The 112,991-nt window shown below is 52.7% G+C and carries 114 protein-coding genes, 3 tRNA genes, 1 other RNA gene and 1 CRISPR repeat array (2 of these 119 cut by a window edge); of the genes, 68 read left to right on the forward strand and 50 right to left on the reverse strand.

Going from position 1 to position 112,991, the window contains the following annotated elements:
- Nucleotides 1-570 carry the end of an NADPH-dependent glutamate synthase gene (gltA, locus tag A3L09_RS00320; protein WP_088857080.1) on the forward strand. It extends 849 nt beyond the left edge of the window, so the window shows 570 of its 1,419 coding nt (coding positions 850-1,419); its start codon lies off the left edge, out of view; the stop codon is at nt 568-570.
- Between the two features lie 5 nt (nt 571-575).
- Here gltA and A3L09_RS00325 read toward each other — a convergent pair whose 3' ends face one another.
- Together A3L09_RS00325 and A3L09_RS00330 are read right to left on the reverse strand one after the other, a co-directional pair.
- The gene (locus tag A3L09_RS00325; RefSeq protein ID WP_088857081.1) at nt 576-1,043 is read right to left on the reverse strand and encodes a hypothetical protein; all 468 of its coding nucleotides are present in this window, start codon (nt 1,041-1,043) and stop codon (nt 576-578) included.
- 94 nt (nt 1,044-1,137) lie between these two features.
- Nucleotides 1,138-2,082, reverse strand: coding sequence for a hypothetical protein (locus tag A3L09_RS00330; protein WP_088857082.1), 945 nt, complete (start codon nt 2,080-2,082; stop codon nt 1,138-1,140).
- A gap of 54 nt (nt 2,083-2,136) precedes the next feature.
- Between A3L09_RS00330 and A3L09_RS00335 the strand changes: the two genes are divergently transcribed.
- Together A3L09_RS00335 and A3L09_RS00340 are read left to right on the forward strand one after the other, a co-directional pair.
- Nucleotides 2,137-3,048, forward strand: coding sequence for an MBL fold metallo-hydrolase (locus A3L09_RS00335; RefSeq protein WP_232473545.1), 912 nt, complete (start codon nt 2,137-2,139; stop codon nt 3,046-3,048).
- Nucleotides 3,049-3,096: 48 nt separating this feature from the next.
- Entirely contained in the window at nt 3,097-4,269 is a 1,173-nt protein-coding gene (locus A3L09_RS00340; RefSeq protein WP_088857083.1) for a nicotinate phosphoribosyltransferase, read from the forward strand.
- A 62-nt stretch (nt 4,270-4,331) separates the two neighbouring features.
- Here A3L09_RS00340 and A3L09_RS00345 read toward each other — a convergent pair whose 3' ends face one another.
- From A3L09_RS00345 to A3L09_RS00355, 3 genes are all read right to left on the reverse strand, one after another.
- Entirely contained in the window at nt 4,332-4,523 is a 192-nt protein-coding gene (locus A3L09_RS00345; RefSeq protein ID WP_088857084.1) for a ferredoxin, read from the reverse strand.
- Nucleotides 4,524-4,654: 131 nt separating this feature from the next.
- A complete protein-coding gene (locus A3L09_RS00350; protein WP_088857085.1) occupies nt 4,655-5,188 on the reverse strand; it encodes a metal-sulfur cluster assembly factor in 534 nt (177 codons plus the stop codon).
- Nucleotides 5,189-5,251: 63 nt separating this feature from the next.
- A complete protein-coding gene (locus A3L09_RS00355; protein ID WP_088857086.1) occupies nt 5,252-5,992 on the reverse strand; it encodes an ATPase in 741 nt (246 codons plus the stop codon).
- Between the two features lie 109 nt (nt 5,993-6,101).
- On the opposite strand from A3L09_RS00355, the gene bpsA reads away from it, so the two are divergent.
- Nucleotides 6,102-7,157, forward strand: coding sequence for a N(4)-bis(aminopropyl)spermidine synthase (gene bpsA / locus A3L09_RS00360; RefSeq protein ID WP_088857087.1), 1,056 nt, complete (start codon nt 6,102-6,104; stop codon nt 7,155-7,157).
- A 42-nt stretch (nt 7,158-7,199) separates the two neighbouring features.
- On the opposite strand, the gene A3L09_RS00365 is transcribed toward bpsA, so the two are convergent.
- The 6 genes from A3L09_RS00365 to pyrH all read right to left on the reverse strand — a co-directional run bounded on the left by A3L09_RS00365 (nt 7,200) and on the right by pyrH (nt 15,923).
- On the reverse strand, nt 7,200-8,930 hold the full coding sequence (locus A3L09_RS00365) for a squalene cyclase (RefSeq protein ID WP_088857088.1): 1,731 nt from the start codon (nt 8,928-8,930) through the stop codon (nt 7,200-7,202).
- A 44-nt stretch (nt 8,931-8,974) separates the two neighbouring features.
- Nucleotides 8,975-10,963, reverse strand: coding sequence for a S8 family serine peptidase (locus A3L09_RS00370; protein ID WP_088857089.1), 1,989 nt, complete (start codon nt 10,961-10,963; stop codon nt 8,975-8,977).
- A gap of 379 nt (nt 10,964-11,342) precedes the next feature.
- Nucleotides 11,343-11,885, reverse strand: a complete 543-nt coding sequence (locus tag A3L09_RS00375) for an RNA 2'-phosphotransferase (protein WP_088857090.1) — start codon at nt 11,883-11,885, stop codon at nt 11,343-11,345.
- 31 nt (nt 11,886-11,916) lie between these two features.
- Nucleotides 11,917-13,662 carry an endonuclease/exonuclease/phosphatase family protein gene (locus A3L09_RS00380; protein ID WP_088857091.1) on the reverse strand — a complete coding sequence of 582 codons (1,746 nt, stop codon included), beginning with the start codon at nt 13,660-13,662 and terminating at the stop codon, nt 11,917-11,919.
- Nucleotides 13,663-13,769: 107 nt separating this feature from the next.
- On the reverse strand, nt 13,770-15,089 hold the full coding sequence (locus tag A3L09_RS00385; protein ID WP_088857092.1) for an NAD(P)/FAD-dependent oxidoreductase: 1,320 nt from the start codon (nt 15,087-15,089) through the stop codon (nt 13,770-13,772).
- Between the two features lie 156 nt (nt 15,090-15,245).
- Nucleotides 15,246-15,923 (reverse strand): UMP kinase, encoded by a 678-nt coding sequence (pyrH, locus tag A3L09_RS00390; protein WP_088857093.1) that lies wholly within the window; start codon nt 15,921-15,923, stop codon nt 15,246-15,248.
- A gap of 124 nt (nt 15,924-16,047) precedes the next feature.
- On the opposite strand from pyrH, the gene ffs reads away from it, so the two are divergent.
- The 5 genes from ffs (at nt 16,048) to queC (ending at nt 18,753) form a co-directional block, all read left to right on the forward strand.
- Nucleotides 16,048-16,361, forward strand: an RNA gene (gene ffs, locus A3L09_RS00395) — signal recognition particle sRNA.
- An 89-nt stretch (nt 16,362-16,450) separates the two neighbouring features.
- Nucleotides 16,451-17,353, forward strand: a complete 903-nt coding sequence (locus A3L09_RS00400) for a dihydroorotate dehydrogenase (RefSeq protein WP_088857094.1) — start codon at nt 16,451-16,453, stop codon at nt 17,351-17,353.
- Between the two features lie 49 nt (nt 17,354-17,402).
- Entirely contained in the window at nt 17,403-17,639 is a 237-nt protein-coding gene (locus A3L09_RS00405) for an AbrB/MazE/SpoVT family DNA-binding domain-containing protein (RefSeq protein WP_088857095.1), read from the forward strand.
- A complete protein-coding gene (locus A3L09_RS00410) occupies nt 17,627-18,037 on the forward strand; it encodes a PIN domain-containing protein (RefSeq protein WP_088857096.1) in 411 nt (136 codons plus the stop codon). The genes A3L09_RS00405 and A3L09_RS00410 overlap by 13 nt, the downstream gene beginning before the upstream one ends.
- On the forward strand, nt 18,034-18,753 hold the full coding sequence (gene queC / locus A3L09_RS00415; protein ID WP_088857097.1) for a 7-cyano-7-deazaguanine synthase QueC: 720 nt from the start codon (nt 18,034-18,036) through the stop codon (nt 18,751-18,753). The genes A3L09_RS00410 and queC overlap by 4 nt, the downstream gene beginning before the upstream one ends.
- On the opposite strand, the gene A3L09_RS00420 is transcribed toward queC, so the two are convergent.
- From A3L09_RS00420 to A3L09_RS00435, 4 genes are read right to left on the reverse strand one after another with little or no spacing between them, the layout of a single operon-like run.
- Nucleotides 18,743-19,555: an ABC transporter ATP-binding protein gene (locus A3L09_RS00420; protein WP_232473546.1), complete on the reverse strand. Its 813-nt coding sequence runs from the start codon at nt 19,553-19,555 to the stop codon at nt 18,743-18,745. The two genes, queC and A3L09_RS00420, sit on opposite strands and share 11 nt — an antisense overlap.
- Nucleotides 19,521-19,943, reverse strand: coding sequence for a hypothetical protein (locus A3L09_RS00425; protein WP_088857099.1), 423 nt, complete (start codon nt 19,941-19,943; stop codon nt 19,521-19,523). Before A3L09_RS00425 ends, A3L09_RS00420 begins: the two co-directional genes overlap by 35 nt.
- On the reverse strand, nt 19,940-20,725 hold the full coding sequence (locus tag A3L09_RS00430) for a hypothetical protein (RefSeq protein ID WP_088857100.1): 786 nt from the start codon (nt 20,723-20,725) through the stop codon (nt 19,940-19,942). Before A3L09_RS00430 ends, A3L09_RS00425 begins: the two co-directional genes overlap by 4 nt.
- Entirely contained in the window at nt 20,722-21,588 is an 867-nt protein-coding gene (locus A3L09_RS00435; protein ID WP_157727163.1) for a hypothetical protein, read from the reverse strand. Before A3L09_RS00435 ends, A3L09_RS00430 begins: the two co-directional genes overlap by 4 nt.
- Nucleotides 21,589-21,746: 158 nt before the next feature.
- Here A3L09_RS00435 and A3L09_RS00440 point away from each other — a divergent pair.
- The 3 genes from A3L09_RS00440 to A3L09_RS00450 all read left to right on the forward strand — a co-directional run bounded on the left by A3L09_RS00440 (nt 21,747) and on the right by A3L09_RS00450 (nt 23,283).
- A tRNA-Phe gene (locus tag A3L09_RS00440) sits at nt 21,747-21,823 on the forward strand.
- 17 nt (nt 21,824-21,840) lie between these two features.
- A tRNA-Gly gene (locus A3L09_RS00445) sits at nt 21,841-21,918 on the forward strand.
- Between the two features lie 513 nt (nt 21,919-22,431).
- A complete protein-coding gene (locus tag A3L09_RS00450; RefSeq protein ID WP_088857102.1) occupies nt 22,432-23,283 on the forward strand; it encodes a damage-control phosphatase in 852 nt (283 codons plus the stop codon).
- On the opposite strand, the gene A3L09_RS00455 is transcribed toward A3L09_RS00450, so the two are convergent.
- Complete coding sequence (locus A3L09_RS00455) at nt 23,276-24,421, reverse strand: DUF763 domain-containing protein (protein WP_088857103.1); 1,146 nt, start codon at nt 24,419-24,421, stop codon at nt 23,276-23,278. The genes A3L09_RS00450 and A3L09_RS00455 overlap by 8 nt on opposite strands.
- A 154-nt stretch (nt 24,422-24,575) precedes the next feature.
- Between A3L09_RS00455 and serK the strand changes: the two genes are divergently transcribed.
- The 3 genes from serK (at nt 24,576) to A3L09_RS00470 (ending at nt 27,981) form a co-directional block, all read left to right on the forward strand.
- Nucleotides 24,576-25,304: an L-serine kinase SerK gene (gene serK / locus A3L09_RS00460; RefSeq protein WP_088857104.1), complete on the forward strand. Its 729-nt coding sequence runs from the start codon at nt 24,576-24,578 to the stop codon at nt 25,302-25,304.
- A 58-nt stretch (nt 25,305-25,362) separates the two neighbouring features.
- Nucleotides 25,363-27,339: a hypothetical protein gene (locus tag A3L09_RS00465; protein WP_157727164.1), complete on the forward strand. Its 1,977-nt coding sequence runs from the start codon at nt 25,363-25,365 to the stop codon at nt 27,337-27,339.
- Between the two features lie 180 nt (nt 27,340-27,519).
- Nucleotides 27,520-27,981, forward strand: coding sequence for a DUF835 domain-containing protein (locus tag A3L09_RS00470; RefSeq protein WP_232473547.1), 462 nt, complete (start codon nt 27,520-27,522; stop codon nt 27,979-27,981).
- Here the strand turns inward: A3L09_RS00470 and A3L09_RS00475 are convergent.
- Nucleotides 27,920-28,267 carry a hypothetical protein gene (locus A3L09_RS00475; protein ID WP_088857107.1) on the reverse strand — a complete coding sequence of 116 codons (348 nt, stop codon included), beginning with the start codon at nt 28,265-28,267 and terminating at the stop codon, nt 27,920-27,922. The two genes, A3L09_RS00470 and A3L09_RS00475, sit on opposite strands and share 62 nt — an antisense overlap.
- 117 nt (nt 28,268-28,384) lie before the next feature.
- On the opposite strand from A3L09_RS00475, the gene A3L09_RS00480 reads away from it, so the two are divergent.
- The 3 genes from A3L09_RS00480 (at nt 28,385) to pyrE (ending at nt 31,196) form a co-directional block, all read left to right on the forward strand.
- A complete protein-coding gene (locus tag A3L09_RS00480; RefSeq protein ID WP_088857108.1) occupies nt 28,385-29,746 on the forward strand; it encodes an NfeD family protein in 1,362 nt (453 codons plus the stop codon).
- A gap of 3 nt (nt 29,747-29,749) precedes the next feature.
- Nucleotides 29,750-30,556 carry a slipin family protein gene (locus tag A3L09_RS00485; RefSeq protein WP_088857109.1) on the forward strand — a complete coding sequence of 269 codons (807 nt, stop codon included), beginning with the start codon at nt 29,750-29,752 and terminating at the stop codon, nt 30,554-30,556.
- Between the two features lie 76 nt (nt 30,557-30,632).
- On the forward strand, nt 30,633-31,196 hold the full coding sequence (pyrE, locus tag A3L09_RS00490; protein ID WP_088857110.1) for an orotate phosphoribosyltransferase: 564 nt from the start codon (nt 30,633-30,635) through the stop codon (nt 31,194-31,196).
- Here pyrE and A3L09_RS00495 read toward each other — a convergent pair.
- Together A3L09_RS00495 and A3L09_RS00500 are read right to left on the reverse strand one after the other, a co-directional pair.
- Complete coding sequence (locus A3L09_RS00495) at nt 31,171-32,007, reverse strand: MinD/ParA family ATP-binding protein (RefSeq protein WP_088857111.1); 837 nt, start codon at nt 32,005-32,007, stop codon at nt 31,171-31,173. The two genes, pyrE and A3L09_RS00495, sit on opposite strands and share 26 nt — an antisense overlap.
- A gap of 63 nt (nt 32,008-32,070) precedes the next feature.
- Nucleotides 32,071-32,286: a helix-turn-helix transcriptional regulator gene (locus A3L09_RS00500; RefSeq protein WP_088857112.1), complete on the reverse strand. Its 216-nt coding sequence runs from the start codon at nt 32,284-32,286 to the stop codon at nt 32,071-32,073.
- A 111-nt stretch (nt 32,287-32,397) separates the two neighbouring features.
- Between A3L09_RS00500 and rlmD (A3L09_RS00505) the strand changes: the two genes are divergently transcribed.
- Nucleotides 32,398-33,663 (forward strand): 23S rRNA (uracil(1939)-C(5))-methyltransferase RlmD, encoded by a 1,266-nt coding sequence (gene rlmD, locus A3L09_RS00505; protein WP_088857113.1) that lies wholly within the window; start codon nt 32,398-32,400, stop codon nt 33,661-33,663.
- A 60-nt stretch (nt 33,664-33,723) separates the two neighbouring features.
- Nucleotides 33,724-34,149 carry an HTH-type transcriptional regulator LrpA gene (gene lrpA, locus A3L09_RS00510; protein WP_088857114.1) on the forward strand — a complete coding sequence of 142 codons (426 nt, stop codon included), beginning with the start codon at nt 33,724-33,726 and terminating at the stop codon, nt 34,147-34,149.
- On the opposite strand, the gene A3L09_RS00515 is transcribed toward lrpA, so the two are convergent.
- From A3L09_RS00515 to A3L09_RS00525, 3 genes are read right to left on the reverse strand one after another with little or no spacing between them, the layout of a single operon-like run.
- A complete protein-coding gene (locus A3L09_RS00515) occupies nt 34,142-34,759 on the reverse strand; it encodes an ATP-binding cassette domain-containing protein (protein ID WP_088857115.1) in 618 nt (205 codons plus the stop codon). The two genes, lrpA and A3L09_RS00515, sit on opposite strands and share 8 nt — an antisense overlap.
- Entirely contained in the window at nt 34,744-35,802 is a 1,059-nt protein-coding gene (locus tag A3L09_RS00520) for an ABC transporter permease (RefSeq protein ID WP_157727165.1), read from the reverse strand. The genes A3L09_RS00515 and A3L09_RS00520 overlap by 16 nt, the downstream gene beginning before the upstream one ends.
- 38 nt (nt 35,803-35,840) lie before the next feature.
- Entirely contained in the window at nt 35,841-36,959 is a 1,119-nt protein-coding gene (locus A3L09_RS00525; protein ID WP_088857117.1) for a hypothetical protein, read from the reverse strand.
- Between the two features lie 121 nt (nt 36,960-37,080).
- Here A3L09_RS00525 and A3L09_RS00530 point away from each other — a divergent pair, with 121 nt between their 5' ends.
- Nucleotides 37,081-38,289, forward strand: coding sequence for a hypothetical protein (locus A3L09_RS00530; RefSeq protein WP_088857118.1), 1,209 nt, complete (start codon nt 37,081-37,083; stop codon nt 38,287-38,289).
- 66 nt (nt 38,290-38,355) lie between these two features.
- Here the strand turns inward: A3L09_RS00530 and A3L09_RS00535 are convergent, their stop codons facing one another.
- Genes A3L09_RS00535 through A3L09_RS00545 form a run of 3 tightly spaced genes read right to left on the reverse strand, consistent with a single transcriptional unit; the run spans nt 38,356 to nt 42,188 of the window.
- On the reverse strand, nt 38,356-40,656 hold the full coding sequence (locus tag A3L09_RS00535) for a TRAP transporter permease (RefSeq protein ID WP_198362277.1): 2,301 nt from the start codon (nt 40,654-40,656) through the stop codon (nt 38,356-38,358).
- 1 nt (nt 40,657) lies between these two features.
- The gene (locus A3L09_RS00540; protein ID WP_394335184.1) at nt 40,658-41,116 is read right to left on the reverse strand and encodes a DUF1850 domain-containing protein; all 459 of its coding nucleotides are present in this window, start codon (nt 41,114-41,116) and stop codon (nt 40,658-40,660) included.
- A gap of 4 nt (nt 41,117-41,120) precedes the next feature.
- Complete coding sequence (locus A3L09_RS00545) at nt 41,121-42,188, reverse strand: TAXI family TRAP transporter solute-binding subunit (RefSeq protein ID WP_088857121.1); 1,068 nt, start codon at nt 42,186-42,188, stop codon at nt 41,121-41,123.
- A gap of 308 nt (nt 42,189-42,496) precedes the next feature.
- Between A3L09_RS00545 and hxlAB the strand changes: the two genes are divergently transcribed.
- The 23 genes from hxlAB (at nt 42,497) to ndk (ending at nt 61,795) form a co-directional block, all read left to right on the forward strand.
- Nucleotides 42,497-43,717 carry a bifunctional 3-hexulose-6-phosphate synthase/6-phospho-3-hexuloisomerase gene (gene hxlAB / locus A3L09_RS00550; protein ID WP_088857122.1) on the forward strand — a complete coding sequence of 407 codons (1,221 nt, stop codon included), beginning with the start codon at nt 42,497-42,499 and terminating at the stop codon, nt 43,715-43,717.
- A 57-nt stretch (nt 43,718-43,774) separates the two neighbouring features.
- On the forward strand, nt 43,775-44,476 hold the full coding sequence (locus A3L09_RS00555) for a 2,3-bisphosphoglycerate-dependent phosphoglycerate mutase (RefSeq protein ID WP_088857123.1): 702 nt from the start codon (nt 43,775-43,777) through the stop codon (nt 44,474-44,476).
- A 93-nt stretch (nt 44,477-44,569) separates the two neighbouring features.
- Nucleotides 44,570-45,364, forward strand: a complete 795-nt coding sequence (locus A3L09_RS00560) for a hypothetical protein (protein WP_232473548.1) — start codon at nt 44,570-44,572, stop codon at nt 45,362-45,364.
- On the forward strand, nt 45,330-45,989 hold the full coding sequence (locus A3L09_RS00565; RefSeq protein WP_232473549.1) for a TIGR02253 family HAD-type hydrolase: 660 nt from the start codon (nt 45,330-45,332) through the stop codon (nt 45,987-45,989). Before A3L09_RS00560 ends, A3L09_RS00565 begins: the two co-directional genes overlap by 35 nt.
- Nucleotides 45,986-46,177: a hypothetical protein gene (locus A3L09_RS00570; protein ID WP_088857126.1), complete on the forward strand. Its 192-nt coding sequence runs from the start codon at nt 45,986-45,988 to the stop codon at nt 46,175-46,177. The genes A3L09_RS00565 and A3L09_RS00570 overlap by 4 nt, the downstream gene beginning before the upstream one ends.
- Entirely contained in the window at nt 46,174-46,983 is an 810-nt protein-coding gene (locus tag A3L09_RS00575) for a glutamate cyclase domain-containing protein (protein ID WP_088857127.1), read from the forward strand. The genes A3L09_RS00570 and A3L09_RS00575 overlap by 4 nt, the downstream gene beginning before the upstream one ends.
- A gap of 4 nt (nt 46,984-46,987) precedes the next feature.
- A complete protein-coding gene (locus A3L09_RS00580) occupies nt 46,988-47,608 on the forward strand; it encodes an HD domain-containing protein (protein WP_088857128.1) in 621 nt (206 codons plus the stop codon).
- A gap of 105 nt (nt 47,609-47,713) precedes the next feature.
- Entirely contained in the window at nt 47,714-48,226 is a 513-nt protein-coding gene (locus A3L09_RS00585; RefSeq protein WP_088857129.1) for a KH domain-containing protein, read from the forward strand.
- A 65-nt stretch (nt 48,227-48,291) separates the two neighbouring features.
- Nucleotides 48,292-49,608, forward strand: a complete 1,317-nt coding sequence (gene aspS / locus A3L09_RS00590) for an aspartate--tRNA(Asn) ligase (protein ID WP_088857130.1) — start codon at nt 48,292-48,294, stop codon at nt 49,606-49,608.
- Nucleotides 49,609-49,670: 62 nt separating this feature from the next.
- Nucleotides 49,671-51,815: a COG1361 family protein gene (locus tag A3L09_RS00595; RefSeq protein ID WP_088858935.1), complete on the forward strand. Its 2,145-nt coding sequence runs from the start codon at nt 49,671-49,673 to the stop codon at nt 51,813-51,815.
- Between the two features lie 61 nt (nt 51,816-51,876).
- Nucleotides 51,877-52,233, forward strand: coding sequence for a peptidyl-tRNA hydrolase Pth2 (pth2, locus tag A3L09_RS00600; protein ID WP_088858936.1), 357 nt, complete (start codon nt 51,877-51,879; stop codon nt 52,231-52,233).
- Between the two features lie 48 nt (nt 52,234-52,281).
- Nucleotides 52,282-53,625 (forward strand): AAA family ATPase, encoded by a 1,344-nt coding sequence (locus A3L09_RS00605; protein WP_088857131.1) that lies wholly within the window; start codon nt 52,282-52,284, stop codon nt 53,623-53,625.
- A gap of 19 nt (nt 53,626-53,644) precedes the next feature.
- Entirely contained in the window at nt 53,645-54,169 is a 525-nt protein-coding gene (locus A3L09_RS00610) for a hypothetical protein (protein ID WP_088857132.1), read from the forward strand.
- Between the two features lie 2 nt (nt 54,170-54,171).
- Nucleotides 54,172-55,422 carry a tRNA pseudouridine(13) synthase TruD gene (gene truD, locus A3L09_RS00615; RefSeq protein WP_088857133.1) on the forward strand — a complete coding sequence of 417 codons (1,251 nt, stop codon included), beginning with the start codon at nt 54,172-54,174 and terminating at the stop codon, nt 55,420-55,422.
- A 78-nt stretch (nt 55,423-55,500) separates the two neighbouring features.
- Entirely contained in the window at nt 55,501-55,872 is a 372-nt protein-coding gene (gene rpl7ae / locus A3L09_RS00620; protein WP_088857134.1) for a 50S ribosomal protein L7Ae, read from the forward strand.
- Between the two features lie 70 nt (nt 55,873-55,942).
- Nucleotides 55,943-56,155 (forward strand): 30S ribosomal protein S28e, encoded by a 213-nt coding sequence (locus A3L09_RS00625; protein WP_088857135.1) that lies wholly within the window; start codon nt 55,943-55,945, stop codon nt 56,153-56,155.
- Between the two features lie 5 nt (nt 56,156-56,160).
- On the forward strand, nt 56,161-56,367 hold the full coding sequence (locus A3L09_RS00630; RefSeq protein WP_088858937.1) for a 50S ribosomal protein L24e: 207 nt from the start codon (nt 56,161-56,163) through the stop codon (nt 56,365-56,367).
- 43 nt (nt 56,368-56,410) lie between these two features.
- Nucleotides 56,411-57,652 (forward strand): hypothetical protein, encoded by a 1,242-nt coding sequence (locus tag A3L09_RS00635; RefSeq protein WP_157727166.1) that lies wholly within the window; start codon nt 56,411-56,413, stop codon nt 57,650-57,652.
- Nucleotides 57,649-59,265 (forward strand): CGP-CTERM sorting domain-containing protein, encoded by a 1,617-nt coding sequence (locus A3L09_RS00640; RefSeq protein WP_088857137.1) that lies wholly within the window; start codon nt 57,649-57,651, stop codon nt 59,263-59,265. Before A3L09_RS00635 ends, A3L09_RS00640 begins: the two co-directional genes overlap by 4 nt.
- 91 nt (nt 59,266-59,356) lie before the next feature.
- Complete coding sequence (locus tag A3L09_RS00645; RefSeq protein WP_088857138.1) at nt 59,357-60,112, forward strand: hypothetical protein; 756 nt, start codon at nt 59,357-59,359, stop codon at nt 60,110-60,112.
- Nucleotides 60,109-60,558 carry a hypothetical protein gene (locus A3L09_RS00650; RefSeq protein WP_088857139.1) on the forward strand — a complete coding sequence of 150 codons (450 nt, stop codon included), beginning with the start codon at nt 60,109-60,111 and terminating at the stop codon, nt 60,556-60,558. Before A3L09_RS00645 ends, A3L09_RS00650 begins: the two co-directional genes overlap by 4 nt.
- Nucleotides 60,545-61,255 carry an ATP-binding cassette domain-containing protein gene (locus A3L09_RS00655; protein ID WP_088857140.1) on the forward strand — a complete coding sequence of 237 codons (711 nt, stop codon included), beginning with the start codon at nt 60,545-60,547 and terminating at the stop codon, nt 61,253-61,255. The genes A3L09_RS00650 and A3L09_RS00655 overlap by 14 nt, the downstream gene beginning before the upstream one ends.
- Before the next feature lie 15 nt (nt 61,256-61,270).
- On the forward strand, nt 61,271-61,795 hold the full coding sequence (ndk, locus tag A3L09_RS00660) for a nucleoside-diphosphate kinase (protein WP_088857141.1): 525 nt from the start codon (nt 61,271-61,273) through the stop codon (nt 61,793-61,795).
- Here ndk and A3L09_RS00665 read toward each other — a convergent pair.
- The gene (locus A3L09_RS00665) at nt 61,792-62,679 is read right to left on the reverse strand and encodes a hypothetical protein (protein ID WP_088857142.1); all 888 of its coding nucleotides are present in this window, start codon (nt 62,677-62,679) and stop codon (nt 61,792-61,794) included. The genes ndk and A3L09_RS00665 overlap by 4 nt on opposite strands.
- A gap of 94 nt (nt 62,680-62,773) precedes the next feature.
- Here A3L09_RS00665 and infB point away from each other — a divergent pair, with 94 nt between their 5' ends.
- Nucleotides 62,774-64,567 carry a translation initiation factor IF-2 gene (infB, locus tag A3L09_RS00670; protein WP_088858938.1) on the forward strand — a complete coding sequence of 598 codons (1,794 nt, stop codon included), beginning with the start codon at nt 62,774-62,776 and terminating at the stop codon, nt 64,565-64,567.
- Nucleotides 64,568-64,581: 14 nt separating this feature from the next.
- Here infB and A3L09_RS00675 read toward each other — a convergent pair whose 3' ends face one another.
- The 9 genes from A3L09_RS00675 to rlmD (A3L09_RS00705) all read right to left on the reverse strand — a co-directional run bounded on the left by A3L09_RS00675 (nt 64,582) and on the right by rlmD (A3L09_RS00705) (nt 70,021).
- Nucleotides 64,582-65,703, reverse strand: a complete 1,122-nt coding sequence (locus A3L09_RS00675) for a hypothetical protein (RefSeq protein ID WP_088857143.1) — start codon at nt 65,701-65,703, stop codon at nt 64,582-64,584.
- A 64-nt stretch (nt 65,704-65,767) separates the two neighbouring features.
- On the reverse strand, nt 65,768-66,220 hold the full coding sequence (locus A3L09_RS00680) for a hypothetical protein (protein ID WP_088857144.1): 453 nt from the start codon (nt 66,218-66,220) through the stop codon (nt 65,768-65,770).
- Nucleotides 66,196-66,396, reverse strand: a complete 201-nt coding sequence (locus tag A3L09_RS10795) for a hypothetical protein (protein WP_157727167.1) — start codon at nt 66,394-66,396, stop codon at nt 66,196-66,198. The genes A3L09_RS00680 and A3L09_RS10795 overlap by 25 nt, the downstream gene beginning before the upstream one ends.
- Nucleotides 66,397-66,509: 113 nt before the next feature.
- Nucleotides 66,510-66,767, reverse strand: coding sequence for a hypothetical protein (locus tag A3L09_RS00685; protein ID WP_088857145.1), 258 nt, complete (start codon nt 66,765-66,767; stop codon nt 66,510-66,512).
- Between the two features lie 47 nt (nt 66,768-66,814).
- The gene (locus tag A3L09_RS11135; RefSeq protein ID WP_394335188.1) at nt 66,815-66,892 is read right to left on the reverse strand and encodes a hypothetical protein; all 78 of its coding nucleotides are present in this window, start codon (nt 66,890-66,892) and stop codon (nt 66,815-66,817) included.
- A complete protein-coding gene (locus A3L09_RS10995) occupies nt 66,862-67,068 on the reverse strand; it encodes a type II toxin-antitoxin system RelE family toxin (RefSeq protein ID WP_088857146.1) in 207 nt (68 codons plus the stop codon). The genes A3L09_RS11135 and A3L09_RS10995 overlap by 31 nt, the downstream gene beginning before the upstream one ends.
- A gap of 2 nt (nt 67,069-67,070) precedes the next feature.
- Nucleotides 67,071-67,253: a hypothetical protein gene (locus tag A3L09_RS00695; protein WP_088857147.1), complete on the reverse strand. Its 183-nt coding sequence runs from the start codon at nt 67,251-67,253 to the stop codon at nt 67,071-67,073.
- 59 nt (nt 67,254-67,312) lie between these two features.
- Nucleotides 67,313-68,704 (reverse strand): ATP-binding protein, encoded by a 1,392-nt coding sequence (locus A3L09_RS00700; protein WP_088857148.1) that lies wholly within the window; start codon nt 68,702-68,704, stop codon nt 67,313-67,315.
- 51 nt (nt 68,705-68,755) lie between these two features.
- Nucleotides 68,756-70,021 carry a 23S rRNA (uracil(1939)-C(5))-methyltransferase RlmD gene (gene rlmD, locus A3L09_RS00705; protein ID WP_088857149.1) on the reverse strand — a complete coding sequence of 422 codons (1,266 nt, stop codon included), beginning with the start codon at nt 70,019-70,021 and terminating at the stop codon, nt 68,756-68,758.
- Nucleotides 70,022-70,112: 91 nt separating this feature from the next.
- Between rlmD (A3L09_RS00705) and A3L09_RS10805 the strand changes: the two genes are divergently transcribed.
- The 5 genes from A3L09_RS10805 (at nt 70,113) to A3L09_RS00725 (ending at nt 73,195) form a co-directional block, all read left to right on the forward strand.
- Nucleotides 70,113-70,289 carry a zinc ribbon domain-containing protein gene (locus tag A3L09_RS10805; RefSeq protein ID WP_232473597.1) on the forward strand — a complete coding sequence of 59 codons (177 nt, stop codon included), beginning with the start codon at nt 70,113-70,115 and terminating at the stop codon, nt 70,287-70,289.
- A gap of 46 nt (nt 70,290-70,335) precedes the next feature.
- Nucleotides 70,336-71,340, forward strand: coding sequence for a glyoxylate reductase (gyaR, locus tag A3L09_RS00710; protein WP_088857150.1), 1,005 nt, complete (start codon nt 70,336-70,338; stop codon nt 71,338-71,340).
- A gap of 84 nt (nt 71,341-71,424) precedes the next feature.
- On the forward strand, nt 71,425-72,246 hold the full coding sequence (locus tag A3L09_RS00715) for a carbohydrate kinase family protein (RefSeq protein WP_088857151.1): 822 nt from the start codon (nt 71,425-71,427) through the stop codon (nt 72,244-72,246).
- Nucleotides 72,247-72,330: 84 nt separating this feature from the next.
- Nucleotides 72,331-72,834: an NUDIX domain-containing protein gene (locus A3L09_RS00720; protein ID WP_088857152.1), complete on the forward strand. Its 504-nt coding sequence runs from the start codon at nt 72,331-72,333 to the stop codon at nt 72,832-72,834.
- 4 nt (nt 72,835-72,838) lie between these two features.
- Nucleotides 72,839-73,195: an Mth938-like domain-containing protein gene (locus tag A3L09_RS00725; protein ID WP_088857153.1), complete on the forward strand. Its 357-nt coding sequence runs from the start codon at nt 72,839-72,841 to the stop codon at nt 73,193-73,195.
- Nucleotides 73,196-73,346: 151 nt separating this feature from the next.
- Here A3L09_RS00725 and A3L09_RS00730 read toward each other — a convergent pair whose 3' ends face one another.
- The 6 genes from A3L09_RS00730 to A3L09_RS00755 form a co-directional block, all read right to left on the reverse strand.
- Nucleotides 73,347-74,735 (reverse strand): right-handed parallel beta-helix repeat-containing protein, encoded by a 1,389-nt coding sequence (locus A3L09_RS00730; protein WP_157727170.1) that lies wholly within the window; start codon nt 74,733-74,735, stop codon nt 73,347-73,349.
- A 395-nt stretch (nt 74,736-75,130) separates the two neighbouring features.
- A tRNA-Gln gene (locus A3L09_RS00735) sits at nt 75,131-75,206 on the reverse strand.
- A gap of 73 nt (nt 75,207-75,279) precedes the next feature.
- On the reverse strand, nt 75,280-75,966 hold the full coding sequence (locus A3L09_RS00740) for a hypothetical protein (RefSeq protein WP_088857155.1): 687 nt from the start codon (nt 75,964-75,966) through the stop codon (nt 75,280-75,282).
- Nucleotides 75,967-76,040: 74 nt separating this feature from the next.
- A complete protein-coding gene (locus tag A3L09_RS00745) occupies nt 76,041-81,413 on the reverse strand; it encodes a DNA-directed DNA polymerase II large subunit (RefSeq protein ID WP_088857156.1) in 5,373 nt (1,790 codons plus the stop codon).
- Nucleotide 81,414: 1 nt separating this feature from the next.
- Nucleotides 81,415-83,460, reverse strand: a complete 2,046-nt coding sequence (locus A3L09_RS00750) for a DNA-directed DNA polymerase II small subunit (protein WP_088857157.1) — start codon at nt 83,458-83,460, stop codon at nt 81,415-81,417.
- The gene (locus A3L09_RS00755; protein WP_088857158.1) at nt 83,460-84,704 is read right to left on the reverse strand and encodes an ORC1-type DNA replication protein; all 1,245 of its coding nucleotides are present in this window, start codon (nt 84,702-84,704) and stop codon (nt 83,460-83,462) included. The genes A3L09_RS00750 and A3L09_RS00755 overlap by 1 nt, the downstream gene beginning before the upstream one ends.
- Before the next feature lie 902 nt (nt 84,705-85,606).
- Here A3L09_RS00755 and A3L09_RS00760 point away from each other — a divergent pair.
- From A3L09_RS00760 to nucS, 3 genes are all read left to right on the forward strand, one after another.
- On the forward strand, nt 85,607-86,611 hold the full coding sequence (locus tag A3L09_RS00760; protein ID WP_088857159.1) for a potassium channel family protein: 1,005 nt from the start codon (nt 85,607-85,609) through the stop codon (nt 86,609-86,611).
- Between the two features lie 159 nt (nt 86,612-86,770).
- Nucleotides 86,771-87,826 carry a DNA repair and recombination protein RadA gene (gene radA, locus A3L09_RS00765; RefSeq protein WP_088857160.1) on the forward strand — a complete coding sequence of 352 codons (1,056 nt, stop codon included), beginning with the start codon at nt 86,771-86,773 and terminating at the stop codon, nt 87,824-87,826.
- A 30-nt stretch (nt 87,827-87,856) separates the two neighbouring features.
- Nucleotides 87,857-88,615, forward strand: coding sequence for an endonuclease NucS (gene nucS, locus A3L09_RS00770; RefSeq protein ID WP_088857161.1), 759 nt, complete (start codon nt 87,857-87,859; stop codon nt 88,613-88,615).
- On the opposite strand, the gene A3L09_RS00775 is transcribed toward nucS, so the two are convergent.
- Complete coding sequence (locus tag A3L09_RS00775; RefSeq protein ID WP_088857162.1) at nt 88,612-88,995, reverse strand: DUF473 domain-containing protein; 384 nt, start codon at nt 88,993-88,995, stop codon at nt 88,612-88,614. The two genes, nucS and A3L09_RS00775, sit on opposite strands and share 4 nt — an antisense overlap.
- A gap of 9 nt (nt 88,996-89,004) precedes the next feature.
- On the reverse strand, nt 89,005-89,733 hold the full coding sequence (locus A3L09_RS00780; RefSeq protein ID WP_088857163.1) for a proteasome assembly chaperone family protein: 729 nt from the start codon (nt 89,731-89,733) through the stop codon (nt 89,005-89,007).
- A 114-nt stretch (nt 89,734-89,847) separates the two neighbouring features.
- Between A3L09_RS00780 and A3L09_RS00785 the strand changes: the two genes are divergently transcribed.
- From A3L09_RS00785 to A3L09_RS00795, 3 genes are all read left to right on the forward strand, one after another.
- Entirely contained in the window at nt 89,848-90,621 is a 774-nt protein-coding gene (locus tag A3L09_RS00785) for an S-methyl-5'-thioadenosine phosphorylase (RefSeq protein ID WP_088857164.1), read from the forward strand.
- A gap of 106 nt (nt 90,622-90,727) precedes the next feature.
- Nucleotides 90,728-91,192 (forward strand): thermonuclease family protein, encoded by a 465-nt coding sequence (locus tag A3L09_RS00790; RefSeq protein WP_088857165.1) that lies wholly within the window; start codon nt 90,728-90,730, stop codon nt 91,190-91,192.
- 573 nt (nt 91,193-91,765) lie between these two features.
- Nucleotides 91,766-93,410: a CRISPR direct-repeat array (repeat unit 30 nt; unit sequence GTTGCAATAAGACTCTAGGAGAATTGAAAG).
- 200 nt (nt 93,411-93,610) lie between these two features.
- Complete coding sequence (locus tag A3L09_RS00795) at nt 93,611-94,885, forward strand: amidohydrolase family protein (RefSeq protein WP_088857166.1); 1,275 nt, start codon at nt 93,611-93,613, stop codon at nt 94,883-94,885.
- 21 nt (nt 94,886-94,906) lie between these two features.
- Here A3L09_RS00795 and A3L09_RS00800 read toward each other — a convergent pair whose 3' ends face one another.
- Nucleotides 94,907-95,194: a hypothetical protein gene (locus A3L09_RS00800; protein WP_088857167.1), complete on the reverse strand. Its 288-nt coding sequence runs from the start codon at nt 95,192-95,194 to the stop codon at nt 94,907-94,909.
- Between the two features lie 75 nt (nt 95,195-95,269).
- Complete coding sequence (locus tag A3L09_RS00805) at nt 95,270-96,148, reverse strand: ADP-dependent ribose-1-phosphate kinase (RefSeq protein ID WP_088857168.1); 879 nt, start codon at nt 96,146-96,148, stop codon at nt 95,270-95,272.
- Nucleotides 96,149-96,327: 179 nt separating this feature from the next.
- On the opposite strand from A3L09_RS00805, the gene A3L09_RS00810 reads away from it, so the two are divergent.
- The 12 genes from A3L09_RS00810 (at nt 96,328) to A3L09_RS00865 (ending at nt 107,875) form a co-directional block, all read left to right on the forward strand.
- Entirely contained in the window at nt 96,328-96,639 is a 312-nt protein-coding gene (locus A3L09_RS00810) for a V-type ATP synthase subunit H (protein WP_088857169.1), read from the forward strand.
- A gap of 2 nt (nt 96,640-96,641) precedes the next feature.
- Nucleotides 96,642-98,648 (forward strand): V-type ATP synthase subunit I, encoded by a 2,007-nt coding sequence (locus tag A3L09_RS00815; protein ID WP_088857170.1) that lies wholly within the window; start codon nt 96,642-96,644, stop codon nt 98,646-98,648.
- A 15-nt stretch (nt 98,649-98,663) separates the two neighbouring features.
- Nucleotides 98,664-99,137, forward strand: coding sequence for a V-type ATP synthase subunit K (locus tag A3L09_RS00820; protein WP_088857171.1), 474 nt, complete (start codon nt 98,664-98,666; stop codon nt 99,135-99,137).
- Nucleotides 99,138-99,179: 42 nt separating this feature from the next.
- Nucleotides 99,180-99,773, forward strand: coding sequence for a V-type ATP synthase subunit E (locus tag A3L09_RS00825; protein ID WP_088857172.1), 594 nt, complete (start codon nt 99,180-99,182; stop codon nt 99,771-99,773).
- Nucleotides 99,774-99,778: 5 nt separating this feature from the next.
- Complete coding sequence (locus A3L09_RS00830) at nt 99,779-100,885, forward strand: V-type ATP synthase subunit C (RefSeq protein WP_088857173.1); 1,107 nt, start codon at nt 99,779-99,781, stop codon at nt 100,883-100,885.
- Nucleotides 100,882-101,190 carry a V-type ATP synthase subunit F gene (locus tag A3L09_RS00835; protein ID WP_088857174.1) on the forward strand — a complete coding sequence of 103 codons (309 nt, stop codon included), beginning with the start codon at nt 100,882-100,884 and terminating at the stop codon, nt 101,188-101,190. The genes A3L09_RS00830 and A3L09_RS00835 overlap by 4 nt, the downstream gene beginning before the upstream one ends.
- Nucleotides 101,191-101,196: 6 nt before the next feature.
- Nucleotides 101,197-102,954, forward strand: a complete 1,758-nt coding sequence (locus A3L09_RS00840; RefSeq protein WP_088857175.1) for an ATP synthase subunit A — start codon at nt 101,197-101,199, stop codon at nt 102,952-102,954.
- A gap of 5 nt (nt 102,955-102,959) precedes the next feature.
- Nucleotides 102,960-104,351: an ATP synthase subunit B gene (locus A3L09_RS00845; protein ID WP_088857176.1), complete on the forward strand. Its 1,392-nt coding sequence runs from the start codon at nt 102,960-102,962 to the stop codon at nt 104,349-104,351.
- 27 nt (nt 104,352-104,378) lie between these two features.
- Nucleotides 104,379-105,023: a V-type ATP synthase subunit D gene (locus A3L09_RS00850; RefSeq protein ID WP_088857177.1), complete on the forward strand. Its 645-nt coding sequence runs from the start codon at nt 104,379-104,381 to the stop codon at nt 105,021-105,023.
- A 103-nt stretch (nt 105,024-105,126) separates the two neighbouring features.
- Nucleotides 105,127-105,894 carry an oxygen-binding di-iron domain-containing protein gene (locus tag A3L09_RS00855; RefSeq protein ID WP_088857178.1) on the forward strand — a complete coding sequence of 256 codons (768 nt, stop codon included), beginning with the start codon at nt 105,127-105,129 and terminating at the stop codon, nt 105,892-105,894.
- Between the two features lie 9 nt (nt 105,895-105,903).
- Complete coding sequence (locus tag A3L09_RS00860; RefSeq protein ID WP_088857179.1) at nt 105,904-106,656, forward strand: methyl-accepting chemotaxis protein; 753 nt, start codon at nt 105,904-105,906, stop codon at nt 106,654-106,656.
- Between the two features lies 1 nt (nt 106,657).
- Nucleotides 106,658-107,875 (forward strand): alanyl-tRNA editing protein, encoded by a 1,218-nt coding sequence (locus tag A3L09_RS00865; protein WP_088857180.1) that lies wholly within the window; start codon nt 106,658-106,660, stop codon nt 107,873-107,875.
- 3 nt (nt 107,876-107,878) lie between these two features.
- Here the strand turns inward: A3L09_RS00865 and A3L09_RS00870 are convergent, their stop codons facing one another.
- From A3L09_RS00870 to A3L09_RS00890, 5 genes are all read right to left on the reverse strand, one after another.
- Complete coding sequence (locus A3L09_RS00870) at nt 107,879-109,165, reverse strand: ABC transporter permease (RefSeq protein ID WP_088857181.1); 1,287 nt, start codon at nt 109,163-109,165, stop codon at nt 107,879-107,881.
- Nucleotides 109,162-110,211, reverse strand: a complete 1,050-nt coding sequence (locus A3L09_RS00875) for an ABC transporter permease subunit (RefSeq protein WP_088857182.1) — start codon at nt 110,209-110,211, stop codon at nt 109,162-109,164. The genes A3L09_RS00870 and A3L09_RS00875 overlap by 4 nt, the downstream gene beginning before the upstream one ends.
- 154 nt (nt 110,212-110,365) lie before the next feature.
- Nucleotides 110,366-111,184 carry a 7-cyano-7-deazaguanine synthase gene (locus A3L09_RS00880; RefSeq protein ID WP_088857183.1) on the reverse strand — a complete coding sequence of 273 codons (819 nt, stop codon included), beginning with the start codon at nt 111,182-111,184 and terminating at the stop codon, nt 110,366-110,368.
- A gap of 43 nt (nt 111,185-111,227) precedes the next feature.
- On the reverse strand, nt 111,228-111,908 hold the full coding sequence (locus A3L09_RS00885) for a hypothetical protein (RefSeq protein WP_088857184.1): 681 nt from the start codon (nt 111,906-111,908) through the stop codon (nt 111,228-111,230).
- Between the two features lie 23 nt (nt 111,909-111,931).
- Nucleotides 111,932-112,991, reverse strand: partial view of an ABC transporter permease subunit gene (locus tag A3L09_RS00890; protein ID WP_088857185.1) — the 3' portion only. It continues 296 nt past the right edge of the window; only the last 1,060 of its 1,356 coding nucleotides appear in the window; its start codon lies beyond the right edge, outside the window — the gene reads right to left on this strand; its stop codon occupies nt 111,932-111,934.

A 112,991-nucleotide genomic window follows, 5' to 3' on the forward strand; every position in this document is an offset into this window, starting at 1 on the left:
ATTCACGTGGGAGAGAAGGTCGTGGTTATCGGAGCGGGCAACACGGCCATGGATGCAGCACGTTCGGCCCTGAGGCTCGGCGCCGATGTCACGATAGCCTACCGCCGCGGTAGAGAGGACATGACCGCTCGTATAGAGGAGATCCACCACGCTGAAGAGGAGGGAGTTAAGTTCGAGTTCTTCCTCAACCCCGTCGAGTTCATAGGCGACGAGAACGGCAGGGTCAAGGCTGTGAAGTTCGAGAAGATGAGACCCCTGGAAGAGAGGGACAGAAAAGGAAAGCGCAAGATAGTCGGAACGGGTGAGTACGTCACGCTTGAGGCCACGACCGTCATCATAGCCATTGGCCTCGAACCCAACAAGATAATCACCGAAACACCCGGCCTCAAGACGAACCCCAACGGCACTTTGGTGGTTGACGAGAACCTCATGACGAGCATTCCGGGTGTCTTCGCCGGTGGCGACGCGATTAGGGGTGAGGCGACGGTTATCCTTGCCATGGGCGATGGAAAGAGGGCCGCCAAAGCCATCTGCGACTACATAGAGAAGAAGGCTAAAGCCGAAGCTTAAGCTTTTTACCATTCCCTTTTTCTTGAGCCCACAAGAAAGGCGTGTTTCAGTATGTCCATGAACTCGGCATTGATAAAGACTTTCGTGAACTCCATGGTCTCATTCTCATCGAGCCATTCAACATCGTCCGGCACCCCTTCAGTCCAGAGGTAAACGAGTTCGTCTCCATCCCTGGCAAGGAGGAGAGTGAAGACGTTAACCCCCAGCTCCCTCGCCAGTTTGACCTCTCTGGAGACGAGGGAGGTGAACTTGCCCAGAACCGCCACGGCAACCAAAGCTTCGGCCTCCTTTATCTTCCCGCTCGTGTCCCGGAGACCGTAATCCGATGGCACGAGAACGTTCGTTGAGCCAAGTTTTTCCTCTATTATCTCAAGGATCGCCTTTTCTGTCACCGTTTTGTAGAGAAACGTGGGCTCGCTAAGGTAAACAAAGGGGCCCTTTTTACCCCGCTTCTTTCTCAGGAAACCTATCATTGAACCACCTCAGGTGGGGATAATCTCCTCATCGTTCAGGAGGGATGACACTCATCATCGGTTAACCCCACTAACGGAGGGAGCTTATTAAGGTTTAGCCCCACATTGAGCGCAGTTTGGAACCTTCAACGTACTTGAGCGAGGGGAGCTCGTAAAATCGTTCTATCTCCCCCTCACCGTAGATCCGGTAGAACTCGTACATTCGTCCAAAGTTCTCAAAACGCCGTATTTTGAAGACACAATCCTCCTTGGGCACGTTGAAGGCAACCGGGCACCTGCCGTTCAAGACGACGTTCTTTCTGTCCGGCATCATATAGCCGGCGTAGCCAAGCTTTATAGCGCTGGTGTTAAAGGCTGGAATTCCTATCGGCGGGAACCAGTCGTAGATCTCCCACTTGCCCTCCTCGGGGTAATAAACCGTCAAGAAAGCATGACCAGGAACGTGGGTGAGGAAGTACCTTGCTTTGATACCGTACTGCTCGTTTATCTTTGAGATCAATGCATAGGCAACAACGTGCCAGTCGTCACAGTCACCGCAGTGGGTTACGACGTAGCGGGGATCCTTGGTCGGGCCGCCGGCACAGTACTTCGCCCGCTCAACCATCACCTCGTAGGCCGTCGCCCGGAGGTATAGAACGTATGCGTCTCTTGGAACATCCTTCTTCTCAATCCGCTCCTCAGCCTCGCTGATGACCGAGTCCAAGAACTCCTGAACGACCTTTGATCTCAATATCTCGGGCAGTTTCTCGCGCGGGAAGCCAGTGTAACTCCAGTAGGGATAAGCGTATGCCGGTTTGTTGAGATCCATGTCATACGTCTCTAGGGGTATGTTATCGATGACCTTCTCGTTCACGAAGCCCAGTGCGTCGAGATATATTCCAGTTGCATCGTAGAACCAGCTTACGAAGCGGGTCGTTAGATCCTCCCACTGTGGCCCAACGACTGGAACCTCCCTTAACCTACCCGTGTGGTGACCGATAAGGCTCGTGACCATGAAGAGGGATATTATAAGAGCTGCAGCGGCTTTGTACACTCCCATACCATACACTCTTTTCCGTGAAGGTTTAAAATTTTTGTCAGCAAGATAGTGACGGTGATCACCACGCGCGTAATCCCCCTCGCCTCCGAGAGTCTTGGTGTGAGGAGTTTAGCAACCTTCGTGGAAGCCAGCGGAATAAGGATACTCATCGATCCTGGCGTCGCCCTCGGTCCCAGGAGATACGGTCTCTCACCTGCGGAAATTGAACTAAAGACGCTCCAACAGATGAGGAAAAAGCTCCAGGGTTACGCTCGAAGGGCCGACGTGATAACGATATCCCACTACCACTACGACCACCACACTCCCTTCTTTGAGGGCCTATATGAGAGCTCCAGCGAGGAGTACGCGAGAGAGGTTTACACCGGAAAGCTCCTCTTCATCAAGCATCCGAGAGAGAACATAAACTTCAGCCAGAGGAAGAGGGCGTGGGTCTTCCTCAAGAACGCCGAATCGATAGCGAAAAAGATAGAGTACGCGGACGGAAGGAGCTTTGACCTCGGAGGAATCACCCTAGAGTTCTCGCCGGCAGTGCCCCACGGTAGCGAAGGTAGCAAGCTCGGCTTTGTGGTCATGGTTCTCATTGACGATGGCTCCAAAAGGATAATCCACGCGAGCGACATCCAGCTCCTCAACAGGAAAGCGGTTGAGTGGATAATCGAGAAGAATCCAGATCTTCTCATAACCGGTGGGCCACCAACATACCTCGGCCCGAGGGCTGAAGGAGCCTGGGAGACTGGTCTCAAGAACCTCAACGAGATAATCCGCGAGACCGATGCGGAGGTAATCCTCGACCACCACATAGTCCGGGATAAACGCTATCCAAGGTTCTTTGACGGGCTTGAGAAGAAGCCAAAAACGTTCGCAGGGTACCTCAAGGTTGAGGATAGACCCCTTGAGGCATACAGGAGGGAACTTCACAGGATAGAGAAGGGCGAAAGGGCTGAGCTGCCCTTCAGGCTGGATTAAGAAACCCTTAAAATCAAGTTGTGGGAATTCAAGTTCAGGTGACTCAAAATGCGCGACTTCTACATAGCCCACGAGGACGATATTAGGGCCGGAAAAACTACCGACGTCTACTTCATCAGGACGAAGAAAATCCTCGAAGAGAAAGACATTCACAAAAAGGTCTTCGCCGACGTTACCACCACGAGCCTCCCGCACGGATGGAAGTGGGGTGTTCTAGCGGGGGTAGAAGAAGTTGCAAAGCTCCTCGAAGGTCTCCCGGTGAACGTCTACGCGATGCCCGAAGGAACGATATTCCACCCCTATGAGCCCGTTCTCCAGATAGAAGGTTACTACAAGGAGTTCGGAATCTATGAGACCGCCCTGCTCGGCATGCTCAGCCAGGCGAGCGGTATAGCCACCGCCGCACTCAGAACCAAGATAGCGGCGAGATTCAAGCCCGTCTACTCCTTCGGGATAAGGCACATGCACCCCGCGATAGCCCCTATGATAGATAGGGCAGCCTTCATCGGTGGATGCGACGGCGTCTCCGGCGTCCTCGGGGCAGAGATGATGGGAGAGAAGCCCGTTGGGACGATGCCCCACGCGCTCATCCTGACAGTTGGCGACCAGGTGAAGGCCTGGAAGTACTACGACGAAGTGATGCCCCCGGAGGTTCCGAGGACGGCACTGGTTGATACACTCTGCGATGAGAAGTTTGAAGCCTTGATGGCTGCCGAGACCCTTGGAGAGAGGCTCAACGCGGTAAGACTTGACACACCGAGTTCTAGAAGGGGCAACTTCAGGAGGATCGTGGAGGAGGTGCGCTGGGAACTGGACTTGAGGGGCTATAACCACGTCAAAATCCTACTCAGCGGCGGATTGGATGAGGATAGCATAAAAGAACTCGCGGACGTTGCGGATGCATTCGGGGTAGGGGGCAGCATAGCGAGTGCAAAACCGGTTGATTTCTCCCTTGACATAGTTGAGGTGGAAGGAAAGCCAATAACGAAGCGCGGCAAGCTGAGCGGGAGGAAGCAGATATACCGTTGCGAAAACGGTCACTACCACCGCGTTCCGGCTGATAAGAAGCTTGAGAAGTGCCCTGTCTGCGGTGCGAAAGTAGAGCCCCTTCTGAGGCCGCTCATCGAGAACGGTGAGATAGTCGCAGACCTACCAAAGGCACGGGAGATCCGGGAGTACGTACTGGAGCAGGCGGAGAAGTTCAGATTAAGCCTTGATTGAGCTTTTCTTAAAATTTTGTGTCCGCGGAGAACCAAACGCTCAAAGGAAGAAAAAGAAGGAATTCAAGCCTCCTCAAGGGTGATAGCGCCGACCGGGCAGGCCTCGGCGGCCTCCTGGGCGCACTCGAGGTCAGTGGTGTCGACTATCGGGTGGGCCTTTCCGTCGTCGCCCATCTCGAAAACGTCCGGGCAGAGGCTTGCACAGATGGCATCTCCAATGCAGGTGTCCTGGTCAACCGTAACCTTCCAAGCCATGGAACATCACCGGGATTAAATGAACGAGGGGGAATATAAAGTTTTCGTCGGGAAAAAAGAGAACCCAGAGGCAACATCCGTTGAAAAGGGAAGCAATAGAAACTTCGGTGTACATAAAAAATCAGAATGGGTCAGTAGAGACCCAGCTTCTTCTTGTACTCCTCGCTCACCATGTCCGGGCTCCACGGAGGGTCGAAAGTGAGCTCGATCTCAGCGTCCTTCACACCCGGTATCTCGAGTATCTTGTCCTCAACGGCGCGAAGGATCCACATCGTCATTGGGCAACCTGGAGTTGTCATCGTCATCTTGACGTAGACCGTGTTGTCGGGTCTTACCTCAAGCTCGTATATCAAGCCGAGGTTGACAACGTCGATGCCTATCTCAGGATCTACGACCTCTTTGAGCTTCTCAAGGACGAGCTCCTTGGTAAGCTGGACGTTCTCTCCTGTTTCTTTAACCTCTCTCTCCCTGTTGACGGTTATCAGCCCAACGCCCTCGAGCTTTCCTATCTCTGAGTGGAGCTTTATGAGGACGTTGTCAATGTCGGGTGTATCCTTGGCCAGCGTGACCGTTACGTTCCCCTTCTCATCGACCTCGACTGAACGGATGAACTTCTCATCTACCACAGACTTGACAACACTCTCAACCTCTTCCTTCGTGACCACTATTCACCACCTGGCCGGTGTTGGGAAAGACAAATTTAAACCTTTTGGGTCAGAAATGGGTAGCTAGCGGGAGAGAATGTCCATTATCAGCCTTTCGGCCATTTGGGGGGTTAAGGCTCTCGCCCTCGTCTCCCTCAGGACCCGCTGTACGGCGAGCCTCTTTGTCGAAGGGGCTTTTCTGAAGAGCTCCCACAGGAGTGGACAGCCGAACTTAAGGTCGTACTCTCCGCCGATTATCCTTATTACCTCCCCCTTGTCGAGGGCTAGAAACGCCGGGAGGTTGAGGGGCACCAATCCATCCTTTTCATATATCGAGATGAGACCGGAACTCAGCAGATCACCGCTCGCGAGGACTTTTATTCCGCTTTCCCTTGCGTACCTCTCAACGGCACCCATCACAAGGGAGTGACAGCGGCCGCAGATGGGAGCACCCTTCTCGATCTGGGAGCGTACTACCTCCATGTAGCCGGGGACATCAACGAGAACCGCCCCCGCTTCCCGAACCCTTTCCAGAACACGTTCACTCATCTGGGGCAACCTTGCAGTCACCGGGATAACGTCAAAACCGGCCCATCGGAGTATCTTAAGCGCCGCCGTGCTGTCCGAACCGGCGGAGAAGGCTAGGGCTACCTTAACATCCAGAGGGGAGCGGTCGAAATCCTTCCCACTCAGCCTGTACTCAAGGAGATCCCCAAGCCGGGAGTAGCTCCGCTCTCCGATCAGAGCCCTAACCCTTTCAAGGGCTTCGCGGTTGTATTCAAGGCGGTAGCGCTTTACGAAGTCATTCCCCACTGGCTCGATCATCGGTCTTGGTTCCGGATGGAGGCTTATTAAACTTCCGTTTCCGGTGGAAAACCTTAAAAAAGGGCCTTTCCAACGTAATTCAAAGATCAGTTTTCTGGAGGTGCTTGAAATGAAGGAGATAATGGAGAGGGTTAGGGAGAAGACGAGCATCCCCGTTTATGAGAGGACCATAGAGAACGTCCTGAGCGCGATTCAGGCGAGCGGGGACGTGTGGAAGATCGTAGACCTAAGCGAGGAACCCCTGCCGCTCGTCGTTGCCGTCGTAACTACGCTTAGCGAGCTTGGCCACGTTGCTTTCAAAGACGGGAACGTCATCCTCACAGAGAGCGGCAGAAAGCTGGTGGAGAAGTACGGGATAGGCGAGAGGAAGGATTACACCTGCTCCCACTGCAAAGGCAAGACCGTCGAGCTCTCCGCCTTCAGCGACCTCTTAGAGGAGTTCAAGGAGATAGTAAAGGACAGACCCGAGCCTGCCCACCAGTTCGACCAGGCCTACGTCACCCCCGAGACCACTGTTGCCAGGGTGGCCCTCATGCACACCCGCGGGGATCTGGAGAACAAGGAGGTCTTCGTACTCGGAGACGACGACCTGACCAGCGTGGCCCTCATGCTGAGCGGCCTTCCGAAGAGGATAGCCGTTCTCGACATCGATGAGAGGCTCACGAAGTTCATCGAGAAGACCGCGGAGGAGATCGGCTATGAGAACATCGAGATATTCACCTTTGACCTCAGGAAGCCGCTCCCTGATTATGCCCTCCACAAGTTCGACACGTTCATAACGGATCCTCCTGAAACTGTTCACGCCATCCGCTCCTTCGTCGGAAGGGGAATAGCTACCCTCAAGGGGCCCGGTTGCGCCGGCTACTTCGGGATAACGAGGAGGGAAAGCTCACTAGATAAGTGGAGGGAGATGCAGAAGGTCCTTATCAACGAGTTCGGCGTTGTTATAACTGACATCATAAGGAACTTCAACGAGTACGTCAACTGGGGCTACGTCGAGGAGACCAGGGCTTGGAGGCTTCTCCCGGTCAAGGTGAAGCCAAGCTACAACTGGTACAAGAGCTACATGTTCAGGATCCAGACCCTCGAAGGTTCCAAGGGCTTCGAGGAAGAGATAACCGTCGGTCGGGAGCTCTACGACGACGAGGAGAGCTCGACCACCTGAGCCGAGTTCAGCACAGTTTTAGAGGGCCAAAAAAGGCCCTCATCATCTCCTTCTCCTGTTCTCCAGCAGGATCACCGCGTAAAACGCCCCGAGGAGTCCGGCGATAAGTCCTGCGATGGCAACGTACTGCCTTCCCCTCCCCATCCAAGGGCTCTCGGCATGGAATCCCCCCTCGGCAACGGCACCTATGACGAGGGGGTTCTTTGAAGGGTAGATGTAAACCAGGCCATCAAGGCCCACAGTTGAGACTGCCCCCGTGGCATTCCCGATGTACCGTCCATTCTTGATCTGCACTATCGTGGCGTTTTCCATCCTGAACTCCCCGTCTCTTTCTTTGGGCGCGGGAATCTCGGCGTAGATGGCTTTTCTGAGGAAATTCCAGCCACGGGTGTAAAGGGGAGTGTTTACGAGGCCGGCCCTTTCAAGCGCCCAGAGGACAGTTGCGGTGGACTTTATTCCCGAAGGGGCGCCCGCTGTGTAGCCCCAGCCCCCATCCGGCCCCTGCCTTTCTCCGAGGATGTAGAGCGTCTCATTAAGGGCCGCCTCCCTGCCGAACTCCTTGAAGACCATAAGTGCGTAGGCGTAGTAGTACGTCGGTGAGTCGTTGGCGATGCTCGATTCGAGGTACCTCAGGATTGGGGCGTAATCCACGCTGACGTTGAGGGAGCGGAGAACCCAAACCACGTACTCGGTGTTATAAAAGTCCCCCCAGCTGGTTCCGTTGATGTGTGAGAGCAGGTAGCTCACTTCCCCATCATAAGGAGCCCCAGTTTTAGACTTGATGCGGGCTATCTCCGCTATCTGCCACGGCTTCAGGGAACTGTATGTGGAAGAATTTGGAAGCTCCACGTCCATTCCACAGGAAAGGAAGTAGCTAGCGTAAACCACTTTTTCCCACTCAAAATGCAGCTGGGGCTGGATCTTGGAGACATAGGGGCAGGCTATAGATTTCAGACTCTCAAATCCCCAGACTTTTGACGCCTCCATCAGATCCACAGGGTTGTAGCGAAGCGTCCCCCAGAAACCGAAGTGCTCCATTCTAACTAGCGCATCGTGGTACTTCTCATCGCCGGTGGCGTAGAGGAGGAGCGCGGCTTCTAGGGGGTTCCTAACGGCGATATTCCCGGGAACACTGGGGTCCTTGCCGAGGTATGCAAGTGCGAAGTACTTGAACGGACCAGGTTCGGCGGTTTTCAGAAGTCCTCCATCGTGCAGGGCCATCGATGCAAAGGCGATCTCTTCATCTGACTTCGGCTGATGTGAGGAGAGCCACGCCCTTCCCCTCTCAACGGCTTTCTTGACCTGATCTTTAAACTTCGGCAGCTTTGGATCGACGTATTTACTGTCAAGGAACTCCTGAAGGGCGGTAACGGCCACGGCAGTCCCGAGGTAGTCCTCCCATGAGCCGTCTGAATTCTGCTTGAAGATAAGCCAGTAGGCTGCGCCGTTTATTGTATCAAAGTACCTGCCGCGGGCCACACTCTCCCCCCGGATGAGGGCCATCAGGGCGAGACCGGTGAACTTTGCCTCGTGCTCCGCTCCGTAGACCCTCCCCCATGAATCGAAGGGCGTCTTAAGCTGGAGTAGCCATTCACACCCCTCGAGGACGCGGCCATAGTCTCCGACTTTGTAAAGGGCCAGAACAGCAAAGGAAGTCTCGGGAACGGTTGGGGTGTACACATACGGCATGTTTTCAAACTCAGAGGCGCCAGCCGGCACGGAGGATGAAAGGATTACCAGAAGGACGATGAGAGCGAGGGCTCTTGATTTCATCTGCATCACCTCAAAAGAAGAAGGGGAAGGGAAGTTAAAAGACTTCACCCGTAGTAAACCTTGGCGTCGAGCTGGTAGTTGGCGCTCCAGTAGTAGGTGTCGTAGGCGTAGACCACGAAGTACCAGGTTCCAGGAGCTGGATTGCTGTACTCGACGTGCTCGCTCGAGCCGTAGTTCTCCGACCTGTCAACGAGGTTCTGGTTGTTGTCGTAGAGGTAGAGGTCAAGGTCGTCGTAGCTGCTTCCGGTGAGGTCGCCGGTTATCTTGGTGGCGCCGCTGTTGACGGTCATCTGGTGGACGTTGTAGTCGTGGTAGCTGACGGTTCCGGTGAAGGTCTTCTCGTCAACGCTCGGCTGGCTTCCTCCGTTGTCACCGCCGTTGTCTCCACCATTGTTTCCACCGTTGTCGCCGCTTCCGGGCTGGCCAAGGCTTCCGTCGCTTACCACGTCAACCTGGTAGTTGGCGCTTCCGCTGTAGCTGACGACCTTTATCGTCCAAGTGCCGTCAGTCGGGTTGTAGTAGCCAACCTTTTCGAAGCCGTAGTAGGAGGTGTAGGAGTAGTCAACCTGGTTGCCGTTCGGGTCGTAGAGGTAGAGGTCAATGTCACTCTTGGCGTTGTCCCAGTAGAGGGTGGCGGTGACGAAGGAAGCTCCGCTTATCGTGAACTGGTGGCTCTCGGTTCCCTTGTCGGCAACGTAGCCGGTGAAGGTGAGCTTGGAGTAGCTGTCGTAGTGGGCAGCCTTGTATGCGTTAACCCTACCGGCACCGTAGGCGATGTCCGCTATCTCGTCGGGCTTGACTATGTCGGCGGTTTCGATGAGGGCCTTCTTAACCTGGTCTGGTGTCCAGTCCGGGTGGGCCTGGAGGATGAGGGCTGAGATTCCAGCGACGTGCGGGGTGGCCATCGAGGTTCCCGGGGCGGCAACGTAGTAGTCTCCGATAGTGACGTCTGTGAGCTTGGTTCCGCTGGCGCGAGCGGCTATAATCCAGTTGCCGGGAGCGACAACCTCTGGCTTAAGCCTTCCGTCGGCGGTCGGTCCCCTGCTGGAGAAGTCGGTTATAACGTCGTTCTTGTCGACGGCACCGACGGTTATGACCTTACTAGCAGCTGCCGGTGAGCCGACTGTGTACTTGTCGGGACCGCTGTTTCCAGCGGCTACGCAGACGACTATTCCAGCATCCCAGGCGTTGTTGACGGCCTGGCTGAGGGAGTCAGTACCATCGGAACTCTGGCTTGAGCCGAGGGAGAGGTTGATGACCTTTATTCCGTACTTGTCCTTGTTCTGAACCGCCCAGTCAACACCGTTGATGATGTCTGAGATGCTACCGCTTCCCTCTCCGCTGAGAACCTTTATACCAACGAGCTTGGCACCTGGGGCCATACCCTTGTACTTGCCGTTGCTGGCCTTTCCGGTTCCGGCCGCTATGCTGGCGACGTGGGTTCCGTGGCCGTTGTCATCGTAGGGAGTGCTCTTTCCGTTGACGAAGTCCACCCATCCGATAACCTTTCCCTGGAGATCCGGGTGGGAGGCGTCGATACCGGTGTCGATGATGCCGATTGTTATTCCTGAGCCGTCGTAACCGAGGTTCCACATGTTGGTTGCCATGACCTGGGCTGCGGACTCGTCGAGGCCCTCGGTGTCAACGTTTATCTGAACTTTGTAGTCCTCCTGGACAAACTGTATCCCCGAGATGCCAGCGTTACCAAAGCCAGAGATCTCCATAAGCTCGCTGGCGGGCATTTTAACGGCAAGTGCAGGGATCACATGGTAGTTGTACTTGATTTTGAATCCCCTGGCTTTTAGGAAGTGCAAAGCGCGATTCTTTGCCCCCTGGTCGTGGAACATTATGATAACCGCAACCTCCTGGTTCGAGTCAAGATGCTGCACCTTCTTGAAGAGGCTCGGACTAAGCAGTCCATAGTCCTTGGGCCCGTAGGCGGAAACTGGATGGGGAACAGGGACTGCGGCCACTGTCCCAGCCAATATGGCCACTACAAACACTGCAATTAAGGCCCCATACGCCTTCTTCATCTTTTATTCACCTTTGAATATTTTTTTAGATCCGGGAACATTTCCCATCATTTCTGTCCCAATATGAGCACTTGAGAATTTTTAAGTATTTTCGTGTGGAGTTGAAATCAGAATATCCTTTGATAGAGGTCACCAAAATGCCAGCCCAAATAAAGAAGACAAAGGATATATTTTTGCCCCTACGGAAACAATAGTGAATACAACAGGAAACAGCGATTCAAAATCATGTAACCAAAAAAACACAGGCTCCCGCCACCAATCAGTGACTAAACAGAGGTCGTAGTAAGTTCTAAATTCAAACTAAAGTTCAATAAACAATTCGATATTCGGTCGAAATGCACAAAACTAGACAGCCTGAGAGTGAACAGAAGTGCGCAGTTCAATTCCAGAGTATTATGCACTCCTGTGGCACATTTTCCACTATCCTCACATTCTTCCCGGCTTTGTATATCTTGAGCCCCTTCTTTCTCAGACAATCGGCGTCTATCATGAGGAGAACGACATCCCTTCCGTGTCTCATTCCCGTTTCCAACGCTTCAATCCGGTCGGTACTCAAGTGAACGTACTGGCGTTTCATTGGCTTCAGACCTTCCCTTAGAATCGACTGCAGGTTTCTCCTTGGCGTTCCGTGATACAGAATGCGGCTTTCAGTATCCTCTTCGTGATCCAAGCTGACGGGATAGCTGTGGCCGTAGCGGGCCCTAATTCTCGCCCCTCTAATTTCGTAGCGACCCTTTGGATCGTTCTCAACGATTTCCCTGACGAATTCTTCGGTGACATATGGATAAACAGTTTTCAGTGCAGTGACAAGTCCGTGGAGAGAAACGAACCCTTCCACGTCCGGTTTGAGTCCAAACTCCTCCGGCGAGTGCCTCAGGATATAGGCCATCAGCTTGCTTACCCTCGTCCTCTTTGATCCCATAGTAAAAAGTTGGGGAGAAAAGCTAAAAACCTCACGGAAGCTCCACCAGAGCCCACACCGGCCTGTGGTCTGAAACCTCCACGTCACAAAGGCAGCCGTAGTCTTTAATTTCAGCCGGCCAGTTCTTCTTAAGCAGGATGTAGTCTATGTTCTCTTTGTCCCTGACGCCGTTCCTCTCCCAGAGGAAGGTGTAAGGCGGCCTCTGCTCAAATGCATCCCTGTACTCGCGGGTGAGTATCTCTATCGCTTTCTCGTCCGGCTCGGCGTTCGTGTCGCCGAGTATTATCTCCGCTATGGGTCCGCTCTCCGCGAACTTGAGGAGCTCCTCGGCCTGCATCGCCCTCTCCTCTTCGCTCAAACCCATATGGACGTTCACGAGGGTGAGACCCAACTCCTCGAAGCTAACCTTCTGGGCTGGCCTGGCCTGACCGACGCTCTTGAGGTTGAGCTCGCCCTCCGTCTTCATGTGCCAGTGGGAGAAGACCGCTATTCCGTAGGTGCCCTCCACTGCAGGCTTGTACTCGTAAACGTAGCCGAGGTAGGCCGAGAGCATGAGCGGGACGTCCTGGTAGCCGTTGCCTATCATCCCACCGACGACCTCCTGGGACGCCCAGATGTCAGGTTTCTGTTCTTTTAGGAGATTAACAAGCTCGTAGCCGTTGAACTTCCCGTCGTAAGGCCCGAAACCCTGGTGGACGTTGTAGGTCCAGATGAGAACCTCTTTTTTGGCCGGTTCGTAGACCGGAGAGGCGTTGAAGATGGCTAGGACGATTATAGAGGCCAGGAGGAGGCCCCCGAGGGAAGCCGCTATCTCCCTTACGCTTGGAACCCTGATCTCCACCGACTTTCCATAGGCGCTCATGGCGTAGACTACGGATGCCGCAAGGATGAGGGCCTCAAGCCTGTCCTCCATGAAAGCTAAACCGATGTCCCTGCCCACATAGGCCCCGAGGGCAAGGGTCGCGACCAGGAAGAGATAGACCGCTCCGATGACTCCTCCCCTGCTGCCCTTGGAGCTTTCGACGAGAGCTATTGAAGATGCCAGCGCAAGCGGGAGGCCGATTAAAGCGGCCGGCCTTACGAAGAGCGCCGCAGAGCCAAGGATCAGCAGGAGTGCGGCTATGCCAGGCTTTTTGCCCAGATATGGGCCGAGGAGGATAGCCAGTGCGACGACGAACGAGAAGCCGACGAACTGTGGGAGGTAGTAGACGGTAACTCCTGAGTAGCGCATGATCGCGTTGGGATATATGAGCCCCAGCTCAATCAGTGCCGCGAATGCGTAGAGGCCGAAGCCGGGCTTCTTGAACGTCCCGGGCTCCTTCCAGAGGGCGTAGGCTCCAAGGAATATTAGGGCGGCGAGGATAATCCTGGTGTGGGGAAAGTCAATAGGCTCGCCACCAACGGCAAGGACGCGGAGGGTTAAGTCGGCCACGAGGCCAAATGCGAGGTACTTAGCGTCGAGTTCCTTAACGAGGGCCAGGGCTATTGGAATCGTGAACGCAGCTATCAGGTGGGTGTATTCGGTGGCGTCCGTGAGCAGCGCCGCCAGGGCGTACGCAGCCATTATGGCCGCACCGGTCTTCCGGCTCATCCTGCCAACGAGGAAGGCCGCTATGATAAATAGCACTATTCCAAGCCCAGACGGGAAGTTCATGCCGTAGAAGAAGGTCTTTTCAAGGCTGGAGTATGCACCGGCCACAAAGACCCTCAGAGAGGATGCCAAGAGTATTCCAGTACCAGTCCCGAGCAGGATTCTATCCCCTTCACTGATCTTCATACCATCACCTAAAACCCAGGTTGTTGGGAAGACACTTAAACTTTGTTGATGTTTCAACTGCCAAGAGGAACGAGGAGAAAAAAAGTAAGACAAACACCCAAATTACCTCAGCGGAACCTCCTCTGCGCCATCTCGGCCGCGACGGTTATCGGGTCGATGGTCGGGCTTATCGGCGGTGCGTAGGCGGTCTCAAGGTAAGCAACGTCCTCAACCGTTGCACCTTTCTGCGCTAGGGCGGAGAGCGTCATTATCCTACCCCATACGCGCTCGCCGCCGACTATCTGGCCGCCGATAAGCCTCCTGTCGGACTTTCTAAAGATCAGCTTGACGGTTATGGGCTTTCCTCCGGGGTAGTACTCAGGCTTTGTAGAGCCCCTGAACTTTCCAACGACGACATCTATTCCTTCCTTCTTTGCCCTCTCTTCGGTGATTCCGAAGGTGCCGATTTCGAGCCCAAACAGCTCGGTTATGGCCGTGTTGAAGACGGGCCTGAAGGAGACGTCCTTCCCCGCTATGTGCTCCGCCGCCACTTTTGCCATCCTCACCGCTGAAGTTCCGAGCTGGCTGAGCGTTCTCTTTCCTGTTACCGCATCTATGACCTCAGCACAGTCGCCTATCGCGTAGATATCCGGGTCACTCGTCTGGAGGTGTTCGTTAACGACTATTCCGCGGTTCACTTCTAGGCCCGCCTGCCTGGCAAGGTCAGTGTTTGCCCTAACGCCGGTGGCAACGAGAACGAGATCAGCAGGAATTTCATCATCGCCTATTTTAACTGCCTTAACCGGGCTTCCAACTATCTCGCTAACGCCTACTCCAAAGCGGAATGAAACGCCGTGGCTTTCCATCTCGGCCTGGACTAGCTTTGCCGTGTCCTTGTCCAGCATGGTTGGCATTAGACGGTCCATCAGCTCGACGACGAGGACTTCCATGCCGAGCTTGACAAAGGCCTCGGCACCCTCAAGACCTATAAGCCCAGCGCCGATAACTATGGCTCTCTTCGGCTTCCTCTCCGCTATGTAGGATTTAATTCTGCGCACGTCGTCGAGGCTCTTGAGGGTGAAAACTCCTTTGTTCTCAACTCCCTTAATCGGCGGAACGAAGGCCTTTGAACCTACGGCCAGAACAAGCTTATCGTAGGAAACCTCACCCTTATCCGTGATTACGACATTCCTCCCGAGGTCTATGGCTTTAACCTCCGTTTCCAGCATCATCTCAATCTTCTGCTTCTCGTAGAACTCTTTCGGGAAGACGATAACATCCTCGGGCTTCTCAATCGTGCCGCTTATGACGTGGGGGAGAGCACAGGGTGAATACTGCATCGTTGGTTCCTTTCCTATAACTGTAATCTCTGCCTTTCTGTCGAGCTTGCGCATGAAGAGGGCGAAGTTGCTTCCGGCAGTACCAGAACCAACAACTACGATTTTCATAGACACCACCGGAGGGAGAAGGAAGGGGAGGTATAAAAGGGTTGGCTTGAAAACTACAGGTGAATCTTGAAAAGAATCCTGAATTGTTTTGCGAAGGCTACAAGTTTTGTCGGGAACTTTAACTTCAGCAATATGGGTGGAAAAGAGCTGAAAACCTCACGGCTCCACAACGGTTCCATTATGCTTTCCCTTCACGACGTCGAAGAGGTGGTAAGCGTCCTTCTTGCCAACGATGTAGGTCTTTATCCGGCCCCTCTGGATGAACTTTGCAGCTAGGGCATCGACGACGCCGCTTCCGCCGGCCTTGCTCTCGGCCTCCATGGCTATATCAACCAGCTCTTCAGGCGTTATTCTGTCGAGCTTCCTCGCATTCTGGTTCTTTCTGGGATCTGAATCGTAAACACCATCCACGTTCGTCACAACGACGAGAAGATCCGCCTGAAGGTATTCAGCTAAGAGAGCAGCCACAGCATCAGTGGTGTGGCCGGGGTGGGTTCCGCCCATTATCGGTATCTTCTTGAGCTGGATGACCTCCCACGCCTTCCTGAAGTCCTGGACGACGAATGGGTAGGCTTTTTCGCCAAGGGCAGCGATGAGAAGCATCGCGTTTGCCCTCGTGATGTGGATTCCTATGTAGTCCTTGAATGTCTCGTTGGGCGTGAAAGTCTTAGCCGCGTGGATGTACTTCCTGGCGACTTTTCCACCGCCGACGACAACCGCTACCTCGTGATCCTCGCTTATCTTGACGAGCTCGTACGCTATCGCTTTGATGAAATCGATGTCCGGGTCTTCAGGGACGAGAACCGAACCGCCTATATCGAAGACTATCCTCATGATGACCCTCACTGTGCTAATCGGATTGATTTATAACCTTTTTCTTGACTGAAAGATGGCAAACTCTGACGACCGTTCCCTCTAACCAAACCTTTATATATCCGGTCTCAATAACTACTCCCGGCGGCGGGCTAGGCCGGGGGGTTCGGCGTCCCCTGCAACCGGAAACCGTCGATATGCCGGGGCCGAAGCCCGGGGGGCGGTTCCCAAAACCGCGCCCGGAAGCCGGGGTGCAACGGTGATCCCTCGTCCCGGGGGGCCGGCGGTGGGCGGGGTCCGGCTGGAGGGCCGGGCTAACGCCCTTTGCCCGCCGAACCCCGCCAGGCCCGGAAGGGAGCAGCGGTAGGCGGGACGTGCGGCGCTCCCGGGGTAGCGGGGGTGAGCGAGCCCCGGTGGAAGGGCGCGGCGGAGGGTTCCCACCCCCGGGCGCGCCCGCCGCCACTAGAGAACTTTTTCTAACAAAGCCTGATGCGTGGAAAGCAAAACCTTATTAGCGGAGTTGCTCCTTTTGCTCCAGAGGTGTTCATATGGCGAGCCTTAAGGTCGAGCTTTTCGGAATCAAGTTCGAGAACCCGCTCATTTTGGCATCCGGGATAAACGACAAGACCCCCGAGCAGTGGATAAGGGCCCACGAGGAAGGTGCGGGCGGAGTAGTGACTAAATCAATTGGAATCGAACCGAGGAAGGGCTACGACAACCCCACGATAGTAGAACTCCCCTACGGCCTGATAAACGCGATGGGCCTACCGAATCCGGGCTGGAAGCGCTTCATTGAGATGGTTGAAGGTCACACTTTCGACTTCCCGGTCATCGTGTCCATATTTGGTGGAACGCCTGAGGAGTTCGCCTTTCTCGCGGAGAAGCTGAGCGGTGTTGCTGATGCATTCGAGCTCAACCTATCCTGTCCGCACGCTAAGGGCTACGGCATGGAGATAGGCCAAAAGCCAGAGAACGTATATGAGGTCGTCAAGGCCGTCAAAGATGCTACCGACAGGCCTGTCATAGCCAAGCTCACACCAAACATCGACGACATAACCAAACTCGGTTTAGCAGCTGAGAAAGCTGGTGCCGATGCGGTCTCGGCCATAAACACGCTGAAGGCAATCGCCATAGACGTCTACGCCAGAAAGCCAATACTGAGCAATAGAGTCGGAGGCTACTCCGGACCGGGTGTTAAGCCCGTAGCTTTGAGGGCAGTTTACGACCTTGCGAAAACCCTTGACATTCCCGTAATTGGTATCGGGGGAATAACAACCTGGCAGGACGCGGTTGAGTTCCTTTTGGCCGGTGCCTCAGCTTTACAGATTGGAACCGCTGTCTCTCTCGGCGGCTGGAAGGTCTTCAGGGAGATAAGCGAGGGGATAGAACGCTACCTTAAGGGAGAGGGCTTTTCGAGCGTGGGAGAGATAGTAGGTCTGGCGCTGGAGTGAGCGAAAGAGTTATCTAGTAGAAAAGCCTACTATACTATGGTGAACTACTATGCCTCTGACGAAGGTTACCCGCAACTACCAGATAACGATTCCGGCTGAGATAAGAAGGGTTCTTGAGATAAAGGAAGGGGAGTACCTTGATGTCGAACTCAGGGGAGACGAGATAGTGATTAGAAAGGCCCAACTTGAGTGGCCAACTCTCGACCTTGGAAGAGACTTCACCCCAAAGGAGATAGAAGTAAACACTAGAAAAGCACTCATGGAGGCTTCCAAATGGGAAGAGTAGCCGTCATTGACACGAACGTTGTCCTCTACTCCATTAATCCCAGCTCCAAAAGATACGAAGAGGCAAGAGGACTAATAAACTCCCTTGATAAAGCTGTGTTGCCAGCTATCGTCGTGTACGAGCTTATCTGGAACCTAGCAGTGGCTGGAGTTTCGCCTAAAGAAGCAGAGAAAACCGTCTCAAGAATCCTCCTAAATGAGCGGGTTACCATTGTCGATGACAGAAAGTATCTCCTCCAAGCTTTTGGCCTCTTTGGAGACCTCAACCTGAAACATTATAATGACTCCGTGATACTGGCAATAGCAAAAGAAACCGGAGCCCTAGCGACCTATGACAAAAAGCTTAGAAAGAGGGCCCGAAAACTCGGCATTAAACTGCTCCCGGAGGTAGAAGAATGAAGCGCGCGGTAGTTCTCTTCAGCGGGGGGCTTGACAGTACTGCCTGCCTTTACTGGGCGAAGAAGAACTACGATGAGGTCATAATGCTCACGGCCAATTATGGTAGCAACGAGGAGAGGGTAACTAACAGGGTGGCAGAGTTCTTTTCTAAGGAGTTAAACGTCCCTCTCAAGATAGTCAAACTGGACTTCCTCGAGGAGTTCTCCAAGTTGAGAGGAACGACGCTCGTCGGCGGGGAGACTCCGAAGGTTACCGGAGAAGAGCTTGAGGACATGGACGTTGCGCAGAAAACCGCCAAGAGCGTCTGGGTTCCAGCTAGAAACGTCGTCCTCATAAGCGCTGCTGCCTCGCTCCTCGATGCGCTGGGTGGTGGAGACATAATAGTCGGCTTCAACGCCGAGGAAGGGGCCACTTTTCCAGACAACACTCCGGAATTCGTCGAAAAGATGAACGAGATGCTCAGGTACGGCACGATGGCCGAGGTGAAGGTCGTTGCACCGCTCATAGATCTGGACAAAAAGGGCATTGCAAGGCTTTTGAAGGAGCTGAACGCTAAGTACGAGTACTCCAACTCCTGCTACATGCCGAAGGGCTTCACCGAGGACGGAAAGCCGATTCACTGCGGCGAGTGCGAGAGTTGCGTGAGGCGCCACCGCGGACTGATGGAGGCCCTTGGAGAGGACAGGACGGTTTATGCAGTGGAGCCTAAGATTTAGACCCCTCTCTCAGCAGTTCGATTATTGACTCCTCGATGCCAGCGCACTCAACTTCCCTGGGGTCTTTACCTTTTCTAATCAGCTCGACGGCCCTTGTGAGATCGTTCTCCACGGTTTCGTCCTCAAAGATGAAACGGACCTTTTTGAGAAGCTTAACCGCTTTCCCCACTGGGTTGGCTATGACCTTTCCTCCGTAGAGAACCACGAGGGAGTCTATTTTTGGGAGATTGTCGAAGACGTGGGAGACTACAACAACGCTTATGCCGCGCTCCTTCTGAACGGTCTGTATTCCCTCCATTATCTCAGTCTTGGCAATGATGTCCACGTTGCTGAAGGGCTCGTCTAGAAACACCACACGCGGATACCCTGCGAAGGCCACGGCAACGAGGAAGCGCCTCTTGTAACCCATTGAAAGCTCTCCAAACCGCCTTTTTCTTACGGATTCCAGGCCAAAGAGTTCAATTAAATCCTCCGTGTTGTCTTCCCCCCTGTACTCAGCGACCTCCATTAAATACTCCCCAACCTTAAGCCTCGGGTGGAGCACGGGCCTCTCAAAGGCGAAGCCAGCCTTCTGAAGGGGATATTCGGGGAGAGGCTTTCCCTCTATCCTCACCTCGCCGGAGTCCGACCTTATGAGCTTGGCAATGATCTTTATGAGGGTGCTCTTCCCACTACCGTTTGGGCCAAGTATGTACGAGATGCCCTCCGTAAGTGTGAAGGTAACGCTGTCGAGGGCTTTAACAGCGCTTTTTTCCCGTCCGTAGGTTTTACTCAAGTCCGAGACCTCTAAAAGCTGACGCAACGGCAACACCTCCGACGAGACCGAGAAGGAGGAACTTCACAACAGTGCCCTGCCCTATCTCAGGTTCAATCCTTACGTAAACGTCTTTGTCTATTGGCCCGATGTAATCAAAGTAAACCCCCCTTAAGACAACGTGCACTTCTCCAGGCTCTTTTAGGATCCCGTCTGCAGTTACCACCTCACCCCTGGGTGTAAATTCTACCTTATAGAGCCCCGACGTGTCTAAGGGGATGCTTTCTCCTATGGCCCTGCACTGATCCGGGATATGGAGGTTTACAGGTTCCCACTCCCTTGAAACACCCTCCAAACTCGAACTGTACGTGAGGACAAACACCAGAGAAAGGAGTGCGTATGAGATCAAAAATATCTTAAATAGACCCATTCTCATCCCAAATCCCTCCTTTCAAAGACCACATATGCTCCAATAAGAAGGAGGGGCAACAAAATCGTTCCAGAGAGAGCATAGGGAGACAGACGGGTTTTGAAGTCCAAGAATATCCAGAAAAAGACGTTGTTGTAGGGCATGAAAAGCTGTCCCACATTTTTCTCTGTCATTGACAGTAGAACAACCCCTACAAGGGCAAGGATCGCGGAGGCGTGGTCGCGAAGGAGTGAAAGGGCGAACATTGCCACGGCCACACCCCACAGTGCGGCACTGAAGAGCACTACCACTAGAGCCGCCACCCCCCTCGTGCCCGGATCAACGGTGTATGTGCTGAACATGAACTTCAGGAGGGGAGCAAGAACGACGGAAAGATACGCCGAGTAAACAATAAGAACCTTTGAGTATTCAATCAGGGCCCTTCCCCTTGACCCGGCCAGCACTACCACGTTGACTATGTCCCCGCTTGAGAGTGCCCTGCCGAAGGTGTAAACAGCGAAAGTTCCCGTTAGAAAGAACACTGCCAAAAGACCCCATTGGAGGGTCTCCGAAAACGCCTTCAGCTGGACTTCCGAGAGCTTTGAAAATAATAAAGCCGAGTCCGAGGAGAACCGAGACAGAAGATCCTGGGAAAGATTGCAGGGTACGATCTTCTCAAATGAGGCGAGTCCGCTGGGAGAGTAGGAGGTTATCTTATTCCACATTAAGAGGTACACAATCGAAGGGGTAAGGATTATAAGGAGGATAACACCGGAATCCTCCCTCAGCCTGCTTCCGAGCCACTTCATCTCCTCACTCTCCACAGGATTATTCCGGCTATCACTAAGATGAGGGCACCGGCCAAGTACCCTGTCGGGTTATCCTCATCAAACCTACTCCCGACCCGGGCTCCGAGCAGCCTTGCCGTTTTTTCTGACTTGACAATGCCCCCAAAAACTTCCACGGAGCCGTTCAAAATCCCGAGGGGATCACCGGGATAAATGGCATGAACTCCAATGACATAATGGTGGTAAAAATCCGCATCGATTATAGGAACCACCTGAGAATCAAAACGTATGCATTTCATCACAGTTGCATTCACCTCAGAACAAGAGTAGATCACAGTGTCCCTCCCCTTCACCGAATAAGAGGGACCAAAAGCCATATCAGCGAGAGAGCCGTTATATGGAACGTTTTTCCACAGAACTTCATCGGCATCTTTTTTAACAACTGCTTTTTCATTGAAGTGATAAGTGTACTTAAACTGATCATCACAAACATAAAATGGGAAGAACGCTGTATTGTTGTTAAGGACAAAAGAGTTTGTATTCCTGTCAACAGTAAACGTCTTCTCCAAGGTCATGTTTACGGTAACATTCCTCCCATATGCCCGAGTTATTAAGTATTCTATTTTTATTACACATCTCTCCTGTGTTCGGCCTATCACACTCACGTTAGTTATTAAAGCATGGTAGCCAATACTTCCTAGGAGATATCCACTCCCGTTCCACTCCACAAGGCTCGTGCCTATACTATACATCGCCTTAGGGTGATCAGCCTCGCTTTTGTTCACCGCGACTCCGTAGTGAGCACTTTGAGTAACCAAACTCAAGGAGACCACAAGTAAACCAATGAAAAAGAGGGAAAAGACACGAGATGACCACATTTTCATCACCACTCTTATTCGGTTGGCACATCTGTGTAGGCTGGAATGGATGTTGTGATTAAAAAACTTTTCCATGTTGTATTTACATGTTCCTGACAATAGTAAAACCCTCAGAAGACACCGCAAGATTTATAAATTAGCTCCGGCCTTTTATCTTTGGACGTGGGGCGGTAGCTCAGCCTGGGAGAGCGCCGGACTGAAGATCCGGGTGTCGGGGGTTCAAATCCCCCTCGCCCCACCACGTTCTTGAATGGCAGCGCGGTGGTAGTCTAGCCTGGTCTAGGACACCGGCCTTCCAAGCCGGTGACCCGGGTTCAAATCCCGGCCACCGCACCATTCAGCCCTTTGCTCCGCAAAGCGCTGGCGGAAAATTCTTAACTGTATCTTCCGGAGCATTCTCTTAGTGAATGCCCTTCTCATACTTCCGGGTTTTCAGTGATTCTCCCGCTCCAATTGGAAGTTTTAACGAGGTTTAATCACACTATAACCCCCAAAGGGCGTTAAAAAGAAAGAAAACCCGCACTCCTCTGCTCATTTAATAATAGAATCCTCCATTATCGACCAATCTCACAAGAACATTCAAGCTTTTGGTGAAGCTTTTCCTAAAAGCTTCAGCGCCGCTTTCACTGTCGTTCAACCGTCCTCAACGGATGGCGGAAAATAACGTACTCTTCTAAAAATTCAAGATCTTTAAGGGTCTACTCGCTATTTTTCATTCCAAAGCCGTTGCCCTTAACAAGGCATCCAAAGACGAGAAATGAGGGCAACTTAACTAGAAATCAACACAACGATAAGCCAACTACCGCTGAAGTTAAAAAGCCGCGTCTCCCAGCTCCCCCGGTGGTGGGAATGAAAATCCACTACGAGTGCTTCTCCTGCGCCGCCAACCAGTGTCAGAGGATAGTTGAGATGGGAACTGACGATCCCGAGCTGAGGAAGAAAGGGGTAATTGAGGCCGCAAAGCTGATGGCGAACATCAACGAAAACTCCGTTCCAGCCGTCTTCGGAAGTGAGGTCTTCCTCGGCGTTTATAGAGCGATAAACAACGATGACCCCTTCAGGGAGTACAAGAAGCTCTCCAACAGGCTCGCGGAAAAGGTCGTGAAAGACCTTGAAAAGGAGGGGATAAGCCTCAAAACGGCCCTAAAGCTCGCCATCATCGGAAACGTGATAGACTTTGCGGTCGGCTATTCTCCAGAGAGGATCGAGGAGGACGTTAGGGCAATGCTAAACGAGGATCTCCACGTCGACCACTCGGAGGAGCTCTTTGAAGCCATCAAAAACGCGGAGACCCTCCTATACCTCACGGACAACTGTGGAGAAATATACTTCGACAGGCTCTTCATAAGGAGGATCAAAGAGGAATTTCCACACCTTAAAATCTACATAGCCGGCAAAGAAGGTCCGATAATAAACGATGCAACCGTTGAAGACCTGAAGAATGCCGGCTTTGAGGAGCTTGGAGAGGTTATCTCAACGGGCACGAGGATCGTAGGGGTTCCGCTCGAGGGGGTTTCAGAGGATTTCAAGGCCGTCTTTGAGAGCGCCGACGTGATAATAGCCAAGGGTCAGGGCAACTTCGAGACGCTGAGTGAGATAAAGGACAAGAGGGTCTTCTACCTGCTCAAGGCCAAGTGCAGGCCAATAGCGAGGGAGCTGGGAGTGCCGCATGGGAGTATGGTTTGCCTGCGGGCTAGGTAGGCCTTTTCTCCCCCTCCGGGAACTTCCAGTTCTTTGTTATTTTCGTCACGTTCCTCACAAGGGCCTTTTCTTGGGGGTGCTTTGATACGAGCTCCTCAAGGAAAGAAATAAGCTCGTCGTAGGCGGGTTTATCTATCGGGAAGGGCACCCCGTCCTTCCCTCCCACGGCGTAGGAGAACTTGAACGGATCAGGCGGGTGAGTTACCGGGTCCTTCCAGCTCGGATGAACGTCGTAGACCAGCTCAAGAACCAGCGAGAGCGCCCTGAGCGTGCTTGGCCCGAGGCCCTTCAAAAGCAGAAACTCCTCGTAGTTAGAAACGCTCAGCTCTCTCGCGAACTCTAAGGCCCGTTTATTGAGCTCGAACCTCCCGAGGCTCTCGTAGCGCTCTATCACATCCTTCTCCCACGGCTCCCTCGGCTTGTAGTACACCAGCGGCCGGTAGCCCTTTGCTATTGCCCTCAGGCTTTCAAGCTCCCTCTCGATTTTAGTTGGCTTTTCCTGTACCACGTCGAGGAGCGTCCTCTGGAACTCCTTCGCTTCCTTCGAGACGGTGTTGAGGGCGAACTCCCTCTGCAGACCGGCGATGGCCTTGTGGGGGTCGAGCGTGAATGTCTCGGCATCAAACCAGTGGAAACGCCTTGCCATCCTCTCCCTTTCGTTCATACCCTGCTGTATAACCGCCCAGTTGCCCTCTTCATCCAGAAAGAAGACGTGATGGTAGAGCTGGTAGCCAGTCTGGAGTGCTACCGTGTCAACCTTCGCAACGAGCCGGGAAGTCCTCACGTAGGGCTCGGGGTCTAGGTCGTAGAGTCCTGCTATTCTCCTCAGCTCCTCTGGAGTTGCCCTGCTCTTCTTCCCCTTCCCGCCGGCCGCTTTAACACCGAGCTCCTCCCTCCAGAGGGCGTCCTTTATCATTCCAGCGGTTACGGTAGTAGAGCCAGAGGAGTCCCAATCCATGCCTATAACGTTGTTGAGTGCCTGGAACCAGATAGGGTCGGAGAGCCTCTCCAGAAGACCCTTCGTGCCGTACTCATCCACCGCGAGAAGGAGGACTAAGCGCGTTAGTTTCCTCATCCTTTGTGCGAGCCAATGTGGGACATGCCCGCCGTGGAGGGGTAAATCAGCGACGTTCCTCATTGGACCATACTTACAATTCCAGCGTTTTAACATTTACCAAAATGCCCAAACAAGGACGTTAATGTTGCCAAATGAACGCATGTCCTCGATGGAAAGTCTTTTATCCCCTCGTTTCGATATCCGTCTGCAGGTTTAAGGTTGCGGAGGGTTAAAGATGGGAGTCGAAAAGGTTCCGAAGTACGACATACCCACGAAGAAGGTTGATTACGTTTTTATCGAGCTCGACAAGATGAAGCCTCACGAGCAGCTCGTTCAGAAGGAGCTTGAAGCTTTTATCGAGAGCGTTACCGGCTCCGGGATCTTCTGGAAGCCTATGCTCCTCGCGAAGGTTCCGGGAGAGGACACCTACCTCATAGTTGACGGCCACCACCGCTGGGCCGGCCTTCAGAAGCTCGGCGCCAAGAGGGCTCCATCAGTTATTCTCGACTACTTCAGCGACGATGTGAAAGTTTACACCTGGTATCCTGCGTTCAAGGGCGACCTCAACGAGGTCATCGAGAGGCTCAGGAAAGAAGGCCTCGAGGTCATCGAGGATCCAGAGGCCGAGGAGAAGGCCGAGAGGGGTGAGATAGCCTTCGCACTCGTCGGCGAGAAGAGCTTCGCCATACCCGGCGGCCTCGACGAGCAGAAGAAGGTCAGCAAGGTCCTCGACGAAATGAGCGTTGAAGGCAGGATTGAGCTCATCTACTACGGTCTCAAGGAAGATGCTAGAGAGGACATGGGCAAGGGCGAGATCGACTACGTCTTCATCAGGAAGGCCCCGACCAAGGAAGAAGTTATGGAGCTCGTCAAGCGCGGAGAGGTTTACTCTCCAAAGACCACGAGACACGTCCTCCCGTTCAACCCGGACAAGATCGACGTGAAGCTCGAGGAGCTGTTTTAATTCCAGTATTCTTCTTGTTTTTTAGAAACTTTTATCTTGTACTGTCATGAGCAGTTCAATGGAGGCAATGTCCATGAGTATATCTTGGGTTGCTTCTACTACGAATATACTTTGGATTGTAAGTGATTTGGAACAGTACAAGGCTTGGTTAAGCAAGTTTCATGGGATAAACCTAGAGAACAATCAAAGTCTTGCTGACAATATTTTTCTTGGATATAAGTTCTTTTTTGATGTAGGATTTAGAGCTCTTATCGAAGACTTGGACTCTTATCCTTGGTTCAATGGAAACGATGAAATTTTCATGAGAGCTTGGACCCGAGGTGTTTATTTAGATGAAATCCCTAACAGCTCGGAATATGTTGTTTTTCTTAAAAACTTGTGGTATAAGAACTTAGAAAAGGTGCTATTGGCCAAAAATTGGGAATCTCTTGAGAAAAGGTTAAAATACTTCCGAAAAAACGTCCTGTCGAGATTTTTTAAAGTGCTTGAATGTTGTATAACACCGAAGTCTCCATTTACTCGGGACCAACTATACCGTTTGTGGGCTATGGACGATGCTCTTGTTAGATATGTAGATTCCCAAATGGGTCATCCCAAAGCATACATTGATATTCTGATCCCAACTACAAGTAAATATTACAGGAATAACAAAAATTACTTGGTCTCAGTTTTTCAAGGCTATGTTTATACCCTCCAATATTTGTGGTATTCAATACTCGATAAGGAACAATTTCTGAGGATTCCACATCTAAATGAAATGCATATTGCAGATAAAGTGTTTGGAAAGGAAGTATTAAGAGAATTAGGTGGATGGCTACCAGAAGAGGAGTTTAAAATAAGGCAGACTGAATTTGAGCGTTATATAAAATGGAAAAGCCTAGATCGTTTTTTTGGAATTTTGAATATGCATCTTGTTAGGAAGCTTGAAAAAGAGTACGGGATCCGAATTAGTCCCTCTAATGGAGAGATATTTGAACTGCATTGTAAATGTAACCCCCGAGAGATCCTTAAAAAGTTCTATTCCACACCATTCCCTGAGCCCAATTTCATGAGTCTTAGCAATAATCCAGATAAAACTATGAACTATGAAGATTGGAAGAAGTATTTAAATGTAAAATTTCTATGGTATCCCTTGGATGTTCTTAGCTCTGGAGCTGGTGGTACATTTAATGGAGCAGCTGCGCTTATATACCTTCTTTCAGGTATTTGTGAATTTAAGAAAGAGCATGGGATTAAGGATCCTACTCGAGTCCTACGAATAAAACACAGAGAATATTTTGAAGATAAATTGATTGGTCATAGGATATCATACGCTCTCTTGGTAGAGGCCTTCGGAGAACTTTACTCTCATCCCGGCTGGATTGTTTTTTATGACGTGGGGACTGATTTTTCAGGTACAGGAGGTTCTTGGTATTATTCTGTAGAAGAGGTAATTAAGAAGTATCATCAAATGCTGAAAATCGACGAAATTATTGTGCCTGAAATGATTTTTAGAAAGTATCTAGTTGATGAATCGATACGTGAAGTTTCAAAGGAGCATCTTCAAATAGAAGAACTGAAAAAGAAGGTCTTAAGTTGTGAAAATCTGCTTAAAGGAACAGAAGAAGCCCTATCTGTATGCAGAGGATTACTCCCGGAGCTCATTGTCTATCTTCTAATAAATTCTGAGGAACTACCCATCAAAACTCTGAAAAACGTAAAATGGCGCGCTAAGGTCCGAGGAGAAGAAATAGACGTATTGGCAATCGATGAGATAGGGAGACCCCATGTTTTTGAATGTAAGTTTGATGTCCACAAAGAAGAGTTTGAGTCGATAGTACAACAGTTAGAGAGAAAAAAGATGGCTATAAGAGATGCATACAAAAAACTGCCTGTTCTCTATTTGATCTTTCTTTTCAACAAAAACAATTATGATTTAACACCCCTCACTAAACATGACATCAATGTTATAACATTGGAGAGAGAGCTTAGAAAGTATTTAGGCATTGGAACTATTGATAAGCTGTTGAATATGAACAAAACATCCCTTGATTGAAATATCTGGTAACAACTTATTTTAATCCCATCTTTCCTACTCTTAATGCCCGATGACGATGGATCAACCGGCTGAGCCGTGATGACCAGTCCAGGAATCCGAGGGCTGCATATGCACCTACATAACCACTTACAAAAAAGGTACTTATATTCGCTCACCGTCGGTTCTTACGGTGGAAGCATGACCCCAGTCAAGGCGATACTCTCAATGCTGGCCCAAGCTCAGTTTGAGACCTCAGGCTCACCGAGTTCCCCCACCCCCCACTTTGGGTACTTCAACATAGTGGGCTCCCGGGAGGCCGTTCCAGAGAGGGACGCCCTTTTGATTACGAGGCCGGGCGAGAGAGACCCTCCGGGTTGGGACGTCATTCTGGTGAGCACCGTCCCCGGCTTCATCGGCCCCCGGGAGCTCCCGAAGCTCCTTCACGAGATACTGGAGAGGCTCAGGGAGAATCCCAACAAAGCTGTAGTCCTGGAGTGCCCCGAGTACCTGGCAGTCTACAACGGGTTCGAGAGCTTTCTGAAGTTCCTCCACACGCTCAGGGATTACATCCTCATGAGCGGGGGAAGGCTCTATTTGATCACCGACCCCGCCTCCTGGGACGAGCGTCAGTTCGCCCTCCTGAAGAGGATCGAAGGTTAATCCACCTATCGAGCCTGACGGGATTCCTTCTGATCTCCCTCAGCGTGAGAACGTAGAGGTTTCTCCCATCCACAGAGCGCTTTATCCTAACCTCCCCTTTCTCCTCCAGGAGGTGGAGGGCGTCCTTCACAAAACCCGGCTTGAGGCCCAGCTCTCTAACCTTCTCCCAGAACGGTTCGGCGAGGGAATGCTTAGATGCTACTCGAACCAGCTCCCTGGCCAGCTCCAGTTTTCGGTCACCCCTGGCCACGGCGTATGCCTTCGAGAGAGCCTTTAAGTTCCCCACGACCCGGCACCGTTAACAGTTGGCACAGGGTATATAAAACGATTTTCCGGACGGTGCAAACTTAAATAGTGCAAACCTTTTAAACTCTTAGGAGTATACAGGGTACAGGCGGTAAGAATGGGAAAGGTTAAGGGCCCCCTCATCCTCCTAGTCATGCTTCTCCTGCTGGCATCTTCTTCCCTGGTCTCAGCCGGCGGAAGCGAGAAAAAGGTCTACGTGGCCAAGTTCGAGGGAGTTATAACGAGCTATTCCGCCGACCAGTTCTCCAGGTACATAGACGCCGCGGAGAGGGGAAACGCAGAGGCCCTCATAATAGAGATCGACACCCCAGGAGGAAGCGGGGAGGCTATGCAGGAGATAATCCAGAGGATAAAGGAATCCACCGTTCCGGTTATCATCTACGTCTATCCCCCAGGAGCGATAGCAGCCTCAGCCGGAACCTACATCGCCCTCGGATCCCATCTTGTAGCGATGGCCCCATCGACCAGCATCGGCGCCTGCGAACCCATCATGGGCTACTCAGCCAACGGAAGCATAGTAAAGGCTCCGGAGAAGATCCGGAACTTCTACATTGCATACATCAAGAGCCTCGCCGAAGCCAGCGGGAGGAACATGACCGCGGCAGAGAAGTTCATAACGGAGGATCTCAGCCTGACGCCGGAGGAGGCCATGAAGGCCCACGTCATCGAAATTACTGCCTACGACGTTAACGATCTCCTCAAAAAGGCGAACGGGATGAAGACCAAGATCCCGGTCAAGGGAAGGGGCTACGTTACTCTCAACTTCACGGACGTTAAGATCGTGACGCTCGAGCCGTCCTTCAAGGACGAGGTGGTGCGCTACATCTCGGATCCGACCGTAGCGTACGTTCTCATAAACATAGGAATCCTCGGCCTCATATTCGGCTTCCTAACGCCGGGATGGCACGTTCCGGAAACAGTCGGGGCGATACTCCTAGTGCTCGGCCTCATAGGTCTCGGCTACTTCGGCTACAACGCGGCAGGCTTGATTCTGGTATTCCTCTCGATAATATTCTTCATAGCGGAGGCTCTGACTCCAACTTTCGGCCTCTTCACGGTGGCGGGGGTTGTAACGATGGTCATAGGGGGAATCCTGCTCTTCGGGGGCGGCAACGAGTACCTCATTCAGACCTCAACTTTCTCGACCCTAAGGATCATCATAATAGTCATCACGCTCCTTCTCGGCCTGTTCTTCGCCTTCGGAGTTGCTGCGGTCGTGAGGGACAGAAGAAGAAAAGCCCAAACCGGAAAAGAGGAGATGATAGGCGAGGTCGGGAAGGTGGTTCAGGAGCTCAATCCCGAGGGAATGATAAAGATCAGGGGCGAACTCTGGAAGGCCGAGAGCAAAACCCGGGAACCGATAAAGGTCGGGGAAAACGTCCGGGTCGTTGGAATGAGGGGATTGACTCTCATAGTCGTAAAGGAGGGGGCCAGCCCCGATGAAGGAAAGGAGGTGTGATGTATGGCAGGCATAGGAACGATTGTTTTGGGAATAGTTTTGCTTTTTGTTTTGACGATTCTGGCAAGCGCGATAAAGATAGTGAAGGAATATGAAAGGGCAGTGATCTTCAGGCTCGGTAGGGTAGTTGGAGCAAGGGGGCCGGGACTGTTCTTCATCATACCTATCTTCGAAAAGGCGTACATAGTTGACCTGCGCACCCGCGTCCTCGACGTTCCGGTTCAGGAGACCATAACGAAAGATAACGTTCCGGTCAAGGTGAACGCGGTAGTGTACTTCCGCGTAGTCGATCCAGTCAAGGCCGTTACGCAGGTGGCCAACTACATAATGGCGACCAGCCAGATAGCACAGACAACGCTGAGGAGCGTTATAGGTCAGGCCCACCTCGATGAGCTCCTGAGCGAAAGGGAGAAGCTCAACATGGAGCTTCAGAAGATCATCGACGAGGCAACCGATCCCTGGGGAATTAAAGTCTCTACCGTCGAGATAAAGGACGTTGAACTGCCAGCTGGAATGCAGAGGGCGATGGCTAAGCAGGCCGAGGCCGAGCGTGAGAGGAGGGCGAGGATAACGCTGGCAGAGGCAGAGAGACAGGCGGCAGAGAAGCTTAGAGAGGCCGCTGAGATCATCAGCGAGCACCCAATGGCCCTCCAGCTTAGAACCCTTCAGACAATAAGCGACGTGGCCAGCGACAAGAGCAACGTTATCGTCCTGCCGCTCCCGATGGAGATGCTCAAGCTCTTCAAGAGCTTTGCAGAGGCGGGAGAAGCCGTTAAAAAGCTCACCAAAGAGAAAGGGGCCTCCGAGTGAGGCCGCTACTTTTTTAAACTCTTTTCTGTCAATCTGAGCTGTCAGATTTGGAATGATTTAAACGGGTGTGTTGATCATGGACGAGAGGGAGGCGCTCATAGAGAAGATGTTCAAGGCAGGGGCCGTTCTCTTTGGGCACTTCGTCCTGGCCTCCGGGAAGGAGAGCAGTTATTACATCAACGTCAAGAGGGTAATAACCCATCCAGAGGCCTTAAGGCTGATAGCGAGGCTAATGGCAAAAAAGGCCATGGAGATGGGGATAGAGTTCAGCAGGGTAGCCGGTCCCGAACTCGGTGCCGTTCCAATAGCGACGGCGCTCTCGCTTGAAACCAACAGATCCCTCGTCGTAGTGCGAAAAAAACCCAAGGGATACGGGACGAACAGCCAGATTGAAGGGGAAGTGGAGGAAGGTGATAAAATCCTCCTCGTGGAGGACGTCACAACAACCGGGGGGAGTGTTTTAAAGGCCGCAGAAGTCCTGGAATCGCTGGGAGCGGAGATAGCGGGGATAGCAGTGGTCGTTGACCGTGAAGAGGGGGCAGAGGAGAGAATAACGTCGAAAGGCTACAAATTCCTTCCAATACTCCGGGTTTCGGAGCTCCTGGCCAAGAAACCTACTCCCAGTGGAGATAGGGATTGAGAAACTCCCTGACCGTCCGGAAGAGAGACTGAAAAAAGCCCTCTTGCTTTTCTACTTTCCGCCCAAACATCCACTTTACGAGGTTCTCGCCTGCCTCCTGGATGTCGACAGAGGCCCTGCACTTTGGGTATGCCTCAACGACGGGCAATCCCTCGTTCAGGGCCATTGGGACCCTCTCGTCGAGGGCAACCACGCCAAGAACGGGAACCCCGATGGACCCTTCAACTAGCTCGATAACACCACCAATCTCGGCCCTAGCCTCCCTGACCTTGTTGAGTATCACGCCGACTTTAAGACCGAACTCGTCCCCTATGGCCTTCAGCTTGACGACCTCGTTCTCTATCATCCTCTCGACGGAGTATATGGGTGACCGTTCAAGCTCGACTATTATGAGCTGGTAATCAACAAGGTTGAACGTCGAGAGGGTATCGAAGGGTATTCCAACTGGGGAATCCACTATGATGATATCGTACCGCTTTTTGAACTCCCAGACCACCCTCGCCAGCTGGCGGTGATCCAAGTTGAGAACATCGTAGAGGTTAGGACTGCCAGGGACGATGTAGACTCCAGTCCGCTCATCATGGTAGACGGCTTTGAACGGGTTAAGGGAGGGATCCTTCAGAACATCGTGGAGGCTTATTCTAGGAAGGTACAGCCCAAAATGGAAGCCCAGCTTGGGAAGGTAGAGGTCACCGTCAACGGTCAGAACGTCCCTCTGAAGGCGCTTCCTAAAATAGACGGCTAGGTTAGAGGTCATGGTGGTCTTTCCAGCGCCCCCTCTACCTGTAATGACAATGCCGGGCGTTCGCATCCCCCCGGGTTCTGATTTAAACTCCGAAGAAATGATACCGCACGGGCAAAATAAAATTGGCGATCAAACGAAATCCTCAAGGGTCTTGGCCTTCACCATGATGTGGGCTTTCTCGGTCCCGTAGAACACCTCAACCAGACCGTCTGACTCAAGGGCTTTAACAGTCGAGAGCAGCGTTGGCATAGGGGTATCAAGCTCAGAACTCAAGTGCTGAAGTGCCACCGCCTTCTTTTTAGTCGCCAAGACTTTGTACACAAAATCCTTGCTCCTTCCGAACATCGGGAGAGCACCAAAGGGAGTACGTACTCAACATAAATAAACTTTATTGACCAAAAATCGTCACCGTGACGATGGCAATAGTTTATAAACTTTTCCCGTCAAAAAGGGCCGATGTCTGTGGAAGGAAGGGTGGAAAAACTCGACGAGAACGGGCTCGGAGTCTTAAAAGCCGGTAGAAAAAAGGTGCTGGTGCCGTTCACGGCCCCGGGGGACAGGGTTAGGGTGAAGAAAACACGCAGAAAGAAGCGGAAAATAATAGCCGAAGAATTCGAGGTACTCGAGGCCAGCCCGATAAGGGGAAGCCCCAAGTGCCAATATTTCGGCCGCTGCGGCGGCTGTCTCCTTCAGCACCTGCCCTACGAAGAACAGATTAAGTTCAAGGAGTCAAAACTAGAGGCAATACTTGGTTTAGAGATCGATGTGGCTCCATCTCCAAGGATATTCGGGCATAGAAATCGCATAGATGTTGTCATTTCGACAAGAGGTATTGGGTTTAGGAGATACGGAACGTGGTGGGACGCCGTTGATATCGATGAATGCCCAGTCTTCGGCCAGTCCTCCGGCAGGGTTCTCAAATCCCTCAGGGAGTTCATAGAGGACAAAAAGCCGAGCCTCTACGAGATAAGGAAAAACCAGGGGTTCCTGAGGTACATCGTGATGAGGGAGGGCAAGTTCACGGGGGAGCTTATGGTGAACCTCGTGACCTCCGAGGGTGAGCTTCCCCAGGACTTCCCGGAGTACTTCGACTACGCTGACTCTATCTACTGGAGCGTTAACAGAACCCCAAGCGACGTCTCCTATGGGGATGTGGAGAGGTTCTGGAAGTCGGAGTTCATAAGAGAACGGCTGGACGACGTTATATACTTAATCCACCCGAACAGCTTCTTCCAGACCAACAGTTATCAAGCGGTAAACCTGGTGAAGGCCGTCGCAAGGCTGGTGGAGGGAGAGAGAGTTCTCGACCTCTACGCTGGCGTCGGAACGTTTGGGATTTATCTTGCAAAGAGGGGCTTCAAAGTGGAGGGGATTGAAATAAACCCCTTCGCCGTTGAGATGGCACAGAGAAACGCGGAACTGAACGGGGTGGAGGCTGAATTCCGCATGGGGGCTGATAAGGATGTTGAGTCCCTGAAGGGGTACGACACAGTGGTTATAGACCCGCCCCGGGCAGGTCTCCACCCCAAACTCGTGAGGGGACTTCTCCGCGATGGTCCGGAGAACATTGTCTACGTGTCCTGCAACCCCAAGACCCTCGCCAGGGATCTTGGTGAACTCAAAAAGGCCTACTCAGTGGAGTCCGCAGTGGGGTTTGACATGTTCCCCCATACACCTCACGTGGAGGTTGTAGTTGAATTAAAACGTCAACAATCCCTTTGAAGAACCGCTAAGTTAATAAATCATAACACCATAGTTCGAGATTAGTTGGAGGTGAGTGAATTGCTTGATGAAAGGGACAGGATCATAATTGAAATGCTGACCAAGGATGCCAGGACGCCTTTCACTGAGATAGCGAAGGTTCTGGGCATAAGCGAGACCGCAGTCAGAAAGCGCGTGAGGGCCCTGGAGGAATCCGGGGTTATAAAGCAGTACACCATCCTCATAGATCCGTCCAAGCTCGGATACAACCTCGTGAGCCTCACAGGGGTGGACACCCTCCCCGAGAAGATATTCGAGGTCGCGAGCAAGCTGAAGGAGTTCGAGTTCGTAAGGAACGTCTACCTGACCAGCGGCGACCACATGATAATGGCAGAGGTATGGGCCAAGAACGGGGAGGACCTCTCCGACATAATCTCGAACAAAATCGGCAAGATCGATGGCGTTACCAAGGTCTGCCCCGCGATAATACTCGAGAGGCTCAAGTGAGCCCCGAGCAGCTTTCTTCTTTTAAATTTCCGTCCACTATACGGAACGTTCTATCGCAGAGGGGACACATGATCTCGGGGAAGTGTGTAACGGCTATCACCGTCCTGCCCTCTTCCTTGAACTTTCGAAGGAGGCCAATGAACTGAACCCTGGATTCATAATCGAGGGAAACCAGGGGCTCATCAAGCAGTAGCAGGTCGGGGTCGCCCAAGAGGGTGCACACTATCTCGGCCTTTCTCACGTTGCCGTGGGACAGCTCCTCAACGGGCTTGTCAAGGTACTCCTTGAGTCCCAGGGCCTCAATGAGATCCAGATCGACATTTCTAACCCCGAGTATTCTCCCAAAGACGTCGAGGTTCTCCCTCACCGTGAGCTTGGGGTAAAGGGCAGGCCTCTGGCCGAGTATCCCGACTGTCCTTGCGTTCACCATGACCTCCCCGGAGTACTCAACGAGCCCGGCTATGGCGTTGAGGAGGGTTGTCTTCCCTGTTCCGTTCTTGCCGACTATGCAGAGAAACTCCCCCCTCTTCACGCGAAGGTTGATCCCCCTGAGAACTGGAACGCCGCCGTAGGATTTCGTGAGCCCTCTGACTATCACAGCGTACTCCATTCCTTAACCCTCCTGTAGAGCAGGACGTTGATGAGGGCCAAGAGGACTATGGTGAGAACCAGATAACCCAGATAGTCCCAGAAAAGGCCCGGGTTAACTTTCCGAAACATAAACGCCCTCAGAAGGACCCCTGAATAGTATGTCGGAAGCAGGTGGTCCAGCCTTTGAAACGCGGAAGGAAAGAATCCAGCCGGATACAGCAAACCGGACATGAGAGCCAGAAAACCGGCAGTTATCTGGAGAAGCGATTTTGAGTGTCCCTCGAAGCGGAAGGCAAAGACAAAACACAGGCCGATTAGGGAGAGATAAAGGGTAGTCAGGAGGAGGACCAGAAGAACCCACCAGCTAAGCCCCACGTCACTTCCAGCGTAGTCGTAGACGAGCTTGGCCATGCCAGCTTGAACGAGGATTATTCCCTCCCCCACAAGGACCTTCGCAGTGAAGTTGAGGGGGAGCGAGGAGTAGAGTTTCAGCCTGGGCAGAACACCACGCTCCTCTATCGCGGTGCTCGGGATGAGCTCCATACCCACTAGAACCGAGAGCATAACGAGAACCCCTGGAAAGAAGAACTCGGGAAGGGATGCGTGCCTGTTAAGGGGGCGCGCCTCTATTTGGGTGGCCCCCATCCTTATCCTGAGTATTTCCAAGAGGTTCTCGGAAATGGCCGCGACGGGCGTCATAGAATCATCGTAGTAGACCACGTAGCTCGCGTTTGTGAAGTCCCTGTAGTTTTTTATCTCGATGACCACGTAGTACTCCTCCCTCTGGAGCTTCCTGACAGCCGAGTCCACGGAGGGCTCGAGGTTAGGGGAAGAAAAAGTCCTGGCTATCGCCATTATGGCGTTCACCTGGGCCTGGCTGAGGTTTTTATCGTCTATGACCACGGCAATGGGGGTATCAGTTGGAATGGCCTCCTGGTAGGTTGTAAAAACAAGGCCAAAGAAGAGGGGGAGTCCGAATATCATGAAGAGAAGGGCCTTTCTCTTTGATGTGAGCTTTATCTCCTTGAGTATAAGGGGAAACAGCTTTGACACCAGGACCACCTTCAGAGGGAAAAGAAGAAATGGAATAAAAAGCTAACTCAGCCTTCTATGGTCATGTTGTTCAGTTGCTCTTGTATTCGCTTTTGAGCCTCTTGGGCTATCTGGTTAGCCTCCGCCCGCTGGGTGGAGGTGTATCCCCCGTACCCAGTGGCTACCTCTAGTACATCCTCGATCTCCTTCTTGGTAACCGTCAGCTCCTGAACCACGTACTTGCCGTCCGCCTTGATCTTGATCTTCCCGATGATGCCCCGAAGCTTTTCAACGAGGGCTTTCTCCCTCGGATTCATATCACCCAACTGACCGAGGGACAGGGTGGTGTTGGCGAGGGTTAAGAGAGCATCGGCGTTCTTAACGATGTTTTTGGCAGAAGCCTCGTCGACGGCCTTGAGAACGGTCTTTACGGTGTACTCATCCCCGCTTATCTTGAGCTTGAAGGAGCCGTAATCGACTTTGCCGATGACACTGAGGATCTGGGCCTCCTCACTGCTGGAGGGCTTGATGTCACCAAGGTGACCCGTGAGGTAATCCACGTCGTAGACCAGCACGAGGTTGCCCGAGCCGACCTTGTCAACCACGTCCTTGTACTTCTCGGCCCACTTGCCTTTTCCGTTCTTGAGGTCTATGATGTCTTCAACGAGGGTGAGGCTTGATCCCATAACAACGTAGTCCTTGCCTATTGCCATGGAGAATTCATCGTCGTAGTATATGGTGGCGTCCTTGTAGGTCGTTCTCTTAACCTCGCTCTCGGAAGTCAGGTTCTCCACCTTCTTCTTTATCTCAGACGTATCGAAGTTCCCCTCAACGTATACGGCGACTTTTGGGCTTTCGTAATCGGATTTGGGAATGCTCGTAACGGAGAACACAACCCTCGAAACGTCCTCTGGATCGATACCCAAGTCCTCCTTCAGATCGGACCTCATCTCAACGTAAGCGTCGTAGACGGACTTACCTTCCTCATAGGGGGTCTCCTTCATCAGATCCTTCAGGTCGCTCAGCGTTGAGGCGTCAAAAACCCCGGCCACCACGGCGTCCTCTGGGACGAGCTTGAGCCAGTCTGCCCCTCCGGAGGACTGAGTGCATCCGCTTATCGAAACGGTGCCAAGAACTACTACAAACACCATAAGTAGTGCAAAGAGCCTTGTACCCTTTACGCCCATCTTACTCACCTCTGTTCTAACGCAGCATTTCAAACATTGTATCTGATAATGACCACTATTTATATTTTTCCCCGGCCGCAAGGTTATTATTCCTTCCCCACAAACATCGGTAGGTGATAGGATGAAAGTTGGAGTGGTCTTTGGTGTTAGCGAGCTGGCCGATCCTTCGGCCTTCGAAAAGAAAGCCTCGGATTTTCTAACTGCCCTCGCAAGGGAGTTTGAAATCATGGGGGGAGTCTTCGTATCGAAAAAGGCAGACTTCAAGGGGATAAAGGAAGAGGTAGACTTCAACGAGGCAGACGTCCTCCTCATCTACCCCCTAACGGGTGGCACCGAGAACGGCCTAAAAGAGTTCGCAGTTTACAGAAAGCCCGTTGTGATCTACGGGGATCCGTTCAACAACTCGATAGCGGCGGGCATAGAGCTCAGGGAGTACTTCAGGGAGCGCCTCCTTCCGGCAGTGCTCGTCAACAGCATGGAAGAGCTGAAGGCGGCCCTGCTGGGCTATGAAGACATGATGGAGATCTTCGAGAAGTTTTTGAGGGTGAGGCTCGGTCTCATAGGCAGGGTCTCGCCCTGGTTGATCAACGAGCGCTTTGAACTCCCCTACGTCCACATAAGCCTCAAGAAGTTCTACGAGTACTACGGTGGGGTAACCGAGGAAGAAGGATGGAAGGCCGTCGAGGACGTAGTTTCAAGGGCCAAGGAGATAAGGGAGCCAGACAGGAAAGAGCTCACAAAGGCCGGGAAAGTCTACGTGGCCCTGAAGAGAATCGTTGAGGACTACAAGCTGGACGGCTTCACGATAGGGTGCTTCGACCTCATAGGGAAGATAAACACGACCCCCTGCCTCGCCCTGGCCATGTTCAACGCGGAAGGAATTCCCGCCGCGTGCGAGGGCGAGCTGAACTCTCTTCTCGGCATGGTCATAGCGAGGCGCTTTTTCAACAAGCCTGCTTTCATGGGAAACATAGCGGACTACGGGGAAGATTACGTTATCCTCGCCCACTGCACTGCACCGTTAATAGGACGCTACATCCTCAGAACGCACTTCGAGAGCGGAACCGGCGTCGGTGTAGCCGTTGAACTGCCGAAGGGTAGAGCGAGCCTCCTTAAGATAAGGGGGAGGAAAGCCGTGGTGGCCGGCGTAGAAGTTGTGGGGATAGAGAAGAGCGAGCAACGGTGCAGGACACAGCTGAAGCTCCGTATCGAGGAAGCCGGCGACTTCATTGACGGAACGATAGGGAACCATCACCTCCTAATCTACGCGGACAGCGAGGAGCTGGCAGACTTGCTCAGCGAACTCGGGTTTGAGGTGATGCTCTACTGAGCCTTCTTGCTTTCCTTTTTATTAAAAAACCAAGAAGAGACCATCAGAAAACAAAAAAGAAAGAATTCAGGCCTTCTTCCCAAGGAGTTTTATGCCCAGCACTGAGGCAAGCCCTATGCCCACCGGGATTGGGTTCAGAGTAGCTGAGAGAATGCCCACCGTGGCGAGGAGCCCCCTGAGTTCTTTTCTTATATGAACGCCGAACCAGCCGGTCAGGCTTATGGCCAGGATGTACATCACGAGCAGTGTCGCCCCGAAGTCATAAGCCACGATCAGCACTGTCTTCGCAGTCCACTCATGCACGGTTATCAGGAACATCTCCGGGTGGGTGAAGTAGATGTACGGGCCTATGTATCCCGCCAAGGCGTACTTCACCGCGTTCATTGCGGTCTTCCAGAAGTCTCCGCCGGCCAGCGTTGAACCGGCGTAACTGGCCAGGGCCACCGGTGGGGTAACGTCCGCCAGTATTCCAAAGTAGAACACGAAGAAGTGGGCGGCTAAAAGCGCTATCGGTGTTCCAAAGCCCGGAACGGGGAGGTTGTATGGCTCCAAGTTTTGAACGGCGTTGTATATTGCCGGCGCCGCAACCAGGGAGGTTATGATGTAGTTGGCGGTCGTTGGAACACCCATTCCAAGGATCAGGCTAAAGATCATCGTCAGGATCAGGAGGAGCCACAGGTTGCCAGCTGTTAGGTCGACGAGACGGTAGCCGAGGCTGGTAACGAGGCCCGTCATTGTCAGAACACCCTGTATCAGTCCGGCGCTCGCGGCCGCCAGCATAACCGCCACGCTCGTCGTTCCAGCGTCTATCATCGACTGGTACGTGGCCTCGTACATCTTCCTTCCTCCCTCGCTCTTTGAGATGTAGCCGACGATGAGGGAGAACACTATGCCCATGACGCCGCTCATCAGGAGAATCTGCTCCTTTGACATGCCCAGGTACTTCGTGAGGGCCACGAACAGAATGAACAGGAGGCTTATGTAGAGCTTCTCGTTTAGCTCCGCAAACTCCGTTGCAAAGGCAATCCCCACGAGAACGGCCGCCATGAGGAAGAGCACCCCTGCCACTGGAGTGGACATGGACCTTCCCGTGAACATGAGGAGCGTTGTTAGGAGAACCACTGCAACGTAGAAGCCTTCATGACCCTTTATCTCGTCCTTCGATATCCAGGCAACCCAGATGGCCACACCGAGGGATGAAACAGCCGATACGTGGGGCGGAATTCCCCACACGAGGGCGACTGTGATGACCACTATAGGAAGCAGGATGTAGAGCTTCCTAACGAAGTAGCTCAGCGGGGCGAAGTGTTCAGTTGGCATACCCTTGAGGCCGAGCCTCTTGGTCTCAAGGTCTATGAAGAGGTAAACCCCAGCGTAGTAAACCAAGGCTGGGATCACCGCCGCTATGATGAGCTTGTTGTAGGGAACGCCGAGAAGCTCGGCCATGATGAACGCCGCGGCACCCATGATTGGCGGCATGAGCTGGCCGCCGGTTGAGGCAACGGGCTCGACTGCTCCAGCTATCTCAGGCGGATATCCAGCCTTCTTCATCAGGGGTATTGTGAACGTTCCAGTTGTAAGGACGTTGGCTACGCTCGAGCCGCTGACGGTTCCCATGAGTCCGCTGGATACAACGGCGGACTTTGCCGGGCCTCCGGGCCGTTTCCCGAAGAGCGTTATCATGAACTCCGTTATGTAGTCGCTTATGCCTATCTTCAGCAGGAACGCCCCAAAGAACACGAAGGCAAAGACGTAAGCGGTCATAACGGAGAACGGGATCCCAAAGATGCCCTCCTCAAAGTAGAGCTGCTGCGTGAAGCGGATCCAGTCGAAGTTCAGATCCCTGATTCCGTAGATGAGGAAGACCAAGACGACCGTCGGGAGGACCCATCCTAGGACCCTCCTCGTGGCCTCAAGCACGAGGATTATCGCGAGAACACCGAAGATCACATCCTGCTGGTAGACGTCGGCAAACACAGAGTACCGAGGGTAAACGACGAAGAGGTAGAGTGAAGCAACAACTCCAAGGATGGCCAGGAGGTAATCATACACCGGCACCTTTTTGAAGCCCTTCTCGGTTTTCCTGAACGGATACAGCAGGTACGTCATCAGGAGTATCATCGCCAGCACGAACGCCTCGTTCTGTTTTGGCTGGAAGAAAGTTTTGAGTATCCCTATTTTTATGCCCATCCTAGCAAACATGTCGTAGAGGGTGTAGTTGAAGGTGAAGATAAAGAGAATCTCGTATATACCGATGAGGATTGCGGCGGTCTTAACCACAAGATCCAGCCATGGGGGGAGCTTTCGTGTGCGTTCTATAACAACCTTCTCCTTTTCCCCGGCACCCTCAACTCCAACTTCGCTCACTTTAACACCTCCCAACTATTTTCTGGATGAGGAAGCATCTTTCAACCCTGAAGCTGACCAGGGTATCACCGGCAGGCTTGAGGGCCAGTCTACCGTTCACGTATATCCTGGCCCTGTTAAGGGGGATGAACCAGAAATCAAGGCTTTTCCCAAGCGGGATGTTTATCTCCTTAAAATAAAATCCGTTCCTTATTGTTTGGAAGTCCTCGGGAAGGCCGGCACCAAAGTCCTTCCACCACATCTGCCTAGCGTATATCCCGCTGGAGTTCACCTCGAGAACTTCTATAACTTCACTCCTCTCAACACTGTGGATGTAATCTATCGTTACATTGAGATCGCCGAGGGGATAAACCCTCTCGGAACTGCCGTCGCTTATGCTCAGGCAGTAAGACGGGAACAGAAAACCCAGACCAGCAACGGCGAACAGAAAAAAGAAAAGAAACTTTCTCAACGGCCTCACCCGTTCACGGCTTAAGGTTGTCCGGTACGGTGATTCCCTTCTCCTCGTAGTACTTGATGGCCCCTGGGTGGAGCGGGATGCTCATACCGTCGAGGGCAGTGTCGAGGCTTATGTACTTGGTCTTGGCGTGTACTTTGTGGAGCTCGTCGAGGTTGTCGAAGAGTATCTTGGTCATCTTGTAAACGAGGTCGTCCGGAAGGTCGGCGCTGACGGCGAGCATCGCCTTAACGGCAACCGTCGGGGTGTCCTCCTTCATGCCGTTGTAGGTGTCCTTGGGGAGAACCTGCCTGACGTAGAATATGTAGCCCTGATCCTTGAGCTTGGCCAGGATATCGTCCGGAATTGGGAGAACCCTGACCGGAGTCTGAACGGCTATCTGGTTGACCGCAGGGGTCGGGGCTCCGGACACTATAACAGCGGCGTCGATCTGGCCGAGCTTGAGGCTCTGGGCGGCCTCACTGAACTTCTGGTTGATCTTGTCTATGCTGTCCCAGACGCCCGCAGCCTTGAGGATCTGCTCGGCGGCAACGGCAGTACCGCTTCCGGGGGCGCCTATGGCAACCCTCTTGCCCTTGAGATCCTGGAGGCTCTTGATGTCACTGTTCGCCCTCACAACGAACTGAACGGTCTCTGGGTAGAGGGCGGCAACGCCGCGGAGCTTCTTAACGGCCTTACCGTCAAACATGTATATGCCCTTGTACGCGTAATAGGCAACGTCGTTCTGGAGTATAACGGCCTGGGCTTTACCCTCTCCAATCGCCTTGGCGTTGGTGACGCTGGCCCCGCTCGTCACTGCCTTGGCGCTGACCCCGTTCTTATTCAGTATCTCGGCGTACTTGGACCCAAGCGGGAAGTAAACACCGCTCGTGCCTCCGGTGTATATGGTTATCGTTCCACTATAGGTGCCGGTTGAGCTGGAGCTGCTGGAAGTGCTCTTGGTGGTCTGGCCCCCACTAGTGGTGGTTGGTGGAGCCCCACTAGTGGACGTCTTTTCACCACCGCCGCCTATACAGCCCGCGGCCACGGCCGCAAACACCAACACAACTATCAAACCAACTGCAGTCCACTTCATTGTCTATACCCCCAAACATGTCGTCCGAACAACTAAACAGTACATTACAATCAAATTCTGTGAGTCAGGGCATTTATATACTTTACGTTTACCAACAGGTAAACCAAAAATCTTCCCCGTAATCCTCTGGTTTTCAAAAGAATATCGGCCATATTAAGTCCTAGTTTGGAGCGAACTTCGAACGTATGTAGAGAGAATGCCACGGACGTTAGTTTTTTGCCATTCTTGTGTCTAAACCAGCCCAAATTCCCAAACGTTTAAAAGAGAATTTGGCTACCCTTACCTGAAAAATCCCCGGAGGCAAGGGAATGATACTCCAGGTTGCACTTGATCTGACTGATATAGATCAGGCTCTTTCTATAGCCGAGAAGGCCGCACGCGGAGGGGCCCACTGGCTCGAAGTAGGGACACCGCTCATTAAAAAGGAGGGCATGCGCGCGGTCGAGCTCATGAAGCGCCGCTTCCCGGACAGGAAGATCGTCGCCGACCTAAAGACGATGGACACGGGCGCCCTCGAAGTCGAGATGGCCGCGAGGCACGGTGCGGACGTGGTCTCGATTCTCGGAGTTGCCGACGACAAAACCATACTGGACGCCGTCGAAGTGGCGAGGCGCTACGGCATAAGGGTCATGGTCGACCTCATAGGCGTCAAGGACAAAGTGAAGCGCGCCAAAGAGCTTGAGAGGATGGGAGTTCACTACATCCTCGTCCACACTGGAATAGACGAGCAGGTTCAGGGCAAGAGCCCGTTGGAGGATCTCGAAAAAGTTGTCAAAGCTGTAAAGGTTCCAGTGGCGGTAGCGGGCGGCCTCAACCTTGAAACGATACCCAAGGTTATAGAGCTCGGAGCCACGATAATCATAGTTGGCGGAGCCATAACCAAGGCCGAGAACCCGGAGAAGATAACGAGGCAGATCATAGACCTCTTCTGGGGAGAGTACATGATGACAATAAAGAAGGCCATGGTTGACATCCTCGACCACATAAAGGGCGTCGCAGAGGGACTCAAGCTGGAGCAGGTCCGCGGCTTCGTCGATGCCATGATAGGCGCCAACAAGATCTTCATCTACGGCGCCGGAAGGAGCGGTTTAGTTGGAAAAGCCTTCGCAATGAGGCTCATGCACCTCGACTTCAACGTCTACGTGGTTGGCGAGACAATAACACCAGCCTTCGAGCCGGGGGATCTGCTCGTAGCCATCAGCGGCTCAGGCGAGACGAAGAGCATCGTCGATGCGGCGCAGATAGCGAGGGCAGAAGGAGGCAAAGTGGTGGCGATAACCTCCTACGCCAACTCAACCCTCGGAAAGCTCGCCGATGTCGTCCTGGAGATCCCCGGAAGGACGAAGAGCGACGTCCCAACCGACTACATAGCCCGTCAGATGCTCACAAAGTACAAGTGGATAGCCCCGATGGGAACCCTCTTCGAGGACTCCACGATGATACTCCTAGACGGCATCATAGCACTCCTCATGGCCACCTTCCAGAAGACGGAGAAGGACATGAAGAGGAAGCACGCAACGCTGGAATGAGCAGTTAAACTCCAACGTTTTTAAACTCCCCCTCCATTTTTTTGTTCGGTGGAAAAAATGCCAGTGCTCGTTCTTCTTCGACACGGTGAGAGCCTCTGGAACAAGCTAAACCTTTTCACCGGCTGGGTTGACGTTCCTCTCAGCGAGAAGGGAATTAAAGAGGCGTTAAAAGCGGGAGAGCTCTTGAGAGGATTGAGATTTGACGTCATCTTCACTTCTGAGCTGGTAAGGGCCATCCAGACCGCGATGCTGGCGATGGCGGAGAGCGGGAGGGTCCCAGTGATACTCCACGAGGGCAGGATGGGTGAATGGGGGCGGATACACGGTGAGGACGGGAAGGACTTCATACCCGTAATCAAGAGCTGGCACCTCAACGAGCGCTACTACGGCGAGCTCCAGGGATGGAACAAGGACCGAGCAAGGGAAGTCTTTGGAGAGGAGCGGGTCTATCTCTGGAGGAGGAGCTACGACATCGCCCCACCGGGAGGGGAGAGCCTCAAGGACACTGCAGAGAGAACTGTGCCGTTCTTCAGGGAGAGGATCCTTCCGGCTCTAGAAGAGGGAAAGAACGTCCTCGTCTCCGCCCATGGGAACAGCCTCAGGTCAGTGGTGATGCACATAGAGGGGCTCACGAAGGAGGAAATCCTACGATTCAACATCCCCACAGGCGTGCCGCTCGTCTATGACTACGCCAATGGAGAGCTCGTAAGAAGGGGATACCTCACAGAAAAAGGCTACGACAAGGATTTGGGGATCTAAGAAAGAGTTGAGGAGGACTCCAAGTCATTCCATTTAAATCCCCTGCCAACACTGCCATGAAAGGTTTATTAAGAGATCCGCCCATCATAGACCTTGGGGACTAGAGTGATAGGGTTCACCCACGTTTTCGCTGGAATAGGCGGGGCCGGCTCCAACGTCGTGGATGGAATAACCTCCGACGTTGTTAAGGTCAGGATAAACCCCGGCCTGTACCTTCTGCGTACTGAAGCCTACACGACCAAAATGAGATCCTTCTTCTCGTCTTTACCAGAGAACTCTATCCTGTGGATCGTCACGGAGGACAAGCCGGTTAACGCCGAGATACTCAGGCTCATAGCCGAAAGCTCCCCCGAAGGCACGACCAGGCTCGCCTACGTATTCACGCCGTATAGAGAACTGGTAAAGGAAAAGAAACCCGAATGGGCGAGCTTGTTTGACACGGTGTTCTACGACTCCCTCTGGGAATTCCTCGACGAGAAAAAGCCCCTCAGCGAGGCGTACCGAGAAGCCTCTGGAGTAATAGCCAGGGCCCTTACAAGCCTGCACTTCAACCTCGAGGGGCAGATGCTCATAAACATCGACTACGCCGACTTCTTCGCGGTCGTCAAAGGAGGCAACGTCGGCATCCTCCGCCTCCTTAGGAAGGTGAACTTCGACTGGCACTGGGGCATCTGGGACAGGGGGATAGTGATGACGCTTGTCCGGGAGGACGTGGAACTCAAAGCGGCCCATTCGGTTCTCAAAAAGTTCCATGACCTCCTGAGGGAAAAGGACATAATCTGGGGAATGACCACCGAGAAGGGAACGCCTAACAGAATGGAGATCCTGGCACTGCTGGTGAAGAGATGGGGGGATGATGGCGGTGCGGGTGAAAGCGGTACTGTTTGACATAGACCACACGCTCCTGACGGAGATGCCACTAATCCAGCTCTTCCTTCCCCAGGTCTACGAAAAACTGTCAAAGAGGCTGGGAATAAACAAGGAAGAAGCCAGAAAGCGCTTTCTGGACGAGATATTCACCAGGAGAGAAACCTACGAGTGGCACGACTGGAACTTCTTCTTCAGGCTCTTCGGGCTGGACATGAGGTACGAGGAAATATTGAAGAGGTATCCACACAAGCTCCGGGTTTATCCAGACACGATCCCCACACTGGAGTGGCTGAAGGGGATGGGAATAAAGCTTGGGGTGGTGACCAGCGGGCCGGAGTACCAGAGGCTGAAGCTCAAGCTGGCGGGACTGGATGGGTACTTCGACTCAATAGTCACCAGGGACGACGTCGGGGTGATAAAACCGGATCCAAAGATATTCATCCGGGCCCTTGAGGAGCTGGAAGTTAAGCCCGGTGAGGCCCTCATGGTGGGGGATTCCCTCTGGCAAGACGTATACGGGGGAAAGAACGTGGGGATGAAAACCGTCTGGATATCCCGCGATGGAGAAACCGATTTCCATATGGCGGATTTCAGGATAAGGACACTTCACGAGCTCAGAAAAATAGTGGTGGTGGTTGAATGAGCGGAAGGCCCATCTTCGAAGGAGAAGGCGTCTTCGTCAAGTATGAGGAGAAGAAGGTGAAGCTTGAAAACGGCCACGAGCTCACCCACAGGAGCGAAGAGCCAACGGAGCTCTGGTGGAGGCTCAAGGAAGCAGTGAAGGGCAAAAAAGTGAGAATCGTGGCGTATGAAGTGGAGGACGGGGAATGATAGCCCACCTGATAAACACGGACGTCGGGAAGAGGGGAGTTCTTCCCCTTTACCTCGATTATAGAAGGGAGAAATTCAGCTTCCTCCGGGATTCAGCAACCCTCTTCCTCGACAACCTTGACCGGGTTCTCATCGTGACGGGCTTTCCCATTCCCCCCGGAATGATCCCGGAAACAGACGGACCGCCTGGGGCTCTCGCAGTTGCCAAAGCGGTCCGCAGGCTAGGCGGAAAAGCCGAAATTTTAACCTATCCAGAGGTCAAAAAGGCCCTGGAACCATTCGGAGTGGAGTTCGCAGAAGATCCGGATCCATACAATTACTCGCTTATAATAGGCGTCGAAACGCCGGGGAGGGGCATCGACGGAAGGGCCCGCTCCATGAGCGGGAGAATCATAGAGAGGGAACTCTTCGACGGAATCTTCCTTGAGGCCCGGGAAGCCGGCGTCCCCACCATCGGGATAGGCGATGGGGGAAACGAGGCAGGGATGGGCAGGATCAGGGATCTCGTGAGCAGGCACATTCCCCTCGGCGAGAGGATAGCGAGTATGGTGGAAACGGATGAACTGGTTCTCTCCGCGGTCTCGAACTGGGGAGCCTACGGGCTCTTGGGCCAGGCGTCAATTGAAGTAGGAAAGGACCTGCTGGAAGGCTGGGACGAAAGGACTGTGGTAACGGCGATGACTGAGGCGGGGCTTATAGACGGGGTCACCAGGAGGGTCGAAGCGAGCGTCGATGGAATCTCGCTCAACCTTCACATCAGGATGGTTGAACTTTTAAAGGGAATCGTGAGTGAGGCGATAGGGTGAGCGGATGAGGCTCGAAGAGTTCATAGAAGATCCAGGGAGCATAAGGCTCATAGAAAAAACGAGGGAGTTCGCAAGGAGCTTCTTTGAGAGGGAAGGAACCCACGGCTTTTCGCACGTGGAAAGGGTCTTCAACCTCTGCCTCCACATAGGGAAAGAAGAAGGCGCCGATCTGGAGGTTCTGGCATTAGCGGCTCTCCTCCACGACATAGCGAGGCCCCTGGAGGACTCCGGGAAGGTGGAGGATCACGCGGCGGAAGGAGCAAGGATCGCCAGGAGGTTCCTGAGGAGCATGGGCTACCCGGAAGAAAAGACTGAAGAAGTTGCCCACGCAATAGAGGCCCACCGCTTTTCCAGGGGGCCCGAACCGGGGACGCTGGAGGGAAAGATACTAAGCGACGCCGATAAGCTCGACGCGATAGGGGCTGTGGGAATAGCCAGGGTCTTCATGTACTCAGGGGAGCACGGACGGGACATCGAAGCCTCGTTGAAGCATTTTGAGGAGAAGATCCTTAAGCTGAAGGATCTGATGTACACGGACACCGCCAGAAGGCTAGCAGAGGGGAGACACCGCTTTACAGAGGAGTTCATCGGGAGGATACGGAGGGAGATCGAGGGAGAACTTTGAGGAGAGGTGCTTTTTCTTTCATCATTTTCCGGCCATAATAAGGTTTTTAAATGCCTCCTAGAATTTAGTTTAACCCGTTCATGGTCATTCTGAGGAGGTGAGAGAATGAAGGCGCCGATCTGTGAGGTGTGTCTGAAAACTGACGATATTCTCTGCCCCGCTGACGAGAAGAAGCTCCAGGAAGGGATTATTTCAGAGCTCGACGTTAAGGTCTCAAGGCTCCTGTACAAGATTCTGGGGGACGTTGACATAGAGCTCAAGAAGGCCGTCGAGGCAGGGGATCTAATCGTTATAATCGTCGGAAAGGGTGACGTGCCGGTGGTCATAGGAAAGGGCGGAAAGAACATAAAGACCCTCGTCAAAGAGCTCGGCAAGAGGGTCAGGGTCATCGAGGGGATAGAGAACGAGACTCCCGAGGAGATAAAGAAGCTCGCAACGGACCTCTTCTATCCGGCGACGGTCTTTGGAGTGAACATCGTCTACAAGCCAGGAGGCGGACACTACTACAAGATCCTCATCCCTGCTAGGGAGAGGAAGAGGCTCCCGGAGAAGCCCGAGCTCCTAGAGAGCATAGTGGGCCAGGTGGTCGGGTCGGAGGTCAAGGTCTCTTTTATCTGATCCCGCTTTCCCTAATTCCTATAACTTTAAAAGCAAACCCGCGCGCTTTCTCCGGAGGGAGGTTCATGCTGAGAACTCACTATTCGGACGAGATAACCGAAGAGCTCAACGGCCAGCGCGTTAAAGTGGCCGGCTGGGTCTGGGAGGTCAAAGACCTCGGCGGGATAAAGTTCCTCTGGATAAGGGACAGGGAAGGGATAGTCCAGGTAACCGCCCCGAAGAAGAAGGTCGATCCGGAGATATTCAAGCTCATCCCAAAGCTCAACTCGGAGGACGTTGTGGCTGTTGAAGGCATCGTCAACTTCACGCCCAAGGCGAAGCTCGGCTTTGAGATCCTGCCTGAGAAGCTCGAAGTCCTCAACAGGGCCGAGAGCCCGCTCCCGCTAGATCCCACAGGAAAGGTCAAAGCGGAGCTGGACACCAGATTAGACAACCGGTTCATGGATCTCAGAAGGCCGGAGGTAATGGCGATATTCAAAATACGCTCGAGCGTCTTCAAAGCAGTCAGAGACTTCTTCCACAGCGAGGGCTTCATCGAGATCCACACTCCAAAAATCATCGCAACAGCAACCGAGGGCGGAACCGAGCTCTTCCCGATGAAGTACTTCGAGAAGGACGCCTTTTTAGCTCAAAGCCCACAGCTCTACAAGCAGATAATGATGGCGAGCGGCCTAGATAGGGTTTACGAGATAGCCCCGATTTTCAGGGCTGAGGAGCACAACACCACGCGCCATTTAAACGAGGCCTGGAGCATAGACAGCGAGATGGCCTTCATCGAGAACGAGGAGGAGGTAATGGGGCTCCTCGAGCGCCTGGTGGCCCACGCAGTAAACTACGTCCGCGAGCACAACGCGAAGGAGCTTGAGATACTCAACTTCGAGCTGGAGGAGGCGAAGGTTCCCTTCCCGCGCGTGAGCTACGACAAAGCCCTCGAGATCCTCTCAGACCTCGGAAAGGAGATTCCCTGGGGCGAGGACATAGACACCGAGGGGGAGAGACTCCTCGGGAAGTACATGATGGAGAACGAGAACGCTCCCCTATACTTCCTCTACCAGTACCCGAGCGAGGCCAAGCCATTCTACATCATGAAGTACGACGACAAGCCGGAGATAAGCCGCGCCTTCGACCTGGAGTACAGGGGGGTAGAGATAAGCTCAGGAGGCCAGAGGGAGCACCGTCATGATGTACTGGTCGAGCAGATAAAGGAGAAGGGACTCAATCCAGCCAGCTTCGAGTTCTACCTGAGAACCTTCCGCTACGGCATGCCCCCGCACGGAGGCTTCGGCCTCGGCGCCGAGAGGCTGATAAAGCAGATGCTCGACCTCGGCAACATCCGCGAGGTCATCCTGTTCCCGAGGGACAGGAGAAGGCTGACCCCATGATCACAAGGCCTTTATACTTTTTCCTCGTTTTTTATTCCAACACTGATCGGAGGCTGGTGAGGATGCTAAAAACAAGGTCCGGAATAAAGGTTCTTGCAGTTCTGCTCGTTTTTATTCTGATCCCGCTTTACCTGCCGCAGGCTTCGGCTGAAAGCACCGAAAAGGCCGAGATCTCTCCAATAGTCCTCGGCCTCGGGGACAGCGTCCAGATAGCCAACTACACCATCCAGTTCTACGACGTGAGTACCAACTGGACGCTCGTGACCATAAGGGTATCCTACCCCGGCGGAGCCCAGCTGCTCTTCCTCAAGGAGGGCCAGACCGGGTACTTCCCATCAGAGGACGCGGAGGTATTCGAAGTCCTCCTCAACTCGATAGACGGGGAGAACGGAAAGGTAACCCTCTCCATAGACTCCCCCCTGAGGAAGGTCAGGGAAGACCTCCAGATGACCCCCGGCGAGACTGTAGTCTTAAACAAAAACGTCCTCGTTCACCTGTTCTCCTCCTGGGAGAACGGGGCTGAGATAGGGGTCAAGCTTCCCCCGCTGACGGAGCTCAAAATGTTCAACCTGAGCCGGGGGGAGTCGAAGAGTTTCGACTACCAGCTAACCCCCGAACTCATGTACATGAACTACCTGCGCGTCGAACTCAAGAGCGCCACGAGGGACGCGGCGGTTCTCAACGTATATCTCCCGAGCCTCAACGCCGAGAACCTTACCCTGAAGGAGATCCCAGCCGGAAACGGATCAAAGCCTGTCGTGGAAAAGCCGACGGTCTACTCAGAGGTTTACAGGGGATACCTCTACACGGGTGAGACGGCAAAAATCGAAACAGAGAAAGGAGAGGTATCAATAAAGATCAAAGGCTTTTCAATCAGCTCAACCAGTGGAATAAGAATCACGTTCAACCTAAAGTTCAGTGCGGTAAACGGGAGCAGCATTTCCAAGGACGTTACCCTCTCACCGGAGCACGCCGCCAGTAAAGTTGACGGAATGCCCGTAATGCTCGCCACCTACGGTGTGGATCCGGGGCGCGGAAGGGTTCTTATAGGCTTATACGCCCCTATGGACTCGACGGTCTCAATACCCCCGAGACCCGCCAACGTCAGCGTTTCGGTGAGCGCCGTTCCCGAAAAACTGATGGTCGGCGATGAGGTCGCGGTCTACATAAACGTTGAGAACAATGGATGGGGAAGCGCCCACAACCTCGTTATAGCCGCCCCAGTCCCGGGAGGCTTTGAGCTCGTTGGAAACGAAACCGGATGGTCCGTAGGCGATCTGGATCCGTACTCAACCGTTCCCGCCATGGTCTACGTTCTCAGGGCAGCTACCCCGGGAGAGTTCAAAATATCCGGGATAACGGCGACTTACTACATGGAAAACGGTGAAAGAGCCCAGGTGAACTCCAGTCCCGTTACGGTCGATGTCTACGCCGTCCCCGAACTCAAGGTTACAGTTCTCGGCTCAAACTCGACATCTAACGGATGGAGCTCATACGTTCACGCAGAAAACGGAAGCTCCATAGAGGTTCTCTTCAACATCACCGCCCTTGGGGACTCCCCTGAGTTCCAGTACATCACCGACGCGGTTGTTCACGTTAACTATCCAAGCGACGTCGTAGGGCCAGCGTTGATAAAGCTCGGGAACCTAAAGGCCGGTGAAAACATCGTGAAAAACCTCCAGATCCGGACCTTAAGCGAGGGGCACTTCCCGATCAAGGCATCGCTGACCTATAAGGACCCCCTGGGGAGAGAGCACGAGCTCGACCTTGGAACGGTCCTCGTCATCGACACCGTGCCGCCAAAGGTCATAGTAAAGAAAGAAACGATCCACGTCTATCCAAGTGAGGAGGAACTCCCGAGGTTCGTCAACGAGACTCTTAAGAACTCAACGAACGCTACCGGACTGGCGAAGAGCATCTACGGAGTCGTTAACGCGTACCTTCCGAAGGAAACCAACTACTGGAAGATAATCGCCGTTCTACTGGCGGTTCTGGTTCTAGTTCTCGCCTACCTAACCTACGGTTACTACCAGGAGGTCCAGACGTTCAGGAAGTTCCTCCTCAAGAAGAGGAAGAGCAGACCTGGAGGACTGCCGAAGAAGTGGAAGAAGGACGAACTTGAGGTCCTGCTCAGGGAGATCCGCCTGGAGGTCGTGAGGGAGAACCTGCCAGCGGAGGGCGGGAGGCCTTCGGAGAGGAAGGGCTGATTCCCCTCTTCCAAAATTTTTAAAGACCCGCTCCAAAGCGCTTCCGGTGGGGAAAATGGGGATCTTCAAGTACAAACAGGTCGTTGTATCAAGAAAGGACCTCAAGCTGAGCAGGGGTAAATTTGCCGTCCAGGTGGCTCATGGAGCCGTTACCGCCGCTCTAAAAGCCCAGAAGGAGAAGCCGGAGTGGTTCAAGGCGTGGTTCCACGAGGGGCAGAAGAAGGTCGTCGTCAAAGCCGAGAATCTTGAGGAGCTCTTCAAGCTCAAGGCCGAGGCGGAGAAACTTGGCCTCCCAACGGCACTCATAAAGGACGCCGGCTTGACGGAGATTCCACCGGGCACGGTAACTGTTTTAGCTATTGGCCCGGGTCCCGAGGAGATAGTCGACAAGGTCACGGGGCACCTCAAGCTGGTGTGAGGCGGAATTCTTTAATATTCCTCAACGTTTTTTTACATGGTGAGTGAGATGCGGTTAAAGAAACTCATCGTCAAGAACTTCAAGAGCCTGCGAGACTGTGAGGTTGAGCTTGGAAAGTTCAACGTTCTAATCGGAGCCAACGCCTCTGGAAAAACAAATCTAATCGAGGTTTTCAAACTCCTTAGGAAAATCTACGTTGAAAAGGACACTAACCCCTTCCTCGAATGGTGGGGCTACAACAACGTCGTTTGGGGCGGAAAGGAAGAGCTCCCGATAACCGTGGGGATGCTCTTCGATGTTGATGGTTATGAGGTGTACTTTGAGACGACCTTTACCGGAACGGGAGGAAGCTTTAGGATTCTGAGAGAGGTGATGGACGCCAGGGAGTACGTAATCATTGAGAAAATTGGGTCAATAGTTAATATCAAACACTCCGAGGGCCTGATTAGGAGGATTAACGAATTCCCTGACCATGCAAAGTACATTGCAGAAAACCATCATATCAACGAGTTAGATCCAATTCGACAAGACCTGAAGAACCTAAAACAGATGATCTCTCAACCTTTTAGCCTACAGGGAATGCCCCAAGAACACAGTGTTATCTCATTAATAGCCCCATTAACTCCGCAGACGATGATGCTAAACACTCTTTTTGTAGATAGCCCAGTGCGACTAACTCTTGTTGGTGTCCCTGAGAATTATACTTTCGTCGCGACTCCTTTTATGGGAGATGAGGATAATTTGGAAGTGTCTCTTTTGTCAAGATTTGTGATTAATTTTATAGATTTCCTAAACTCAATAACCCTTAGAAGACTTTCTTCGTCTGTTAAAACTCCCCAGCTACCCCGTAAAGAAACCCTTTTGGTGGAGGACGCCTCGAACCTCATCCCAGTCCTCTATAACATCTGGCTCCGTGAGGGAAAGTTACCCGCTGAGATAGCCGAACCACTCTCAATTGCCTTTCCGGACACCAGGGTCTTCTTCCAGCTCACGGAAGACGGAAGGGTGATGATGAAGGTCTTTGAGGGCGAACTCGAACTAGCGCCCCCGGGAATATCCGACGGATTCTACAAGACCCTTGCAATTCTTACAGCTACATACCTTAAACCTCCCCTCCTTATCATCGACGAGGTGGAGAACTCACTGCATCCTGAGACCCTCGAACTGCTCCTTGATACCCTGAAGGAAAGCGAGAGCCAGGTGATAATAACCACCCACTCACCGGTTGTGGTTGACATGACTGACCCTAAGGATGTGATCTTCGTTGAAAAGATTCACGGAGAAACTGAATTCAAGAGAATTCCCAACCCAGAGGAGATTAAAAAGATGCTTCAGGAGAAAGGGCTGGCTTTCAGCGAGGGATGGCTCTACGGGGAGATCTTCAAAGAGTGAAAATAAGCGGTGAATGTCGATGTCATCAGGTTCAAAGGAGATTGTTTTAATCGTGGAGGATGCTTATGGGGGAGAGTTCTTCAAAAGGGTTCTAAAGAGACTCAACGAGTTGGGGATGCTGAGTCGCAACGTTCGCCTTAAACGGCTTTCGGGTAGAAAGAATCCAATTCACGTTCCATATCTTTGCAATTCGAAGTTAGATAGAATGATACTAGCAGCTAGTACGTCGTCCCCTGATACGATTATAGTGGTCTACGATGGTGATGGTCCTAGTACATATCACAAAAGGTTCAATGATGCCAAAAGTCACATCCCCAAGAACATTAAAACATCTGTTAGGGTGTTTCTTTTTGAATACGAGATTGAAGAGTGGATATGCAGGAGTCTGGGCATAACGTGGGATACCAAGCCCTCCGACGAACTCAAAAGAAAAATAAGATACAAGAAATCACTGCTTCCCACGTATGCGGACAAGCTGGACTTTGACAAACTTAAACGGAACTGCAAATCCTTTAGAAAATTCCTGGAGATTCTGGAGGAATAAATATGGACTACCGCGAGTTCTTCTCCCAATTTAGAAATCTCAGCGAGAAACCTGGGATAGGTGGGAGGATAAAAACACAGCCGGAAGATTTTGTAGTTATCGAAGATCCCATTCCATCGATCTTTGAGGGAAGGAAGCACGCGATATTCCTCCTCAAAAAGAGGAACTGGGACACGATGGCTGCCGTCAAAGAGATAGCCAAGAGGGCGGGAATAAGGCACCGCGATATAGGCTTTGCAGGGACGAAGGACAGGCATGCCGTTACCTATCAGTACATAAGCGTTCCAGCGGAAGCTAAGGAGAGGGTTAAGGGGCTCCAAATAAAGGACATCGAGCTCCGCTTCGTTTCCTCTGGGAGGTTCATCAAGCTCGGCCACCTAATCGGCAACCGGTTCAGGATAATCGTCCGCGACGTCGGTAAGGACTCCTTCGAGAGAACCAGGGAGATAGTGAAGGAGCTCCGCGAAAAGGGCGGTTTCCCCAACTACTTCGGCTACCAGCGCTTTGGGGAGAGAAGGGTCACGAACCACCTCATCGGAAAGCTCCTCCTTCAGGGGGACTTTGAAAACGCTGCCAGACTCTTCCTCGGCGCCCATGAGGGCGGAATGGAAGGGGACGAGGCGAGAAAGAACTTCTGGGAAACTGGGGACGTTGACAGGGCTTTGAAGGAGTTCCCGAACTTCCTCAGGTATGAAAGGACGCTCCTGCACAAATACAAGGAGACCGGCAGCTGGAGGAGGGCCTTTCTCAGCCTTCCCCTTCCGGTAATGCGCATCTTCATCCACGCCTACCAGAGCTACCTCTTCAACCTCTACATATCAAGGAGGATCGAGGAGGGAATTCTCCTCAAAGAAGCCCTTGTTGGGGACATCGTTGTCCAGATGAAGGGAGGAATCCCCTACCGCGACAGAACCTACCGCGTCACCGAGACCAATGTTGATTTCGTGAACGAGAAGATAATGAGAAACGAGGCCATGGTGTCCGGCCCATTGTTTGGGTTCTCAATGAGGCATGCGAAAGGCCTGCCCGGAAGGCTTGAAGGGGAGATCCTCGACGCTGAGGGGATCTCACTTGAGGCCTTCAAGCGGCTCCCGAAGCCGATGGCTGAGCCCGGCGGGAGGAGGGAACTGTTAATAAAGCCCCTCGGGCTCACTTACGGCTACGTCCCTGAAACGGGAATGTGGTTCCGCTTCTTCCTCCCAAAGGGGGTCTACGCCACTAGTGTGCTGAGGGAGATAATGAAAGACCACTGATACGGAAAGGTTTAAAAAAGGAATCCGCCTTCCTACCTTGACAATCGGATGAACGATGAGGTTTCGGAGGGATGAAAGATGGCGAAGCCGAGCTACGTGAAGTTTGAGGTTCCCCAGGAGCTTGCTGAGAAGGCCCTTGAGGCCGTCGAGCTTGCTCGCGACACCGGAAGGATAAGGAAGGGCACCAACGAGACCACCAAGGCCGTTGAGAGGGGCCAGGCCAAGCTCGTTATCATAGCTGAGGACGTTGACCCGGAGGAGATAGTTGCCCACCTTCCGCCTCTCTGCGAGGAGAAGGAGATCCCGTACATATACGTTCCGAGCAAGAAGGAGCTTGGAGCGGCCGCCGGGCTTGAGGTTCCGGCCGCGAGCGTTGCCATCATCGAGCCCGGTAAGGGCCGCGAGCTCGTTGAGGACATCGCCATGAAGGTCAAGGAGCTCATGAAGTGAGCTCCTTTTCCTCACCTTCACTCACGGAAAGGTTTAAGTTGATCTCTGCGAGTTTTAAGGGGTGTGAGAAATGAGCGACGAAGGATACCCGGCTGAGGTTATCGAGATAGTCGCCAGGGCCGGCGTCACAGGTGGCGTTACTCAGGTCAAGGTTCGCGTTCTTGAGGGCCGCGACAAGGGCCGCGTCATCAGGAGGAACGTTAAGGGGCCGGTCCGCGTCGGCGACATAGTCATACTCAGGGAAACCGAGCGTGAGGCCAGGGAGATCAGGAGAAGGAGGTAATGCTCATGGCGAGGTGGAACGTCTGCTCCTACTGCGGAAGGGAGTTTGAGCCGGGAACGGGCAAGATGTACGTCAGGAACGACGGCAGGGTCCTGTTCTTCTGCTCAAGCAAGTGCGAGAAGCTCTACTTCATGGGCAGGAACCCCAGGAAGCTCAAGTGGACCAAGGCCTTCCAAGAAGCTAGACTCCAGAGGGCCAAGAAGAGGAAGTGAATTTTCTCTATATTTTTTAATCTAATTCAATGTTCTTTTTAATGTGCTTCAATACCAAACGAATGTCATAAAAGATCCGTCTACTACCTACAGTTTGTTATATAACGGATTACTTCTATCTACCCATTTTCCATCAAAACATAGAGAAACAAAATATGTGCCCGTCTATTCTGACTTTACCGGCATTTATCACAGATTAGGCTCTAGTGCGGAGAAAACGAAAATGAGCTCTCCCACTTCAAATTTCAATTGGAGGATTACTCATCCTCAAAAAGAAAGTAGAGTCCTCAAGAGATTAAATTTAAATATACATAAATTCAAAAAATTTATAAATAGTGATAGTATTAATGATAATGGGCACGATAGTGCCCAGGAGTGGATGGCCATGTGGAAAAAGCCAGCAAGCCTCCTCGGAATACTGGTCTTAGCGGCGGCAATAACAATACCAGCAGTCGGGGCAGCAACTCCCACAGAAGATGCAGTAATGCACATCCAGAACCAGACATGGAGCGGTGTAAATAGCATGACCCTAGTTGCATCCCTCCGCCCACTTGTAGGTTCAAAGACCATAGGGCCAATCTATAAGTCCATACCCTGGGACGGCCTCGACGTTATAAGCGCGGCCATACTTGTTCACGGAGTACCATACGACCTCAGGGGACAGTCAGGGCAGAAGTTTATGGTCGTCTACAAGATCGGAGCAACAGACTATGGAAGGGGAATTTACAGGGAGATCAACGAGCCCATGGCTAAAGGATATGAAAAGTTCGGGGTTCAACTGAGGAAACATTACTTCACAGCAGGTGGAGAAGCCACAGAAGCGTACAAAGTCATCTTCATAGTAACTGCATCAAGCGAACAGGAAGCTGAGCAGAAAGTTGAAACTTCTTTAGGAGCATCAGTTCCGATACTCGATGATCTGCTCAGTTTCGAAGCAGGAGTTGATTACTCAGTAACCAACGTTTACAAGACCTTCTACTCAGAAACCTACGGCGTTGAAGTGACGTTCTACAGGCACGTGTACTACGCAGAGCTCGAATTCAACGGAACGCTCACAAGGACTCTTTACGAGAAATGTCCACTTGGGTACTGCCCGCTCTCATCAAAGCCCACCCCCTCAGTTGAGATGAAAGCTTCTCTCGGCCCAGAATCATCCTACTACCGCACCTACTACCGTGACTTCGACGTTGGAACTGATGGCATGCTTTACTTTGTAGGGCCAGATGAAGTTTATGGACTCGGTGACTATACAATGCCATTAAACTTTGAGGAGGTGAACGGATGAAGCGATTTTTCTTCCTTTTCATTTTTGTTATCTTCGCCATGTCCAATTATGTCTCCGCCCAAGTAAACGTGTACCCCCTAACAGAGGATTTCAAGATGATCCCCTATCCCATTCCCCCATGCAGCCAGATTGGCAAAATCACCGAACTGTACTACAAGGTCAACGACACTTACTGGATAGCCGTTGCAGGCCCGATAAAGGTCGAATGTCCAGGGGTGAATAACATATCCGTTGAAATACTCGGGATCAAAAACGTCACTGTCCCTCAGTACAATCTGACATTGACACTGATAAACGCCACCGTCAAAACAGAACAGAAGGAATATGAGCCATTAGGTCTCGTCACGAGAAACATAACGATCGAATACAAAAGATATAACGAGACTTATGAGCTAGTGACTGTAAAAATCGAGAACATGAAAATGTACTGGAGCTACGCTCTCCAGGACTACGTCTACCCCAACCTTACCCCTGAGTACTACGGGTTCCCCTCAAACATCACAATAAACCTGCTCATAAACAGAAAAACCGGAGAAGGCTATCTCCTCGATAACGGGATAAAGAAATACGTTGGAGTCACCCCCTTATGGAACCCCGCCCTAAATCCATCGGAGTACCCCAAACTCGTCCTCAGGAACCTGAGAAACCTCATCAACCAGATCAAAGCAAACCCCTGGATCGTTGAAAACGTCGTCCAGAAGGCAAAACTCTCCAATAACATAAGTGAATCCAACAGCCTCCTGAATTCCCTAGCCCTTAACTTCACGGAGCAGGTCATGAGCCTGCAAGTTACATATCTTGGGAGGAAAATGTACTTAGAGAACTCCGGAAGCCTCCCGTGCTTTATGCTCCCGATAGATGGAACATACCTTATAAGAACCTATCAAACCGGATGGCAATACCTTCCATCCAAGATAGACAACATGTCCCCAGACAAGTACGTGGAGAAAGTCCTGACGGATTATTTGAAGACCAGAAATGACGAGGAGCTCAAAAGGCTCATACTCCTGGGTGTATTTCACGAGAAAGTTTATCTGCCCATTCTCGTGGATTTCGATGACGTCCACAACAAGGTCACTGCCATTGATTTCACCCTCCCCCCCAGCGAGAAATCACACCTCTTAGTTCTGCCGCTACCCAAAAAGTACGCGGAGGCGTTTAACGCCACATACCTCATGCTGAACTTCGTGGGGCCTCACACCATGACCGTCAAATACGATCCAAGCTTATACACCCCCAAGGAAGTCACGTCAGAGTGGATAAAAGAAGGAGCCTGCATGGGCCCCATAAAGTCCACCCTCATGAACGGCTTTATGAACGCCTTCCTTGAGTTTGAGGAAAGTGGTATGAACATCACGGCTCTGGACAAAATATACGAGAACGTGCAGAAAAATTTGGAATTGTGCGGCTTCAACGCGACATCCGCCACCACTGATAACTCCACTCAGCCAAAAAACCCCTTGCTCACGGTATCCACAACCTCCAACTCCCAGTCCCCTGCCGTTTCGGGTTCTTCCATCTCACGCAAAAAGAACAGGGAAGGAATCTGCGGTCCCGCATTCCTGGTTCCACTGGCGTTAATCCCAGTCTGGATGTGGAGGAAGAGAAAATGAGTTCTTATATGCTTTTATCTTTGGAGTTTCAAGAGGATAATCTCACCGCCCTCTCATAAAATCGGAGCATCTACCTTAAGGAGGTCGAAAGATGAAAGCCCTAATGAAAAACGCGTTTTCAGACTATCTCCACGTTGAGATACTGGCGGTCATTCTGGCGTCAGTAATGGTCGCAGCGGTTACATCCTACATAGCGGCGGATTCCGTCTACAAGGCGTCGATCATCGGAGGCTCCGTAACTCCCCTACTTGGAGCCCCCGGCCATCTCTCAGGGCAGGTTCAGGAGAAGGCGCCGGACTACTATGCCTCCCAGTATCTCACGATGAAGGAGAAGATAGCGGGCCTCTTCGGGGCCCTCGTATGGTCGAACTCCAGCCTGCTCTCGTCCGTTTACGTCGTGGCCGTGATGATAGCCCTCTTCCCCCTGATGTACAGGACGAGGTCTTCCTTCGTTCCCCTGCTCTTCAGGGAGAGAGCCTCACCGGCGAAGACGGCTTTAATCGGACTCACGGTCTCTTTCATCATCTTCCTGCCCCTGGCGTTCTCCGCCCTCTTTCCCATCGGGGTGGTCTCGCTCAAATGGCTCTCCGGAATAAGCCAGCACTCCCTCCTCCTTCTCTCCTCAATCCTCATCTCCCTCCTCCTGACGGCAACGCTCGCTGTCTACTCAACATACATCCTGTGGGGCAGGCTCGACCTCTCCATAGTCTTCACCCTCCTCCTGGCTTTCCTCCTCTCCGGAAAGCTCGGCTTTGAGTGGTGGACGGTGTGGATCTACCTCGGAACCTCCGCGGGCCTCATCGCAATCATGCTTTACTCCTTCCATAGGAGGTGGATGAGCGTATGAACTGGTCAAAAACCCTCACGGCAGTGGTGGTGCTCTCGCTCCTGCTTTCAGCTTCGGTCGCCGTCCTCGGAATCCCGTACTGGAGTCCCCTGAAGTCCTCTATGCACGCTGAAATACGGCTCGACCAGGCAGATCAGCTCCTGAAGTTCGGCAGGGCCGTTGACAAAAACGTTACCTACTCCTTCGACGTTTTCTGGCCCCTTAAAGCGGGAAAAACCGAGTTGAACGTGAACCTCGCCAACCTGGCCTGCCCGGAGAACGCTAACTACATCATCAAAATCGTCACAATGAACGGCAGAGTTTTCCAAGGATCTGGGCCAGTGAGCTTCGAGTTCAACAGGAAGGATCCGTTCCTCTACCTTCACGTCACAGTGAACATACCAAACTCCTGCGGGGTTCTTCCAAGCAGAAACGGCCCGGAGGTGGTTGTGGATGCCCGCTCGTGAGCTCGCCAGCGTTAAAGACCTCACAGTGAAGTTCCGCTACAACATCGCCCTCGACGGGATAACCCTCGATTTAAAGGGCAACAGGGTTCTCCTTCTCGGCTCCAACGGTTCCGGAAAGACCACCTTAATGAGAGTCCTATCGGGAATTCTCAGACCAACCGAAGGCTCGGTGAAGGTTCTCGGGCTCGATCCTTTCAAAAATCCTTCCAAGCTCTACTCCCGGATGCTCTACGTGAGGGACGTTGAGGACATCCCCTACATGATGAGGGTTTCAAGCGTCATCGACTATCTCTCCGATCTCTACGGCCCGGAACCCGTCAAAAATGCCGTTGAAACGCTTGGACTTGAAGAGCACGCCTTCAAGCGTGTTGGAGAGTTATCAAAGGGTCTCAGGAGGAGGGTGGCGATGATAGAGCCGCTGGCTTCTAACAGGAAGCTCATCCTAATGGACGAACCCTTCAGCGGCCTAGACGCAACGAGCAGGATAATCATAGCGAAGGCCCTCAACGACCTACCCAAGAAAACAGGCCTCGTTATCGCCAGCCACATACCGCTGAACCTTGGAATAGACCAGATGGTCGTTCTCGAAGGTGGAAAACTCACTTATTCTGGTCCATACAAAGAGGAGGTCGCGGGGAAATACCTAGCCTGGATGGAGTTTGACTCCAAAAAACCTATTAACCATCCCGCCGATTAACTTTTGGTGTTGCCAATGGCCGACAAGCAGATAGAAAGAACCCTCGTTATTCTAAAGCCCGATGCCGTCGTCAGGGGCCTCATGGGGGAAATCATCAGCCGTTTTGAGAAGCGCGGCCTCAAGATCGTAGGAATGAAGATGATTTGGATAACGAGAGAACTCGCCGAGAAGCACTACGAGGAGCACAGGGGCAAGCCCTTCTTCGAGCCGCTCATCGACTACATCACAAAGGCCCCGAGCGTCGTCATGGTTGTCGAAGGCCGCTACGCCATAAGTGTCGTCAGGAAGATGGCAGGCGCAACCGATCCGAAGGACGCCGAGCCTGGAAGCATACGCGGCGACTACGGCCTCGACATAGGCGATTCAATATACAACGTTGTCCACGCCAGCGACAGTCCTGAGAGCGCCGAGAGGGAGATAAACCTCTACTTCAAGCCGGAAGAGCTCTTTGAGTACTGCAAGGCAGCAGACTGGTTCTACCACACCCACGCTAGGGCAAAGAAGGAATACATGGACGATATGGACTGTCTTGAACGTTAATCTATGACAATGGCCTTCCGGTCCTTCTCTTTAACTTTCCTTCTGTAAAACTCCGCGTATTCGTCCATGACCTCGCCACATTCTTTTGGAAGATTTTTCCTGGTTCTCCTTACGTTATAACTACCCTGGAGCATTATCAGCACAAAAGCCAAGGCCGGAATCAAGAGCAACGCCAGTAGCCCTGGCTCCATAAAAACGCCGACGATACCCGGGAGAAACGCGAATCCGTAGCCGAGAACCTTGTTCCATACACCTGAGGATGAAGCGGTTAACATGCACTCCACGACCTCTCTCCATTGCGGAAACTCCTCTGGAAGCTTTCCGCCGACTATTATTGTATAGCCAACCTTGTAAACACTGTAGCTGGTTCTATCACTCAGGCAGTTAAAACCTTCTCTTCTGGCGAGTTCTCCCAGTTCCCCTCCGCAGGGGGCGGCATTAAGGCTCTGGAATGGGTTCCGGATGGAGAGGAAGATCAGTATGGCCAGCACGGCGAAGCCAAGAAGCATAAAACCCGGCCCCGCCGTTGCCATAAGGCCGATGTTCATTCCAAATATCGCCCAGAGGGAGAGTCCCGCGCTCAAATATTCGTCCACGCTGAGGGCACCCTTCGAGCGGAACCAGATGTATGCCACGGCCACAATGATTGCCAGTGCAGTATCTAGGCCGATTGAGAACCTGCTCTGGACAAAGTTCCCGATGGGCGTTGAAACCACAGCAACGGCCCCAAGTATGCCAAAATTACCGTAGAACTGAAGCGAGAGCAGGTATGTGAAGAACGGCATCAGTACCGCCACCTCAATTTCTCCTGCCCTTCCTCTGAATCTCCCATAGAGGAGTGCAATTAAGAGACCCAAGCTAGTACCAATGAGGAACCCTATCATCACACCACCGGGTGGAATTACTACGGGAATTTTTAATACTTGCGCCGAACCCTTTAAAAGCCCACGCCGGATTTTGGTTCAGGTGAGAGAAATGGTGAAGAGGATTAGGCAGCCTATCATCGCGGTTCTCGGTCACGTGGACCACGGCAAGACCACATTGCTTGACAGGATCAGAAGAACGAAGGTCGCCGCCAAAGAAGCCGGAGGAATAACCCAGCACATAGGCGCGACCGAGGTTCCGATAGATACCGTTAAGACGCTGGCAGGGCCTCTCATCAAGCTCTGGAAGGGCGAGATAAAGCTCCCCGGCCTGCTCTTCATCGACACCCCTGGCCACGAGGCCTTTACAAGTCTAAGGGCTAGGGGAGGAAGTCTCGCCGACCTCGCAGTTCTCATCGTTGACATCAACGAGGGCTTCCAGCCGCAGACGATAGAGAGCATCGAGATACTCAGGAAGAACAGGACGCCCTTCATAGTGGCAGCCAACAAGATAGACAGGATAAAGGGCTGGAAGGTCGAGGAGGACGAGCCCTTCCTCGTCAACATCAAGAAGCAGGATCAGCGCGCTGTTCAGGAGCTCGAAACCAAGCTCTGGGAGCTCATCGGGAAGTTCTACGAAATGGGCTTCAACGCCAACCGCTTCGACCGCGTTCAGGACTTCACGAGGGAACTTGCTATAGTTCCTATCTCCGCTAAGTACGGCATCGGTGTTCCAGAACTGCTGGTTCTCATAGCCGGTCTTTCGCAGAAATACCTCGAACAGAAGCTCAAGATAGAGGTTGAGGGGCCAGCGCGCGGCACAATCCTCGAAGTTCGCGAGGAACTCGGCCTCGGAACCACGATAGACGTCATCATCTACGACGGAACCCTCAGAAAAGACGACACGATAGTCGTCGGTGGAAAGGACAAGGCGATAGTCACAAAAATCCGCGCCCTGCTCAAGCCCAAGCCCCTCGACGAGATACGTGATCCCCGTTTCCGCTTCGACCAAGTGGATGAGGTCGTTGCGGCGGCAGGTATCAAGATAGCCGCGCCCGGCCTGGAGGAGGCGTTAGCTGGTTCACCGGTTATAGCAGCCCGCTCCGAGGAGGAGATAGAGAGGGCTAAGGAAGAAATCCTCAGTCAGATACAGAGCGTCGTCATAAGCACCGGAAAGGTCGGTGTCATTGTCAAGGCCGACACCCTCGGAAGCCTTGAGGCCCTCAGCAAAGAGCTCGGGGAGAAGAACATCCCGATAAGGAAGGCCGATGTAGGAAATATCAGCAAGACCGACGTCATGGAGGCCCTAAGCGTTAAGGAGGAGGAGCCAAAGTACGGGGTTATCCTCGGCTTCAACGTCAAGGTCAACGAAGACGCTGAGGAAGTTGCAAAAGCCAAGGGCGTGCCCATCTTCGCCGGCAACATCATCTACAAGCTCATCGAGGACTACGAGGCCTGGGTCAAGGAGGAGGAAGAGAAGAGGAAGCGCGAGCTCCTCAAGAACGTCACCTTCCCGGGAGTCATCAGGCTCTATCCGGATGAGCGCTACGTCTTCAGGAGGAGCCACCCGGCCATAGTCGGCATTGAGGTCGTGGAGGGAAGGATAAGGCCCGGCGTCACTCTCATCAAGCAGAACGGCCAGAAGGTCGGCGTCATCAAGTCCATCAAGAACAAGAACGACTTCGTCCAGGAGGCGAAGAAGGGTGATGCGGTGGCGATAGCCATCGAAGGAGCGATAGTCGGCAGGCACATACACCCAGGCGAGACCCTCTACGTTGATTTAAGCAAGAACGACGTCATAATCCTCGCCAAGCAACTCAAGAACGAGCTCGACGAGACAGACATAAAAGCCCTGAAGATGACGGCGAAGGTGAAGGCGCAGCAAGACCCGTTCTGGAGGGCCGTCTGATCCTTTCTATTTCTTTACATCGACATAAGTCCTATCTCGTTGAAAATCTTCTTCACGTCCTTTGTTTTTATGACCCGGGGGTATGAGGAAGTAACTCTACGTGAGACCATTCGAAAAATGAGCTCCTCAAGCGTTTTGGATCCATACTTTTCGGAAAGCCACAGCGCATGTACAGGAGATCCTCTCATCACTTCATCCCATGCCTTTACCGTTGCTTCCCATACTATTCCGAGATGTTCTATGTGTTTCTGGCTCTTCCTAAGTTTGGAGTTTATATCCTGAAGTTCTTTGATAGTTGTCTGTTCAGGGTCAATTTTGGTGCAACTCTCGATGAGCCCCTTCAGATTCTCTACTTCCCCAAGAACGGCTTTCCTGAAGAGCTTTGTCAAAAAGAAGTTGTCTTTATTGCTCTCCATCAGGTACTTTGCGGGCATGTATGCGAAGATGTTAATGTTGCCGTTGAGTATCATTTGACTCACTTCAATCAGCCGTTGGAATTCTTTAATGAGGTACTCTCTGAAGGTTTCCTCTGAAATTTCAAGGATTCCTTTCTTGTAACTCCATATTGGCAAGCGGGGGATATTCAAAAAGAATTCATTATCCGGCCTTTGTCCTTCAGGGTAATACACAACGTGAAGTTCTAGGCTTCCACAGTGAATTTGGCCACAAATTCTTCTCCGTATCAAAGTTGGCATAAAGTCTCTCACATCATAAGGAACAGCTACATTTGTGAAGTCCTCGAGCCTGAACATCGGAAGCCAGTTGTATACCCAAGGTTGTTTGAGTCCAAGGTTAATTAACTCATCGGCGTACTCATAGATAAAATCCAAGAAATTGACGCGTTTGAGATGCATCTCCTCTCGGTACTTGTCCACGAGCTCCAGAATTTTCCATTTGTTTTCACGGAGATCTCTAATGAAGTCTTGCCATTCCCTTCTAACTTCTTTGACTTCAAAGGCATGTATCGTTATATCAATGTCCCTTGCCCCTGATGTCCTCAAAACACTTCCCGAGAGGTGGATTTCTCTGATTTTGAAAGGAAGATGATCTCTATTGACATACTCAACTATCTCAATAAGCTCTTCGATCTTTCCCTTAAGCTTCTGAGCCTTTATTAAGTCAAAAACAGTCGGCATAAGTTCATCCCTAACTATCCGCTCTGATAGTATTGCGTCTGAAGACTACTATAAAAACGTAACCCTATGCATACTCCAGCCTTTCTAGGAGCTTTTCGGCATCTTCAAATTTTTCCGCCTTTATGAGGCGGATGATTGTGAAGTACAGCCCGAGGAGTTCGAGGTTCTCCTCTGGCTTTTTGATGAGGGCTTCAACCTTAATTTCAAGCTCTTTCCTTATCCCATCAACTGCCTCCTTGGGGTAGTGGGCGTACTTTAAGCCCCTCAGCAAGCCGAGGAGCTTTGCGGCCTCCTTGGAGAGGTCTGGGGAAGTTTCTCTGGGGGCTTTTGAGGGGCGGAGCTTTTGGGCATTCTTCCCGCTGATCTCCTCCAAGAACTGCCGGAACTCTTCCAGTTCCGGCTCGATGTCGATGCCTGCGTTTCTAAGAACGACGAAGGGGTCATCCGTATCTTTGTGTATTGCCCGCCCAAGCACTTCGAGGTTTTCCTCAGTTACCTCTGGAAGCAACTTGTCCACGATTTTGAACGTCTTTTCAATGCCTTCTCCATTACTTCTGCCGTTTTTCTCTCGTCTGTAGTTAGTCCTCTTTTTGCGGCTATGTTCGCAAGCGCCCTCGCAAGCCTCTTATAATTTTGCTTTATGTATGTGTAGTCATCCCTTGTTGTGTACAACGCATTTAGGAGCTCCTCCACTACTTTTGCCGATTTAATGTTATGAACCCCCCGTATGATGCGCCATTGCGACTGCGAGGAACGCGTGGAGTAGAGGATAATGCACAGTGATTATTTTTTCTTCCGGCGTTGCCTCACGTACATATTTTTTTGTAACCTGCTTCTTGTGTTGCGTCAGGGGTTCCTGTGCGCGGATCATGGCCGAGGATCGTCATTATTTTACTGACGTCTTGGTCTGGAGTCGCACGGCTGAGCAGGTAGTAGAGGCCCTTTCCATGCCTTTGTACTACGACAGATACTTTTTTCCGCAGGCTTTTTGGCACCTTTGTTTCCTCTTTTTTCTTCTCTTTCTTTCTGAAGATGAACATCCCGGCGAGCGGCAGGAGCGACAAGAACACCACCCTCTAAACTTAAATCTTTGAGGAGATAAGCCTTTTCCTTACCTGTAGGCCCTCTCGCGCCGCTCAACCTTAAAGATGACCACCCTCATGTTCTCATCATCAACCTCGTAGAGAATCCTGAAACTGCCAACCCTGATCCTGTAAGTGCGTCCTCACCCCTAATCTTCTTGTAAGGGTAGGAAAAGGGATTCTGAGAAAGCGCTAGAATTATCCCCTTGAGCTTTCTCCTGTGGGCCGGCTCAAGGTTCTTAACCTGCTTCGCGGCTTTACGAGTAAAAACGACCTCGTACATGCTCAGTCCTCGAAGAGCTCTTCAAAGCGAACGAACTCGCCCCTCTTAACCTCTTCGCGCATCTTCTTGAGTTCTTCTCTCTCCTTCTTGCTCAACGACTCGTAACCGAGGAAGTTGTCTATTTTCGCGTTGAGCTGAATGAGAAGGTGCTCAATCCTCTCAAGCCTCTCAACAACCTCACTCATGCAACCACCGGATTAAACTCGCTCCCGAATTAAATAAACTTTGTCCCGCTAACTCGATACTACAATTCATCAAAATCCTCCAAATCCCAAACCAAAAACCCCTCCTCCCTAAGCTCCGCCTTTCCTTCAATCCTTTTGGCAACTAGCCCGTAGTTTTTCTTCCAGTCCTCCAATGCGACAAGCTCCGCCTTCCTCTCCAAACCCTTCAAAATTCCCCTCGCCTCTCTCTCGCTCAAATCCTTCCACTTCACTTCAACAAAGAGTGCCTTCCTCTCCCGCTCGTTGAGAGCAACGATGTCAATCTCCTCGCCCTTATACCACCACCTACCAATCTTGGTAAAGGGGAACCCCGTCAGCCTGAAGAAGACCTCGGGGGTTCTCACGAGCCTCTCGAAGACATAACCCATGTAGGCGTTAAAGTCCTCCGCTGAGCGCTCCCAAACTCTTTCTCCAAGGCCGGCCTCGAGGTAGCTCTTGTTCGGGAGAACGTAGCGGAACCAGAAGGTGAAGTAGTTGTCCTTAATCGAGTAAAGCCCCCGCTTGCTCATTGCTTTCAAGGTCGCCGTTACGGGGACTTCGCGCTCGACTATCCCGAGCCTCTGAAGAACCGTCAGGTACTTTGAGACGAGGCTCTTATCGAGTCCGGTGGCGTTCACTATCTCCCCAAAGCGGTTCCTTCCGCCTGCTATCGCCTGCAGTATCGCGAAGTAGTTTGCCGGTTCGCGGAGCTCCTCCCGGAGCAGGAACTCCGCCTCCTCGTAGAGGAAGGCACCCTTCGAGAGGACTTTCTCAACCACGTTCTCATCAAAGCCCTTCCTCGGATCGAACTGGAGCAGATACGCCGGGATTCCCCCAACAACGCCCCACGTCTTTACGAGATCTTCGGCAGTGTAGCCCGGCAGGAACTCCCCCAGGTAAAAGAACGGGATCTCGGTCAGCCGCCACTGTCCGGTTCTCCTTCCATAGAGGGGGCTTTTATAGACTAAAACCTCACTCTCCATCGCCGAAACGCTTGAACCACAGAGGACGAGCATTATTCTGGTCTTCGACAGCTTCAGATCCCAGGCCTTCTGGAGGAGGGAGGAAACCGGGCGGTAGTGCTCGACCAACAGGGGGAACTCGTCTATTATCAGGATCACCCTCTCATTTCCAATCCTGTCGGCAAACGCCATGAGGAGCTCATCTATGTCATTAAAGGCTACCTTTCCAAAAAGTTCGTCCCCCAGAAACTCCGCCAAAAGTCTCTGGAGCTCCCTCAGGTTCTCGCGGTAGGGTTTTTCCGTTACGAGGAAGTAGACGTGAGGTTTATCCCTTGCAAAGTACAGAAGCAACTCTGTTTTTCCTATCCTTCTCCTGCCGTAGATCACGAGAAACTCAGCCCTGTCGCTGGAGTATGCCCTCTCAAGGAACTCAAGTTCGGCCCTCCTGTCTATGAACTTTTGTCTACTCATGAGTATAATACTTGAGTTTCAACTATTTAAAAATTACGGCTCTCCGGATTGCTAAACCTTTCTTATGAGCTTCATCACCGCCTCAACGTGGGGCGTGTGGGGGAACATATCGATGAGAACGGCATCCTCAACGCGGTAGGCCTTGCTCAGGTGTTTCTCGTAGTCGAGCTTGAAGGCCTTTGGGTTGCAGGAGACGTAAACAACGTTCTCAACCCCACTCTTGGCGATGAGTTCAGCCGCTTCTTTTAACCCTTTACGCGGGGGATCGACTATAACAGTGTCGTACTCGCCTATTGGTGTTTCCTCAGCCCTTCCAACTTCGAACCCCGCTTCCACTCCGTTGAGCTCGGCGTTTCTCTTAGCCATCTCAACCGCGAACGGATTCAGCTCGACGCCGTCAACACTGGAGTCCCTCTTCGCCAGCCAGACTCCGAACGTTCCAACACCCGAGTACAGGTCAAGAACATTTTTCCCCTCCGTAAAGTCTTCAACAGCTTTCAGAAGTAGGGGTAAAGCGTAGCTGTTGGTCTGGAAGAAGGAATTGGGGTGAATCAAGTAAGTAACGTCCCCAATTCTCTCGCGGATGTACGGCTCTCCAGCTATTAGCTGGGCGTTGCCGCGCGGGTCGTCCCTCTCGTCCACCTTAAAACTCCAGTAGAGCGAGTCCGCGAAGGAGAAGTAGTCCTCAAACGCCTCTAGAACTTCCTTTGAGGGCTTGACGTGGGCGATGAGGTTAACCATGACATCTCCGGTAAACTTGCCCTCCCTCACCTGGAGGTAGTGAACCTCACCGGTTTTCTTCTTCTGGTTCCAGGGCCTAAGACCCATCTCGCGGAGGAAGCCCTTTAGGGCACTCAGATATTCAATAGTCTTCTTCGAGAAGACAGGGCACCCGCTAAGGTTCACCACCTCGAGAGGATTCCCGTACTTCTTCAGCCCGATTCCAGAGGTTGTCACTATGAAGTTGCTCACGTTCCTAAAGCCCCAGATTTTAGGTGAACCCCTGATCTCGGCGCTTATTCCTGTTATCCGCCCGAAAATTTCTGCCTTAATGCGAAGCTGCTCCTTGTACTTCAACCCCTGCCAGAGGCAGCCACCGCAGGTTCCAAAGTGAGGACACCTCGGAGAAGCCCTCAGGGGCGACTCCTCAAGAAGGACAAAATCGATCGCGATCTTTCTTCCGAAACGGCGTTTTGTCCCCTTAACCCTGACAACGTCTCCAGGGTAAGCGAAGGGAACGTAGAGCTCTTTATTTTCCTCTTTCAGTATTCCAAGACCGTCGTCGCTTATCCCCGTGATCTCACCCGTGCCCTTCATATACAGTGGTTTGAACTCACCTTTAAGAGGTTTCCCTGCCTCAAACGAAAACCATTTATACCTCCTTTGAGTAGTAACGGCGGTGATTGCTGTGGAGAGGAGACAGCTTAAGTGCCCCCTCTGCGGGGGAACTGACTTTCAGGTCGAGGAGGGTAAGCTCGACAGCAAGTGGGGCTTCACGGCCCATAAGGTAAAGATCGTCATCTGCAAGAACTGTGGCTACGTCATGCTGTTCTACGAGGGAAGGACGATTTGGGACTTCGACTGAGGGCAAATCCTTAAACCTCTCTTCCAATTTTCTCCGGTGGTGGGGGGTGAAGCCGAAGGTATTCATCACGCGCAGGATTCCGGATAACGGGATCAAGATGCTGAGGGAGCACTTTGAGGTTGAGATCTGGGAGGACGAGCATGAGATACCTAGGGAAGTCCTGCTTGAGAAAGTCAGGAACGTAGATGCTCTCGTCACAATGTTGAGCGAGAAAATTGATGCCGAAGTCTTCGATGCCGCATCGAGGCTGAGGATAGTGGCCAACTACGCCGTCGGCTACGACAACATAGACATCGAGGAAGCAACCAAACGCGGAATCTACGTCACTAACACGCCAGATGTCCTCACCAACGCGACAGCGGACTTTGCCTGGACACTCCTCTTAGCCACCGCGAGAAGGCTCGTTGAGGCGGACAGCTTCGTCCGCTCTGGAGAATGGAAGAGGAGAGGCGTAGCCTGGCACCCGCTCATGTACCTCGGCCACGATGTCTACGGCAAGACGATTGGAATAGTCGGCTTTGGAAGGATAGGTCAGGCTATAGCGAGAAGGGCAAAGGGCTTCGGCATGAGAATTCTATACAACGCCCGCTCAAGAAAGCCAGAGGTTGAGAAGGAGCTCGGGGCGGAGTTCAGACCCCTTGAAGAGCTCTTAAAGGAGAGTGACTTCGTCCTCCTTGCCGTTCCACTCACGAAGGAGACATACCACATGATAAACGAGGAGAGGCTTAGGCTGATGAAGCCAACGGCAATTCTGGTCAACATCGCACGTGGCAAGGTGGTTGATACCAAAGCGCTGATAAAGGCCCTCGAAGAGGGATGGATAGCCGGTGCCGGTCTGGACGTCTTCGAGGAGGAGCCCTATTACAACGAGGAGCTCTTCAGCCTGAAAAACGTCGTTCTGGCTCCACACATAGGGAGCGCAACCTACGGCGCCAGGGAGGGAATGGCCGAGCTCGTCGCTAGGAACCTCATAGCCTTCAAGAACGGCGAAATACCGCCAACGCTGGTGAACCGGGAGGTCTTGAACGTCAGGAAGCCCGGCTTTGAGTGAGGTTTATATCTTTCCATTCCAATTCTCTAAGCGATGATGATCGTTGAGGGTTCTTGAACTGAAACGTAACGATCAGGTGGTAGTATGAGGTGTCTGGTTGTGGGTCACGTTGTCAGGGACATCGTGAGGAAGGGGGGAAGAACGTTCGAGAGACTTGGCGGAGGAGCATACTACTCGGCCCTGGCCCTCTCCCGCTTCTGCGATGTTGAGATACTGACATCTTTCTCGGAACTCCCTGAAAGCTGGCTTTCGGAGCTTGAGTCAATTGGAAAGTTGAGGTTAGTACCCGCAGAGGGGACAACCACCTACGAGCTGACCTATCTTGACGGGAACAGGCGAAAGCTTAGACTGCTAGAACGCGCCTCCCCAATCGAAAGTCTCCCGGGCGGGAGTTACGACGCAGTCCTTATCAATCCCGTCGCTGGGGAGGTGAGCTCAGAACTCGTGAGAAGGGCAGTGAAGAGGTTCCCCTCCGTGGCGGCAGACCTCCAGGGCTTCATACGGAGTACAGAACCTGGGGAAGTGGGATACAAACCCTACGACGGTTCATCCCTTGAAGGTTTGAAAGTTCTCCACGCGGACGTTTCCGAGTTTGATTACATTGAAAACTTCTCTCCGGACGCGGTTGAGGCACTCCTGCTCTCGAACGGGCCTGAGGCGGGAAGGGCTTTCCTGCGGGGATGGGAGTACTCCTTCCAGCCGGTTCGGGTTGAAGTTGATGAGTCAACCGGAGCGGGAGACGTTTTCCTGGGGGCCTTCACGGGATTCTACCTCAGATGCCCGTTCATTCAGTCCCTAAAGAGGGCGACTGCATTCACTTCCCTCTTCCTAGAGCGCAGGGGCGTGGACTTCTCGATGGATGAAGTTGGGGAACTCGCGAGGAAGGTCGAAGTGAAAAGGGTATAAACCCCAAGCCGTACTCCCTCCACCGATGATGAAACGTCAGCACGCTGAACGCTGATGAGAAGGGACTTCCATGAGGTGGTGCTTATGGACAGGTACGTTCTCCTCGTTAAGGCTCCGAAAGGGGCCGACACATCTTCCTTCAGAGAGGAAGCGAAGGAGCTAGCTGAGAAGCACGGTTTCAAGGCTGAGCTTCACAGGTGCATAGGCCTAACGGTCGACGCCGTGATAATCCACAACAACGGCCTCGTTCTGATAAAGCGGAAGAACGAACCCTTCAAAGACCACTACGCCCTTCCGGGAGGCTTTGTTGAGTACGGGGAGACCGTTGAGGAGGCCCTCGTCCGCGAAGCTAAGGAGGAGACTGGCCTTGACGTGAGGCCCGTAAAGCTGGTTGGTGTCTACTCAAGGCCCAACAGGGATCCAAGGGGACACACGATAACTGTTGCGTTCCTCTGCATAGGCGAAGGGGAACTGAAGGCTGGCGACGATGCCAAAGACGTCTTTGTGTTTCCAGTGGAAGAGGCCCTGAAGCTTCCGCTGGCCTTTGATCACGGGGAAATCCTGAGGGATGCCCTCACACTGAGGTGAGAACGTGAAGCTGGAATATCCTGTCTTTGGAAGAATAGTGGTTGATGGCAGGGAGTACGAGCACGACATCGTGATCTACCCAAGTGGAAAGGTGGAGAGGAGAAAGAAGGAGATAAGCAAGGGAAAGCACGGGACGAGCCACAAGATTGATCCAGAGGAACTGAGGGAGTACGTTACAGAGGATTTTGACGTCCTCATCGTGGGCACTGGGATGTACGGAAGGCTCTCGCTCCTCCCAGAGAGCAAGAAACTCGTAGAAGGAAAGGAAGTCGTTGAACTGCCAACAGGTGAGGCGGTTAAGCTCTTCAACGAACTTCAAGGGAGAAAGAAGGTTCTTGGAATCTTCCACGTTACATGCTGACTAGGAAGCTCATCAAGAGCCACCCTCACCCAATTGAAAGGCTACTCCCAATCCAGGGTAGAGAGACGGGGGCTATCAAAAGGCAGGAGTCAGAACTATACCCCTTACATTCCTCTCCTGCAATCTCCCGTCAAAAAAAGAAGAGAAGGAATCATTCCTTGCGTCTTTTGAGGGCCATCCATGGGGGCAAAAGCAACAGAAACGTTCCTATGCCGCAGATGCCCTTCCCTTCAACAGTTGCTTCGGGAGATGACTCAGAGGATCCAGTGGTAGTTAATGGCGTAAGAGGAGACGTCGTGGTTGTAGTTATAGAGGGTGTTGAAGAGGTTGAAGAACCTGTAGGGGTAGTTGTAGTGGTCTCCGCTGAGCTCGTTGTTGTGCTTGATGAAGCACTGGTTGTTGAATGAAGGGCCGTCGTGGTGGTTGTAGTCGTCCCAATGGGAGATGAAGTCGCCGTGGTCGTAGTTGTCACAGTGGTGGTTGTAGCAACTGGAGGGGATGTTGTAGTGGTTTCCACCGAGCTTGTCGTGGCGGTTGTTGAGGAGGTAGTAGTGATAGACGGGGCTGATATCCTCCCACCTTCCCAGGGATACATCAGGGGATACTTATCCACCTCCCCGCCACTGGGTATGGCATAAGGCGAGTCCCCCACACCGTTCCCATCGGAGTCCTCTCCAGAGTAATCCGACCAGTAATTGCCTAGATACGAGGGGCCCAGACTTTCTCCGAGGTATTCATATGTCATTTCCTCGGGGGAGTTCCAGGTATTGTCACCTTCTGCCCCGTTTGAGGTGCCGCTCACAATGTTGTTCAGATATATAACGTTGTTCCGGGAGTCGTGGATAAGGATGCCCTCCGTGTTTTCAAGGAAGTCATTTTCAAATATCACGTTAGCGTCGGAATGTGAATCGATAATAATCGCCCGATCCGCGCCGGTAATGATGTTACCCCTAACAACGTTCCCCTTGGAGAGATGGAGGTACAGGCCGGTACCAGTACGGGTCACCAAGTTGTTCTCGATTGTGCTCGAATCCATCCCAGTGCCGAAAATTCCCGCTACAGTGTCACAGATCCTGTTATCAAATACACGCACATTGGAGGCGGAGACAATGCGGATTCCGTAGTAGTTCCCGCTCAAAATGCATGAACTTACGTTGACATCCGAGGCCAGGACATACACCCCAGCCATAGCCGAGCCCGACGCCCCGCTTATGGTGAAGCCCGAGATCATTACGTCACTGACGGTAACTTTAAAAACCGGCTTTGAAGGATCAGCCGCTTCCACAGTGGTAGCTGCGGGGTCTGCCTCAGAAACAATATGCACTTTTTTGTCAACAATCACGTTCTCGACGTAAGTTCCAGGCGAGATTACTATCTCATCCCCATCGGACGCCCCATCAACCGCTTCCTGAATGGTTGGGTAGTCTCCAGGAACGTGTATCACACTGGAATGGGTGCTTGCGAGGGGTACATGAACACAAAGGCTGATCGCAATTACTGAAAATAAGAAAACACCAAAAACCAGGCTGCGGTTCCTCATCCCGACCACCCCATGAAGCCCCAGAATGTACTTCAAAAAAGATGTAAAGCGGATTTGGAACATACAAATTTGTGAAAATCATCGGGGCTTTTGTCAACTATACTATGGTTTTTCCCTTTTAAGCTTTCCGTAAATCATGTTAAAAGACAAAGTTAAAATTTAAATAGTTCAGAGAAATCCATCCCTACTTTTTAATTTTACTTCTTTTTTCAGCTCGAAGCATATGATCCCTGGAATACCCTCAAGTCGATCACGTTTCTCTCCACCCCAAGTCGAGGGTCCCTTCTCTATCTGCTGAGCTGGAAGGACCTTATTCTGGAAAGAACGCCGAATTCGTTGAGTGAATTACTCAATAAAGCTAAAATAGTTGAGTCAAGAGGGATTGCGGGGTTTTCTGGTAGCCCCGCCGGGATTCGAACCCGGGTCGCGGGATCCAAAGTCCCGCATGCTTGGCCGCTACACCACGGGGCTGCCCATAGAAAGAGCAGAAGGGGAACTTATAAAGTTTAGCAAACCACCGACGCGCTAGGGTCACATGGCTTTGCTAGAATGCGAACTCCCCCACGGAGAACTCATCCATGATCCTCTCGAAGTCGTTCTCCGGAGCGTAGGTGAAGCCGCACTTAGGGCACTTCAAAACTCCGTTCTCCCCGTGTAAAGGAGAGAAGCAGACAGGACAGCGGTACTCTTCACGGTGAAGCTTATCATAGACCTCATCGCGCATGACGACGAGGTTGAGCTCGCTCTCCCAATCCTCGTGGAGCATGCCCCAGTAGGGGGTCTCAACGGGATAGAAATCCTCAAGAACGAGGGCGTTTATCCCTATCCCCCGTACTCCGGGCGGAAGCTTTCCAGTCGGTTCTATCGAGACGACGTACTGGTCGTAGAACTCGATGTGCTCCGCCCTAATCGTCAACCCCCTAGAAAGTCTTGAGCGGAGTGGAATGAGCTGGAGAAACAGGCTTTCCCTCTCAACGTCCCAACTTGCGCTTATTGAAACGCTCCCCTTCGTGAAGAACTGGGTTATGAAGTGCTCGTCCTTCTCCTCACCGGTAAGATGAAATCCCAGCTTACCCATGGCCCGGAAGACGAAGTTGGGCCTCGGGAGCTTCTGGTGGTTGATCAGATACTCCCCTACCCAGCCCGCCAAGGGCATCGAATAGCCCACGAATGCCTGTCTCTGGACGCGCAGGTATGCAACGCTGGGGAGGAGCTTGAACTGGTGTGACATCAATGGAAAAACGGCGTCATGATATATATGCTTAACGGGATTCGAACCGAAGGGAGAGAAAAGTCAAGGGGTATTCATGAGCCAAAGAACTCATCCAAACTTATGCCCCTCCGCTTCTTCTTTTTGGGCTTTTCGTCCCCCTTCTCCTCAACCGTCCCGGCAGTCTTGCTTGATGTCTGCCCCTTCTTAGCGGCAGCTTCAAAATTGGTCAGGGTTTTGACCTTCTTTTCGGGGCGCTTTTGTTTCGGTCCTGCCTTTCCTTTATGAGAACCAGACCTGCCCTTTTCACGGGACTTCCCGTTCTTCCCATTGAACTCGTCGAGGTAGCCATTCCTCCCGTTGGACTTTCCTGTTCTCTCCTTGATCATCCTCTCGCAAACGTCCGCCGAGAAGCCCATCAGCGTTCTCTGCCTCTCGGGGAAGACGTTCTCGAAGAGGGTCTTTATGTCCTTCTCGGTCATGCAGATCCTCTGTCTCGTGTAGTCCAGAACGTTGTACTTCGTTACGAGCATCTTAGCGGTGGGAAGGTACTTCTCTATGGCCCCTTTGCTGACTGTTAAGACTATCTTTCCGCCGCATTTGGGGCACTTGCCCGTGAGCGGTGGCCTGCGGTACTTCGTGTTGCACTTGACGCAACGGAACTCCTGCCTCGTGAAGCTCCTCAGGTTGCCCCTCAGGTCTGGGATTATGTGGGAGTTGAGGATGGTCTCGGCAACGTGGTGCTCGTCAACTGCCCTTATCCTCTCGGCCAGGGCGAGCTGTCTGGCGACCTTCTCCTCCATGTCACCGAGCTGTTTGTACAGGCTCATCTTCGGACCGAGGCCGATGTCGTCCGTGTCGTGGGTGAACTTTATCCCCTCGTACATCTCCGGTTTGCCGAGCCTGTTCTCGACGCGCTCTATGAACTTGATCTCCTTCGGTGATTTGAGCTCGTAAGTTGCTTTATAAAACTCAAGAGGATAATAACGGACGACGTCCATGTTGTGGACCTCACTGTCAACTTCTCTCGGGTCCAAGCGGGTTGTAACAACGAGAGGAGCGTCCATCTTTCCGCCGCGCTTTTCTGGAAGGTAGTACTTGCTGAAGTTGAGGAGGGCATCTAGGAGGAGCATAACGGCGTCTTCGTCGCCGTCGCATTGATGTGTTACAATATTTTCATTTATTAGAACATTATGATACTTTTTAGCATTTAAAGAGAACACAAAGTCCTCTTTTGGAGTGATGTATTCAACACGCCTGACTTTCACCAGCCAGCCGTTTTCTACTGAGTACCTGTCGCGGGCTGGAGATTTCTCTGAGTGGAGTGAATATACCGAGTTCTTGCGCTTGCTAACAAAGCCAATATCCCTAAAGAACCTGTGATAGTGCTTACCTGCAATGTTAAGAGCATAGACTTTTGAAACCGGAGCTTTAGTTCCGCGTTCAAGGTGGTATAATCTTCCACGAGCGTTGCCTCTATTGGCGTTACTGTCAAGAGTATAATAACCGCGAATGCCAAACTTGGAAAGCAACAGAGTTTCAATGTCCTCCAGGAGGGCCTTGTTAACGCTATACGCCACTACGCGAGGCACAGATTTAAGGGCACTTCCGTCTCCTTCAAAGTACGCCTTTAGCAATTCTGCTACGGCTTCACGGGGCAGAGTGAAAACCAGAGAGGGAACACGCTTGCTGTACGCGTTCTTTCCAGCTTTAAGGACTTCCGTAAACAGAAGGTAGAGAACACGTGAGCCTACTGTAACCTTCTCGCCCCTCTCGTAGATACCAAAGCCATCTCCAAAAGCCTCTCTAATTGCTCTCTTGAGGTCTTCCCTGACCTCATTATCTGCTATCGAGAAGCTCAGCTGATATACGCTTTTACTCTCCCTAGCGTAGCCTTCAGCAAGATAGTACCCAACGACACGAAGGAGAGGCTTAATGGGCACGAAACGCTTGATCCGGACTTTATCGCGCTTGAATCCAAGCCAGCAGGAAGGTACTTCCTCAATGGATATTCCCTTCTCCCTGAGAACCCTGAGGAGTACACTCAAAGGTATGGAATCTCTGCGCAGGTAGTCCTCTTTTACGTCAGCCCTAACCGAATGAAGCCAGCTGGCTATTCCACGAACCATTATCCGGTCGTGTAAGTGAGCAAACTCCTCCTTAGAGAATTCCTTTAGAAGGTCAAGATACTCCAAGCTTATTTCGGGAAGCTTCAGATTAGGCACGAGAATCTTATCTCCTTCCCTGACTTCAAAGGCCCTTTTCTCAACGAATTTGCCGTTTTCGTAGACGAGCACCGGATGGTCAACCGTCGTCTCAAAGCTTCTGCCGAGCTCAAGCTCAAACCTTATCATATGATCGGTTGATGGGGCCTTTATAACGTCCTCTACATCAGTAAGAACGACCTTTCCGCTCTCAGGGTCAAAGGAATAAACCTTAACGTCCACTTTCGGCTTCTTCCTCACGTAGGCCATGTTCTCATACCGCTCGTCTTCAAATAGGTCGTAGAGTTCTCTAAGGGTTATCCTCTGAGGAAGGCCGTTGATCTGGACTAATATCCGCGTATCACCTGGGAAGCAGTTCCTCCTCTTCGCCGCATGATAATACGGATGGGCATAGCCCACGAGAACGTCGGAAAAGCCTATTATCCTTCCGATGATTCCAGCGGAGGTGTGGGGGGCCAAGCCGATAACGAGATGGCCAACCAAATCCTCCATCTTCTCGGCGTTGTAGAAGCGCGGGAGGCCATAGAACTTCTCGAGGAGATCATCGATGAAGTTGGCAACCTTGAGGAGGTACCTGCCGGCTTCGTAGGGCAGGATAACGTCCTGAACCTTGAGCTCGAGTATCTGGTCGTCCCGCTCAAGGGGCTTGCCCTCGAAGTCGTGGGTGTAGCCGAGCTCCCTCAGCTTCTCAACGCTCGTACCAATCTCCTTTGGCTTGAAGTGAGTTATCGGGGCGTCGGTTGCATCGAAACGGATGGTTCCATCTTTAAAGACGTAGACGTCGTTTTTAACGCGGAGGAGGCCCTTCTCAAGCGGCTCGGCCATCTTGTAGCCGGACGTCATTCCCTGTACTCCCTTCAGCCTGTCAATGCCGTAGACTTTGACGTTCTCCATCGCCGCCCTCAGAAGCTCCGAGGGCTTTATCGTTCTCCTCGCGTAGGGGGACAGCTCGGAGCCGCACTTTGGACAGCGGAAATCGAAGTTCTCAGCCTCGCCCTCCGTGTAGTCAACGTTGCATTTGTGGCAGTGCCACAGGAGCTCTTTCCGAGTGCCGCAGCGGGGGCAGATGTGCTCCGGCCCAACGTGACCGCAGTTAGGACACTTAAAGAACGCGATCTCCACGCTGGTTACCTTCCCCTCCTCGGCGGCCTTCTTGATGTCCCTGCTCGAACCGCCGGCAAGGCCTATCGGGAAGAGAACCTGAACGGGGGGCTTCATCTTCCTCTCCTTGGCCTTCTCCGGCCTCCCCATTCTAGCTCCTATCCAGCTTATTCCCCTGTCGCGGAGCTTTATCCTGCTGTTCTCGTTGATGATGTCTATAACCGTGTAGAACGGCTTCGCCCTGAACTCCCACTCCAGGTTGCCGAGGGGAACGAGGAGGGCGGCGCTCCAGGGATAGTCAACCACTATAACCTTTCTCCGATCCTCGGTCCTCTCAATCCTGTGGGGAAGGCCGAGGAGTTCAAGGTAGCGTTTAATCGTCTTGTCGTTCTCAAGGACTACCTTCCTGGCAAAGCGGTTCTTCCTGGACTCGTCCCACTCTATCTGAGCATTTACAAGGGCCTTCTGGAGCTCCTCAACTTCCTCGGGCTTGAGGGTGTTCCAGTAGAGGGTGTAATAGGGGTGGAAGGGAATATCTAGGACTTTCGAGAGGTGAATCGCGGTCTCAACGTCGGGTTTAACGCGCAGGGGATCCCTAAGGAGATCCCACAGGAAATCGGGGTCAACCTCAAGATATTCAGCCGCTTCCTCAACGGCATCCCTATCGTTCTCGGCGAAGGGCTGGAGTTCGACCTCGTAGAGATCCCCAACTGCATGAACGAGTTCCTGAATCCACCATTCCTCGGCGTAGTTAGCCGGTAGGAGGGTCTGGTTGTTCTCAACGAAGTCTCCGAAGTTGACCAGTGCGTCGCCGACGTAGAGGATCTCCTCCAGTTCATTCCGCACATTCAGGGCAGTCTCGTAGTCATCTACCCTTATCACGCTCCCGTTCTTGAGCCTGACTATGGGGCCCTCAATTGTAGTTGCAGGCGTCACGATGCAGCCCTTACCTGGCCTCTCGGTCTTCATCTGAGTCCCTATGGCTATGAACTCGTCGAGAATGAGCATGGTGGCGGGATTAACGCTCCAGGTGGCAAAGCCTGAAACGCGGGAGCGGCCGTAGCGGAGACGGAAGCCGCCGTTCGTCGAAGGTTCAGCGAAGAGCGGCCTTCCTCCGATTATCTCCTTTGTGTACTTCTTGTTGGGGGCGATGTTGGCCCTGAACTTCTCATAGAGTTCGTAGTAGAAGCCCTTCTCGACTTTCTCTTTCTCCTCAGCGGCACTTTCCGTCCCGGCCTCTTCCGCTTTAGATTCTTCCTTTTTATCCCCACTTCCCTTACCCTTCTCCTTTGCCTCAACAAACTCCTTTATCCAGTCCCAGCCCTCAATACCCATCTTGTCGATGTACTTGATGAGCTTCTTTGCTTTCTGGAGAACGCCCTCTGCAAGAACGAGGATGGCACCGCCACGGAGGTGGTTGGTCTCAACACCGGGGATATTCCTGTGGGAGACCTCAACTTTGTCAGTCTCCTCACCGGTTATCTCAATGGGGATGTTCCTCATGGCGAGCCTTACCTCGTCCGCCTCAGGATGGTACTGCAACCTAGTAACCGCGCGGTGGTAGAGATCAACCTCCTCAACCATGCGCTCTATGTGCTTCTCACTCGGTTTGAAGCGGTCAAGGCCAAGTTTTTTCCTAACGTAGTCGCCAACGAGAACGCTGAGGGCCTGCGCGGTTCCACCGGAGCTCCTGATGGGACCTGCGTAGTAGAGAGCCAGATACTCACTCCCATCAGCCCACTCATTGCGCTTGATTTTAACGTCGGCAATACCTTCAAGGGGAGCAGAAACTATGCCCTCCGTAAGGATCGCAAGGGCGGTTCTGACGGACTGCTCAGCGTACTTCTCCTTGCTACCCAAATCGCCGAACCTGCCATCTATTATCTCATCAACGATCTTAAGGGCCGCAAGCTCCTTTCCGTACTCCTTGACGAGCACCCGTATTCTCTCCGCGACCCCGGGCGGCCCAACGAGACTCTCAACACGGCCCGCCATGTCAGTTGCCTGCGGAACTTCCACATCGAGGCTCGGATCCTTGCCCTGGGCCCTCGCTTTCCTCGCTATCTCATAGGCCCGGTCTATCTCGCGCTGGAGTGATTCGAAGTAGGCCTTCATTTCAGGGGAATAAAGTTCCTCGGACATCTCAAACCCCCTCGCAGAACTGGTCAAACCTCACCACCGCACGGAGGCGGGCGGTCTCAACGTCGATTATCGGAACGACGGCAGGTGTGGGCTGTATGTTAACCATCTTCTGGAACTCGGTCTGGGCCTGCCAGGTGCCGGTATTTATCAAAAACACCCCGTTGTAGACTTTATGCTGGAGAACGTGAACGTGACCCGCCTGAAAGAGGTCCGGAACGTTCTCAATAACCAGGAGGTCCTCGGGATCTGGGGCAATCGGAACCTTTTCGCCGAAGGTCGGCGCCAGGTGGCGGAGCTTCAAAAGATTGATCATGGCTTCAGCAGGGCGGTGGTGGCTCCTGTTTGGGATCTCAGTGACGACGTCCTCTATTCCCCTCCCATGAGCGATGAGGAAGTCCCTGCCATGGAGCCTTATCACGGCAGGATTGCTTATTATCGTCGTGTTCTTGAGTTTGAATAGGGGCCTCGCGTACTCCTCATAGAAACCGGGCTGTGGAAGGGCCGTTCTAGCCGCATCGTGGTTGCCCGGACCTATGAATGTGTGAATATGCTTGGGAACGTTGCGGAGAAGGTTGTAGAGGGCCTCGTACTGATCAAATATATCGGGTATCTTAAGCTCATCGTACTGGCCGGGGTAGATTCCAACCCCATCCACCACATCGCCGGCTATTATGAGGTACTTAACCCTGCTCACGAGCTCCGCATGAACCTCGTTCTCAACGTCCCCGTTGAGCCACTCAAGGAACTTCACAAAAGCCTCTTCACAGAACTTGTTGCTGCCAACGTGGATGTCGCTCAGCAGGATGGCGTACACCTTCTCTTTCAGCGGGGGCTTTCTGCGGCGGAATCTTGGAACGTCGGGGATGTACAGCCTGTCCGCGAAGATTATGCCCCTACCGGAGTACCTCCCAGTGACCGCTATGACGGAATCGTGCATTATCTCCATCACGAGCTTCGCGTCCTCTCGCTCGCGGTTTATGAAGACCTTTATTCTTCCCGTGGAATCCTCAAGCTCCAAGACAAAGCCCTTGGCGGTTTCCTTTTTCTCGTTGACCATTCCAACGATGGTGACGTCTGTGTTCGGCTGGACGTAACTCAGCTTTCCTATGTCTATAATGCCCCCTATCTCGGGGTTCTCGCGGAAGATGTTCCTCATCCTCCTGAGCCTGGAGCGGAAGTGAGCGCGGTAAGCCTCGACCAGAAACTCCCCCTCTTTCCCCGCGGCATTCTTGGCCTTTGGCGGCGAGAACTTGAAGTTCTTTACGTCAAAGACAACCTCCGCATCCTCAGGGATCTCAACGGCCCGGTAGTGAAAGCCCTCCTTCGGGGAAACGACAACATCCTCGTAAACCGAATAGCTCTTCTTTTCCTCTGGAATCTCCTCTTCAACGTACGCTATAGGCACTCCATAGTCCCCATAAACCACCTTCGGTTTGATACCGTTCCCGTTTTCTTCAGCGGAGCCGTTGCCGTTGGGCTCGTATTCGGTCTCCCCCCCAATTTCCACCGGAAATACGTCCTCTTCGCGGATCCCTTCAACGAGGGTTTCCCCATCCCCACCAGCTTCCTCGACTACAGAAGGGCCAGAAGTTCCAGTGGAAATCAAGCTCTCCCCCTCAGAAGAAAGGCCAGCTACTCCCCCTTTTGAGCCAGAAAACTGTTGAGAAATCCCCTGCTCCACGGCATTTCCAGTGGAAACAAAACTTTCCGACTCCGGAGATGGTTCATCCAGGGAAGAACTCCCTGAAGATTTTGAAGGCTCAGCAGGCTCGTGTTCCTGTGGAGAAACACCCTGGTTGTCTTCTTGTTCTTCGGCGACATCTGGGGGAGTCTCCCCCAAGGAAGGGGCCTCGTTTCCAGTGGAAACCAGACCCTTGGATGCGAGGAACTCCTCCGCAATGGCAGAGGTCACAACGAAGGATCCTCTGGCTTTGACGAATTTTATGAGTTCCGCGAGCGTGAAGTCCTTCCGGTAGTGGGGTTCAAGGAGGTAGTACGCGGGGGGTGTTATGAGGTAGTTGTTCTTGATTAGATCCTCCACCAGCATCAGATCAGCCTCCTCTGGCGGGAGAGGTTAACGGTGAGGAGCGGTCTGAGCTGGTCATCCTGGCTGAATATCTTCTTAACCTTGTGGGGAGTCACGTTGAGCCTTATCTCTTTAGTCCTTCCATAGCGGCCTTTACTGACCACCTTGGCGTTGATTATGCCGAGCATGTCGAGCTCGTTTATGAGATCGCTAACCCTGCGCTGGGTTAAGGGGTCAAGGTCTATGTAGTCGCACAGGGATTTGTAGACCGAGTAAACGTCGCCGGTGTTTGCAGGAAGCTCCCCGTTCTCATCAAGTAGGACGATAGAATGTAGGAGAACCTTGGAATGCAGGGGAAGTGTCTTTATCACTTCTTCCATGGTATCCTGCTCAATCTTTTCCTGAGCCAGCCATACATGCCGCTCCGTGACTTTGCTGGCACCTTCGCGCTCGGCTATCTCTCCCGCCACACGGAGGAGATCCAGGGCGCGTCTGGCATCGCCATGCTCCCTCGCGGCTAGAGCGGCACAGAGGGGGACAACTGCATCGTCGAGGACGCCCTCGTTGAAGGCATCCTCGGCACGCTGCATTAGGATATCCTTGAGCTGAGTGGCATCGTAAGGCGGGAATACGACCTCTTCCTCACTCAGACTGGACAGAACGCGCGCGTCCAGGTACTCCTTGAACTTCAGATCGTTTGAGATACCGATTATGCTGACCTTGGCCTTTCCGAGTTCCGTGTTTATTCTTGTCAGGGAATACAGTATATCATCACCGCTCTTCTTCACGAGCTTGTCTATCTCGTCGAGGACTATTATGACGAAGCGCTCCCTGGCGTCGATGACCTCCCGCAGGCGAGCGTACACCTCATCTGTCGGCCAGCCTACGAGAGGCACCTCGATCCCGCTCTCCTCCTTGAAGTAGTTGACGATGTTAGCAAGAACGCGGTACTGGGTGTCAACTATCTCACAGTTTATGTAGATAACTTCCACTGGAACCCGGTACTTTTCGGATATCCTCTTCAGCTCCTCGGTAACGAACTTTATGGTGACGGTCTTACCTGTTCCGGTCTTTCCATACACAAAGACGTTGGAAGGTGTCTCGCCCCTGAGAACAGGGACAAGTATGTGGGCAAGCTCTTCAATCTGTTCCCTCCTGTGGGGAAGCTCTTTAGGGGTATAGCTGTGTCTGAGAACCTCTTTATTTTTGAAGATCTTCTTTGCGTGAAGGTACCTCTCGAATATTGAACCCAGGTAGTCGTTCATAGCCACCACCGATTTGAGTTCCAGTGGAAATGAAACTCCCCCATGCACATGCAGGCACACATACATGCCGAATAGTGAAAGATCATCACGATCCCATGCAGTTCGGCGAGAGTTATGTTACATATATCCCAGCGGTTGATACGTAGAGGACGGGTATTTCCACTTGAAGCACCGGTCACAGTGGAAAGCAAACCATGATTGCAGTGAAGGGTTTATATCGTTTGTTGGACAGGAAGTTGTCCAAAGGGGCCCTTTGTTTCCAGTGGATAGACAGGGTTCCAGAGGAAACGGCGAGAAGGCAAAGAACATTAATGTTCATTAGACTTTACGTTCGTAAAAGATGAAGACGGGGGAGATTCCGTTTCCACTGAAAGAAGAATGAACATCTATGGACATGAAAATCCGTACTGTAAGGTACAGATAAGCACATTTGAGGTAAACAAAACAACTTAAAATTTCTGAAATGTTATACAAAATCTGCCCCCCTGGGGGTTTTGTTTCCACTGGAAGCGAGCTATGGAAACACCTTAGTTGCATATTGAACTTTGGTGAAAACACTCCCACTTTTTCATCGTTTTTCTTTTTTTATTTCTTTCTATGAACAATGATCAATATTTGGGATAAAATAGGGCCTATAAATGAACATATGATAGAATAAATCAAAATTTTGTGAACGTCTCTAAAGTTTACATTTGAAAATCCCATTATAATTATCGGATTTGCATAGTCCAGCCTGCCTACCCCGTCCTTTTCCCTATCCTGGTTCCAGTGGAAATGAAACTCTGGGGGGTCTTTTAGATGGTCATCGAAATGGAGTTTTGTTTCCACTGGAAGTATCGGTTCTCTGGGGTACTGATGAGTTCCTCAGTGAGGTTTTTAAGTCATGTTGGGCAGTATCGATCATGCTTCCAGTGATGGTGGTCAGGAAACTCCTCCGAATGAGGGCCAAGATAAGCAGGAACCGGGTTCTTCAGATAGCCAGTGCCGTTGTTATCCTCGCTCTCCTGTTTGCCGTGTTGTTCATGTACTCCGAGGGGGTGGACTTCTACACTGCCCTATACTGGGCGGTCATAACGATGGCTACCATCGGCTACGGAGACGTAACCCCAGCGACGCCGTTGGGGCGAGCCGTGGCCATGGTTGCCGCAGTGGCGGGAATCTCAACGTTTACTGCCCTCGTTTCGGTGCTGGCAGAGTTTTTTATTTCATCTTCGCTGAGGAGGATGATGGGTATGCACAGGGTTAGGTATTCTGGCCATTACATCATAATCGGGCAGGGTAGCACAGTACCCAGCTGTGTTGGGGAGCTCCTCTCAGCCATCTCGAGAGGGGAAGCTGATACAAAGCCCATAGTCGTTGTTTTTCCCGACGAGGCCGAGCGAAAAAAGGTCCAGCTTCCAGAGGAAATCGAGGTCTTGGTAGGCGATCCGACGAGCGAGGAGACATTGAAGCGGGCGAGAGTTGAAACTGCTTCCCATGTCATTCTGGCGCTTGAAGACGATTCCAAGGCGGTGTTCACGACTCTCATGGTTAAGCGGCTCTCCAAGGCCAAGGTTCTTGTGGAGGCTCTGCGGGAAGAGAGCGTTGATCTTCTGAAACAGGCGGGCGCCGATAGGGTCATACTTAGCAGGAGTTTCGCCGGGAGGCTCCTTGCGAGCTCCGTATTTGAGCCGGAGGCGGTGGACGTTGTGGATGATGTCACCACTTCCCTGGGCAGATACGACATTTCAGTAATCCTCCGGGAGGATCTGTGGGGGAAGTCTTATCTGGAGGCCTTGCGCGAGCTCAGAAAAAGCGGGTACTCTTTGATTGGGTACTACCTGAATGGTCCCGTTCTGAACCCTGGTCTCGATGAGCCGATTCCCCACGGTGCTAAGCTGATCGTGATAAAGCCCTCTGCCTCTTGACGTGTTCATGTCCGTTGTGCTTTCCGTTTTCGTTTTTCGACTCTGTTTGGGGCTTTTTATCGGTCTTGATTCAATCTGCTGTCTTCTTTCGAACCCTGAGAAAAGTATATAACCCTCCAGATTTACCCCCTCCAAGGGTATGCATCAGTGGTGATGGTTATGGCCAGGAAGAAGAAGGATGAAATTAAAGAGCTCGAGGAGTTTGAGGAGCTCGAGGTCGTTGAGAGCGAACCCGTGACTGCACGCTCATCAAAGGAAAAAACTGCAAAAAACCTTGAAGATCTTCCCGGTGTCGGTCCAGCAACGGCCGAAAAGCTTCGCGAGGCTGGTTATGATACAATAGAGGCAATAGCCGTTGCGTCGCCCCTTGAGCTCAAGGAGATAGCGGGAATAAGCGAGGGAGCCGCCCTCAAGATAATCCAGGCTGCCAGGGAAGCGGCTAACATAGGAACCTTCATGCGCGCCGATGAGTACATGAAGAAGAGGACGGCTATAGGAAAGATCTCCACTGGAAGCAAGAGCCTCGACAAGCTTCTCGGTGGAGGAATCGAGACGCAGGCTATCACGGAAGTATTCGGAGAGTTCGGATCTGGTAAGACTCAACTCGCCCACACCTTGGCTGTAATGGTCCAGAAGCCCCCCGAAGAGGGTGGCCTCGGCGGTTCCGTCATCTGGATCGACACGGAGAACACGTTCAGGCCGGAAAGGATTAAGCAGATCGCCGAGAACCGCGGCCTCGATCCAGAGGAGGTTCTCAAGAACATCTACGTTGCGAGGGCCTTCAACAGCAACCATCAGATGCTCCTCGTTGAGAGGGCAGAGGAGATAATCAAGGAGAGGGCCGAGAGCGACAGGCCGGTTAAGCTCCTCATCGTTGACTCCCTCATGGCCCACTTCAGGAGTGAGTACGTGGGAAGGGGCACCTTAGCTGAGAGGCAGCAGAAGCTCGCGAAGCACCTCGCCGACCTCCATAGATTGGCTGACCTCTACGACATAGCGGTCTTCGTTACCAACCAGGTTCAGGCGAAGCCCGATGCATTCTTTGGCGACCCAACGAGGCCCGTCGGTGGCCACATCCTAGCACACAGCGCCACGCTTAGGATATACCTCAGAAAGGGCAAGGCCGGGAAGAGGGTGGCCAGGCTGATAGACAGCCCGCATCTGCCTGAAGGTGAGGCCGTCTTCAGGATAACCGAGAAGGGGGCGGAGGATTAACCTTTTTAATCCCCCCTCCAACTTTTCTCCATGCACAAGGATAAGGTCGTTGTTTCAGTCAACCCATCGCGCGAGGAGCTTATCAGGATAGTTGATTCGGGCCTTCTGAGCGAGGCCATAATCACGGTCTTCGCCCGCTGTAGGGTTCACTACGACGGCAGGGCCAAGAGCGAGCTAGGTCCGGGTGACAGGGTGATCGTAATCAAACCTGACGGTTCTTTCCTCATCCACCAGAGCAAGAAGAGGGAGCCCGTAAACTGGCAGCCGCCGGGAAGCAGGGTACGGCTTGAACTCAGGGAAAACCCCGTTCTCGTGTCTATTAGGAGAAAACCCAGGGAGACCCTTGAGGTCGAGCTTGAGGAGGTTTACATGGTTTCCCTCTTCCGCGCCGAGGACTACGAGGAGCTGGCACTAACCGGAAGCGAGGCAGAAATGGCCGAACTCATCTTTGAAAGACCAGAACTCATCGAACCCGGGTTCAAACCCCTCTTCCGGGAAAAGCAGATAAAGCACGGCATAGTTGACATCCTGGGCAGGGATTCCAGTGGTAATCTCGTTGTCCTTGAGCTGAAGCGCAGGAGAGCCGAACTTCACGCGGTAAGCCAGCTGAAGCGCTACGTCGAGGCTTTGAGGGAGGAGCACGGCAATGGGGTTAGGGGCATCCTCGTGGCCCCTTCATTGACCTCTGGGGCCAAGAGGCTCCTAGAAGAAGAGGGTTTGGAGTTCAGGAAGCTGGAGCCCCCTAAGAGGGATCGGAAAAGCAGGGGAAGACAGACCACACTGGTTTAGCCCATCCCCATCTCGTGGGGCATCATCTCCCTCACTTTCACAACCACCGTTGAGTTCCGCTTTTCAATTGAGACGACCCTTCCGAGGCCGAGGAGCTTTACCCTGGCCCTGCAAACGGTGATCTCCCTCTCGTCGCTTTCCTCCCAGGGTATCCTCGTGTCCATCTCTTCAGCCTTCACGAGCTCGGCTATTAGTCCCTCTGATCCAGCTCTTACGTCGCTGAAAGGCTCGTAGGTTAAGAAGAGGATGCCTGGGCCGTTTAGGGCCTTCTCTACGGCCAGGACGTTCCTTGCGCTTCTAACTTCTACGGTTCTGTATGGGTTCCTCATAAGCTCGTCCAGAACGCGCCGGGCTATTCCGGCCAGCAGTACCGCCTCCATGCTCTCACCTCACAGGTAGATGCTTTCGTACTGTTTCTGGGCCCTCTGTCTGGCCTGCTCCATCTGCTCGTGCATCTTCCTGAGCTGTTCCTCTATGGCCCTGGCTTCTTGGAGGAGAGGCTCGGTGCTGAACTCAAGGCCAGTGAGCTTCTTGACGACCTCCAAAACGTTTGCCGCCGCCCGTGGATCCGGCCTGTCTCCGAAGGTCTCCCCCAGCAGCACGCAGGACTTGATGCCTGCCTTTGCTGTCTCCCACAGCAGCTTCCCGCTCATCCCCATTATCGACCCGTACTGGAGTATCTTAACCCCGTTGCTTTGGAGCTCTTTGTTGAGCTCTTCCGTGGCTCCGACCCCCCACACTTCCATCTTCTCCTTGAAGAACCCAATGCCTATGCCCCCCATGGATATAGCCCTGGCAGTTCCGGCATTGAGGAGGTACCTTGTCAGCTCCTTGGCTATCTCGTTGACGAGGGTAGGCGGGACGTAAACGTCTGCCACCGCCACTATGATGTTGTCCTTACCGTAGAAGCGGAGAGGCGGATTGGGCTTCCCCTCCAGTATCATTGCCATCGGCGGGAGGAACGGGCTCTCCACGTAGCCTATCATGTCCATGCCGAGCTCCTTTGCCAGAAAGTTGGCCGCTATGTGTCCCACGAGGCCGACCCCGGGGTAGCCCTCTATGAGGATGGGGTTATCCACCTCTGGAAGAACGAGCTGGACGGGTTTTTCGTTCTCCATCCTCTCACCCCTATGCAATTTAGTTCCTAAAGGTTATCAAATTTTCGGAGCTGTCTTTCCACTGGAAAGGCAACCCTTAAATAACTCGGACGCTATTTTTACAGGGTGATGTCTATGGTGAAGATCGGTATCATCGGCGGTTCAGGCGTTTACGGCGTCTTCGAGCCGAAGGAGACCGTCAAGGTGCACACCCCCTACGGAAGACCCTCGGCTCCAGTGGAAATCGGGGAGATAGAGGGCGTTGAGGTTGCCTTCATCCCGAGGCACGGCAAGCACCACGAGTTCCCGCCACATGAAGTTCCATACCGGGCCAATATCTGGGCGCTTAAGGAGCTCGGCGTCGAGAGGGTTATCGGAATTACAGCCGTAGGCTCCCTCCGTGAGGAGTACAAGCCCGGTGATATAGTCATAACCGACCAGTTCATAGATTTCACAAAGAAGCGCGACTACACATTCTACAACGGGCCGCGCGTTGCCCACGTTTCCATGGCCGATCCCTTCTGCCCGGAGATGCGGAGGATATTCTACGAGACTGCCAAAGAGCTCGGCTTCCCAGTCCACGAGAAGGGCACCTACGTCTGCATTGAAGGTCCACGCTTCTCAACGAGGGCGGAGAGCTTTATGTTCCGTCAGTACGCCCACATCATTGGAATGACCCTCGTCCCTGAGATAAACCTCGCGCGCGAGCTCGGAATGTGCTACGCCAACATAGCGACGGTTACCGACTACGACGTCTGGGCAGACAAGCCGGTAGATGCCCAGGAAGTCCTCAAGGTCATGGCTGAGAACAACTACAAGGTGCAGGAGCTCCTCAAGAGGGCCGTCCCGAGGATTCCGGAGGAGAGGAAGTGCGGCTGCGCCGATGTCCTCAAGACGATGTTCGTCTGATTTCGTTGTCTTTTTCTTGTCTGTTTTTTGTAGATTTTGCATTTGTGTTGACATCCCAGACGTAAAACACTTAAGCGGCCTCTTTAATTTTCATTGGTGATCTCAAATGAGGCGCGCTGTAATTGTATTCGCTGCGCTGGTGGTTTTTGTTCTTCTGGGTTCGGGCTTCGTCTCTGCCTATGAGTTCCAGGCCTACGGAAAGGTTACCAGGGTCATCGACGGCGACACCGTTTGGTTCTACTCCTACTACGGCTACCGCGCAGGGGAGAGCTTCAAAGTCCGCTTTGCCGACATAAACGCGCCGGAGATCTACACGCAGGAGGGGCAGGAGTCGAAGGCCGCTCTTCAGTGGCTCTTTGACAACTACGGCTACTACGTCTACCTCGACGTCGATGACGTTTACGAGACCGACCACTACGGAAGGGTGGTTGCGGTCGTCTACCTACCGTTCTGGGACTACGGCTACGCCCTCAACGTAAACGAATGGCTCGTGGAGAGCGGCTATGCCTCCATCTGGAACCACTACAACGAGTTCAACCCCTACTCCTGGAGCCTCTGGGTTCCGATTTGAACCTATTTCCATTTTATACTTCGAAGGTGATTTTCCCCGGAGACTTTGAGGAAAGCTGACCTGTGCTCATTAAAACTAACCGTTATTTGGGCTTGTTTTTGTTTGTATCACGTTTTAAGAGGTTTTAATTGCTTTTTTTGGACTTTGTGGTCCCTTAATATACAAAAGACGTGTTTTGTCGGATTTTGAAGTCTAAAGTAACCCCGAGTTATTTTGTATTATTTGTTACGTTTTTAAGAATTCATTGTAACGAAAATTTTTCGAAAAAACGGACAAAGCATGCAACGAGCTAGAAATCATAAGTATCCCGTGGAAAACGTTCTTTTTCTGCTTTTGTCTATTCATAATCGAGTTTTCTCCGTTTAAATTCCTCTATTTTCTCTGGGAGTCTTGTGGACATTTGTGTTCATGCTCTTAAAGGGGAAATGAAATTTTTGATATCTCTGCTTTTGCCTCTGAGAGGGTTGCAAATCAGGGCGGCTCTGGGCCCTTTTGAGGCCCCTTTGGGAAAAGGCTTATAAAATTGGGGACCTCTTATTATTTCATCTGGCAAAAGAAGGAAAAATCTGCCCTGTTGCAATAAGACTCTAGGAGAATTGAAAGTGAGGAATTGTGGGTAGTTGTAAACGGCGTAGCTTTGTTGCAATAAGACTCTAGGAGAATTGAAAGTCTTAAGCTTCCCAGAGTCGTTAGTGAACTTTATGTTTACGTTGCAATAAGACTCTAGGAGAATTGAAAGTCTTAAAGAGAACTACGCTCTCGCCCTCGAATTCTTTACGTTGCAATAAGACTCTAGGAGAATTGAAAGTCATGTTCACGAAGTTGTAAGCGTGCCTACTAACAGTTGCAATAAGACTCTAGGAGAATTGAAAGCGAGCCATCTCTTTTCAATGCCCCTATCTTCGACACCGTTGCAATAAGACTCTAGGAGAATTGAAAGTGAAGCCTGTATTTCCGAGGAAGCTCCTTTCTAATGGCCAGTTGCAATAAGACTCTAGGAGAATTGAAAGAAGCGTTTCCGAGGGTTATGGATTTTGCTACTGTCTTAGTTGCAATAAGACTCTAGGAGAATTGAAAGTTACCGGGTCGTCGGCCCTCCCCTCGGCATTCTTCAAGTTGCAATAAGACTCTAGGAGAATTGAAAGTCATGCTCCCGGAGGAGTATTAGAGGTGATGAAAATGAGTTGCAATAAGACTCTAGGAGAATTGAAAGGCAGAGGGTAGACGGTAGAAATACAGAGCTTAGTAGTTGCAATAAGACTCTAGGAGAATTGAAAGCTTTTGCTTAGCCCTCTTCCGCTGCTTCTTTCCTTTCTGGTTGCAATAAGACTCTAGGAGAATTGAAAGCTTTTGCTTAGCCCTCTTCCGCTGCTTCTTTCCTTTCTGGTTGCAATAAGACTCTAGGAGAATTGAAAGACTCCTCTTTTTCCGATGTAGCAAATACGCGATTATCGTTGCAATAAGACTCTAGGAGAATTGAAAGTTATCAGCCACAAGAACGCGAAAAAGAACACTCCCGTTGCAATAAGACTCTAGGAGAATTGAAAGCCAGTTCCTCCATCTTCTTCCTGACAACCTCCACCTGTTGCAATAAGACTCTAGGAGAATTGAAAGGTCGCGTGGGAACTCGACGACTTGCGTGTTTCTATCGTTGCAATAAGACTCTAGGAGAATTGAAAGATTGCGAGGCCGACCGTGCTGGTTATTGGGATCTCGGTTGCAATAAGACTCTAGGAGAATTGAAAGTCCTGTCGGCAGTTTCCAGCCCGAAGCGCTCCGCTATGTTGCAATAAGACTCTAGGAGAATTGAAAGATTGTAGTGAGCGCATTGATCTTCTTCGGGACCTTGTGTTGCAATAAGACTCTAGGAGAATTGAAAGCAAGGATGGGGCAGAATGAGCACAGGGACAAAAGACTTGTTGCAATAAGACTCTAGGAGAATTGAAAGATTGTAGTGAGCGCATTGATCTTCTTCGGGACCTTGTGTTGCAATAAGACTCTAGGAGAATTGAAAGTGACCTTGTAATAAACCACGTCGCCGAATTTGCTCGGAGTTGCAATAAGACTCTAGGAGAATTGAAAGTCGGACTCTTCATCATAGTCGGCATGGTGGCCTTCGGCGTTGCAATAAGACTCTAGGAGAATTGAAAGCTTTCTCAGCCTCAAGAGCCTTCAGTGTCGCCGTTTTGTTGCAATAAGACTCTAGGAGAATTGAAAGACGTCTTTCGCGCCCTTTTTGAGGCCGCGCTTATAAGGTTGCAATAAATTAGACATGAAAAATAGAGGCCAATTGTGGGTTAAGGGTGGGATCTGGAGTTCTGCTTTTCTTGATGACATGGGAGGGGCGGGGGGGTCCCCTGAAAACCTTTTTAACTTCCACCGGAAACAAAGCTTTTCAAAGGGGTTAAGGTGGTGCTCATGAGCATTCTCATCAAAAACGGCCTGGTTGTCTACGGCGAGGATCTAAACGTGGTTAATGCGGATGTCCTCATAGAGGGCAACAGGATAGCCAAAGTGGCGAAGAACATCAGGGAGGGCGCCGACACGGTGATCGACGCGAGCGGCAGGGTGGTTTCTCCCGGCTTCGTGAACCTCCACACGCACTCTCCGATGGGCCTTCTTCGCGGTCTTGCCGACGACCTGCCCCTTATGGAGTGGCTTGAGAAGCACATCTGGCCTAGAGAAGCTAAACTGACGAGGGAAGCCATTAAGGCCGGCGCCTATCTCGGGGCCCTTGAGATGATAAAGACCGGCACCACGGCCTTCCTGGACATGTACTTCCACATGGACGCCGTCGGGGAAGCCGTTCTGGAATCCGGCCTGAGGGGATATCTGGGATACGGTATGATAGACCTAGGTGACCCTGAGAGGACCGAAAAGGAAGTGAAAGAGGCCCTGCGCGAGATGAGGGAAATAGAAAAGCTTGAATCAGACAGGATCCAGTTCGTTTTTGGACCGCATGCACCGTACACCTGCTCCCTTGCCCTGCTTAAAGAGGTGAGAAAACTCGCGGACGAGCACGGGAAGCTCATAACGATACACGTGAGCGAGACCATGAGTGAGGTCGGTAGAATCCAGGAGCGCTACGGAAAAAGTCCTGTGGTTCTCCTCGACGACATAGGCTTCCTTGGTAAGGACGTCATCATCGCCCACGGCGTCTGGCTCGACAGCAGGGACGTTCAAATACTGGCGAGAAACGGCGTCACCGTCGCCCACAATCCAGGCTCAAACATGAAGCTCGCCAGCGGCGTCATGCCGATAGGGAAGCTCCTCAACGCCGGCGTTAACATCGGCCTCGGCACTGACGGGAGCGCCAGCAACAACAACCTTGACATGCTTGAGGAGATGAAGCTGGCCGCGCTCCTCCACAAGGTTCACAACCTAGACCCCACGATAGCCGATGCAAGCACTGTTTTCAGGATGGCCACGCAGAACGGGGCCAGGGCCCTCAACCTGAAGGCGGGGGTAATAAAGGAGGGCTACCTAGCTGACATCGCGGTGATAGACTTCAACCGGCCCCACTTAAGGCCGATCAACAACGTGGTGAGCCATCTGGTTTATTCTGCCAACGGGAACGACGTGGAGACGACGATAGTGGACGGGAGGATCCTGATGCTCGATGGCGAAGTGCTCACCCTCGACGAGGAGAAAGTACTTGAGAAAGCGGAGAAAGTCGTGGAAAGCCTCCTCTGAGAACTTTGGGAAAACGGGGGTTCATCCCCCGAAGTACTCCTGAACGAGCTCCTTCGCGGAGGGCTTGTGTAGTTCGAGAACCTCTATTTTTTCTATAACGTTTCCCTCCCTGAGCTTGAGTTTGACCTTGCCCCCGTAGACCTGGAGGTCATCGAGCATGCCGTATACCGCGTCCTCGGCTTCCAGGGGTGTTTTGAACTTCATAATGTACTCCTCACCTTCCGAAAGGATGAGCTTGATCCAGTACTCGTTTTTCCTCTTGAAGGGCCTCGTCACCTTCGGCTTGAAGTTCTCAATGACTATTTCCACGGGACCACCTCCGCGTTTAATGATCTTCAGCCTCTCTAAACCTTTTAGGCTTTGAATTTTTAAGGGTTCCCATCCCTAAAACGGAAGGTTGAGACCTAGTTCCATACTCTTCTCGATTATTTTTTCCAGTGGAACCACCGCGCTCCTCGCCCCCACCTTTTGGACGGTCAGATAAGCCAGCAGCATTCCGAGCTTCGCCGAATCCCTGAGCCGCCATCCCTTCAGGACGCCGTAGATGACCCCGGCCGCGAAGGAATCCCCCGCTCCCGTCGAATCGACGACCTTCGCGCTCAGGCCCCTTATCTCTTCAACGTTCCCTTTGACGTCTCTAATGATGGCCCCTCCTCCGTTGAGGGTTATCACAAGGTTTTTGGAGCTGCACAGGTTCGGATCAAGGGAGCCGAACTTCCTCCTGTACTCGTCCTCGTTCATGAGCAGATAATCTATCTCCCCTTCCACGTCCTTTGGGAGCTCTGCCTCCCCTATGTCCACCGAAACGAGTATCCCTTCCTCTTTGGCTATTGAAACGGCCTTCCTGATGGTCTCCACTGGGTTGGAGGATAGGTGTATGAGCCTAGCCTTTTTTATGTACTCCCTATCAAGGGTTTTGAACCTGTTGGCCCCGGGGTACTTCACTATCCTCTTGTCCTCGCCGTGGATCATCGCGACTGCCACTCCCGAGGGCTCGTCCACGACCTTTATCCCAGAAGTGTCCACCCCTATGATTTGGAAATACCTTATGTGGGCCTCCCCTATCTCGTCCCTTCCAACTGCTCCTATAAACCCAGTTTTCAGCCCCATGTGGGCGAGCCAGGTTATAGTGTTTCCAGCCGCGCCGCCCAGGCCGAAGACCGCATTTTTCGCGTTCACCTTCTCGTGGAACTCTGGGAAGTGGTCGATGAGCATTATGATGTCGTAGTTGAGGTTTCCGATCCCCACGACGTCCAGCTCCATGTTCCCTCACCTTTTTGGCTGTTAGGGGTAGTCGTTTATCTATTTTGCGATCTTCAAGTGAAGGGCTCTTTTTTCCAAACGTCTTTCATATAAATCCCGAGCACCACAAATTATTTAAAGTGGGTTAGGCTAGCCAAAACGGAAACTGAGCCTGTTTTCAATATCATGGGGGGCCGATCATGGAGGACGTCATCAAGCGCATTGTTGATGCGGAAAAGGAGGCAGAGGCGCGGATTGAGGCTGCAAAGGGCGAGGCTAAAAAGATCGTTGAGGAAGCTAAGGCAGAAGCTAAAGTTATTGAGAACGAGATCCTTGAGAAGGCCAGGAAAGATGGAGAGGAGCTAGTTGAAAGGGCCAGAAAAGAGGGGGAGGAAGAGGCCAGGAGGATCCTTGAGGATGGGGAGAAAGAAATAGAGGACATGAAGGTCAAAGCCACCCAGAACTTTGAGAAAGCTGTTTCCGCCGCTATAGAACTTGTGAGAGGGAGTTGAGCATGTTCAAGCCCGCTCCTATGCTGAAGGTCGAGCTCATAACCCTCGAGAGGTACAGGGACAGGTTGCTCACCTATCTACATGAGGCCGGAGTCCTTGAGATAAGGGAGGTCAACGTTGGAATAGCCCAGCGCGACGCCCCCAACGAGTTCTACAGGAAGGCCGCCTCCTACGCCATAACCATATCCAGGATGGCCGAGTTCCTGAAGGCCCACCTTCCAAAGAAGGGCGGTGGGCTGAGGGAGTTCATATTTCCGCCTGAACCAAAGAAGAGGGAGTACCCCTATAGGAGCATTGAGGAGCTCATAAAGGACACCGAGAGGTTCCTTGGGGAAGTGGAGCCGGTCATCCGTTCCGTCGAGGCGAAGATAAACTCGATAAACACCGAGATAGAGAGGATAAAGTCCGACATTGAGACCCTTGAGTTACTCTCACCCTTCAGCATAGACTCGTCTTACCTGAGGCACTCCGGAACCGCGGTCGTCCTCGTTGGGAGTGTGGAGAGGGTTAAGTTCCCGGCCCTTAAGGAGGAGCTTGAGAAGTCCCTCGGGGGCAGGATAGTTATAGTCCCCAAGGAGCTCAAGGACAGCGTTGTTATGGCGGTAGTCTTCCTCTCCAGGGACTACGAGAAGGTAAACCCTGTTCTGGCTAAGTACTCCTTTGAGAGGCTTGAGGTTCCAGAAGGGGAGGGAACGCCCTCAGAACTTCTTGCGGAGTACAGGAGGATGCTCTCCAAAAAATTGGAGGAGCTTGAGGGGGCTCACAAGGAGGCCGCTGAGGTAGCTGAGAAGTACTACGAGGACGTCCGCTTCTACCTTGAGCTCATGGAGAACGAGCGCAACAAGGCCAACGCCCTGGGCATGCTCGCTAGGACTAACATGACCTTTGCCCTTACCGGGTGGGTTCCAAAAGAGGATGCTAAGAAGGTTGAGGATGGGGTTAAGGAGATCACCGGCGGAAAGGTCTACATAAACTTCAGGGAGCCAAGCCCGGAGGAGCTCGACGAGATACCAATAAAGCTCAGGAACCCTGGATGGGCCAGACCCTTCGAGATGCTCACGGAGATGTACGGCATGCCCAAGTACAACGAGATAGATCCCACGCCCATAATAGCGTTCACCTATTCGTTCTTCTTCGGCTTCATGCTCACCGACTTCCTCTACGGTCTCATAGTCGGCATCGTCGCGGCTTTACTCGTCAAGGGGCACAAGAAGTTCGACGACGGCACCTACAAGTTCTCCTACACGCTCCTCTGGAGCTCGTTCTTCACGATGCTCATGGGAGCCCTCTTCGGCAGCTTCTTCGGCAACGCCCTCGACATCGTGGGTGCAAGTCTAACCGGGAACCCGAACTTCGCAATGTGGCGCATAACCGACCCGCTCAAGGATCCGATGTTCGTGCTCATACTGGCGCTGGCGATAGGCCTCGCCCACCTCTTCGTGGGCTACACGCTGGGCTTCATAGTCAAGTGGAAGAACGGGGAGAAGAAGGGAGCGCTCTTCGACCAGCTGTCATGGATGCTCATCATACTAGCCATAGTGCTCTTCGCAACGGGAAAGGACGTTCCAGCGTTCATGAGCGGTGCCAAGGCCCTCTTTGGGGTGGGCATAGTGCTCTTCGCAATAGGTGAGGTCGTGAACAACGGAGGCCTTGCCGCGCTCCTAATAATCTCGGACTTCTTCGGCTTCGTCGGAACGTGGCTCAGCTACGCCCGTTTAATGGCCCTTGCACTGGCAACCAGCGGAATAGCGATGGTCATCAACGTCCTGGTTCAGATGATCTGGGGCATCAAGTTCCTCTACATAGGCCCGATACTGGGTGTGATATTGTTCTTCGGTGGCCAGCTGTTTTCAACGGCCATAAACGCCCTCGGAGCCTTCGTTCACTCTCTCCGTCTTCAGTACGTTGAGTTTTTTGGGACGTTCTACTCAGGTGATGGCAAGCCCTTCGAGCCCTTCAGGGCTAGGAGGGAAGTTTCAAAACTTAAGGTCGAAACCGGAACTGAATGAGGAGGTGTTTGAAGTATGGAACCGATAGTTTACGTATCCCTCGGAGCGGCACTCGCCGCGGGTCTTGCCGGAGCCGCCTCGGCTTTCGGTGTAGGTGTTGCAGGTGCAGCGGCTGCAGGAGCAGTGGCAGAGGACGAGAAGAACTTCAAGAACGCCCTCATCCTTGAGGGTCTGCCAATGACCCAGAGCATCTACGGGCTCATCACACTGTTCCTCATCCTGATGAGCTCGGGAATCATCGGCGGTAGCTTCAAGTTCGAACACGACCTCATCAAGAGCGCCATCCTCATGGGCGCTGGTCTTACCGTTGGCCTCACCGGCCTCTCGGCTATCCCGCAGGGTATCATCTCTGGTGCCAGCATCGGTGCCGTAGCCAAGAACCCGAAGACCTTCACCCAGGGCATCATCTTCGCCGCTATGGCCGAGACCATGGCCATCTTCGGTCTCGTCGGTGCCCTCATCATGATAGCCACCGGCGTTGGCCTCTGAGCCTCTACTTTCCCTTTCCATTCAGACAACGGAGGAAGGAAGATGGAGGGTGCAGAACTCATCATCCAGGAGATCCATAAGGAGGCCGAGCAGAAGGTTCAGTATATCCTCAACGAGGCCAGGGAAGAGGCTGAGAAGATCAAGGAGGAGGCGAAGAAGAGGGCGGAGGCCCAGGCTGAGTGGATCCTCAGGAAGGCCAAAACCCAGGCTGACGTTGAGAAGCAGAGGATAATAGCCAACGCGCGGCTTGAAGTTAGGAAGAAGAAGCTCGCGGTGCAGGAGAGCCTCATAAGGGAAGTCCTGAGCGCGCTGGAGGAGAGGCTCGCCAACCTTCCGGAGGATGAGTACTTCGACGTCCTCGTAAAGCTCGTCAGGGAGGCTGTTGAGGAACTCGGCGTCGGCTCCGTCGTCATCCGCTCCAACGAGAGAACCCTGAAGATCATTGAGTCCAGACTCGACGAGCTCTCAAAGGCGGTGGGGGCTGAAATTGATCTCGGCGAGCCGGTGGATGTCATCGGCGGTGTCATCGTTGAGGGCAGGGACGGAAGGGTTAGGGTTGACAACACCTTTGACGCTAGGATAGAGAGGATGGGCAACGAGCTGAGGGCCGAGATAGCCAAGGCTCTCTTCGGGTGAGGGAGATGGGAGCAGAGACGACCGTGACGGCCATACTAGACACGACCCTGGGGGTCATATTCACCTGGCTGGGCTGGAAGACCTACAAGATACTCTGGAAGTACACTCCCTACTCCTACCCGAACGCGAGGATAAACGCAATGGAGGCGAAGCTCCTCAGTGAACAGCGGTTCAACGAGCTGGCCGAGAGCAGGACCCTTCAGAACTTCATAGTCAACCTTGAGGACACTGACTACAAGGCCCATCTCACCTCGGTCCCGGAGGATCCAGTTGAGGTGGAGAAGGCCTTTGAGAGAGCCCTGGCAGCTACGTACCTCCTGATGAAGGAGATCCTCCCCGACAGGGTTAGCGGATTCTTCCGCCTGCTCCTCGAGGAGTGGGACGTCAGGAACATAGCCAACGTTGTTAAGGCCAAGGTCATGGGAGAACCCGCCGTTGACTACGTTATCGACATTGGGACTATGGTTCCCAAGGTCAGGGCAATGGCAGAGGCAAAGACGATGGAGGAAATCCTCGTTATACTCGAAGGCACTCCATACGAGGAATTCTACCAGAAGCTTCTCCTCGGTGAGATCGGTGTCAGTGAGTTTGAGACGGCGCTCTACCGGGTCTACTACTCAAAACTGCTCAACTACGCCATGGAGCGCAAAGACGAGGAGAGAGCGATCCTCGAGGAGTTCGTCAGGACGAAGATAGACATAAGGAACATAATGACCCTGCTGAGGGCCAAGAGGGCGGGCCTTTCCGGCGAGGCTATAAAACCCCACCTGATACCCGGCGGAAGCGTCAGGCTCGACACTGCTTTGAACGTTGACGATCTGGGCATGGCGCTGGCTGAGCTCGACTCCACGAAGTACGGCAGGGCCCTCAGGGATGTCCGTGAGAGGATAGAGAGGGATCTCAGCCTCGTCGAGGTCGTTCTCAGGGATCATCTGATGAAGAGAATGGGCGAGCTCACGAGGTTCTACCCGCTCAGCGTGGCCACGCCCCTAGCGTACGTAATGAAGAAGGAGCGCGAGATCAGGAAGCTTAAGGCCATCGCAAAGCTGATAGCCGATGGTGTTGAGCCCGAGAGGATCAAGGCCATCATAACGGGGGAGGAGTCGTCATGAAGATCGCTGTTATGGGAGACCCCGATACCGCCCTCGGCTTCAGGCTGGCAGGTGTTCACGAGGTTTATTCCTTTGGATCTACCCCTCTCGAACTTGAGAGGGCCAACAACAAGCTCAGGGAGCTTATAGAGAGGGATGATGTCGGCATAATCCTCATAACCGAGGGGTTAGCTCAGAGTATGGACATTCCGGAAGTGAAGTTTCCGATCATCCTTCAGGTGCCGGACAAGTCCGGTTCGAGGTTTGGAGAGGCCCAGCTGAGGGAGATAGTTAGAAGGGCCATAGGTGTTGAGCTGAAGAGGTGAGGCAAGATGGGAAAGATAATCCGTGTTACGGGACCCCTCGTCGTTGCAGACGAGATGAAAGGTTCCAAGATGTATGAGGTCGTTCGCGTCGGCGAAATGGGTCTCATAGGAGAAATCATCCGCCTTGAGGGGGACAGGGCAGTCATCCAGGTTTACGAGGAAACCGCTGGTATAAAGCCAGGTGAACCGGTTGAGGGAACCGGTGCCTCGCTCAGCGTCGAGCTCGGTCCGGGACTGCTTACCGCCATGTACGACGGTATTCAGAGGCCGCTCAACGTTCTTAGGGATTTGAGCGGTGACTTCATAGCCAGGGGTCTTACCGCCCCGGCACTCCCGAGGGATAAGAAGTGGCACTTCACGCCGAAGGTCAAGGTCGGAGACAAGGTTGTAGGTGGAGACATCCTCGGCGTAGTTCCCGAGACCAGCATCATCGAGCACAGAATCCTCGTCCCGCCTTGGGTTGAAGGTGAGATAGTTGAAATAGCGGAAGAAGGTGACTACACCATTGAAGAGGTTATCGCCAAGGTCAAGAAGCCAGACGGGAGCATAGAGGAGCTCAAGATGTACCACCGCTGGCCGGTCCGTGTCAAGAGGCCTTACAAGAACAAGCTCCCGCCTGAGGTTCCGCTCATCACAGGCCAGAGGACAATCGACACCTTCTTCAGCCAGGCCAAGGGTGGAACCGCGGCCATTCCAGGTCCGTTCGGTTCCGGTAAGACCGTCACCCAGCACCAGCTCGCCAAGTGGAGCGACGCACAGGTCGTCGTTTACATCGGTTGCGGTGAGCGCGGTAACGAGATGACCGACGTCCTTGAGGAGTTCCCGAAGCTTAAGGACCCGAAGACCGGAAAGCCGCTCATGGAGAGAACGGTTCTCATAGCGAACACATCGAACATGCCGGTAGCTGCTCGTGAGGCGTCCATCTACACCGGAATCACCATAGCGGAGTACTTCCGCGATCAGGGCTACGATGTGGCCCTTATGGCAGACTCCACCTCGAGATGGGCAGAAGCTTTACGTGAGATATCCGGCCGTCTTGAGGAGATGCCCGGTGAGGAAGGCTACCCGGCATACCTTGCCTCAAAGATAGCGGAGTTCTATGAGAGGGCGGGTCGTGTAATCACCCTCGGAAGCGACGAGAGGATCGGCAGTGTCTCGGTCATAGGTGCCGTTTCACCGCCCGGTGGTGACTTCAGCGAGCCGGTCGTTCAGAACACCCTCCGTGTCGTCAAGGTCTTCTGGGCTCTCGATGCTGACTTGGCAAGGAGAAGGCACTTCCCGGCAATCAACTGGCTGAGAAGCTACTCCCTTTACGTTGACGCCATCCAGGGCTGGTGGCACAAGAACGTTGACCCAGAGTGGAGGAAGATGCGCGACCAAGCCATGGCCCTCCTCCAGAAGGAAGCGGAACTCCAGGAGATAGTCCGTATCGTCGGTCCGGATGCTCTGCCCGACAGGGAGAAGGCGATACTCATTGTTACCAGGATGATACGTGAGGACTACCTGCAGCAGGATGCATTCGACGAGGTTGATACCTACTGCCCGCCGAAGAAGCAGGTCACTATGATGCGCGTTATCCTCAACTTCTACGAGAAGACCATGGAGGCCGTCGACAGGGGGATACCTGTTGACGAGATAGCGAAGCTCCCTGTCAGGGAGAAGATAGGCCGTATGAAGTACGAACCCGACGTCGAGAAGGTTAGGGCGCTCATAGACGAGACAAACGAGCAGTTTGAGGAGCTCTTTAAGAAGTACGGAGCGTGATCCTCATGCCGGGAATGGAGTACTCAACCGTTAGCAAGATTTACGGTCCGCTCATGATCGTCCAGGGCGTTAAAGGAGTAGCGTACGGTGAGGTCGTCGAGATAGAGACTGAGAGCGGCGAGAAGAGGAAGGGCCAGGTCCTTGAGGCCAGGGAGGACATGGCCATCGTGCAGGTCTTCGAGGGAACCCGCGATCTGGACGTCAAGACAACGCGCGTCCGCTTCACCGGCGAGACCCTCAAGGTTCCGGTCAGCATGGACATGCTTGGAAGGATATTCAACGGTATCGGAAAGCCGATAGACGGCGGCCCGGAGATCATCCCAGAGGACAGAAGGGATGTCCACGGTGCTCCCCTCAACCCCGTTGCCCGTGCCTACCCGAGGGACTTCATCCAGACAGGTGTAAGCGCGATAGACGGGATGAACACCCTCATCCGCGGTCAGAAGCTCCCGATATTCAGCGGTTCAGGTCTTCCGCACAACATGCTCGCGGCCCAGATAGCCAGGCAGGCTAAGGTCCTCGGTGAGGAGGAGCAGTTCGCGGTGGTCTTCGCGGCAATGGGTATCACCTACGAAGAAGCCAACTTCTTCAAGAAGAGCTTCGAGGAGACTGGTGCAATAGAGAGGGCAGTGCTGTTCCTCAACTTAGCGGACGACCCGGCCATCGAGCGTATCATCACCCCGCGTATGGCCCTCACCGTCGCCGAGTACCTCGCCTTCGACTACGACATGCAGGTGCTCGTTATCCTCACGGATATGACCAACTACGCCGAGGCTTTACGTGAGATTTCAGCGGCTAGAGAAGAGGTCCCCGGAAGGCGCGGTTATCCTGGTTACATGTACACTGACCTCGCTACTATCTACGAGCGCGCCGGCCGTGTTAGAGGCAGGAAGGGTTCGATAACCCAGGTGCCCATCCTGACGATGCCCGATGACGACATCACCCACCCGATTCCCGATCTGACCGGCTACATCACCGAGGGACAGATAGTCCTCAGCAGGGAGCTGCACAGGAAGGGTATCTACCCGCCAATAGACGTTCTCCCGTCCCTCAGCCGTCTGATGAAGGACGGCATCGGTAAGGGAATGACCAGAGAAGACCACCCGCAGCTCAGCCAGCAGCTCTATGCAGCGTACGCCGAAGGAAGGTCGCTCAGAGACCTTGTCGCCGTTGTCGGTGAGGAAGCCCTGAGCGAGACGGACAGGAAGTACCTCAAGTTCGCGGACAGGTTTGAGAGGGAGTTCGTCGCCCAGAGATACGACGAGGACAGGAGCATCTTCGAGACCCTCGACCTCGGCTGGGAGCTGTTAGCGGAGCTTCCAGAGAGCGAGCTCAAGCGTGTCAGGAAGGAGTACATCCTCAAGTACCACCCGAAGTACAGGAAGAGGGGCGAGTGAGCCCCTTCAAAATTTTAGGTGGTCGAGATGGCAGAGCTGCTCAACGTGAAGCCCACCAGGATGGAGCTCCTGAACCTCAAGAGGCGCATCACTCTGGCCAAGAAAGGACACAAGCTCCTCAAGGACAAGCAAGATGCGTTAGTCATGGAGTTCTTCACCATCTACGATGAGGCCCTCCAGCTCAGGGAGGAGCTCAACAAGAAGATGGAAGCTGCATTCGAGACCCTGACCAAGGCCCAGCTTGAGGTGGGAACCATCCCTCTCAGGGAGGCTGCCCTCTCCGTTAAGCCCAACAGAGAAGTAGAGATCCGCCAGAGGAACGTGATGGGCGTTCCCGTTCCCCTCATTGAGGCAGAGAGTTTCAAGAGGAGTGCGGGGGAGAGGGGCTACGCCTTCGTCTCCACTAGCCCCCTCGTGGATATCAGCGCCGAGAAGTTCGAGGAAGTTCTCGACCTTGTGGTTAGGTTGGCTGAAGTTGAGGAAACCCTCAAGAGGCTTGCCAAAGAGATAGAGGTTACGAAGAGGCGCGTCAATGCGCTGGAGTACATCATCATCCCGCGCATGGAGGCGACGGTCAAGTTCATAAAGCAGCGCCTCGACGAGATGGAGCGCGAGAACTTCTTCAGGCTGAAGAGAGTCAAGGCCCTCATCGAGGCCCGGAGCGGGGGCTGATTTCGTTTTTTGGGTTTCTCCATTTTCTAAACGTTTGTGTAGGTAGTTATGTAGGCGAATCGCTTAAATATACCTCTTTCTTAAAATTACTTCGGTGGTATTCATGGGGGAGTATTTCATAGAGCCGGGCCTTGATCCTCGGAAGGACCACGTCCTCTACCGCGATGAGGAGCATATGGTTGTTTACCTCGGCACTCAGGAGGGCGGTGAGGACGTTGATGTGAACTCCTACCTCATCGTTAGCAGGGGCAAGGGAATACTCATAGATCCTGGGGGGTACAAGATATTTTCAAAGGTTCTGGCAAACGCATCAAAGTACGTTGATCCCAGGGACATAGAGTACGTCTACATATGCCACCAGGATCCGGACGTCGCGGGCAGTCTGCCTCTCTGGAGGGAAATCAGCAACGCCAAGATAATTACCCACTGGCTCTGGACGAGGTTTCTGCCTCACTTCGGCTTTGAGGATTCTGGGAGCGTAACCCACGAGCTCCCGGATGAGGGGGAGACCATGAACTTCGGTGCGACGACCCTTGAGTTCATTCCCGCTCACTTCCTTCACAGCCCGGGGCACTTCACCATCTACGACAGGAGGAGCAGGTTCCTCTTCAGTGGGGACATAGGAATAGCCCTTCTGGATGAGCCGTATCTCGTCGTTGAAAGCATGGAAAAGCACATCCAGGCTATGAAGCCGGTTCACGAGAGGCTTATGGCCAGCAGCAGGGCCATTAAGGCATGGCTCGACAGGGTGCGGGGTCTTGACATCGAGGCTATCCTGCCCCAGCACGGCGCAATAATTCCGAAGAAACATGTACCGAGGTTCTTTGACTTCCTTGAGAATCTGAAGTGCGGGGTTGACTTCCTCCGCTGAGGTGGTACCATGGACATCAGGGGCCTTGAAAAAGCCTCCAGTGCTCTCTCCCAGTCCGTCAGGATCAAGACGTCAAGTAAGGAGTCGAGCCGGATAATAGATGAGCTGGCCGAGCAGATAAGCGGGCAGTTCCTTGAGAACAACGATGTCATAATAGAGAACATTGAAAAACTGTCCCAAGTCATGCACGAGCTTGAGAGATTTCAGAGGGAGTTTCTCCCATTCTTTCAGAGATTTGAGGTTTTTGCCAGGGACTTCAACACACTGGTTGAGAACCTCGAGTACGTTTCGAGGATAAGCGACTCGATAGCGACTGTTGCCAAACAGACGAACTTGGTTGCTTTGAACGCTTCCATTGAGGCCGCCAGGGCTGGAGACGCCGGTAGGGGCTTTGCCGTTGTCGCAGAGGAGATACGGAAAATGGCGGTCCAAACGATGAACCTCGCGAAGGAGATCAAGGAGTTCAACAACAAGGTCATGAGCCAGCTCAACACCCTTCGGGGGGCCCTCGACGTTATGGACAGGATAAAGGAGGGCACTGAGATACTTGGGAAGGACATAGGGGTCATAGTTGAGCTCAGCAACGTTCTGAGCGAGATCTCAAAGGAGCAGGAGGAGATCGTCAACGACATAAAGAGACTCAAGGGAATTGCGGTTGCACTCAGGAAGTTCTCTGAAATGCAGGATAAGTACAACAAGGAGCTGGCGTCCCTCCTGAGGGTGTTGGCGAGTGAGTATGCAAAGGAGAACAGGGGCGATTGAGATGAGCGGGAAGCTCTTTTATGAGGATCCATATCTGCGGGAGACTACAACCCGCGTTTTGGAAGTTAAAGACCTGGGAAGCGGAATGGTCTCTCTCAAACTGGAGGAGACCATCTTCTATCCAGAGGGAGGAGGCCAGCCATCTGACAGGGGTACGATCGAGGGGGATGGCTTCAGGATAACCGTCGAAAGGGTGGAAGAAACTGATGGTATATGGCACTCTGGGAGGCTTGAGGGGAGGCTCCCCAAGGAGGGGGATCGGGTCAGGTTGACGCTTGACTGGGAGTGGAGATACGAGAACATGAAGAACCACACCGGTCAGCACATCCTCTCAGCGGTCCTCAAAAAGCTCTACGACTTAGAAACCACTGGATTCCAGATATTCGATGGCTACAACAAGATAGAGGTCAACGGGAAGGTTGACTGGGAGATGATCACCAGGGCGGAGATCGAGGCCAACCGCGTGGTCTCCGAGGGTATTCCGATAACTGTCGAGGAGTACAAGTACCTGCCCGACGACGTGGTTTCTATACTAAGGAAGCACGTCAGCAAGGTGAAGGACAGGGTGAGGATAGTCAAGATCGGCGACGTTGACGTGACCCCCTGCGGGGGAACCCACGTGCGGAACACGAGTGAGGTAGGGCCCATAAAGGTGGTGAACTTCTACAAAAAGAGTAGGGATCTTTGGAGGATAGAGTTCGTCTGCGGAAACAGGGCCATCAGGTACCTCAACGAGATCCTGGACGATTACTGGAGAAGCCTTGACGAGATGAGAAACAAGAACAGACCCCTGGTTGAGCGCGTGAAGGAGCTTAAGGCCGAGGTTGATGGTCTTGAAAACGAGAGGGATTCTCTAAGGAGGGAGCTCTGGCGGTGGAAGGCTGAAGCCCTACTCAAGGATGCGGAGGAAGTTAACGGAGTTAAAGTGGTCTCCCACGTTGAAGCCGCCCCCATGAAGGATGCCCAGGCCTTCGTGGTGTACCTCGTTGACAAGAACCCCGGAACCGTCGCGGCTGTTGCGGGAGAGAACTACATAATTCTGGCCAAGAACGAGGGCGTTGAAGGGATATCCATGAACGAGATCCTGAGGGACGTCCTGGCCGAGACCGGTGGGGGCGGAGGCGGAAGCGAGGTACTTGCCAGGGGAGGGGGGTTTGAGCGTCCTCCTGAGGAAGTTCTGGAGGTGGCGCTGGAAAAACTAAAGAATGCGCTCTCCTGACCTTTAGATGTTTTCGATTGAAAACCTGTCCTCTATCTCCCTGTTTATCAGCACGAATGCGAGGGCGAAGAATCCGAGTGCCAATGTTATCGGGATGACCTCCCACCAGTAGAGCGTTGCCTTTGGGTTCTCTATGACGACTGAGGCCATTAGGGTTCCCCAGTTGAATCCAGGTGCGGCCCTGAAGAACCCCAGAATGGAAACCAGGGCGACTACCCTCGGTACGAGGAGCGTTAGCTGGTAGATGCTGTAAGGAAGGACTGCCCTGAGAACGTGGTTTTTCAGTATCCACCATTTGCTACCCCCGAGGCTCACCGCGGATTCAATGTACTCCTTCTTCATCTCGGTCGCCACCATGACCTTAACGTTCCTCGATATCTTTCCTGAGAGCAGGAACCCAAGGATGGCCACGAAGAGCGTCATGGAAATGTCCAGGATGCCGTCGGGGCCCACTTCGCCTTTCACGGGTACGAGGGCTATCATCACAGGTACGAGGGGCGTTATCGCTGAGATCTTCGATACCGCGTCTGAGAAAAACCCGGTTGTTCCGCTGAGGCCGCCGCTTATCCCCAGCAGGGTTCCGAGGAAAGTTGCCAGCAGGCTGGTTGTGATCACGAGAATCATGGTCTCCCTGAGGCCCCACAGGAAGCCGACCCACAGATCCCTTCTTTTTACATCGGTACCCAGGAGGCCGTGGACCTTCCCGACTACTGTCACCGTTGGTTCCGCCCGAGAGGTTACTGTGATCGTGTACTTTCCTGTGTTTGGCACGATCTTCCCGCTCTCGTTCTTAAAGAACACGGGTTTCAGGGCGTCTCCGAAGAGAATGTCCGTCTCTGTTACTTCAATTCCGTTTGCTTCCCCGATTTTCATGAGCGTTGATACCTTTGTTCTAAGCGACAGCTCCTCCATTATGAGCGAGTTGTAGAGGACGTATTCCTTTCCGTCCGGCGTTTTGATCGTGATCCTTACCCTCTCGAACCTGCTCTGATTGAACCTTATCTTTATGTCCTCCGGGGAGTGGGAGTAGTGGAAGTCGTACTCGAAAACGTGCTTTCTTCCGTTCTCCTCCACTGGTCTGAGGGTTTCGCTGGGCGGCTGGTTGGCCCCGAAGAGGTTTACCCACTCGGGCGGCGCGAGCTTGGGGTTCTTGATCCAGTAGTTTCCGTTGTACCAGTTGTTTACGTCCTCCTTGTTGACGAAGTGAGGGGCTACCGCGGCGCCCAGGAGGTAGGCCGTCACAATGATTAACGCAACGGTGAGCTTTATAGATGGCCTTTGGATCTTCATAAGCCCGTCTCCCTCCCGCTGCGTGGGTCCAGCTTCACGTAGAGGCTCTCCATTACGACGGCGGTTATGAAGTAGAGGACCATCATGATGAACGTCGAGAAGAATATGCACTCGGGACAGTAGTGGAACTTAATGCCCTCCGGCCCTTCCCTCACGACGTTGAGCGAGACTCCCAGTAGCCATCCGACACCGCGGATGTCGAAGAGGAGCTCAACCAGGAAAACGCTGGCTAGAATATCGAGGAAGTTGTAGGTAGTAAACGTGAGGAACGAGGGAAAGCTGATCCTGAGGAGCTTTCTCATTATCCTCCTGTCGGGCAGTCCGCGGGCTTTGTCGTACATGACGTGGGGGCTCTCGCTCTCGAACCTGATGAAGTTGCGGACGTTGAAGGCGTACTCCCATACCAGGCTTAGGACGAGGGTGGCAACCGGGAGGATCATTCCCACGAGGTAGGCTATTGCCGTCGAGTCGCCGTTTAGCAGTGCGTCCTTCAGGTGCCTCTCGAAGTCCGCGGGAAGGAAAGGCAGCTTCCAGTAGAAGATGTATATGAAGAGTATCGCCAGGAACCACGGTGGGATTCCCGAGAACAGCGGGGCCATAACTGTTATCACCTTGTCCAGCTTGCCCCTTTTGTAGCCCGCCCTCAGACCCAGGTAGAGGCCGAGGGGAACCACTATCGCCCCTGTGAGGAGGATGAGTAACAGGGTTTTGAGGATGTACGTGTAGAGATCGTTCCCGTACCTGTCCTTTTCATGGGGATGCGTGAGGAACCGGGAGGTGAAGTTGAAGTATTTCTTTACAAGCTTCCACCTGTCGTCGACTCCGAGGGCTTTTTCCGTCATTTTCCTAGCCTTATCTTCGATGTTCCCGCTGGCGCCCCGGGCTTTGAGCATCTTGAGGTTATTTAGGAACACCTTGTCGTTGTTGTAGACCTTTGCCCTTGCCTCCCCTTCGGCCACTAGATATCCAAAAACCAGGAGAACAATGATGAGGATGGCGAGGTTCTTGATGATTATTCCAATGTACCTGTGCCATTTTACGGGCATCAGTCCTCCCCATTTTACAATGTTGTAAATCTTTTAAAAGGATTACGCTCAGGTTTTGGAACTTTTATGTTACTAGATGATTCAGGAATTAAAAACTGAAGAGAAGTCATCGGCTACAATGGTGCTGTAAAATGTTACAGTAGTTATAACGCGATTATAAAGACAATCCCAGTCTTTTGAAAACGAGTTCCTTCTGTTCATCGGGAACGTGGGGCCTTTTCAGCTCTTCCTCCGCCCTCTCCCTGCTCATTAGTCCGTAGCGTACCAGCGCCGCTATTCTCCTGTGCTCGAAGGAGTGCCCGTGCTTTTCCCAGTACCTCTCAAGCGCGGGGCCGAGAACGAGGCAGTTCGTCGTGTAGCCGGGAAGCTGTGGGAACTCGAATGGAAGCTTTCCCAGAATTTCAAGCCTTTCTTTCTCTGACATTAGCGAGAGCAGCCTTATCTGGGTTATCCCCCCGCTCATCTGCCTGTAAGGATGGTGCCCGAAGGGGAGTTCGTGGCCTGTGATTATGTATCTGTAGCCGTTTCTCAGCGCGTATTTTCTCAGCTTTTCCATGGTCCTTCGAGAGCAGGCCCTGCACGGGCTTTGGGCCTTAAGGAGGGCCTCGCGGAAGATGTCTGAGTAGTCGTAGCGGAGGATTTTGAAGGGCACGTCCAGGTACCGGGCTATTCTCTCGGCGTTCTCTATGGCTTCCTCTGCCATGAGTCCGTGGTCTATCATGACAGCCTCCAGCTCGGGGATCTTGTAAACCTCTTTGGCGAGATATAGTGCTACCACACTGTCCTTTCCCCCGGAGTATGCCAGAACTGCCTCCTCAACGGTTTTCATGAGTTCATCGAGTTCTTCCCGTATCTTCTCCCGATTGAAGGGGTGTTTCAGATAGACCTGGCACTCACGGCATATCGGCCTTCCGTCGATTATGTCTATCTTCGCCGTCCTTTCATCGTGGATGCAGAGTGAGCACTTGAGCATGTTTTGCAGTTCCCGGAGGGGTTTAAAAGATTGCCTCTGGGTTTCATTCCTTTCTTCTTAGGTGTTCTATGGGCTTTTTGGCTATTTTCTTGGACTTTTTAATTCCCTCTTCGGCCTTTCTTTTTCCGCTTAGGGTGGTGAAGAAGAGAACCACCGGAGCCTCGTTCTTGAGGATTACCCCTTCGTTGTCCCTGGAAACGAGCCACGCGAACACCGCTCCAAAGAGAAAGCCGCCTATCCACAGATAGATGATGAAGCTTCCCGCAGTGGTCGTTGGTCCGGCGGTGGCTGACAGGATCCTGTACGCGGTTGCAAAGCTGAGGACGAAAATGCCCTCCATAAGCAGGGAGAAGGCCGAGGCAATCCCTACCACAGAGAGCAGTCTGTCCCCCTCGGAGTATCTCTTCAAGATGTTGCGGTCGTGGAGGGCGTAGACCGCCGTTTTTGAAACGTTGGATCCGCTTCTGAACGAAAGAAAGCCGAATACTGCTCCTAGCAGGGTGGAGCTTTTCAGCCTCCAGAACGCCCAGATCCCGATCAGAAGCCACACTGCGGTGTGTACTTTCTCCCAGCTTTTCTTCTCGTTTTCAGGGATCTCCACCCGCAGGGCCTTCCTCCACACCGCGCTTCCAGCCCTCATTATAGTTCCCATTACCTTTACCGCAGCGCTTATCCCGAGGAACATGGTGAGCAGGATCGCGGCCAAAAGTTTCTCCAGTATCATTGCCACCCCTTTGTGTTAGGGTCTTAGATTTTAATAAACTCTTCCTCGATCCAGTTCGCTATGGCCACGAACGCAAGGGCCAGCAGGCCAATGGAAACTCCGATGGGAAGCACCTGCCACCAGAGGAACTGGTACTCAGCGTTGTAAACGATGGTCTGGCTCATTAGACCGCTCCAGTTGAAGCCTGGGAGAATGTTGAAGAAGCCCAGGAGGGTTAGGAACGCCACGACCCCTGGAACCGCGAGGGCTAGCTGTTCGAGGGAGTACGGTATCAGAACCCGGGACACATGTTTTCTGATTATCCAGACCAGTGTTCCACCCAGGGCTTTGGAGGACTCGGCGTAGCCCTTTCTGAGCTCCTCTTTGACTATAGCCCTGATGTTCCTCGAGACGTTTCCAGCCAGAAGGGTTCCTATTATGAGCGAGACGAGGAGGGAGTTTATCTTTATCATGTACGTGTTGTTTTCGAGGCTCACCCTTCCAAGCCACACGACGGAGGCCATGGCGAGGGGGAGAACTGGCAGCACCGTCAGGAAGCGGGAGATCAGATTGATACCGTCCCCCAGCTTCCCGGAGATCCCGCCGAGCGTTCCGAGGATGAGGCCCAGCCCCACGGAGATCAGGGCGGCCTCCAGTGCTATTACCAGGGTTTCCCTCATCCCTCCGATGAAGCCGACCCAGACGTCCCTCCCAAGGGTGTCCGTTCCGAGGTAGCCATAGCTCTTCCCTGCGATGAATATCCTGACCGTTTCATTTGGATTGAGGCTGGGTGTACCTCCGTAGATGATCCGCGTTAGGGGAGAGTCCTCTGCCTTCACTTTTATCTCGTACTTTCCATAGACCGGCTCTGGGTCTGTGATGCACTCCTTTACCGGCTTGGAGAAAACCGCGTTCAGGATGGTCTTCTCGAAGAGGGACTGCCCCCTCATGTTTGTCCTGCACCTCTCCGCTGTTATCTTCTCCAGCGTCAGATAGTTCCTTCCGAGGTGTACCACGTAGTTCTGCAGGCTTGGGGATCCCTTGAAGAGGAGGAAAGACTCGTTGAGGGGAGTTTTCAGTTCAATCTCTATGGATTTAGTGGTG

This window comes from Thermococcus profundus (assembly GCF_002214585.1).
Lineage (GTDB): Archaea > Methanobacteriota_B > Thermococci > Thermococcales > Thermococcaceae > Thermococcus > Thermococcus profundus.

Coding starts and splice junctions, on each gene's coding strand:
- A3L09_RS00720 (WP_088857152.1), top strand. CDS start 72,331: ATGGACAGGTACGTTCTCCTCGTTAAGGCTCCGAAAGGGGCCGACACA.
- A3L09_RS00355 (WP_088857086.1), bottom strand. CDS start 5,992: ATGATCGAGCCAGTGGGGAATGACTTCGTAAAGCGCTACCGCCTTGAA.
- A3L09_RS00515 (WP_088857115.1), bottom strand. CDS start 34,759: ATGGAGTACGCTGTGATAGTCAGAGGGCTCACGAAATCCTACGGCGGC.
- A3L09_RS00370 (WP_088857089.1), bottom strand. CDS start 10,963: ATGAAGAAGGCGTATGGGGCCTTAATTGCAGTGTTTGTAGTGGCCATA.
- A3L09_RS00790 (WP_088857165.1), top strand. CDS start 90,728: ATGAGGCGCGCTGTAATTGTATTCGCTGCGCTGGTGGTTTTTGTTCTT.
- A3L09_RS00630 (WP_088858937.1), top strand. CDS start 56,161: ATGGCGAGGTGGAACGTCTGCTCCTACTGCGGAAGGGAGTTTGAGCCG.
- A3L09_RS00585 (WP_088857129.1), top strand. CDS start 47,714: ATGAAGGCGCCGATCTGTGAGGTGTGTCTGAAAACTGACGATATTCTC.
- A3L09_RS00470 (WP_232473547.1), top strand. CDS start 27,520: ATGACCCCAGTCAAGGCGATACTCTCAATGCTGGCCCAAGCTCAGTTT.
- A3L09_RS00580 (WP_088857128.1), top strand. CDS start 46,988: ATGAGGCTCGAAGAGTTCATAGAAGATCCAGGGAGCATAAGGCTCATA.
- A3L09_RS00870 (WP_088857181.1), bottom strand. CDS start 109,165: ATGAAGATCCAAAGGCCATCTATAAAGCTCACCGTTGCGTTAATCATT.
- nucS (WP_088857161.1), top strand. CDS start 87,857: ATGCACAAGGATAAGGTCGTTGTTTCAGTCAACCCATCGCGCGAGGAG.
- A3L09_RS00375 (WP_088857090.1), bottom strand. CDS start 11,885: ATGGGATCAAAGAGGACGAGGGTAAGCAAGCTGATGGCCTATATCCTG.
- A3L09_RS00745 (WP_088857156.1), bottom strand. CDS start 81,413: ATGTCCGAGGAACTTTATTCCCCTGAAATGAAGGCCTACTTCGAATCA.
- A3L09_RS00815 (WP_088857170.1), top strand. CDS start 96,642: ATGTTCAAGCCCGCTCCTATGCTGAAGGTCGAGCTCATAACCCTCGAG.
- A3L09_RS00485 (WP_088857109.1), top strand. CDS start 29,750: ATGGCAGGCATAGGAACGATTGTTTTGGGAATAGTTTTGCTTTTTGTT.
- A3L09_RS00880 (WP_088857183.1), bottom strand. CDS start 111,184: ATGCTCAAGTGCTCACTCTGCATCCACGATGAAAGGACGGCGAAGATA.
- A3L09_RS00875 (WP_088857182.1), bottom strand. CDS start 110,211: ATGCCCGTAAAATGGCACAGGTACATTGGAATAATCATCAAGAACCTC.
- A3L09_RS00430 (WP_088857100.1), bottom strand. CDS start 20,725: ATGAAGTGGCTCGGAAGCAGGCTGAGGGAGGATTCCGGTGTTATCCTC.
- A3L09_RS00480 (WP_088857108.1), top strand. CDS start 28,385: ATGGGAAAGGTTAAGGGCCCCCTCATCCTCCTAGTCATGCTTCTCCTG.
- A3L09_RS10995 (WP_088857146.1), bottom strand. CDS start 67,068: ATGTACGAGGTCGTTTTTACTCGTAAAGCCGCGAAGCAGGTTAAGAAC.
- A3L09_RS00625 (WP_088857135.1), top strand. CDS start 55,943: ATGAGCGACGAAGGATACCCGGCTGAGGTTATCGAGATAGTCGCCAGG.
- A3L09_RS00380 (WP_088857091.1), bottom strand. CDS start 13,662: ATGAAGATCAGTGAAGGGGATAGAATCCTGCTCGGGACTGGTACTGGA.
- A3L09_RS00655 (WP_088857140.1), top strand. CDS start 60,545: ATGCCCGCTCGTGAGCTCGCCAGCGTTAAAGACCTCACAGTGAAGTTC.
- A3L09_RS00730 (WP_157727170.1), bottom strand. CDS start 74,735: ATGAGGAACCGCAGCCTGGTTTTTGGTGTTTTCTTATTTTCAGTAATT.
- A3L09_RS00570 (WP_088857126.1), top strand. CDS start 45,986: ATGAGCGGAAGGCCCATCTTCGAAGGAGAAGGCGTCTTCGTCAAGTAT.
- A3L09_RS00650 (WP_088857139.1), top strand. CDS start 60,109: ATGAACTGGTCAAAAACCCTCACGGCAGTGGTGGTGCTCTCGCTCCTG.
- A3L09_RS00775 (WP_088857162.1), bottom strand. CDS start 88,995: ATGGAGGCGGTACTGCTGGCCGGAATAGCCCGGCGCGTTCTGGACGAG.
- A3L09_RS00820 (WP_088857171.1), top strand. CDS start 98,664: ATGGAACCGATAGTTTACGTATCCCTCGGAGCGGCACTCGCCGCGGGT.
- A3L09_RS00645 (WP_088857138.1), top strand. CDS start 59,357: ATGAAAGCCCTAATGAAAAACGCGTTTTCAGACTATCTCCACGTTGAG.
- ndk (WP_088857141.1), top strand. CDS start 61,271: ATGGCCGACAAGCAGATAGAAAGAACCCTCGTTATTCTAAAGCCCGAT.
- A3L09_RS00810 (WP_088857169.1), top strand. CDS start 96,328: ATGGAGGACGTCATCAAGCGCATTGTTGATGCGGAAAAGGAGGCAGAG.
- A3L09_RS00545 (WP_088857121.1), bottom strand. CDS start 42,188: ATGAAGTGGACTGCAGTTGGTTTGATAGTTGTGTTGGTGTTTGCGGCC.
- A3L09_RS00860 (WP_088857179.1), top strand. CDS start 105,904: ATGGACATCAGGGGCCTTGAAAAAGCCTCCAGTGCTCTCTCCCAGTCC.
- A3L09_RS00330 (WP_088857082.1), bottom strand. CDS start 2,082: ATGGGAGTGTACAAAGCCGCTGCAGCTCTTATAATATCCCTCTTCATG.
- A3L09_RS00605 (WP_088857131.1), top strand. CDS start 52,282: ATGCGGTTAAAGAAACTCATCGTCAAGAACTTCAAGAGCCTGCGAGAC.
- A3L09_RS00345 (WP_088857084.1), bottom strand. CDS start 4,523: ATGGCTTGGAAGGTTACGGTTGACCAGGACACCTGCATTGGAGATGCC.
- A3L09_RS00665 (WP_088857142.1), bottom strand. CDS start 62,679: ATGATAGGGTTCCTCATTGGTACTAGCTTGGGTCTCTTAATTGCACTC.
- A3L09_RS00740 (WP_088857155.1), bottom strand. CDS start 75,966: ATGTCACACCAGTTCAAGCTCCTCCCCAGCGTTGCATACCTGCGCGTC.
- radA (WP_088857160.1), top strand. CDS start 86,771: ATGGCCAGGAAGAAGAAGGATGAAATTAAAGAGCTCGAGGAGTTTGAG.
- A3L09_RS00400 (WP_088857094.1), top strand. CDS start 16,451: ATGGCGAGCCTTAAGGTCGAGCTTTTCGGAATCAAGTTCGAGAACCCG.
- A3L09_RS00410 (WP_088857096.1), top strand. CDS start 17,627: ATGGGAAGAGTAGCCGTCATTGACACGAACGTTGTCCTCTACTCCATT.
- A3L09_RS00695 (WP_088857147.1), bottom strand. CDS start 67,253: ATGAGTGAGGTTGTTGAGAGGCTTGAGAGGATTGAGCACCTTCTCATT.
- A3L09_RS00325 (WP_088857081.1), bottom strand. CDS start 1,043: ATGATAGGTTTCCTGAGAAAGAAGCGGGGTAAAAAGGGCCCCTTTGTT.
- A3L09_RS00530 (WP_088857118.1), top strand. CDS start 37,081: ATGAAAGTTGGAGTGGTCTTTGGTGTTAGCGAGCTGGCCGATCCTTCG.
- queC (WP_088857097.1), top strand. CDS start 18,034: ATGAAGCGCGCGGTAGTTCTCTTCAGCGGGGGGCTTGACAGTACTGCC.
- A3L09_RS00640 (WP_088857137.1), top strand. CDS start 57,649: ATGAAGCGATTTTTCTTCCTTTTCATTTTTGTTATCTTCGCCATGTCC.
- A3L09_RS00850 (WP_088857177.1), top strand. CDS start 104,379: ATGGCAGAGCTGCTCAACGTGAAGCCCACCAGGATGGAGCTCCTGAAC.
- A3L09_RS00755 (WP_088857158.1), bottom strand. CDS start 84,704: ATGAACGACTACCTGGGTTCAATATTCGAGAGGTACCTTCACGCAAAG.
- bpsA (WP_088857087.1), top strand. CDS start 6,102: ATGAAGGAGATAATGGAGAGGGTTAGGGAGAAGACGAGCATCCCCGTT.
- A3L09_RS00365 (WP_088857088.1), bottom strand. CDS start 8,930: ATGAAATCAAGAGCCCTCGCTCTCATCGTCCTTCTGGTAATCCTTTCA.
- A3L09_RS00425 (WP_088857099.1), bottom strand. CDS start 19,943: ATGAGAATGGGTCTATTTAAGATATTTTTGATCTCATACGCACTCCTT.
- A3L09_RS00750 (WP_088857157.1), bottom strand. CDS start 83,460: ATGCTGGTGGAGGATCTAATCAAGAACAACTACCTCATAACACCCCCC.
- A3L09_RS00845 (WP_088857176.1), top strand. CDS start 102,960: ATGCCGGGAATGGAGTACTCAACCGTTAGCAAGATTTACGGTCCGCTC.
- A3L09_RS00795 (WP_088857166.1), top strand. CDS start 93,611: ATGAGCATTCTCATCAAAAACGGCCTGGTTGTCTACGGCGAGGATCTA.
- A3L09_RS00340 (WP_088857083.1), top strand. CDS start 3,097: ATGCGCGACTTCTACATAGCCCACGAGGACGATATTAGGGCCGGAAAA.
- serK (WP_088857104.1), top strand. CDS start 24,576: ATGGGAGTCGAAAAGGTTCCGAAGTACGACATACCCACGAAGAAGGTT.
- rlmD (WP_088857113.1), top strand. CDS start 32,398: ATGTCTGTGGAAGGAAGGGTGGAAAAACTCGACGAGAACGGGCTCGGA.
- A3L09_RS00385 (WP_088857092.1), bottom strand. CDS start 15,089: ATGAAAATCGTAGTTGTTGGTTCTGGTACTGCCGGAAGCAACTTCGCC.
- A3L09_RS00835 (WP_088857174.1), top strand. CDS start 100,882: ATGAAGATCGCTGTTATGGGAGACCCCGATACCGCCCTCGGCTTCAGG.
- A3L09_RS00825 (WP_088857172.1), top strand. CDS start 99,180: ATGGAGGGTGCAGAACTCATCATCCAGGAGATCCATAAGGAGGCCGAG.
- A3L09_RS00575 (WP_088857127.1), top strand. CDS start 46,174: ATGATAGCCCACCTGATAAACACGGACGTCGGGAAGAGGGGAGTTCTT.
- A3L09_RS00805 (WP_088857168.1), bottom strand. CDS start 96,148: ATGGAGCTGGACGTCGTGGGGATCGGAAACCTCAACTACGACATCATA.
- rlmD (WP_088857149.1), bottom strand. CDS start 70,021: ATGAAGGGCACGGGTGAGATCACGGGGATAAGCGACGACGGTCTTGGA.
- A3L09_RS00435 (WP_157727163.1), bottom strand. CDS start 21,588: ATGAAAATGTGGTCATCTCGTGTCTTTTCCCTCTTTTTCATTGGTTTA.
- A3L09_RS00500 (WP_088857112.1), bottom strand. CDS start 32,286: ATGTTCGGAAGGAGCAAGGATTTTGTGTACAAAGTCTTGGCGACTAAA.
- A3L09_RS00595 (WP_088858935.1), top strand. CDS start 49,671: ATGCTAAAAACAAGGTCCGGAATAAAGGTTCTTGCAGTTCTGCTCGTT.
- pyrH (WP_088857093.1), bottom strand. CDS start 15,923: ATGAGGATAGTCTTCGATATAGGCGGTTCGGTTCTCGTCCCTGAAGAC.
- truD (WP_088857133.1), top strand. CDS start 54,172: ATGGACTACCGCGAGTTCTTCTCCCAATTTAGAAATCTCAGCGAGAAA.
- A3L09_RS00700 (WP_088857148.1), bottom strand. CDS start 68,704: ATGAGTAGACAAAAGTTCATAGACAGGAGGGCCGAACTTGAGTTCCTT.
- hxlAB (WP_088857122.1), top strand. CDS start 42,497: ATGATACTCCAGGTTGCACTTGATCTGACTGATATAGATCAGGCTCTT.
- A3L09_RS00405 (WP_088857095.1), top strand. CDS start 17,403: ATGCCTCTGACGAAGGTTACCCGCAACTACCAGATAACGATTCCGGCT.
- A3L09_RS00465 (WP_157727164.1), top strand. CDS start 25,363: ATGGAGGCAATGTCCATGAGTATATCTTGGGTTGCTTCTACTACGAAT.
- A3L09_RS00760 (WP_088857159.1), top strand. CDS start 85,607: ATGCTTCCAGTGATGGTGGTCAGGAAACTCCTCCGAATGAGGGCCAAG.
- A3L09_RS00830 (WP_088857173.1), top strand. CDS start 99,779: ATGGGAGCAGAGACGACCGTGACGGCCATACTAGACACGACCCTGGGG.
- A3L09_RS00855 (WP_088857178.1), top strand. CDS start 105,127: ATGGGGGAGTATTTCATAGAGCCGGGCCTTGATCCTCGGAAGGACCAC.
- A3L09_RS00610 (WP_088857132.1), top strand. CDS start 53,645: ATGTCATCAGGTTCAAAGGAGATTGTTTTAATCGTGGAGGATGCTTAT.
- aspS (WP_088857130.1), top strand. CDS start 48,292: ATGCTGAGAACTCACTATTCGGACGAGATAACCGAAGAGCTCAACGGC.
- A3L09_RS00495 (WP_088857111.1), bottom strand. CDS start 32,007: ATGCGAACGCCCGGCATTGTCATTACAGGTAGAGGGGGCGCTGGAAAG.
- A3L09_RS00715 (WP_088857151.1), top strand. CDS start 71,425: ATGAGGTGTCTGGTTGTGGGTCACGTTGTCAGGGACATCGTGAGGAAG.
- A3L09_RS00785 (WP_088857164.1), top strand. CDS start 89,848: ATGGTGAAGATCGGTATCATCGGCGGTTCAGGCGTTTACGGCGTCTTC.
- pyrE (WP_088857110.1), top strand. CDS start 30,633: ATGGACGAGAGGGAGGCGCTCATAGAGAAGATGTTCAAGGCAGGGGCC.
- A3L09_RS00840 (WP_088857175.1), top strand. CDS start 101,197: ATGGGAAAGATAATCCGTGTTACGGGACCCCTCGTCGTTGCAGACGAG.
- A3L09_RS00885 (WP_088857184.1), bottom strand. CDS start 111,908: ATGATACTGGAGAAACTTTTGGCCGCGATCCTGCTCACCATGTTCCTC.
- A3L09_RS00780 (WP_088857163.1), bottom strand. CDS start 89,733: ATGGAGAACGAAAAACCCGTCCAGCTCGTTCTTCCAGAGGTGGATAAC.
- A3L09_RS00450 (WP_088857102.1), top strand. CDS start 22,432: ATGAAAATCCACTACGAGTGCTTCTCCTGCGCCGCCAACCAGTGTCAG.
- A3L09_RS00565 (WP_232473549.1), top strand. CDS start 45,330: ATGATGGCGGTGCGGGTGAAAGCGGTACTGTTTGACATAGACCACACG.
- A3L09_RS00455 (WP_088857103.1), bottom strand. CDS start 24,421: ATGAGGAACGTCGCTGATTTACCCCTCCACGGCGGGCATGTCCCACAT.
- A3L09_RS00525 (WP_088857117.1), bottom strand. CDS start 36,959: ATGGGCGTAAAGGGTACAAGGCTCTTTGCACTACTTATGGTGTTTGTA.
- A3L09_RS00555 (WP_088857123.1), top strand. CDS start 43,775: ATGCCAGTGCTCGTTCTTCTTCGACACGGTGAGAGCCTCTGGAACAAG.
- rpl7ae (WP_088857134.1), top strand. CDS start 55,501: ATGGCGAAGCCGAGCTACGTGAAGTTTGAGGTTCCCCAGGAGCTTGCT.
- A3L09_RS00675 (WP_088857143.1), bottom strand. CDS start 65,703: ATGCCGACTGTTTTTGACTTAATAAAGGCTCAGAAGCTTAAGGGAAAG.
- A3L09_RS00865 (WP_088857180.1), top strand. CDS start 106,658: ATGAGCGGGAAGCTCTTTTATGAGGATCCATATCTGCGGGAGACTACA.